Origin of the sequence: Pilimelia terevasa (genome assembly GCF_014647915.1) — a bacterium.
Classification (GTDB): Bacteria; Actinomycetota; Actinomycetes; order Mycobacteriales; family Micromonosporaceae; genus Pilimelia; species Pilimelia terevasa.
This window is the reverse complement of the sequence record NZ_BMQC01000001.1, coordinates 455843-570050: the sequence shown is the minus strand read 5'-3', so window position 1 is coordinate 570050 and position 114208 is coordinate 455843. Positions and strand designations below refer to the sequence as shown.

At 75.9% G+C, this 114208-nt stretch carries 105 protein-coding genes, 1 tRNA gene, 1 other RNA gene and 2 pseudogenes (2 of these 109 cut by a window edge); 25 read left to right on the top strand and 84 right to left on the bottom strand.

Translation table 11 applies throughout. From position 1 onward, the window contains the following. Both hutI and hutH read left to right on the top strand, forming a co-directional pair. Positions 1 to 108, top strand: partial view of an imidazolonepropionase gene (gene hutI, locus IEY75_RS02755; RefSeq protein ID WP_189112525.1) — the 3' end only. 1050 nt of this gene lie to the left of the window's left edge; the window shows 108 of its 1158 coding nt (coding positions 1051-1158); its start codon lies beyond the left edge, outside the window; the stop codon is at positions 106 to 108. Beyond that, positions 105 to 1634 carry a histidine ammonia-lyase gene (hutH, locus tag IEY75_RS02750; protein ID WP_189112524.1) on the top strand — a complete coding sequence of 510 codons (1530 nt, stop codon included), beginning with the start codon at positions 105 to 107 and terminating at the stop codon, positions 1632 to 1634. The genes hutI and hutH overlap by 4 nt, the downstream gene beginning before the upstream one ends. Positions 1635 to 1843: 209 nt before the next feature. On the opposite strand, the gene IEY75_RS02745 is transcribed toward hutH, so the two are convergent. The 8 genes from IEY75_RS02745 to clpS all read right to left on the bottom strand — a co-directional run bounded on the left by IEY75_RS02745 (position 1844) and on the right by clpS (position 6826). Further along, positions 1844 to 2305, bottom strand: coding sequence for a PIN domain-containing protein (locus IEY75_RS02745; protein WP_189112523.1), 462 nt, complete (start codon positions 2303 to 2305; stop codon positions 1844 to 1846). Continuing rightward, a complete protein-coding gene (locus tag IEY75_RS02740; protein ID WP_189112522.1) occupies positions 2302 to 2667 on the bottom strand; it encodes an AbrB/MazE/SpoVT family DNA-binding domain-containing protein in 366 nt (121 codons plus the stop codon). The genes IEY75_RS02745 and IEY75_RS02740 overlap by 4 nt, the downstream gene beginning before the upstream one ends. A gap of 211 nt (positions 2668 to 2878) precedes the next feature. Then, positions 2879 to 3475 (bottom strand): non-canonical purine NTP pyrophosphatase, encoded by a 597-nt coding sequence (locus tag IEY75_RS02735; protein ID WP_189112521.1) that lies wholly within the window; start codon positions 3473 to 3475, stop codon positions 2879 to 2881. Continuing rightward, positions 3472 to 4233, bottom strand: a complete 762-nt coding sequence (gene rph, locus IEY75_RS02730) for a ribonuclease PH (RefSeq protein WP_189112520.1) — start codon at positions 4231 to 4233, stop codon at positions 3472 to 3474. Before rph ends, IEY75_RS02735 begins: the two co-directional genes overlap by 4 nt. 126 nt (positions 4234 to 4359) lie before the next feature. Continuing rightward, on the bottom strand, positions 4360 to 5106 hold the full coding sequence (locus IEY75_RS02725; RefSeq protein ID WP_189112519.1) for an MBL fold metallo-hydrolase: 747 nt from the start codon (positions 5104 to 5106) through the stop codon (positions 4360 to 4362). After that, positions 5103 to 5918 (bottom strand): glutamate racemase, encoded by an 816-nt coding sequence (gene murI / locus IEY75_RS02720; protein WP_189112518.1) that lies wholly within the window; start codon positions 5916 to 5918, stop codon positions 5103 to 5105. Before murI ends, IEY75_RS02725 begins: the two co-directional genes overlap by 4 nt. Before the next feature lie 60 nt (positions 5919 to 5978). Beyond that, positions 5979 to 6494 carry a DUF2017 domain-containing protein gene (locus IEY75_RS02715; RefSeq protein ID WP_189112517.1) on the bottom strand — a complete coding sequence of 172 codons (516 nt, stop codon included), beginning with the start codon at positions 6492 to 6494 and terminating at the stop codon, positions 5979 to 5981. Continuing rightward, entirely contained in the window at positions 6491 to 6826 is a 336-nt protein-coding gene (clpS, locus tag IEY75_RS02710; protein ID WP_189112516.1) for an ATP-dependent Clp protease adapter ClpS, read from the bottom strand. Before clpS ends, IEY75_RS02715 begins: the two co-directional genes overlap by 4 nt. Positions 6827 to 6911: 85 nt before the next feature. Here clpS and IEY75_RS02705 point away from each other — a divergent pair, with 85 nt between their 5' ends. The 3 genes from IEY75_RS02705 to IEY75_RS02695 all read left to right on the top strand — a co-directional run bounded on the left by IEY75_RS02705 (position 6912) and on the right by IEY75_RS02695 (position 9425). Continuing rightward, positions 6912 to 8195 (top strand): nicotinate phosphoribosyltransferase, encoded by a 1284-nt coding sequence (locus IEY75_RS02705; protein WP_189112515.1) that lies wholly within the window; start codon positions 6912 to 6914, stop codon positions 8193 to 8195. Between the two features lie 32 nt (positions 8196 to 8227). Continuing rightward, positions 8228 to 8785, top strand: coding sequence for an isochorismatase family protein (locus tag IEY75_RS02700; protein WP_189112514.1), 558 nt, complete (start codon positions 8228 to 8230; stop codon positions 8783 to 8785). A 127-nt stretch (positions 8786 to 8912) separates the two neighbouring features. Next, positions 8913 to 9425 (top strand): hypothetical protein, encoded by a 513-nt coding sequence (locus IEY75_RS02695; protein ID WP_189112513.1) that lies wholly within the window; start codon positions 8913 to 8915, stop codon positions 9423 to 9425. A 37-nt stretch (positions 9426 to 9462) separates the two neighbouring features. On the opposite strand, the gene ctaD is transcribed toward IEY75_RS02695, so the two are convergent. The 20 genes from ctaD to pruA all read right to left on the bottom strand — a co-directional run bounded on the left by ctaD (position 9463) and on the right by pruA (position 29490). Beyond that, positions 9463 to 11199: an aa3-type cytochrome oxidase subunit I gene (gene ctaD, locus IEY75_RS02690; RefSeq protein ID WP_373290194.1), complete on the bottom strand. Its 1737-nt coding sequence runs from the start codon at positions 11197 to 11199 to the stop codon at positions 9463 to 9465. Positions 11200 to 11395: 196 nt separating this feature from the next. Next, on the bottom strand, positions 11396 to 11881 hold the full coding sequence (locus IEY75_RS02685; protein WP_189112512.1) for a DUF4383 domain-containing protein: 486 nt from the start codon (positions 11879 to 11881) through the stop codon (positions 11396 to 11398). Between the two features lie 74 nt (positions 11882 to 11955). Beyond that, positions 11956 to 13317 (bottom strand): hypothetical protein, encoded by a 1362-nt coding sequence (locus tag IEY75_RS02680; protein ID WP_189112511.1) that lies wholly within the window; start codon positions 13315 to 13317, stop codon positions 11956 to 11958. A gap of 200 nt (positions 13318 to 13517) precedes the next feature. Continuing rightward, positions 13518 to 15068 carry a N,N-dimethylformamidase beta subunit family domain-containing protein gene (locus IEY75_RS02675; RefSeq protein ID WP_189112510.1) on the bottom strand — a complete coding sequence of 517 codons (1551 nt, stop codon included), beginning with the start codon at positions 15066 to 15068 and terminating at the stop codon, positions 13518 to 13520. A 285-nt stretch (positions 15069 to 15353) separates the two neighbouring features. Further along, positions 15354 to 15426: transfer RNA gene (locus IEY75_RS02670), tRNA-Ala, on the bottom strand. A 75-nt stretch (positions 15427 to 15501) separates the two neighbouring features. Next, positions 15502 to 16056 (bottom strand): YqgE/AlgH family protein, encoded by a 555-nt coding sequence (locus tag IEY75_RS02665; RefSeq protein ID WP_189112621.1) that lies wholly within the window; start codon positions 16054 to 16056, stop codon positions 15502 to 15504. Positions 16057 to 16091: 35 nt separating this feature from the next. Then, on the bottom strand, positions 16092 to 16442 hold the full coding sequence (locus IEY75_RS02660) for a VOC family protein (RefSeq protein WP_189112509.1): 351 nt from the start codon (positions 16440 to 16442) through the stop codon (positions 16092 to 16094). 151 nt (positions 16443 to 16593) lie between these two features. Next, complete coding sequence (locus tag IEY75_RS02655) at positions 16594 to 17556, bottom strand: hypothetical protein (RefSeq protein WP_189112508.1); 963 nt, start codon at positions 17554 to 17556, stop codon at positions 16594 to 16596. A gap of 115 nt (positions 17557 to 17671) precedes the next feature. After that, positions 17672 to 18047, bottom strand: a transfer-messenger RNA (tmRNA) gene (gene ssrA / locus IEY75_RS02650). Further along, positions 18040 to 19431: an SRPBCC family protein gene (locus tag IEY75_RS02645; RefSeq protein WP_189112507.1), complete on the bottom strand. Its 1392-nt coding sequence runs from the start codon at positions 19429 to 19431 to the stop codon at positions 18040 to 18042. The genes ssrA and IEY75_RS02645 overlap by 8 nt, the downstream gene beginning before the upstream one ends. Positions 19432 to 19447: 16 nt before the next feature. Further along, positions 19448 to 19924, bottom strand: a complete 477-nt coding sequence (gene smpB / locus IEY75_RS02640) for an SsrA-binding protein SmpB (protein WP_189112620.1) — start codon at positions 19922 to 19924, stop codon at positions 19448 to 19450. A gap of 95 nt (positions 19925 to 20019) precedes the next feature. Beyond that, positions 20020 to 20556 carry a GNAT family N-acetyltransferase gene (locus IEY75_RS02635; protein WP_189112506.1) on the bottom strand — a complete coding sequence of 179 codons (537 nt, stop codon included), beginning with the start codon at positions 20554 to 20556 and terminating at the stop codon, positions 20020 to 20022. A 96-nt stretch (positions 20557 to 20652) separates the two neighbouring features. Then, positions 20653 to 21900 carry a M23 family metallopeptidase gene (locus tag IEY75_RS02630; RefSeq protein WP_229789280.1) on the bottom strand — a complete coding sequence of 416 codons (1248 nt, stop codon included), beginning with the start codon at positions 21898 to 21900 and terminating at the stop codon, positions 20653 to 20655. Between the two features lie 70 nt (positions 21901 to 21970). Beyond that, positions 21971 to 22852: a permease-like cell division protein FtsX gene (ftsX, locus tag IEY75_RS02625; RefSeq protein WP_189112505.1), complete on the bottom strand. Its 882-nt coding sequence runs from the start codon at positions 22850 to 22852 to the stop codon at positions 21971 to 21973. A gap of 78 nt (positions 22853 to 22930) precedes the next feature. Continuing rightward, positions 22931 to 23611 (bottom strand): cell division ATP-binding protein FtsE, encoded by a 681-nt coding sequence (gene ftsE / locus IEY75_RS02620; RefSeq protein ID WP_189112504.1) that lies wholly within the window; start codon positions 23609 to 23611, stop codon positions 22931 to 22933. A gap of 121 nt (positions 23612 to 23732) precedes the next feature. Then, positions 23733 to 24848, bottom strand: a complete 1116-nt coding sequence (gene prfB, locus IEY75_RS02615) for a peptide chain release factor 2 (RefSeq protein ID WP_189112503.1) — start codon at positions 24846 to 24848, stop codon at positions 23733 to 23735. Positions 24849 to 24957: 109 nt separating this feature from the next. Further along, entirely contained in the window at positions 24958 to 25464 is a 507-nt protein-coding gene (locus tag IEY75_RS02610) for a PadR family transcriptional regulator (protein WP_189112502.1), read from the bottom strand. Positions 25465 to 25483: 19 nt separating this feature from the next. Continuing rightward, complete coding sequence (locus IEY75_RS02605) at positions 25484 to 26644, bottom strand: endonuclease domain-containing protein (RefSeq protein ID WP_189112501.1); 1161 nt, start codon at positions 26642 to 26644, stop codon at positions 25484 to 25486. Positions 26645 to 26940: 296 nt separating this feature from the next. Continuing rightward, complete coding sequence (locus IEY75_RS02600) at positions 26941 to 27765, bottom strand: tryptophan 2,3-dioxygenase (protein WP_189112500.1); 825 nt, start codon at positions 27763 to 27765, stop codon at positions 26941 to 26943. A gap of 96 nt (positions 27766 to 27861) precedes the next feature. Then, positions 27862 to 29490, bottom strand: a complete 1629-nt coding sequence (gene pruA, locus IEY75_RS02595; protein ID WP_189112499.1) for an L-glutamate gamma-semialdehyde dehydrogenase — start codon at positions 29488 to 29490, stop codon at positions 27862 to 27864. Positions 29491 to 29713: 223 nt separating this feature from the next. Here pruA and IEY75_RS02590 point away from each other — a divergent pair, with 223 nt between their 5' ends. Beyond that, positions 29714 to 30625 carry a hypothetical protein gene (locus tag IEY75_RS02590; RefSeq protein WP_189112498.1) on the top strand — a complete coding sequence of 304 codons (912 nt, stop codon included), beginning with the start codon at positions 29714 to 29716 and terminating at the stop codon, positions 30623 to 30625. Positions 30626 to 30637: 12 nt separating this feature from the next. Here the strand turns inward: IEY75_RS02590 and IEY75_RS02585 are convergent, their stop codons facing one another. Beyond that, positions 30638 to 31144, bottom strand: coding sequence for a DUF6912 family protein (locus IEY75_RS02585; protein WP_189112497.1), 507 nt, complete (start codon positions 31142 to 31144; stop codon positions 30638 to 30640). Positions 31145 to 31308: 164 nt separating this feature from the next. Between IEY75_RS02585 and IEY75_RS02580 the strand changes: the two genes are divergently transcribed. After that, positions 31309 to 31530, top strand: a complete 222-nt coding sequence (locus tag IEY75_RS02580) for a helix-turn-helix transcriptional regulator (RefSeq protein WP_189112496.1) — start codon at positions 31309 to 31311, stop codon at positions 31528 to 31530. Positions 31531 to 31675: 145 nt separating this feature from the next. After that, positions 31676 to 32392, top strand: a complete 717-nt coding sequence (locus tag IEY75_RS02575; protein ID WP_189112495.1) for an Rv3235 family protein — start codon at positions 31676 to 31678, stop codon at positions 32390 to 32392. Between the two features lie 168 nt (positions 32393 to 32560). Here the strand turns inward: IEY75_RS02575 and secA are convergent, their stop codons facing one another. Beyond that, on the bottom strand, positions 32561 to 35401 hold the full coding sequence (gene secA, locus IEY75_RS02570) for a preprotein translocase subunit SecA (RefSeq protein ID WP_189112494.1): 2841 nt from the start codon (positions 35399 to 35401) through the stop codon (positions 32561 to 32563). A 151-nt stretch (positions 35402 to 35552) separates the two neighbouring features. On the opposite strand from secA, the gene IEY75_RS02565 reads away from it, so the two are divergent. Both IEY75_RS02565 and IEY75_RS02560 read left to right on the top strand, forming a co-directional pair. Beyond that, positions 35553 to 36707 (top strand): GNAT family N-acetyltransferase, encoded by a 1155-nt coding sequence (locus tag IEY75_RS02565; RefSeq protein WP_189112493.1) that lies wholly within the window; start codon positions 35553 to 35555, stop codon positions 36705 to 36707. Between the two features lie 3 nt (positions 36708 to 36710). Further along, on the top strand, positions 36711 to 37820 hold the full coding sequence (locus tag IEY75_RS02560; RefSeq protein WP_189112492.1) for a GNAT family N-acetyltransferase: 1110 nt from the start codon (positions 36711 to 36713) through the stop codon (positions 37818 to 37820). Between the two features lie 44 nt (positions 37821 to 37864). Here IEY75_RS02560 and hpf read toward each other — a convergent pair whose 3' ends face one another. The 10 genes from hpf to ahcY all read right to left on the bottom strand — a co-directional run bounded on the left by hpf (position 37865) and on the right by ahcY (position 49512). Next, positions 37865 to 38455, bottom strand: coding sequence for a ribosome hibernation-promoting factor, HPF/YfiA family (gene hpf, locus IEY75_RS02555; RefSeq protein ID WP_189112491.1), 591 nt, complete (start codon positions 38453 to 38455; stop codon positions 37865 to 37867). Between the two features lie 121 nt (positions 38456 to 38576). Further along, on the bottom strand, positions 38577 to 39386 hold the full coding sequence (locus IEY75_RS02550; RefSeq protein WP_373290186.1) for a ComF family protein: 810 nt from the start codon (positions 39384 to 39386) through the stop codon (positions 38577 to 38579). 4 nt (positions 39387 to 39390) lie between these two features. Further along, a complete protein-coding gene (locus IEY75_RS02545) occupies positions 39391 to 41187 on the bottom strand; it encodes an LpqB family beta-propeller domain-containing protein (RefSeq protein ID WP_189112490.1) in 1797 nt (598 codons plus the stop codon). Beyond that, entirely contained in the window at positions 41184 to 42815 is a 1632-nt protein-coding gene (gene mtrB, locus IEY75_RS02540; RefSeq protein WP_373290193.1) for an MtrAB system histidine kinase MtrB, read from the bottom strand. Before mtrB ends, IEY75_RS02545 begins: the two co-directional genes overlap by 4 nt. A 180-nt stretch (positions 42816 to 42995) precedes the next feature. After that, positions 42996 to 43685, bottom strand: coding sequence for an MtrAB system response regulator MtrA (mtrA, locus tag IEY75_RS02535; RefSeq protein WP_189112489.1), 690 nt, complete (start codon positions 43683 to 43685; stop codon positions 42996 to 42998). Positions 43686 to 43739: 54 nt separating this feature from the next. Then, a complete protein-coding gene (gene efeB, locus IEY75_RS02530) occupies positions 43740 to 45047 on the bottom strand; it encodes an iron uptake transporter deferrochelatase/peroxidase subunit (RefSeq protein WP_189112488.1) in 1308 nt (435 codons plus the stop codon). Positions 45048 to 45067: 20 nt separating this feature from the next. Next, positions 45068 to 46195 (bottom strand): iron uptake system protein EfeO, encoded by a 1128-nt coding sequence (gene efeO, locus IEY75_RS02525; RefSeq protein ID WP_189112487.1) that lies wholly within the window; start codon positions 46193 to 46195, stop codon positions 45068 to 45070. Positions 46196 to 46217: 22 nt separating this feature from the next. Then, on the bottom strand, positions 46218 to 47171 hold the full coding sequence (efeU, locus tag IEY75_RS02520) for an iron uptake transporter permease EfeU (protein WP_373290185.1): 954 nt from the start codon (positions 47169 to 47171) through the stop codon (positions 46218 to 46220). 142 nt (positions 47172 to 47313) lie between these two features. Next, positions 47314 to 47835, bottom strand: coding sequence for an RICIN domain-containing protein (locus tag IEY75_RS02515; protein ID WP_189112486.1), 522 nt, complete (start codon positions 47833 to 47835; stop codon positions 47314 to 47316). Positions 47836 to 48039: 204 nt separating this feature from the next. Continuing rightward, a complete protein-coding gene (gene ahcY, locus IEY75_RS02510) occupies positions 48040 to 49512 on the bottom strand; it encodes an adenosylhomocysteinase (protein ID WP_189112485.1) in 1473 nt (490 codons plus the stop codon). 507 nt (positions 49513 to 50019) lie between these two features. Here ahcY and IEY75_RS02505 point away from each other — a divergent pair. Beyond that, positions 50020 to 51009 (top strand): DUF8189 domain-containing protein, encoded by a 990-nt coding sequence (locus IEY75_RS02505; RefSeq protein WP_189112484.1) that lies wholly within the window; start codon positions 50020 to 50022, stop codon positions 51007 to 51009. 55 nt (positions 51010 to 51064) lie between these two features. Here IEY75_RS02505 and manA read toward each other — a convergent pair whose 3' ends face one another. The 8 genes from manA to IEY75_RS02465 form a co-directional block, all read right to left on the bottom strand. Beyond that, positions 51065 to 52264: a mannose-6-phosphate isomerase, class I gene (gene manA, locus IEY75_RS02500; protein ID WP_189112483.1), complete on the bottom strand. Its 1200-nt coding sequence runs from the start codon at positions 52262 to 52264 to the stop codon at positions 51065 to 51067. Between the two features lie 4 nt (positions 52265 to 52268). Beyond that, complete coding sequence (locus IEY75_RS02495; RefSeq protein WP_189112482.1) at positions 52269 to 53198, bottom strand: cation diffusion facilitator family transporter; 930 nt, start codon at positions 53196 to 53198, stop codon at positions 52269 to 52271. After that, positions 53195 to 54388, bottom strand: coding sequence for an SIS domain-containing protein (locus tag IEY75_RS02490; RefSeq protein ID WP_189112616.1), 1194 nt, complete (start codon positions 54386 to 54388; stop codon positions 53195 to 53197). Before IEY75_RS02490 ends, IEY75_RS02495 begins: the two co-directional genes overlap by 4 nt. An 8-nt stretch (positions 54389 to 54396) precedes the next feature. After that, positions 54397 to 54591, bottom strand: coding sequence for a Trm112 family protein (locus IEY75_RS02485; RefSeq protein WP_189112481.1), 195 nt, complete (start codon positions 54589 to 54591; stop codon positions 54397 to 54399). A 76-nt stretch (positions 54592 to 54667) separates the two neighbouring features. Further along, positions 54668 to 56059, bottom strand: a complete 1392-nt coding sequence (locus IEY75_RS02480) for a phosphomannomutase/phosphoglucomutase (protein ID WP_189112615.1) — start codon at positions 56057 to 56059, stop codon at positions 54668 to 54670. A 109-nt stretch (positions 56060 to 56168) separates the two neighbouring features. Continuing rightward, on the bottom strand, positions 56169 to 59864 hold the full coding sequence (locus IEY75_RS02475) for a toxin glutamine deamidase domain-containing protein (protein WP_189112480.1): 3696 nt from the start codon (positions 59862 to 59864) through the stop codon (positions 56169 to 56171). After that, on the bottom strand, positions 59861 to 60193 hold the full coding sequence (locus tag IEY75_RS02470) for a hypothetical protein (RefSeq protein ID WP_189112479.1): 333 nt from the start codon (positions 60191 to 60193) through the stop codon (positions 59861 to 59863). The genes IEY75_RS02475 and IEY75_RS02470 overlap by 4 nt, the downstream gene beginning before the upstream one ends. Continuing rightward, entirely contained in the window at positions 60190 to 60615 is a 426-nt protein-coding gene (locus tag IEY75_RS02465; protein ID WP_189112478.1) for a YbaB/EbfC family nucleoid-associated protein, read from the bottom strand. The genes IEY75_RS02470 and IEY75_RS02465 overlap by 4 nt, the downstream gene beginning before the upstream one ends. Before the next feature lie 173 nt (positions 60616 to 60788). Here IEY75_RS02465 and IEY75_RS02460 point away from each other — a divergent pair, with 173 nt between their 5' ends. Further along, the gene (locus IEY75_RS02460) at positions 60789 to 62033 is read left to right on the top strand and encodes an SUKH-3 domain-containing protein (RefSeq protein ID WP_229789279.1); all 1245 of its coding nucleotides are present in this window, start codon (positions 60789 to 60791) and stop codon (positions 62031 to 62033) included. 23 nt (positions 62034 to 62056) lie between these two features. Here the strand turns inward: IEY75_RS02460 and IEY75_RS02455 are convergent, their stop codons facing one another. Continuing rightward, the gene (locus IEY75_RS02455; RefSeq protein ID WP_189112477.1) at positions 62057 to 62410 is read right to left on the bottom strand and encodes a DUF3499 domain-containing protein; all 354 of its coding nucleotides are present in this window, start codon (positions 62408 to 62410) and stop codon (positions 62057 to 62059) included. A 397-nt stretch (positions 62411 to 62807) separates the two neighbouring features. Here IEY75_RS02455 and IEY75_RS02450 point away from each other — a divergent pair, with 397 nt between their 5' ends. Further along, the gene (locus tag IEY75_RS02450) at positions 62808 to 63188 is read left to right on the top strand and encodes a metallopeptidase family protein (RefSeq protein ID WP_229789300.1); all 381 of its coding nucleotides are present in this window, start codon (positions 62808 to 62810) and stop codon (positions 63186 to 63188) included. Positions 63189 to 63226: 38 nt separating this feature from the next. Here the strand turns inward: IEY75_RS02450 and IEY75_RS02445 are convergent, their stop codons facing one another. The 6 genes from IEY75_RS02445 to IEY75_RS02420 form a co-directional block, all read right to left on the bottom strand. After that, positions 63227 to 63484 (bottom strand): WhiB family transcriptional regulator, encoded by a 258-nt coding sequence (locus IEY75_RS02445; RefSeq protein WP_189112476.1) that lies wholly within the window; start codon positions 63482 to 63484, stop codon positions 63227 to 63229. 295 nt (positions 63485 to 63779) lie between these two features. Further along, positions 63780 to 66359, bottom strand: coding sequence for a bifunctional FO biosynthesis protein CofGH (locus IEY75_RS02440; protein ID WP_189112475.1), 2580 nt, complete (start codon positions 66357 to 66359; stop codon positions 63780 to 63782). A 95-nt stretch (positions 66360 to 66454) separates the two neighbouring features. Continuing rightward, positions 66455 to 67681 (bottom strand): hypothetical protein, encoded by a 1227-nt coding sequence (locus tag IEY75_RS02435; RefSeq protein WP_189112474.1) that lies wholly within the window; start codon positions 67679 to 67681, stop codon positions 66455 to 66457. Between the two features lie 144 nt (positions 67682 to 67825). Further along, a complete protein-coding gene (locus IEY75_RS02430) occupies positions 67826 to 68713 on the bottom strand; it encodes a Scr1 family TA system antitoxin-like transcriptional regulator (protein WP_268244319.1) in 888 nt (295 codons plus the stop codon). Then, on the bottom strand, positions 68661 to 69182 hold the full coding sequence (locus tag IEY75_RS02425) for a DUF6879 family protein (protein ID WP_189112472.1): 522 nt from the start codon (positions 69180 to 69182) through the stop codon (positions 68661 to 68663). The genes IEY75_RS02430 and IEY75_RS02425 overlap by 53 nt, the downstream gene beginning before the upstream one ends. Before the next feature lie 258 nt (positions 69183 to 69440). Then, complete coding sequence (locus tag IEY75_RS02420; protein ID WP_189112471.1) at positions 69441 to 70766, bottom strand: helix-turn-helix domain-containing protein; 1326 nt, start codon at positions 70764 to 70766, stop codon at positions 69441 to 69443. 168 nt (positions 70767 to 70934) lie between these two features. On the opposite strand from IEY75_RS02420, the gene IEY75_RS02415 reads away from it, so the two are divergent. Both IEY75_RS02415 and IEY75_RS02410 read left to right on the top strand, forming a co-directional pair. After that, a complete protein-coding gene (locus tag IEY75_RS02415) occupies positions 70935 to 71714 on the top strand; it encodes a DapH/DapD/GlmU-related protein (RefSeq protein ID WP_189112612.1) in 780 nt (259 codons plus the stop codon). Next, positions 71711 to 72904: an acyl-CoA dehydrogenase family protein gene (locus IEY75_RS02410; RefSeq protein ID WP_229789277.1), complete on the top strand. Its 1194-nt coding sequence runs from the start codon at positions 71711 to 71713 to the stop codon at positions 72902 to 72904. The genes IEY75_RS02415 and IEY75_RS02410 overlap by 4 nt, the downstream gene beginning before the upstream one ends. Positions 72905 to 72956: 52 nt before the next feature. Here IEY75_RS02410 and IEY75_RS02405 read toward each other — a convergent pair whose 3' ends face one another. Continuing rightward, positions 72957 to 73436, bottom strand: a complete 480-nt coding sequence (locus IEY75_RS02405) for an NUDIX domain-containing protein (RefSeq protein ID WP_229789276.1) — start codon at positions 73434 to 73436, stop codon at positions 72957 to 72959. 111 nt (positions 73437 to 73547) lie between these two features. Here IEY75_RS02405 and IEY75_RS02400 point away from each other — a divergent pair, with 111 nt between their 5' ends. Next, positions 73548 to 74723 carry an aminotransferase class V-fold PLP-dependent enzyme gene (locus tag IEY75_RS02400; protein WP_189112469.1) on the top strand — a complete coding sequence of 392 codons (1176 nt, stop codon included), beginning with the start codon at positions 73548 to 73550 and terminating at the stop codon, positions 74721 to 74723. A 51-nt stretch (positions 74724 to 74774) separates the two neighbouring features. Continuing rightward, positions 74775 to 75731, top strand: coding sequence for a 2-phospho-L-lactate transferase (gene cofD, locus IEY75_RS02395; RefSeq protein ID WP_189112468.1), 957 nt, complete (start codon positions 74775 to 74777; stop codon positions 75729 to 75731). A 61-nt stretch (positions 75732 to 75792) separates the two neighbouring features. On the opposite strand, the gene IEY75_RS02390 is transcribed toward cofD, so the two are convergent. Beyond that, positions 75793 to 76611, bottom strand: a complete 819-nt coding sequence (locus IEY75_RS02390; RefSeq protein ID WP_189112467.1) for a tyrosinase family protein — start codon at positions 76609 to 76611, stop codon at positions 75793 to 75795. 34 nt (positions 76612 to 76645) lie between these two features. Further along, entirely contained in the window at positions 76646 to 77074 is a 429-nt protein-coding gene (locus tag IEY75_RS02385; protein WP_189112466.1) for a tyrosinase family oxidase copper chaperone, read from the bottom strand. Positions 77075 to 77547: 473 nt separating this feature from the next. Between IEY75_RS02385 and IEY75_RS02380 the strand changes: the two are divergent. Beyond that, positions 77548 to 78315 (top strand): annotated as a pseudogene (locus tag IEY75_RS02380) (coenzyme F420-0:L-glutamate ligase); the annotation flags it as partial. 40 nt (positions 78316 to 78355) lie between these two features. On the opposite strand, the gene IEY75_RS02375 reads toward IEY75_RS02380, so the two are convergent. Both IEY75_RS02375 and IEY75_RS02370 read right to left on the bottom strand, forming a co-directional pair. Continuing rightward, complete coding sequence (locus tag IEY75_RS02375) at positions 78356 to 79081, bottom strand: SGNH/GDSL hydrolase family protein (protein WP_189112464.1); 726 nt, start codon at positions 79079 to 79081, stop codon at positions 78356 to 78358. Positions 79082 to 79187: 106 nt separating this feature from the next. Then, positions 79188 to 79793 carry a TetR/AcrR family transcriptional regulator gene (locus IEY75_RS02370; protein ID WP_189112463.1) on the bottom strand — a complete coding sequence of 202 codons (606 nt, stop codon included), beginning with the start codon at positions 79791 to 79793 and terminating at the stop codon, positions 79188 to 79190. 95 nt (positions 79794 to 79888) lie between these two features. Here IEY75_RS02370 and IEY75_RS02365 point away from each other — a divergent pair, with 95 nt between their 5' ends. After that, positions 79889 to 81040 carry an FAD-dependent monooxygenase gene (locus IEY75_RS02365; protein ID WP_189112462.1) on the top strand — a complete coding sequence of 384 codons (1152 nt, stop codon included), beginning with the start codon at positions 79889 to 79891 and terminating at the stop codon, positions 81038 to 81040. A gap of 71 nt (positions 81041 to 81111) precedes the next feature. Here IEY75_RS02365 and IEY75_RS02360 read toward each other — a convergent pair. The 5 genes and pseudogenes from IEY75_RS02360 to IEY75_RS21200 form a co-directional block, all read right to left on the bottom strand. Further along, positions 81112 to 82143: pseudogene (locus IEY75_RS02360) on the bottom strand (hypothetical protein); the annotation flags it as partial. A gap of 65 nt (positions 82144 to 82208) precedes the next feature. Further along, on the bottom strand, positions 82209 to 83285 hold the full coding sequence (locus tag IEY75_RS02355) for a mannose-1-phosphate guanylyltransferase (protein ID WP_189112461.1): 1077 nt from the start codon (positions 83283 to 83285) through the stop codon (positions 82209 to 82211). A 108-nt stretch (positions 83286 to 83393) separates the two neighbouring features. After that, positions 83394 to 84914, bottom strand: coding sequence for a lysyl oxidase family protein (locus IEY75_RS02350; protein WP_189112460.1), 1521 nt, complete (start codon positions 84912 to 84914; stop codon positions 83394 to 83396). A gap of 100 nt (positions 84915 to 85014) precedes the next feature. Further along, positions 85015 to 86160 (bottom strand): glycosyltransferase family 4 protein, encoded by a 1146-nt coding sequence (locus tag IEY75_RS02345; protein WP_189112459.1) that lies wholly within the window; start codon positions 86158 to 86160, stop codon positions 85015 to 85017. Positions 86161 to 86396: 236 nt separating this feature from the next. Next, positions 86397 to 88631, bottom strand: coding sequence for an N-acetylmuramoyl-L-alanine amidase (locus IEY75_RS21200; protein WP_268244318.1), 2235 nt, complete (start codon positions 88629 to 88631; stop codon positions 86397 to 86399). A gap of 107 nt (positions 88632 to 88738) precedes the next feature. On the opposite strand from IEY75_RS21200, the gene IEY75_RS02335 reads away from it, so the two are divergent. Both IEY75_RS02335 and IEY75_RS02330 read left to right on the top strand, forming a co-directional pair. Beyond that, complete coding sequence (locus tag IEY75_RS02335; RefSeq protein ID WP_229789275.1) at positions 88739 to 89446, top strand: TIGR03089 family protein; 708 nt, start codon at positions 88739 to 88741, stop codon at positions 89444 to 89446. A 108-nt stretch (positions 89447 to 89554) separates the two neighbouring features. After that, a complete protein-coding gene (locus IEY75_RS02330) occupies positions 89555 to 90541 on the top strand; it encodes a hypothetical protein (RefSeq protein ID WP_189112457.1) in 987 nt (328 codons plus the stop codon). A gap of 40 nt (positions 90542 to 90581) precedes the next feature. Here the strand turns inward: IEY75_RS02330 and IEY75_RS02325 are convergent, their stop codons facing one another. The 6 genes from IEY75_RS02325 to IEY75_RS02300 form a co-directional block, all read right to left on the bottom strand. Beyond that, on the bottom strand, positions 90582 to 91865 hold the full coding sequence (locus tag IEY75_RS02325) for a DUF1501 domain-containing protein (protein ID WP_189112456.1): 1284 nt from the start codon (positions 91863 to 91865) through the stop codon (positions 90582 to 90584). Between the two features lies 1 nt (position 91866). Further along, on the bottom strand, positions 91867 to 93396 hold the full coding sequence (locus IEY75_RS02320; RefSeq protein ID WP_268244317.1) for a DUF1800 domain-containing protein: 1530 nt from the start codon (positions 93394 to 93396) through the stop codon (positions 91867 to 91869). Positions 93397 to 93522: 126 nt separating this feature from the next. After that, complete coding sequence (locus tag IEY75_RS02315) at positions 93523 to 93789, bottom strand: DUF4235 domain-containing protein (RefSeq protein WP_189112454.1); 267 nt, start codon at positions 93787 to 93789, stop codon at positions 93523 to 93525. A gap of 4 nt (positions 93790 to 93793) precedes the next feature. After that, complete coding sequence (locus IEY75_RS02310) at positions 93794 to 94135, bottom strand: DUF3618 domain-containing protein (protein WP_189112453.1); 342 nt, start codon at positions 94133 to 94135, stop codon at positions 93794 to 93796. Continuing rightward, the gene (locus IEY75_RS02305) at positions 94135 to 94557 is read right to left on the bottom strand and encodes a phage holin family protein (protein WP_189112452.1); all 423 of its coding nucleotides are present in this window, start codon (positions 94555 to 94557) and stop codon (positions 94135 to 94137) included. Before IEY75_RS02305 ends, IEY75_RS02310 begins: the two co-directional genes overlap by 1 nt. A 204-nt stretch (positions 94558 to 94761) precedes the next feature. Next, positions 94762 to 95346, bottom strand: coding sequence for a hemerythrin domain-containing protein (locus IEY75_RS02300; RefSeq protein ID WP_189112451.1), 585 nt, complete (start codon positions 95344 to 95346; stop codon positions 94762 to 94764). A gap of 173 nt (positions 95347 to 95519) precedes the next feature. On the opposite strand from IEY75_RS02300, the gene IEY75_RS02295 reads away from it, so the two are divergent. From IEY75_RS02295 to IEY75_RS02285, 3 genes are all read left to right on the top strand, one after another. After that, positions 95520 to 96542: a polyprenyl synthetase family protein gene (locus IEY75_RS02295; RefSeq protein WP_189112450.1), complete on the top strand. Its 1023-nt coding sequence runs from the start codon at positions 95520 to 95522 to the stop codon at positions 96540 to 96542. Positions 96543 to 96609: 67 nt separating this feature from the next. Next, entirely contained in the window at positions 96610 to 97131 is a 522-nt protein-coding gene (locus IEY75_RS02290) for a DUF5709 domain-containing protein (protein ID WP_189112449.1), read from the top strand. A 56-nt stretch (positions 97132 to 97187) separates the two neighbouring features. Next, positions 97188 to 97859 (top strand): superoxide dismutase family protein, encoded by a 672-nt coding sequence (locus IEY75_RS02285; protein WP_189112448.1) that lies wholly within the window; start codon positions 97188 to 97190, stop codon positions 97857 to 97859. Between the two features lie 76 nt (positions 97860 to 97935). Here the strand turns inward: IEY75_RS02285 and IEY75_RS02280 are convergent, their stop codons facing one another. From IEY75_RS02280 to IEY75_RS02235, 10 genes are all read right to left on the bottom strand, one after another. Continuing rightward, complete coding sequence (locus IEY75_RS02280; protein WP_189112447.1) at positions 97936 to 100497, bottom strand: ATP-binding cassette domain-containing protein; 2562 nt, start codon at positions 100495 to 100497, stop codon at positions 97936 to 97938. 28 nt (positions 100498 to 100525) lie between these two features. Further along, the gene (locus tag IEY75_RS02275; protein WP_229789274.1) at positions 100526 to 102691 is read right to left on the bottom strand and encodes an NHLP family bacteriocin export ABC transporter peptidase/permease/ATPase subunit; all 2166 of its coding nucleotides are present in this window, start codon (positions 102689 to 102691) and stop codon (positions 100526 to 100528) included. Next, complete coding sequence (locus IEY75_RS02270; protein WP_189112446.1) at positions 102688 to 103518, bottom strand: HlyD family efflux transporter periplasmic adaptor subunit; 831 nt, start codon at positions 103516 to 103518, stop codon at positions 102688 to 102690. The genes IEY75_RS02275 and IEY75_RS02270 overlap by 4 nt, the downstream gene beginning before the upstream one ends. Then, positions 103515 to 104612 (bottom strand): cytochrome P450 family protein, encoded by a 1098-nt coding sequence (locus tag IEY75_RS02265; protein ID WP_189112445.1) that lies wholly within the window; start codon positions 104610 to 104612, stop codon positions 103515 to 103517. Before IEY75_RS02265 ends, IEY75_RS02270 begins: the two co-directional genes overlap by 4 nt. Next, entirely contained in the window at positions 104609 to 105355 is a 747-nt protein-coding gene (locus IEY75_RS02260; protein WP_229789297.1) for a class I SAM-dependent methyltransferase, read from the bottom strand. The genes IEY75_RS02265 and IEY75_RS02260 overlap by 4 nt, the downstream gene beginning before the upstream one ends. Beyond that, a complete protein-coding gene (locus IEY75_RS02255) occupies positions 105352 to 108228 on the bottom strand; it encodes a DUF4135 domain-containing protein (RefSeq protein ID WP_189112443.1) in 2877 nt (958 codons plus the stop codon). Before IEY75_RS02255 ends, IEY75_RS02260 begins: the two co-directional genes overlap by 4 nt. Next, positions 108225 to 109187, bottom strand: a complete 963-nt coding sequence (locus IEY75_RS02250) for a hypothetical protein (protein ID WP_189112442.1) — start codon at positions 109185 to 109187, stop codon at positions 108225 to 108227. Before IEY75_RS02250 ends, IEY75_RS02255 begins: the two co-directional genes overlap by 4 nt. After that, positions 109184 to 109711 carry a hypothetical protein gene (locus IEY75_RS02245; RefSeq protein WP_189112441.1) on the bottom strand — a complete coding sequence of 176 codons (528 nt, stop codon included), beginning with the start codon at positions 109709 to 109711 and terminating at the stop codon, positions 109184 to 109186. The genes IEY75_RS02250 and IEY75_RS02245 overlap by 4 nt, the downstream gene beginning before the upstream one ends. Then, complete coding sequence (locus IEY75_RS02240; protein WP_189112440.1) at positions 109708 to 110721, bottom strand: hypothetical protein; 1014 nt, start codon at positions 110719 to 110721, stop codon at positions 109708 to 109710. Before IEY75_RS02240 ends, IEY75_RS02245 begins: the two co-directional genes overlap by 4 nt. A 68-nt stretch (positions 110722 to 110789) precedes the next feature. Continuing rightward, the gene (locus IEY75_RS02235; RefSeq protein WP_189112439.1) at positions 110790 to 111068 is read right to left on the bottom strand and encodes an NHLP leader peptide family RiPP precursor; all 279 of its coding nucleotides are present in this window, start codon (positions 111066 to 111068) and stop codon (positions 110790 to 110792) included. Between the two features lie 83 nt (positions 111069 to 111151). Here IEY75_RS02235 and IEY75_RS02230 point away from each other — a divergent pair, with 83 nt between their 5' ends. After that, positions 111152 to 112234 carry a hypothetical protein gene (locus IEY75_RS02230; RefSeq protein WP_189112438.1) on the top strand — a complete coding sequence of 361 codons (1083 nt, stop codon included), beginning with the start codon at positions 111152 to 111154 and terminating at the stop codon, positions 112232 to 112234. A gap of 122 nt (positions 112235 to 112356) precedes the next feature. On the opposite strand, the gene IEY75_RS02225 is transcribed toward IEY75_RS02230, so the two are convergent. From IEY75_RS02225 to IEY75_RS02215, 3 genes are all read right to left on the bottom strand, one after another. Further along, on the bottom strand, positions 112357 to 112722 hold the full coding sequence (locus IEY75_RS02225; RefSeq protein ID WP_229789273.1) for a cupin domain-containing protein: 366 nt from the start codon (positions 112720 to 112722) through the stop codon (positions 112357 to 112359). 105 nt (positions 112723 to 112827) lie between these two features. Continuing rightward, positions 112828 to 113472, bottom strand: coding sequence for a response regulator (locus IEY75_RS02220; RefSeq protein ID WP_189112437.1), 645 nt, complete (start codon positions 113470 to 113472; stop codon positions 112828 to 112830). Next, positions 113469 to 114208 carry the 3' portion of a histidine kinase gene (locus IEY75_RS02215; RefSeq protein WP_189112436.1) on the bottom strand. 508 nt of this gene lie beyond the right edge of the window, so only the last 740 of its 1248 coding nucleotides appear in the window; the start codon falls outside the window, past its right edge; it ends in the stop codon at positions 113469 to 113471. The genes IEY75_RS02220 and IEY75_RS02215 overlap by 4 nt, the downstream gene beginning before the upstream one ends.

Here is a 114208-nt window from a genome sequence, read left to right as displayed (position 1 = left end):
GCGCGCGCCGACCTGGTCGTCCTGGACGCCCCGTCCCACCTGCACCTGGCCTACCGGCCGGGGGTACCCCTGATCCGCGACGTCATCCGAGCCGGAGAACCGACATGAGCACCGTCACCGTCACCGCCCGCGGGGTCACCCCCGACGACGTCCGCGCCGTGGCCCGCGGCACCGCCCGCGTCGTCGTCGACGACGACGCCCGCGACGCCATGGCCACCAGCCGCGCGATCGTGGACCGGATCGAGGCGGACGGCCGCCCGGTGTACGGCGTCTCCACCGGCTTCGGCGCGCTCGCCAACACCCAGATCGCCCCCGAGCGACGCTCGGAGCTGCAGCACGCGCTGATCCGCTCGCACGCCGCCGGGGTGGGCGCGCCGATGCCGCGGGAGGTCGTCCGGGCGATGCTGCTGCTGCGGGTCCGCTCGCTGGCGCTGGGCCGCTCGGGCGTCCGGCCGGAGGTCGCGCAGTCCCTCGTGGACCTGCTCAACGCCGACATCACGCCGTGGGTGCCGGAGCACGGCTCGCTGGGCGCCTCCGGCGACCTGGCGCCGCTGGCGCACTGCGCGCTGGTGCTGATGGGCGAGGGCTGGGTGCGCTCGCCGTCGGGGTCGCGGACGGACGGCGGGCAGGCGCTGGCCGCCGCCGGCCTCAAGCCGCTGGCGCTGGCCGCGAAGGAGGGCCTGGCGCTGATCAACGGTACCGACGGCATGCTCGGGATGCTGCTGCTCGCCCTGCACGACGCGGCGCACCTGTTCACCATGGCCGACGTCACCACCGCGCTGGCCATCGAGGCGATGCTCGGCTCGGACCGCCCGTTCCAGCCGGAGCTGCACGCCATCCGGCCCCACCCGGGGCAGGCGCTCGCGGCGGCGAACGTCCACCGGCTGCTCCAGGGCTCGGCCGTGATGGACTCCCACCGCGACGACGCGCTGCATGCCGTCCAGGACGCGTACTCGATGCGGTGCGCCGCGCAGGTGGCCGGCGCGGCCCGCGACACGCGCGACTTCGCCGCCCAGATCGCGGAGCGGGAGCTGCGCGCGGTCGTGGACAACCCGGTGGTGCTGCCCGACGGGCGGGTCGAGTCGACCGGCAACTTCCACGGCGCGCCGCTGGGCTTCGCCGCCGACTTCCTCGCCATCGCCGCCGCCGAGGTGGGCGCGATCGCCGAGCGGCGGGTCGACCGGCTCCTGGACGTCACCCGCTCCCGCGGCCTGCCGCCGTTCCTGTCCCCCGACGCGGGCGTCAACTCCGGGCTGATGATCGCCCAGTACACCGCCGCGGGCATCGTCGCCGAGAACCGCCGCCTCGCCTCGCCCGCCTCGGTGGACTCGCTGCCGACCTCCGGGATGCAGGAGGACCACGTCTCGATGGGCTGGGCGGCCGCCGTGAAGCTGCGCCGGGTCCTGGACAACCTGACCAGCATCCTGGCCGTGGAGCTGCTGGCCGGGGTGCGCGGGCTCCAGTTGCGCGCGCCGCTGGTCCCCTCACCGGCCGGGCAGGCGGCGATCGCCGCGGTGGGCGGCACGCCGGGGCCGGACGTGTACCTGGCCCCGGCGATGGAGCACGCCCGCGCGGTCGTCACCTCCCCGGAGCTGCGTACCCAGATCGAGAACGCCGTCGGCCCCCTCTCCTGAGACCGCCGACCCGGTTCACTCCCCGTCCGAGCGCCCGCGTTGCATGGCGGGGACTGCGAACTCACCCGTTGGTGCGACAGACAGAAGCTGACGACGTTTCGCCTTCCCGCCACAGCAGGCTGTGTTCGAGGACGCCTGGCCACTGGCGACCGATCACCACGACTACCGGCCCCGACTCTGAACTGACGGAGAGTCGCCCTGACGGTCGGTCAGGGCACCTTGTACGGGCTGATCAGCCGGAACTTCATCGTCGGGAAGCGGCCCCACACGTCGTCGAAGGTGACCGCCGGGGCCTGCAGCCGGTCGGCGACCGCGAGTACCAGGCCGTCGCCCAGCGATAGCGTGTGCGGCTGGCCGCCGGACTCGGCCGGCACCGGGTTGCGGCGCGACTCGGCGATCCGGTCACCGGCCCACTGGGCGTCGGCAGTGGTGATGTCGGCCAGCCGCAGGTAGGAACTCATCAGGGCGGCGATGCGGTCCGGGCCGGCGGTGTTGCCGGCCTCGGCCGCCTTGTAGATCACCTCGGTGAGCGCGGCCGTGGGGAGCACCCGGTCGATCCGGTCGCTGCGCAGCAGCTTGTCAACCTTCTGCCAGCGGCCGCACTCCTGCAGCAGCCAGGACAGCACGGCCGAGCTGTCGAACACCATCGGGATCGGAGCGGAGGTGTTCACGCGCCGAACAACTCGTCCAGCACGGCGTCGTCGGTGTCGACGCCTTCCCACGCCCGTGCGCCGCCGCCGCGGCGCTCCTGGGCGACGTCGCCGCGGCGCATCTCCCGGACCTCGGCGGCGGTGTCGATGGCGTCGCCGCCGGTGTTGGCCGCCCACACCTCCTCGGTGAGTGCCCGCCGGGTGGTTACCCGCACGCCGCTGCTGTCGGAGACCCAGAGCAGCCGGTCGTCGTCGGCCAGTCCGAGGGTGCGGCGCACCGAGGCCGGGATCTGCACCCGCCCGCCGGTCACCTTGCTCTCCACCGTCGCCACCCCGGCGGCGTTGACATCCATACTCGCGGTCTCCCATTCCTCGCCGGACACCGACCATCCCAGCCGACCCAGGTGGCGTATGGCAACAGTAGCCGAACCGCGCCATGATCGAAACAGATACGGCGAGAATCTGGATTCTTGCCGTGAATTTTTGAACTCGCCGAGGCCTTCTCGGGTACGCCGCAGCCTTGTCGTGACCTTGTTACCGACAAACGTCCAGAGCTGTCGCCGACCGCTGGGAGGCAGGCGGCCTCGGAGCGGGTCAGGGAAGGGTGGACAGGTGGGTGGCCAGGGCGCGGAAGGCGATGCCGCGGTGGCTGATCGCGTCCTTGGCCGCCGGGTCCAGCTCCGCGTTCGTCGCCGTCTGCCCGTCCGCGACGAAGATCGGGTCGTACCCGAAACCACCGGTGCCGCGGCGGGCCGGCAGCAGCCTGCCGCGCAGCTCGCCGTGCCACACCCGCTCCGCGCCCGAGGGCAGCACGCAGGCCGCCGCGCAGACGAACGCCGCCCCGCGGTGCGGGTCGGCCACGTCGCCGAGCTGGGCGAGCAGCAGGTCCAGGTTCGCGTCGTCGGCGCCGTGCCGGCCGCTCCACCGGGCGGAGAAGATCCCCGGCGACCCGCCGAGCACGTCGACCGCCAGGCCCGAGTCGTCGGCCACCGTCGGCAGGCCCGTGTGCCGGACCCCTTCGCGCGCCTTGAGCAGCGCGTTGTCGGCGAACGTCAGCCCGGTCTCGGGCAGTTCGTCGTACGCCGGCACGTCGTCGAGCCCCAGCAGCGTCACCGCCGGGGCGGCCCCGGCCAGGACCCGCCGCAGCTCCACGAGCTTCTTGGCGTTGCGGCTGGCGAGCAGGACCTTCACGACGCCGCCGGCAGCGGCAGCGCCATGGCCGCGGACTGGGCGGCGGTGAGGTCGGCGCAGCCGCCGACGGCCAGGTCGAGCATGGCGTCCAGGTCCCGGCGGCCGAACACGGCGGCCTCGCCGGTGCCCTGTACCTCGACGAAGTCACCGACGCCGGTGCAGACGACGTTCATGTCCACGTGCGCGGTGGCGTCCTCCAGGTAGCACAGGTCCAGCCGCGGCTCGCCGTCGATGACGCCGACACTGACCGCCGCCACCGACCGCGGCAGCGCCGCGGCCACGTCGCCGGCCAGCGCCCTGCGGGCCGCCAGCACCGCCACGGCGTCGTGCAGCGCGACGTACGCGCCGGTGATCGCCGCGGTCCGGGTGCCGCCGTCGGCCTGGAGTACGTCGCAGTCCAGCACCACGGTGTTCTCGCCCAGGGCCTTGAAGTCGACGCAGGCGCGCAGGCTGCGGCCGATCAGCCGGGAGATCTCCTGGGTCCGGCCGCCCACCTTGCCGCGCACGCTCTCGCGGTCCGACCGGGTCGTGGTCGCCCGCGGCAGCATCGCGTACTCGGCGGTCACCCAGCCCAGCCCGGTGCCCTTGCGCCAGCGCGGCACGCCCTCGGTGACGCTCGCGGTACACAGCACCCGGGTCGCGCCGAACTCGACCAGCACCGACCCCTCGGGGTGCACGCTCCACCCCCGCTGCAGCCGCACAGGACGCAATTGGTCGGGACGGCGCGCGTCGGGGCGCGCGGACACAGCAGACGTCATGCGCCGACCCTACGCCAGCCGCCCGGTCCGCCCGGAATCCTGCTCCTTCGCCCGGCCCGGCATCGCACACCGTGCCCGTCGCCGACCCGGTGCCGGCACCCCAGACGTCGAACTTGGACGACGAACTCAGACGGCGAACTGGGCGCCCGGCCGGGCCACGGTGATCTCGCCCGCGAAGGCCGTCCGGGCGGCGGCGTGGGTCTCCGACTCGCTGCCCCACGCGTCCACCAGGTGGGTGAGGACGAGGTGGGCCGCACCGGCGTCCGCGGCGATCCGACCCGCCTCGCCGCCGGTCAGGTGCAGGCCCGGCGGGTTGTCCCGGCCGTCGAGGTAGCTGGCCTCGCACAGGAACAGGTCGGCGTCGGCCGCCAGCCGGACGACCGCGTCGCAGACGGCGGTGTCGGCCGAGTACGCGAACACCCGCCCCGCGTGCTCCAGCCGCACCCCGTACGTCTCCACCGGGTGCTCCATCCGCTCCACCGTCGCGGCGAACGGGCCCAGCGGGAACGTGCCCGGCTTGAGGTCGTGGAACTCGTACACGTCGTCGACCCCGCCCTCCTCCGGCCCGTACGCCGCGGCGATCCGCTGCTCGGTGCCGGCCGGCCCGTACAGCGGCACCCGCGGATGCCGCCCCGCCGGGTCGTACCGCCGCACTACCACGTACGCGCAGGCGTCCAGCATGTGGTCGCCGTGCAGGTGGCTGAGCAGGATCGCGTCGATCCGGTGCATCCCGCCGTACCGCTGCAGCGCCGACAGCGCGCCGCTGCCGAAGTCCACGAGCAGCCGGAAGCCGTCGGCCTCGACCACGTACGCGGAGCAGGCGGACTCGGGTCCGGGGAAGCTGCCCGCGCACCCGAGCACGGTCATCCTCATCGGTCGGCCTCCGCGAGCGCGGCGACCGGCGTGTCCGCCAGGAACTCCGCGCCGAGGAAGCGGCGGGCCAGCCGGCGGAAGGTCGCGGCGTCGCCGGTGGTCAGCAGCTCGTGGGCCGCGGGCGGGGCGTCGACCGGCCGCAGCAGGTCGTGCCCGGTGAGGACCCGGTACAGCTCGCGGGCGGTCTCGTCGGCGCTGGACACGAGCGTCACCTCGTCGCCCATCACCAGGCCGAGGAGGCCGGCCAGCAGCGGGTAGTGGGTGCAGCCGAGGATGAGCGTGTCGACCTGCGCCCGCTGCAGCGGTTCGAGGTAGGCGCTGGCCAGCCCGAGCAGGGCCCGCCCCGAGGTGACGCCCCGCTCGACGAAGTCCACGAACTGGGGGCAGGCGGCGCTGCTCACCGTGACGTGCGGCGCCGCGGCGAAGGCGTCGACGTAGACGCCGCTGCCGATCGTCGCGGTGGTGCCGACCACCCCGACGCGCCCGTTGCGGGTGGCGCTGGCGGCCCGCCGGACGGCCGGCCGGATCACCTCGACGACGGGCACGTCGTACCGCTCGCGCACGTCGTGCAGGCACGCCGCCAGGGCACTGTTGCAGGCGATGACCAGGGCTTTCACGTCGCGGGCGACGAGTTGGTCGAGGGCGGCAAGGGCGTACCGGCGCACGTCGGCCAGGGGCTTGGGACCGTACGGCACGTGCGCGGTGTCGCCCAGGTAGACGACCCGTTCGTGCGGCAACTGGTCCACGACGGCGCGCGCCACCGTCAGCCCCCCGACCCCGGAGTCGAAGATCCCGATTGGCGCGTCCGTCACGGTGCGCAGCCTACGCCGCACCGGGCCGATGACCTACAGACGCCTCGGGGCGCCGCGCGACTAGCCGGCGAGGGCCTCCAGCAGGCTCTCCTGGAGGAACCCGAGGTAGGCGTAGACCGAGAGCTGGAAGGCCAGCGGCGAGGTCGGCGACTCCCGGGCGGCCGCGTCGATCTCGGCCGCGAGGTCGGTGTCGGCGCCGATCCCGAGCCGGACGGCGAGCGCCAGCCGCAGGTCGGTGAGGCCGCGCAGCCAGGCGTCGGCGGCGTCGGGGTCCAGCCGCAGTTCCCGGTGCTCGGCACCGCTGAGGCCGGCCAGCACCTCCCCGGCGTGGGCGAGTTTGGCCGCCTTCAGCTCGCCCTCGGTGTACCGGCGGTAGTCGGCGGCGTCGTCGGGCCGGTCGGGGTAGGCGTCGGGGAACAGCCGGCGCACCACCGGGTCGCTGTGGTCGGGGCGGCCGCTGAGCAGTTCGACCAGCTCGCTGGTCACCCGGCGCAGGACCCGCACCTCGTCGACGGCGAACACCGCGACGCACTCGTCGCCGTCGCGCCGGAAGACGGTGACCGCCTCGCCGCTCACGGCCTGTCCACCGTGGCCCACAGGCCGTAGGAGTGCAGGCGCGAGGCGTCGTACTCCATCCGCTCCCGGACGCCATGCGACACCACGGCGCGGCCCTGCTCGTGGACGTCGAGCATCAGCTCCTCGGCGCGCTCGCGGCTGTAGCCGAACAGCTTCTGGAACACCCATGTGACGTAGGTCATCAGGTTGACGGGGTCGTCCCACACGATGGTCTGCCAGCCGGCGTCCAGGCTCGTCCCGGCCGCGCTCCGGGGCAGCGGCGCGACCTGGGGCGCGGCCGGCGCCTCGGGCGCGGCGGCCCCGGGGGCTGACACAGACAGCGGCGACGCCATGCCCCCATGGTGCCACGACCCGCGCGCGGCGGCAGCGCCGGCCGGGCCGCGTCCGGGCCGGATCGGCACTATCGTGACTCCGGTGATGTGGAGCACCCCGGGGCTGCTGACCGACCACTACGAGCTGACGATGGTCCGCGCCGCCCGCGCCGACGGCACCGCCGACCGGCGGTGCGTCTTCGAGGTGTTCGCGCGGCGGCTGCCGCCCGGCCGGCGGTACGGCGTCGTGGCGGGCATGGCCCGCCTCGTGGAGCTGCTGCGGGACTTCCGCTTCGCCCCCGAGGTGGTGTCCCACCTGCGGGAACGCGGCGTGGTGGATGACGACACGGCGGCCTGGCTGAAGGCGTACCGGTTCCGCGGCGACATCGACGGCTACGCCGAGGGTGAGCTGTTCTTCCCCGGATCGCCCATCCTGACCGTCTCCGGCACGTTCGCCGAGTGCGTGCTGCTGGAGACGCTGGTCCTGTCCGTGCTCAACCACGACTGCGCGGTCGCCGCCGCGGCCGCCCGGATGGTGACGGCGGCGCGCGGCCGGGGGCTGATCGAGATGGGGTCCCGGCGCACCCACGAGGAGGCCGCCGTGGCGGCGGCCCGCGCGGCGTACCTGGCGGGCTTCACCTACACCTCGAACCTGGCGGCCGGCGCCCGGTACGGCATCCCCACGGCGGGCACGGCCGCGCACGCGTACACGCTGCTGCACGACGACGAGCCGACCGCGTTCGCCGGCCAGGTGGCGACGCTGGGCGCGGACACCACCCTGCTGGTCGACACCTACGACATCAGCCAGGGCATCCGGCACGCGATCGCCGCCGCCGGCCCGAGCCTGCGGGCGATCCGCATCGACTCCGGCGACCTGTCGGTGCTGGCCCACCAGTCCCGGGAGCTGCTGGACTCCCTCGGCGCTACCGAGACCAAGATCATCGTCTCGGGCGACCTGGACGAGAACGCCATCGCCGCTCTGGCCGCCGAGCCCGTCGACCTGTACGGCGCGGGCACCTCCGTCGTCACCGGCTCCGGGGCGCCGACGGCCGGGCTGGTCTACAAGCTGGTCGAGGTCGAGGGGCGGCCGGTCGTCAAACGGTCGGAGAACAAGGCCACCATCGGCGGGCGCAAGACCGCGGTCCGCCGCCACAAGCCCACCGGCACCGCCACCGAGGAGATCGTCTTCTCCCGCGGCGTCCCCGACCACTCCCCGCACGACCGCCTCCTCCAGCACAGCTACGTGGCCGGCGGCGAGGCGGTGCCCCGGCCCGCCCTCGCGGAGGCGCGGGCCCACCTGCGGCAGTGCCTGATCTCCATCCCGTGGGAGGGCCTCAAGCTCTCGGCCGGCGACCCGGCCGTCCCCGTGACCGTCGTCCCCAGCCCCTGACCAGCATCTCCGGCCCCGGCAGAGGAGGCGCCGTGCGCGCGCTCGTGATCGTCGACGTACAGCGGGACTTCTGCGAGGGCGGCTCGCTGGCCGTGGCCGGCGGCGCGGCGCTCGCCGGCCGGCTCACCGCGCTGCTGGCGGCGGGCGACCGGTGGGACCACGTGGTCGCCACCCAGGACCACCACATCGACCCCGGCGCCCACTTCAGCGACACCCCCGACTACGTCGACTCGTGGCCGCGGCACTGCGTCGCGGGCACCCCGGGCGTCGACCTGCACCCGGCGCTGGACACCGCGCGGATCGAGGCGTACTTCCGCAAGGGCGCCTACGCCGCGGCCTACTCCGGGTTCGAGGGGGACGCCGACGGCGTCGACCTGGCCACCTGGCTGCGCGACCGGGGCGTGGACGCGGTCGACGTCGTCGGCATCGCCACCGACCACTGCGTCCGGGCCACGGCCTGCGACGCGGTCCGCGCCGGCTTCGCCACGACCGTCCTGGGCGACTACACCGCGGGCGTCGCGCCGGCCAGCACCGAGGCCGCCCTGGCGACGATGCGCGCGGCCGGCGTCACCCTCGCCCGCGGCGCCTGACCAGCGCCGACACGGCGGACAGCGGCCGCGGCGCGCGGCGCGTCCGGGTGGGTCCGGCGCGGCACGGCCGCCGCGGCGACGCCCCGGCTCGTAGGGTGCGGGGGCACACCGAGCCGGGGAGCCCTTCGTGACCGCACGCCATTCCGCCCTCATCGCGGCGCTCGCCGCCGGCACCCTGGCCGCGGCCGGCTGGGGGGTCGCCCGGCCGGGCCCGGACGCCGAGGGCGGGGGCGGGAGCAGCTTCCTCGGCCGCGGCGGCATCGCGGGCCTGGTCCGCGGCGAGAACCCGGTCGCGGCCCTGTTCGGCGGGCCGGAGCCCACGGCCACCCCCACGCCCGGGCCGGCGCCCGGGGCGCCGCCGCCCGGCCAGGCCGCGCCCGCCGCGCCCGCGCCGCCCGGAGGCGGGCCCGCCCCGGCTGCTCCGGCCGCGCCCGGCCAGCCCGCCGCGCCGGAGCCGACGCCCTCCCCCACCACCCCGGCCTGCGCGGACGCGGCCGGCTGCGGGGTACCGCCGCCGGCGGGGGCCCCGGTCGGCGAGCCGACGGCGCCGCCGACGCCGGCCGCGCCGGAGCCCGGCCCCGAGCAGCCGTCCCCGACGCCGGAGCCGGAGACGCCGCCGGGCGGGTCCGAGAACCCCTGAGGGCTCCCGGACCCGCCCGGACAGGCGCGTGCGGCGGCTACTTGCCGGTGATCCTGAAGTCGCCCCCGGCGGTCTCCGACTCGCCCGGCGTGACCTCCTCGTCGACGTCGGCCGAGCGCTCCACGGCGTACGGGGCCAGCTCGGGGAACTTCTCGTCGAACGCCGGGCGCTCGGAGCGGATTCGCGGCATCCGGTCGAAGTTGCGCAGCGGCGGGGGGCACGAGGTCGCCCACTCCAGCGAGTTGCCGTAGCCCCAGGGGTCGTTGACCGTGACGACCTCGCCGGTCCTGTACGACTTCCACACGTTGTACAGGAAGGGCAGCGTCGACAGGCCCAGGACGAACGCGCCGATCGTCGACACCGTGTTGAGCGTGGTGAAGCCGTCGGAGGCCAGGTAGTCGTAGTACCGCCGCGGCATCCCCTGGGTGCCGAGCCAGTGCTGCACGAGGAACGTGGTGTGGAAGCCGACCATCGTCAGCCAGAAGTGCACCTTGCCCAGCCGCTCGTCGAGCATCCGGCCGGTCATCTTCGGGAACCAGAAGTAGATGCCGGCGTACACGGCGAACACGATGGTGCCGAACAGTACGTAGTGGAAGTGCGCCACGACGAAGTACGAGTCGGAGACGTGGAAGTCGATGGGGGGGCTGGCCAGCAGCACCCCGGACAGGCCGCCGAACAGGAACGTGACGAGGAAGCCGAGCGAGAACAGCATCGGGGTCTCGAAGGTCAACTGGCCGCGCCACATGGTGCCGATCCAGTTGAAGAACTTCACGCCCGTCGGTACCGCGATCATGAAGCTCAGGAAGCTGAAGAACGGCAGCAGCACCTGGCCGGTGGCGAACATGTGGTGCGCCCACACGCTCATCGACAGGCCGGCGATGCCGATCGTCGCGCCGACCAGCATCGTGTACCCGAAGATCGGCTTGCGGCTGAACACCGGGAAGATCTCCGACACGATGCCGAAGAACGGCAGCGCGACGACGTACACCTCGGGGTGGCCGAAGAACCAGAACAGGTGCTGCCAGAGCATGGGCCCGCCGTGCGCCACGTCGTACACGTGCGCGCCGAGGTTCCGGTCCGCGAGGAGCGCGAACAGCGCCGCGGCCAGCAGCGGGAAGACCAGGATCACGAGCAGGCTGGTGACGAGGATGTTCCAGGTGAACACCGGCATCCGGAACATCGTCATGCCGGGGGCGCGCAGCGTCAGGATCGTGGTGATCATGTTGACGGCGCCGAGGATGGTGCCCAGGCCGGAGACCGCCAGCCCGACTACCCACAGGCTCGCGCCGACACCCGGCGAGTGCTGCACGCTGGACAGTGGCGTGTAGGCGAACCAGCCGAAGTCCGCCATGCCGCCGGGGGTCACCGCGCCGCCGAGGGTGAGCAGTCCGCCGAACAGGTACAGCCAGTAGGCGAAGGAGTTCAGCCGCGGGAACGCCACGTCGGGCGCGCCGATCTGGATCGGCGTGATGTAGTTCGCGAAGGCGAAGACGATCGGCGTCGCGAAGAACAGCAGCATGATCGTGCCGTGCATCGTGAAGAGCTGGTTGAACTGCTCCGGGGACAGGAACTGCCCGCCCGGCCGCGCCAGCTCCGCCCGCATGAACAGGGCCATGACCCCGCCGACCAGGAAGAAGCCGAAAGCGGTGATCATGTACATGATCCCGATCTGCTTCGCGTCGGTGGTGCGCAGGATGCGGGCGAACGCCGAACCCTTGACCGTCTCGCGCACCGGCCACGGCCGGGCCACGATCGGCCTCGGTTCGAAGCTCATGACGTCAGGTTTGCCCATCATGGCGTCGTCGGTGGTCACGCGGCCTCCGTCTGGTCGTTGTCCCGCCTGCGTCCCCACGACCGCGTCGCCGCGTCCGCAGTGGTACACCCGTGGGTGTGCGAGGTGTACCTGACGACGCAGGATAGCCCGCCAGGGGTCCCCCGGCGGCACGGGGTGGGAACCAGGGCGCGTCGTCTCACCCCGGCTCCGCCCGGTTCCGCGCGGGCGCCGCGGCGGGTCGCCGCGCGAGCGCCGCATACGGCCGCTCCGCGGTTCGGCCCACCCCCACCATGCCCAGTCCGAGGCCCAGGTGGAGCAGATCCGCGGGAACATTCGACGGCAGGACGTTGGCCGCTGCCCCATCGGGCACCACCAGCCCCCACACCCCGGCCAGGACCGCCAGCCCGCCGGCCCCGAGCAGGAAGTACCGCGGCGCGTACCGCTCCCGGCCGGCCATCAGCCCGACCAGTCCCACGAGCAGGTGCAGCACGTTGTGCAGGACCGAGACGGGGAACAGCCCGAACAGCATCGCCGCCGAGTCCGGGCCGGTGAGCGTCATCCGGTCCAGGTTCTCGGTCGCCCCGGGCACGAAGCCGGCCACCCCCAGGGCGAGCAGCAGCGCGGCCGCGCCGACGGTGGTACGCCGGACGGCCGGCCGGGCGCCGTGCGGCGCGTCGCGCATGTCCTACCTCACCCGGGATCGGAAGACCCTCACCGGATGCCCCGGTACCGGCGGGACAAACGCCCCAGACGGCGCTATCCGGTGACCACCAGCGAACCGACGTCGTTGATCGAGTCCAGGTCCTGGTGCAGCACCAGGTCGGGGTCGTCGGTGACCAGCACCGCCCGGCCCCCGCCGTCGCCCACCAGCGCGTCCACCCGGACCGTGAAGACGATCTCCTCGATGTCCCCGGCCGCCAGCACCGGCTCGGCGCTGTAACAGCGGTACGCGCCGGTGTCGCGCGTCTCGCAGAACGCCTCGGGCTCCTCCACCAGCGTCACGCCGGCCGGCAGCGTCACGTCGACGGCCGCGACCGCCGCGTCGTCGGTCAGCGTCTCCAGGTCCGCCGGACCGTGGTTGGCCAGCGTCACCGTCAGGTCGACCGTGCGCCCCACCCGGCCGGGCACGGCCGAGCCCACGACCGCCACGTCGGCGCCGTGCCGGCCGGTGACCGTCACGTGCGTCCGGGACACGTGGGCCGGGGCGCCCGCGTCGCCCGCGCGGGTCCGCGGCGCCGGGCCGGTCACCTCCGCCAGGACCAGTTCGGGGCCGGTGCCGGGGGCGGCGCCCACCGCCGGGGACTGCTCGTCGGCCGCCTCGGCGGCCGTCAGCCAGGTGACCCGGCTCAACTGCCGCCCGGGCGCGTGCGCGGCGCCGTCCACCCACATCGGCACCACCGCCCGGTAGCTGCGGCCCGGCGCCAGGACCCTGTCGAAGGAGCAGCTCAGCAGGTACCCGTCCTCGTCGTACCGGCAGTTGCGGAAGCTGGTCTCCGCCGAGTCGACGTTGTAGCTGCCGTCGAACTCGGCCACCAGCCCGGCGATCGGCTTGCGCCCGTTGTTGCGCACCACGAGCGTGCGGCTGAACCCGCTGTCCGGTGCCGCCGCGACCTCCTCGTCGACCCCGACGGCGAGCGCGAGGTGTTCGGTGAGCCGGACCTTCGCCGCCGTGGTCACGCTGCCGATGCCCCGGTCGGTCAGCGTCGCCGCGACCGCGGCCGTACCGCCGACCGGCGCGCCGGCCGGCGCCGTCACGGCCACGGCGGGCAGGACGTCGCGGTCGCCGTACAGGTCCCAGTCCGCGGGCAGCACGCACACCAGCCGGCCCGGGCCGGGGGTGCAGGACTTCCACCCGCCGTCGACCGCGGCCAGCCGCAGCGCCGCGGCGGCGCGGCGGAACTCGAACGTCACCACGGCCTGCGCGAGGGTCACGAACCTGCCGCGGGTGTCCACGCCGAGGGTCAGCGTCTTCGCGGGGCCGCCGACCGCGACGGTCGTGCCGGCGAGGTGGAGGGCGACCTCCGCCTGGGTCGGCGCGGCCGAGGCGGTCATCGGGCCGACCACCGCGGCGGTCACGGCCAGCGTGACCAGGGCGTGTCCGAGCGACCGCGTCCGCATCGGTACTTCCTTCCCCACAGGATTGTTTTCGCAGTCAAAGGCTACCGATCCAGCCGACGCCAGGGGAGTTACCGTCATCGATAAGTAGGTCGTCCGCGCCGACTTGCCGGGAATGCGGCCAGCTCACCGGCACCGCCCCGCCGAAGGACCGACAATTCGCCTCGCGCGTGGGAGGCGACCGGCGCCCCGCCGGCCGCGGATCAGGCCGGGCCGAGGCAGATGCGGTCGAGCAGGTTGCGCGTCGCCTGCTGGATCCGCGGGTCCCCGAACCGCCCGGGGCCCAGCGCCCGCGTCCAGCCGAACGTCCCCGCCGTGAAGACCACCGCGCCGTTGGCCAGCTCCCGGACGCTCGTGTGCTGCGTCCACCGTCGGCCGGACGGCCCCGGGTACGGCGAGGCCGAGACCAGGGTGTGCCGCGCCGACCGCGCCACCCCCACCCGCTCGTCGAAGCTGTCGGCCTCGCCGACCACCACGTGCGGGATCCGGGTGCCCGCGCGCACCCCGCAGTCGCGCCACAGCCAGTGCCGGGCCGCGCGGACCACCAGCGGCGCCGCGCCCCGCACGACGCTGCGGTACTGCGTGCCGGTCAGCCGCTGCTCCGGCTCGGCCGGCGCGGGCGCGGCCTGCCGCCACTTGCCCGTCGCCGCACCGTGGCCGCGACCCGGGTCGTCCACCGACTTCGCGCAGCCGACGACCCGGTCGGCGCGCCCGGCGTCGACCGCGGCCGGCACCAGCCGCACGTGCCAGTAGATGTTGTTCGCCGACAGGAACGCCAGGCTCGTCCCGTCGGCGACGGCCTCCTCCACCCGCCGCCGCATGGGCGCCGTCCAGTACTCGTCGTGACCCGAGAAGACCAGCCCCCGGTACCGCCGCACGTCCACCCGGCCCCGGTGCAGGTCCTCGCTCGTGGCGTACGCCAGGTCGTACCCGGCCTCCTCCCCCCACCGGACGAACTCGACGTCGTCGCCGAACCGGAACGGCAGGCCCTCGCCCCGGTACGGCCGGTCGAACGAGACGTAGGCCGCGCGGCCCCCGGGGGTGAAGGCGCCCGCCGCGTCGACCCCCCGGTACAGGCTGCGGCCGCGCACCCGGTCGTCGGGCCAGAGGTTGTACGCCTGGTAGGTGGCCGTGGGCACCACGACGCACAGGGCGGCGGCCCGCTGCGGGTCCCGCACGACGAAGGGCGCCGCCGCCCGGTGCGTACCGGTGGCGAACACCGCGACGTACAGGCCGGACGGCCAGGTGCGGGGCACCGCGAGCCGCCACGACGCCGGCCACCGGCACGCGACCGACCGGCGGCGGTCCGGGTTGGCGGGCGCCGGCCGGAGCGCCACCGGCACGCCCGCCCGGAGCTGCATCAGCCGGCCGCCGCGCCCGCCGTAGTGGCCGAGCCGGTACACCTCGATCCGGCACTCGCGGTCCGTGCGCGCCGAGACGTGGAAGCTGATCGTGCCACCGGGCGCGACGCTGGAGGCGTCGGCGTAGCCCTGGACCTGGTGGCCGATGTCGTCGCTCGGCCGCAGGCCGCGGGTGTGCCGCCAGCCGTCCGAACCGGCGCGGGCGTTCTCCTCCCGCACGTGGGCCTGGCCCGCGGCGGAGGGCCGGCGCGGCGCGGGCGCGGCGTCGTCGTCGTGCGCGACGTCGCGGACCTGGGCCACCGTCGAGGTCGGACGGGTGAGGAGCGCGGCCGCCGCCCCGACGCCCGTCCCGGCGACCGCGAGGCCGAGAAGCGCCCGCCTGCCGTACACCACCATTGCCGCCCCCGGAAATCCCGCAGGCGTCCCGCCCGCGACCGGAAGGTAACAGGCGGCATCCGTAGATCGCAGTCGCAAATCCGACAGCCCGGCGCGCCAACCGGTGCCGCGGTCCACATCGAAGGCGGAGGTGCTCCCGCAGGTCCGCGCCCTGGCTGCCGACGGCGGGGCGGACCGGCGGTCAGATCGACCGCCGACGCACGCGGCGACCGGAAACAGTCGACGCCCTGGTCTGCGGCGGAGTGCCGTCGACCAGGGCGTCAGCCCGCTGTCTCGTCTGGGTGGAGCCGAGGGGACTCGAACCCCTGACCCCCACACTGCCAGTGTGGTGCGCTACCAGCTGCGCCACGGCCCCAGCTCGTCCCCGCTCTCGCGGGCACTCGGAAATAGTACACACCTGCCGGCACCGCGCGTGGCAGGGGTGCGCGGATCAGTTCGCCGCCGGGTCGGCGGGGAAGTGCGCCACCGCCGCCAGCATTCCGCCCTGCCGGCGCAGGACCATCGGCCACAGGTCGTCCGGGCGCCCGGCCAGCGGATCGCCCGGCAGGGCGTCGAGGACGAACCACGAGCCTTCGGCGATCTCCTCCTCCACCTGGCCCGCTGACCAGCCCGAGTAGCCGGCGAAGACCCGGATCCCGACCAGGGCCCCGATGAGCGCCGCCGGGTCCGCCGACAGGTCCACCGTCCCGACCGCGCCGCTGACCTGCTGGAACCCGGGCGGCATCGGGGCCTCGGGGCGGGTCCGGGCCAGGCAGATCGCCGAGTCCGGCTGGACCGGGCCGCCCTCGAACAGCACGCCGGGCTCGATGGCCAGGCCGTCCCAGCCGTCCAGCACCTCCCCCACCGGTACCTCGGTGGCGCGGTTGAGGACGACACCGAGGGCGCCGTCGTCCTCGTGGGCGACGAGCATCACGACCGTACGGTCGAAGTTCGGGTCCTTCAACGCGGGCGCGGCGACGAGGAGACGCCCGGTCAGCGACTCCATCCGGCGTCCGACGCGCGGCTGCTCCACCGGCGCCCCTAGTCGCCCTGGGCGACGCAGAACTCGTTGCCCTCGGGGTCGGTGACGACGGTCCAGCTCAGGCCCGGTACGGAGTGCGCGCCGTGCACGGTGGCGCCCAGTGCCGCCAGCCGGGCCAGCTCGGCGGCGCGATCGTCGGCATGGAAGTCGATGTGGACCCGGTTCTTGCCCGCGCGGGGTTCGGGCACCTGTTGCAGGCCGATGCGGACCCCGTCGCCGGCCGCCGGCGCCAGCAGGACGAAGCCGTCGTGGTCACCGGCGACGGCGTACCCGGTCGCGGCCGTCCAGAATGCCGCGAGCGACCGCGGGTCCCGGCAGTCGATGGTCACCATCCGCGCACTCAGAGCCATGCCACGCACCATAGCCTGCCGGCCGGGTGGCGTGCGGCGCCGATCGTGTTCCCGGGACGCCTCCCCCGCCCCCGGACGCCGCGCCCCGGCGGCCGCCCGGCGCCAGCCGACGGGCCGGCCCTCCAGGGCCGGCCGGCGGGGGTCGGGCGGCTCAGCCGACGCGGCGCCCCGGCGTCAGCAGACGCCCGCTGTGCGCGTCCAGGACGGCCCGCTCGGCGAGCGCCTGGGTCAGCGTCCCGGTCACCCGGTGGGTGACGAGCTGCCGGCTGCACGTGCCGCTGCCGCGGGTGGCGGTGGCGCCGAGGACCACGACGTCGGCCTCCTGGGCGACGAACGGGCGCACGTCCCGGTCGCAGGCGGTGCCTTCGGCGAGGTACGTCACCTGCGCGCCGTCGATGGCCACCACCTGGGCCACGGGCATCAGCTCCGCCGGCGGCGGGCCGGTGGGCACCTCGGGTACGGCCGTGACCGCCGACGGGGCGACCGCCACCCGGGCGACCTCGCCGCCCAGCTCGGTGACGGTGAAGCGCCACGCCGGGACGGCGGCGGTGCCGCGGCTGGTGCGCAGGTCGACGAGGCCGTACCGGACCCCGGTGATGGTCAACGGCTGGCAGGGGGCGGGGCTCTCGGGCAGCACCGCCTTGTCGAAGGTGCCGCAGTCAGGCGACCCGCCCGTGGAGAGCTGCCGGTACGCCTCGGCGGCCGGGACGACGTCGACGTCCTGGACACCGCCCTGGTGGAAGGTGATCTTGTCGCGCTGGACCGGGGCCGCCGACGGGAGCGCGCCGGTGAAGGTGTACCGGCCGGCGTCGAAGGCGGCCCGGGTCGCCGGCGTGAAGGCGACGTTCGGCGGGGGGACGCTCAACCCTTCCAGCGGGACGAAGCCGCCGCGCCACGCGCCGGGGCCGGGGCCGGCACGCCAGCCGGCCACGAGGGCCGCCGCGCGGGCGGCGGGGGTGTTCGCGGTCGGGGTGGCCGAAGGGCCGGTGCTGGCCCCGCCCGTCGGGCCGCCCGGGGCGGCCTGGTCGGCGGGTGCCACGCAACCCATGGTCAGCATCGTCAGCAGGGCCGTCGCCGGGAGGGCGTACCGCCCGCGGGCCGCTCGTCTCGTCATCACCACGGGTCGCGCCATACCCACTTCGACTCTCCCGGGAACCCCGGCGTTCCCGGTGTCCGCACGCGTGCAGCGGGGCGGCCCCAGGTGTGGGACCGCCCCGCTGCACGTTCAGGGGTGGAGGTGCCGGGAATCGAACCCGGGTCCTTCGTTGCTTCGTCAGGGCTTCTCCGAGCGCAGCTCGCTATGTCTCTACTCGGCCCCACCGCTCACGCGAGCAAGTTGGTGTGACGGGCCCAGTCGCAGATTGATCTCACCGCGACGCCCCCGCGACCGGGGCGTGTTGGCCAGCCTTCTCAATGATGCCGGCAACTGGGCCGAAGGCGATCCCAGACCGACAGCTCGCTCTACACCACTCAGGCGGCGAGAGCGAAGCGCTGAGCACTAGGCTTGGCGCTTATAAAGTTCCGACGACCGATTCACGAGACGACGTCGGCTTCCTCGGCTCGCTTCCCCTGTCTCCACGAACGAAGTCGAAACCAGTCACCCCCTGGGTTGGCGCATGTTGGGTTGGGGTCGGCGCATGTTGTCTCCAGCGTAACGCGTGCGGTCAACGATTATTCCACCGTCCCCCGCCTGGCACCGGACCCCGTTGACCGCACACGAGTGGATGTCCCACTCGCGGCCGCGGAACTTGAACCGGAACGAGACCGCCTCGTGCGGTGGTACGGCCCGGCCGCTCTCGGCCCGGAACTCCACCCGGTCGCCGTCCTCGGTGTAGTCGGCGCCGCGCACGTCGTCGACCGAGACCCCGTCGGGGACCGTGATGACGACCCGCCAGCCCTTGGCCGGGGTGTCACTGCCGTTGCCTACCAGGACCTCGGTCTTGCGGCCGGTGATCCGGTACGCGGCGGTCCAGGCGGGCCTGCCGGCGCCGTCCCCGCCGCCGGGGTTGCCGCCCCCGCCCGGGTTGCCGCCGCCCGGCCGGCCGCCGGAGCCGCCGCCGGGGCGCGCGGGCGGCGTCGTCGCGCCTGGCCGGCCGCCGGTACCGGCGGCGGGGGTCGGGACGGCGACGGGTGTCCCCGCGGTCGGCGACGGGGCCGCGGCGCGGCCGTCGGCGACCTCCGCGCGGCCCACGCCGCCGGAGCCCACCACGGCGCCGCGGTCGGTGCGCGCGGCCGCCCCCAGGTTGCTGAGGAAGCCGGGGGACGCCACGTACAGCGCGCCCGCGGTGGCCGACACGGCCAGGACGGCGCCGACGCTGGCGCCGGCCACCGCGTACCGGCGGCGCTCGCGGCGTACCTCCGGCGGCGCGACCGGGACCAGGGGCGGGGGCGGTGCGTCGGCGGACCCGCCCGGCCCGCTCTCCTCACCCGCTCCGGCCCACCCGGTCGGCCCCGCCCACTCCTGGTGGCCCGACCAGCCGCCGGTCGTCGGGTCGACGGCCGGTACGGCGTCCAGCTCGGAGGCGTCGGGCCAGCCGGGCGCGGCGCCGGCCCACACCGGGACGGGCGCGGTCACGTCCTCGGCGAGGCGGTCGAGCATCGCCGGCAGGCGGGTCTGCAGCAGCAGCGCGTAGGTGCGCCGCAGCCGGCGCCGCCGCCGCGAGCCCTGGACGCCGAAGAAGCCGTTCTGCCGCATGGTGAGCTGGCAGCCTTCGGCCGTGGGTACGATCTCCCAGGTCACGCTGGACTGCGCCTCGGCCTCCTGCCAGGAGACGACGAGCAGCCGGCCCTCGATGAGCTGCCGGACCTGGCCGGCGATCGGCCCGTCGAAGCCGTCCAGGCCGTGCGGCGTGAGGGTGAACGTGGCGTCCGGCACGGCCCGGAAGTCCGTGGCCATGAACCAGGCGCTGAGCGCCGACGGCTCCGTCAGTGCCCGCCAGACCCGCTCCGGCGGGTGCCGGAGCGGGGTGTCGATGACAATCTCCGCCATCCGCCCAGCATAGATGTCAACGCATACCTTTGCGGTACCGACCGAGTTCGCGCGAAATCTCCCGCTGCGCGTCGCGCTTGGCGAGATCCTGTCGCTTGTCGTACGCCTTCTTGCCGCGGGCCAGTCCGATCTCGACCTTCGCCCAGCCGTCGGAGAAGTAGAGCTGGAGGGGGACCAGCGTCAGGCCGTTCTCCCGGACCCGGGTGACCAGCCGGTCGATCTCCAGCCGCTTGAGCAGCAGCTTGCGGGTGCGGCGCGGTTCGTGGTTGGTCCAGGTGCCGTGGTCGTACACCGGGATGTGCATCCCGTACAGGAACAGCTCCCGGCCCCGGTCCTGGGCGAACGCGTCCACCAGCGACGCCCGGCCGGCCCGCAGCGACTTGACCTCGGTCCCGGTCAGCGCCAGGCCCGCCTCGTAGGTGTCGAGGATCTCGTAGTCGTGCCGGGCTCGCTTGTGCGAGGCGACGACCTTGCGCCCCTTCTCCCGCGGCACCGACCCCACCCGACCTCTCCACACGCCGCGCCGCCACCGGCGACGCCGCTGTCCACCACACCCGCGCCCGGCCCGACCGACGGCGCCGGGCAACCTTACCCGGCCGCGGCGCGCCCCAGCCGGAACACCGCGAGCGTCTCGCCGTACCACCGGTCGGTCGTGCCCTCGGCCCTCATGCCGAGCCGCCGGGCCACCGCGACCGACGCGGCGTTGTCCGGGAAGACGACCGCGTACACCTCGGGCAGGCCGGCGGCGAACGCCCGGTCCAGCGCCCACCGGCCCAGCTCGGTGGCGTAGCCCCGGCCCCACGAGTCGGGGTGCAGGTGCCAGCCCACCTCGATGTCCGGGCCCACCGCGCCGTCGGTGCGCGGCAGCACCTTGAGCAGGACGCACCCGCGCACGACGTCGGTCTCCGGGTCGGCGGCCGCCCAGATCCCGCAGGGGTCGGCCGCCGCGGCGTTGCGCTGTTGGTACTCGGCGATCCGGGCCCGCGCCTGGTCCAGGTCGGTGACCGCCCGCGCGGCGCCGCCGATCCACCGGACGACCTCGTCGCGGCGGTACAGGTCGAGGCAGCGCGCCGCGTCCCGGTCCGCCCACTCCCGCAGCCGCAGCCGGGCCGTGCTGAGCTCCATCCCGCCGACGCTACCGGCGGGCCCGAGGGCCGTCACCCGGATAACCGTGCGCTCGGGCGGCCGGGGTGGCGCCGTCGGGGACGGCGCGGCGGGCGGTCAGCAGAGGCAGCCGGGCAGGTAGCCCAGCGGGTCCACCGGCTGGCCGTCGAGCCGGACCTCGAAGTGCAGGTGGTTGCCGGTGGAGGCGCCGGTGGTGCCGACCCGGCCGATGAGCTGGCCGGCGCGGACCCACCGGCCGGCCGAGACCAGGATCTGCGACTGGTGGCCGTAGCAGGTGCTGACGTACCGGCCGCCGCGCGACCCGTGCCCGATGCAGGTGAAGTTGCCGTACCCGCCGTTCCAGCCGGCGCGGATCACCTGCCCGGTCGCCGCGGCGGCGATCGGGGCGCCCCCGCCGGCCGCGAGGTCGACACCGGCGTGCAGTTGCCAGACCCGGAAGTACGGGTCGTACCGCATCCCGAAGTCGCTGCTCTTCCAGCCCGCGACGGGCATCATCAGCCGGCCGCCCACCTGGAGCCGCGGGCCGCCCCGCCAGCCGCGGAGCTGCGCGGCGATCCGCGCTTCCTCCGCGCGGACGGCGGCGTACCGGGCGAGGCTGGCCCGCCGCTCCTGCCGGGCCACGGCCAGTGCCGCGGTCCGGCGGCGGACCAGCACCGCGACCGCGGCGGCGGCGGACTCGGCGGCCGCCTCGGCGGCGCGGGCGACGGCCAGCGCCGCGTCGGCCTGCCGGCGGGCGGTGACGGCGACCCGGCGCAGCAGTTCGGCCCCGTTGGCGGCCTGGCGGGCGCGCATCCGCATCCCGAGGAGCCGCTGGACGGCGGCGTGCTGCTCGGCGACGATGCGGTCGGCGTAGCCCGAGCGCACGGAGAGGTCCTGCGGCGAGGTGGCGTCGAGCAGGGCGTTGAACCGGACCAGGCCGGCGCCGCGGTACGTCAGGCTGATCATTTCGCTGGACTTGGCCCGGGCCGCCTCGACCTCGGCCTGCCGCAGCGCGTACCGCTGCTCGGCCGCGGCCACCTTGGCCGCGGCGTCCGCGGCCCGGCGGCGGGCGGTGGCGGCCTTGGCGCTGGCCCCGGCGACCACGCCGCGGGCGGAGGCCACCTTCATCCGCGCCCCGGGCAGGGCGGCCTCGGCCGCCCCGAGCTGCTGGAACGCCGCCTGTGCCCGGGCCGTCGCGCCCTCCAGCACCGACGACGCGCGGACCGCCTGGCGGTGCAGGCGCTCGGCGTCCGCCCGCGGGTCGGCGGCGCCGGGCGGGGCGGGGCCGAGCACGGCCGTGCCGGCGACGGCGCCGGCCAGCGCCGCCCCGATGTACCGCCGCGCCCGCTCCCGCCGCGAAGTCACGCCCCGACGGTAGCCGAGTCACTTGCGTCCGTCAGGGAACTTCCGCCGAATCCAGCACCATCGCTGCCGGCTACACGCGCAGGTAGAAGCGCAGGGTCACCCAGGCGGTGACCGCGCTGACCAGCGCACCGACCCCGGTCATCAGGCCGAACGCCTCCCAGACCGTGGACCAGTTGACCGGCGTCAGCAGCTCCGTCAGCGACTGGAGCGAGCCCTGGAACAGGAGGAACTGGGCGGCCACCAGCGCCAGGAAGGCCAGGATCGAGCCGAACAGGCCGGCGAAGACCGCCTCCAGCACGAACGGGGACTGGATGAACCAGTTCGAGGCGCCGACCAGCTTCATGACCGCGACCTCGCGCCGCTTGTTGAACGCCGCCACCTGGATCGTGTTGCCGACGAGCATCAGCGCCGCCAGCGCCATGACCGTCGCGGCGACCAGCGCCAGCTTCTGGACCGCCCCCAGAATCTTGAAGATCTTGTCCAGCAGGCGCCGCTGGTCGACGATCTGGTCGATCCCCGGCTGGCCGTTGTACCGGTTGAAGACCTGCTCGAACTGCTGCGGGTCCTTCAGCTTGACCCGGTACGACTCCGGCAGGTCCTGCGCGGTGACCGCGCTGACCAGGTCGGGGGCGTCGCTGAAGATGCGCTTGAAGTTCTCCAGCGCCATCTCGCGGGTCTCGTGCACCGTGTCCTGCGCGCGGACCAGCGGGTCGCCGTCGAGCTGGGAGCGCAGGTTGAGCCGCTGCTCCTCGGTGACGGTCGGTGACAGGAAGATGGAGACTTCCAGCTTGGCGTAGTAGTACTCCTCCATCTGGCCGACCTGCCGGTACATGATGTAGCTGGCACCGACCATCGTCAGCGACACCGCCATGGTGATGATCATGGCGACGGTCATCGTCACGTTGCGCCACAGTCCGACCAGGACCTCGGACAGGACGTACTTCGCGCGCATCGGGCTTTCCTTCCGTTGCGATCCGCGGTCCGCGGGTCAGGCGACCCCGGCCGGGCAAGTCTGTGGTGGTCGGACGGCTCAGCCGTAGACGCCGCGCGCCTGGTCGCGGACGATCCGGCCCGTGTCGATCTCGATGACGCGGCGGCGCATCTGGTTCACGATGTTCGAGTCGTGGGTGACCATCACGACCGTCGTGCCGGTCCGGTTGATCCGGTCCAGCAGCCGCATGATCTCGACCGAGGTGTCCGGGTCGAGGTTTCCGGTCGGCTCGTCGGCCAGCAGGATCAGCGGCCGGTTGACGAACGCCCGGGCCACGGCCACCCGCTGCTGCTCGCCGCCGGACAGCTCGTGCGGGTACCGGTGCTCCTTGCCGCCGAGGCCGACCAGCTCCAGCACCTCCGGGACCACCCGGCGGGCCACGGCCTTCGTCTTGCCGATGACCTCCAGGGCGAACGCCACGTTCTCGTACGCCGTCCGGTTCGGCAGCAGGCGGAAGTCCTGGAACACGCAGCCGATCGTCCGGCGGAACGACGGCACCCGCCAGGAGCGCATCGTGGTCACGTCCTTGCCGTTGACGACCACCCGACCACTGCTCGGCGCGACCTCGTGCAGCAGCAGCTTGATTATGGTCGACTTGCCGGAGCCGGACGGGCCGATGAAGAAGACGAACTCGCCCTTCTCGATGGCCACGCTCACGTCGTCCAGCGATGGCCGCGACGCCTTGGGGTACGTCTTCGTCACACGCTCAAGCTGAATCACGGGAGTGGAGTCTACGCGGTGTCACGCGAACGCCAAGTCCGGCGGCGACCAATCGACGCTTATGCGTGGGGTGACCGACATGTTCGGCACACAGGGTGATCCCGCCGCGCCAATGGGCTGATCAGGAGCCGGCGATCTGGCGCTGCTTGCGCCAGCGGATGCCCGCCTCGATGAACCCGTCGAGGTCCCCGTCGAGGACCCCGCTGGGGTTGCCCGTCTCGTGCTCGGTCCGCAGGTCCTTGACCATCTGGTAGGGGTGCATGACGTACGAGCGCATCTGGTCGCCCCACGAGCCGGCCGCGTCCGCCTTCAGGCCCTCCATCCGGGCCTGCTCCTCCTGGCGCTTGCGCTCCAGCAGCCGGGCCTGGAGGACCCGCATGGCGCTGGCCTTGTTCTGGAGCTGCGACTTCTCGTTCTGGCAGGTGACCACGATGCCCGTGGGCACGTGGGTCAACCGGACCGCGGAGTCGGTCGTGTTGACCGACTGGCCGCCCGGGCCGGACGAGCGGTACACGTCCACCCGGATCTCGTTCTCCGGGATGTCGATGTGGTCGGTCTGCGCGACCACGGGCAGGACCTCGACCCCGGCGAAGCTGGTCTGCCGGCGCCCCTGGTTGTCGAACGGGCTGATCCGCACCAGCCGGTGCGTACCGGACTCCACGCTCAGCGTCCCGTACGCGTACGGCGCCTTCACCGCGAAGGTCGCCGACTTCAGGCCGGCCTCCTCGGCGTAGGAGGTCTCGAAGACCTCGGTGGCGTAGCCGTGGCGCTCGGCCCAGCGCAGGTACATCCGCATCAGCATCTCGGCGAAGTCCGCGGCGTCGACGCCCCCGGCGCCCGCCCGGATGGCCACCAGCGCCTCCCGGGAGTCGTACTCGCCGGAGAGCAGGGTGCGGACCTCCATCTCCTCGATGGCCTTGCCCAGCGACGCCAGCTCGGCGGCGACCTCGTCCAGCGAGCCGGCGTCGCCCGCGTCCTCCGCCAGCTCCAGCAGGATCGCGGCGTCGTCCAGCCGCCCGCGCAGCCCCGCCAGCCGGCCGATCTCGCCGTTGACGTACGAGAGCTTGGAGGTGACCTCCTGGGCGCGCGCCTGGTCGTCCCACAGGCCGGGCTCGGAGGCCTGCTCCTCCAGGGCCACCTTCTCGCGGCGGAGGCTGTCCAGGTCCAGGACGGCCTCGATGGTGCGCATCGTGGCGTCCAGGGCCTTGAGCGTGTCGGCGAAGTCAGCAGCGGTCACAGCCGACCAGCCTACCGGCAGCCGGCTTGCGCGCCGGCACGCCCGGGCGGACCCGTGCCGCGGCCCACAGCGGGGCCACGGGCGCCGGTCCGCCCGGCGGGTGCGCGGACTAGACGGTCTTGAGCCAGGACAGCGCCGCCTTGTGGTACGCCACCGCGAACTCCAGCGCCGCGGCGCCGTGCTCGTCGCCGCCCTTGCGGGCCTCCTTCGCCTGGTCGCGGACCCGGCTGACGGCGTCGGTGTGGTACTCCTGCGCGCCCTCCTTGAGCTGCTTGAGCTGACTGGCGCTGTGCTGGGCGGCGAAGGCCACCCGCAGCGCCGTCGGGTTGCGCAGGGCGTCCCGGCCGGGCTGCTCGCCGAGCCACTTGCTGAAGGCCCGCTTGCCCGACGCGGTGATCGCGTAGGGCTGGGAGGAGCGCGGCCCGGGCTTGCCGAGCCGGACGTAGCCGAGATCGGCCAGGACCGGGAGCTCCCGGTACACCTGGCTGCGGGTCATCGACCAGTACGGGCCGAGACGGCGCTCGGCCTCGGCCATGAGCTGGCCGCCGGTCATCGGACCGCTGTGCAGCAGGCCCAGCAGGGCCGCAGCGGTCGGGTTGATCACAGAATCTGCCATGGCTCCAAATTGCCATAATTTAGGAACAAGGTCCAAGATATCCGATTTTTTCCTTTAGGCGTTTTCCCCATAGGACTGTCAACACCCCACAGTCGCCGTAGGACCAGCCCCCTGAGGGATGACAGACGGACCTCTTTGGGGTATTTCGTCCGATTATCCCGCGGCGCGGAGGTCGGCGGGCCGGTCGGGTCTGGTACCGCGGGGCGGCGCCGGCCTCCCGGGGCGTGACCCGGGGTCGCGGGCGCGGCTCCGCCGGGATTCGGACAGCAGGGTCGTCCGCGCAGGCGGCGCCGGGCGGGCCCGTCGCCGGGTCGGCCAGCAGGGCGGCGCGGACCGTCGCCAGCGTGCGCGCCGGACGGGCCAGCAGGTCCGGGGCGGTGAAGCGCAGCAGCGTCCAGCCGGCCAGGTGCAGCGCGTGGGCCCGGCGCAGGTCCCGGGCGGACGTCGCGCGGTCGCGGCGGTGCCCGCCGTCGTACTCCAGGCCCAGCCGCCGGTCGGGGTACGCCAGGTCCAGCCGGGTGCGCAGCGCGCCGTGCCGGACCTCGTGCTGGGCGACCGGGCGCGGCAGCCCGGCCTGGCACAGCAGCAGGCGCAGCCGGGTCTCCATCGGAGACTCGGCCAGCGGCTCCGCCAGCGCCAGCGCCGCCCGCAGGCCCGGCAGGCCCGGCCAGCCCGCCCGCGCGGCGGCGTACGCGGCCAGCGCGGGCAGGGACACGAGCGCGCGGTGGGTGAACGTGTCCAACGTCGCCACGGCGTCCCCCAGCGGGAGCCGCCGGGCCAGGTCGAAGGCCGTCCGCAGCGGGGTGGTCACGGGCAGGCCGGCGCACGTCGCGCGGTCCGCCTCCGGCACCGGGGAGTGCCGGACCGCCAGCCGGGCGTGCGCGGTCAACCGCCGGTCCGGCGGTACGGCGACGGCCACCCGGCCGGACCGCGGCGGCTCGGCCGCGCCCCACAGGAACGCCGCGGTCCACTCCGCCAGCACCCCGCCGGCCGGCAGGACCAGCGCCGCCGCCTCGCACCAGGTGCGGTAGTCCAGCGGTACGTCGGACCCGATGGCCACGCCCGGCAGCAGGCGCCGCCACCGGGGGCCCCGCAGCACCCCGGCCGGTACCCCCGCCGCCACGGCCGCCCCCACCCGCACGGGCCGCCCGCCCCGGAAACCGCCCGCCTGTCCCCGCACCGGCCCCACCCCTCACCCCGCCCGGGCGGGCCACTGCCGGCACCGGCCGCGCACGCGCCCACCGCGCACGCGGCCCCCGGGGAAGGTCCCCACCCCGGGGGCCGCGTGCGGCACCACCAACCACCACGTCCGCCCACCCTGCACCCCCGCGCCCCCTGCCGCAGTCACCTAACCGACAGCGGACCCCTCGCCCGTGGATTTCTGTCGCTCAGGCCGGCCCGCCCGGCAGAAACCGACGGGCCGCCGGCGGGACACGCGGGTCCCGGGGCCCGGGTTCGACGGTTGAGGTGGGTGGGTCAGAGGTGGGTGCGCAGTTCCCAGAGTTCCGGGTAGAAGCGGATCGGGGTGCGGGAGCGCAGGTAGTCGCCGCCGGCCGAGCCGCCGGTGCCCGCCTTCATGCCGATCTGCCGCTCCGCCATCACCACGTGCCGCGCCCGCCAGAGCGCGCACGCCTGGTCGTGGGCCACCATCGCCTCGGCCAGGTCCCACAGCGCGCCGTACCGCTCCCGGTCGCCCGCGATCGCCGTGTACGCCGCGATCCGCTCCTGCCCGCTGTCCACGGCGAAGCCCGCCTTCGCCAGTACCGCCAGGAACCCGTCCCAGAGGCTGGGCTCCTCCAGCCGGCGCCGCAGCCGGGTCCGCTCGGCCTCGGACAGGCCCTTGAACCGGCGCAGGTACCCCGGATCCTTCGCCCCGGACAGGAACTCGATCTCCCGGAACTGCGCCGACTGGAAGCCGGAGGCCGGGGCCAGCTTGTGCCGGAACACGACGAAGTCCTGCGGGGTCATCGTGTCGATGACGTCGACCTGGCCGACGAGGGTGCGCTGGATGACCAGGCACCGTTCGAGGCGGACCCGCGGCAGGTACGCCTCGCCGGTCAGCATCCGGTCGCGGGCGTCGTCCAGCTCGTGCAGCATGAGCTTGAACCACAGCTCGTACACCTGGTGGATCGTGATGAACAGCAGCTCGTCGTGGGCCGCCGGGTCCGACTCCAGGACCTGCTGGTCCAGCAGCTCCCGCACCCGCAGGTACGAGCCGTAGGTCAGCCGGCCGCCCTGCTCGCCGAAGTCGACCAGGCCCTCGTTCGCGGCGCCGCCGTACCCGCTCTCACCAGTGCTCATGACCGTGACGCTACGCCGTCGGCCGCCCCCGAGGTCAGTGAGAAAGAGATCACAAACGGCGGCGCCCGGACCCGGGCGCCGCCGTTTACGGCCTGGTCAGCCCATGTGCGGGTAGCGGTGGTCGGTCGGCGCGGCGAAGGTCTCCTTGATCGTCCGGGGGGAGATCCAGCGGGCCAGGTTGTGCCAGGAGCCGGCTTTGTCGTTGGTGCCGGAGGCGCGGCCGCCGCCGAACGGCTGCTGCCCCACCACGGCGCCGGTGGGCTTGTCGTTGATGTAGAAGTTGCCGGCCGCGAAGCGCAGGGACTCGCTGGCCTCGGCGACGATCTGCCGGTCGGTGGCGAAGATCGAACCGGTCAGCGCGTACGGCGCCGCCGACTCCGCCTGGGTCAGGGTCTCGCGCCAGCGGGCGTCGTCGTAGACGTGGACGCCCAGGATCGGCCCGAAGTACTCGGTCGTGAAGATCTCGTGCGTCGGGTCGGTGCCCTCGACGACCGTGGGCCGCACGAACCAGCCCTCGCTGTCGTCGGCGGTCCCCCCGGCCACGACCGTGCACTCGGCCGACTTGCGGATCCGGTCCAGGGCGTCGGAGTTGCGGGCGAACGAGCGGGCGTCGATGACCGCGCCGCCGAAGTTGCCGAAATCGGCGACGTCGCCGTAGGTCAGGCTCTCGGCGGTGGCGGCCAGCCGGTCGCGCAGGCCGCCCTCCCAGAGCGAGCGCGGCACGTACGCCCGGGAGGCGGCCGAGCACTTCTGGCCCTGGTACTCGAAGGCGCCGCGGATCAGTGCGGTGTGCAGCGCGTCGGCGTCGGCGCTGGCGTGGGCGAAGACGAAGTCCTTGCCGCCGGTCTCGCCGACCAGGCGCGGATAGGTGCGGTACCGGGAGATGTTCTCCCCGACCGTCTTCCACAGGTGCTGGAACACCCGGGTCGAACCGGTGAAGTGGATGCCGGCCAGGTCGGCGTCGGCCAGCGCCACGTCGGAGACGGCGATGCCGTCGCCGGTCACCATGTTGATCACGCCCGGGGGCAGGCCGGCCGCCTCGAACAGGCGCATCGTGAAGTGCGCGGAGAACTGCTGCGTCGCGCCCGGCTTCCAGACGACGGTGTTGCCCAGCAGGGCCGGGGCGGCGGGCAGGTTCGCGGCGATGGCGGTGAAGTTGAACGGGGTGATCGCGTAGACGAACCCCTCCAGCGGCCGGTGGTCGAACTGGTTCCACACGCCCGGCGAGGACAGCGGCTGCTCGGCGAGCAGCCGGCGGCCGAAGGCGACGTTGAACCGCAGGAAGTCGATCAGCTCGCAGGCGGCGTCGATCTCGGCCTGGAGGCATGTCTTGGACTGCCCGAGCATGGTGGCGGCGTTGAGCGTGTCCCGCCAGGTACCGGCGAGCAGGTCCGCGGCCCGCAGGAAAATCGCGGCCCGGTCCTCGAACGACAGCCGGCGCCACGCCGGGGCGGCCTCCTTGGCCGCGGCGACGGCGGCCTGCGCGTCGGCGGCGGTGGCGTTGCCCGTGACGCCGAGGACGTGCGCGTGCCGGTGCGGCTGGACGACGTCGATCCGGTGGCCCCCGGCCATCCGCTGCGCGCCCGCGATCGTCATCGGCAGGTCGATCCGCTCGCTGGCGAGCGTTCTCAGTCGGGCGGCGAGGCTGGCCTGCTGCGCGCTGCCGGGCGCGTAGTCGCGCACCGGCTCGTTGCGCGGTTCGGGCACGGCAATGACGGCGTCCATTCAGATACTCCTATGACTTCACGCGGCGACGACCTCCATCCTGCCATGCAGGCCACGCCCTGGTAGCCCGCCCGGCCGGGCCTGCGACACGCCGGCCGGATCGTCCGCGCGCGTCCGGTTGCCGGCTGTTCGTCCGACCCCGCGCCGGGGTGCGGCCGGGCCGCCGCCGGACCCACGTAGCCTGGCCGGATCCACCGGACACCGAGCACGGGAGGACCGCAGCGTGCAGCAGCTCAGCAGCGTGCAGCAGCAGACCAGGACGCCGCCGACGCGGCGCCGCGCGGCGCTGGCCGGACTCGGCGCGCTCGCGGTCGCGTGGCTGGCCGGCACGGCGTTCTCCGCGCACGTCACCATCGCCGGGGAGACGGGGGCGGTGGCGCTGACGGCGGCGGCGTACGCGCTGCCCGGCGTCGTCGCGGCGGCGCTGGTGGCGGGCGCGGCGGCGGCGCTGATCGCCCTGCGGGCCTGGGACCCGCCCGCCGCGCGGGCCGCCGGCGCCCGGTGCGCAGTGGCGCTGGCCGCCGGGGTCGGCGTGGGCGCGGCGGCCGCGGCGGCGTTCCTGGCCGCGGCGCCGACCGCGCCGCACCGCACGCTGGTGGCCGCCACGCTCGCGGCCGCCGCGACGGTCGGCGGCGCCTGGGGCTGGCCGCGCGCCGCCGAGGTGGTGGCCGCCGGGGTGGCGGCGGCGCTCGGGGCGTTCGCCGTCGGGTGGGGGCTGAGCCTGGCGAAGGGGCCGGTACAGGGGTTCCTCGGCGGCGGCGACGACGCGGCCGGGCGGATCACCGCGGAGGGGCGGTCCGCCATCCTGGCGGCGGTGCTCAGCGGCGTGGTGGCGGGGCTGGTGGCCTACGGCTGGCTCGGGCGGCGGGCCGGGCACTGGTCGCGGTACCTGCTGGCCGGCGCCACGCCGGGGCTGGTCCTCCTGCTCGGCGAGGTGATCGTCCGGGTCGGCGGGGCGTCGCTGGTGACGATGACCCGCCAGATCAGCGACGCGGACGCCACCCTGCAGAGCTGGCTGGACGGCTCCCGCCTGAACAACGCGCTCGTGGTGCTGTTCCTCGGCGCGATCACCGCCCTGCTCTGCGCCGGCCGGGCCCTCCCCCGGCCGGGCCCGGCTGACCCCGACCCCGCCTGACCCCGACCGCGGTCAGGGCAGGTGCGGCAGTTCGCTGGGGTCGTACCACGCCAGCTCGTGGTCCTCGGTGGCGTCCACCGTGAAGCGCGCGTCCTCGTCGCCGGCCTCCGCCGCCGGGAGCGCCGCCACGGCCGCCGTCACGTCGGCGACCGCCTCCTCGGTGTCCAGGTGGACCGCCGCCACGGCCGCCAGCGGCACCGGCGCCGACACGGTGACGTCGCTGGTGCCCAGGTCCCGGCCGCGCGCGTCCACGGCCGCGGCCGGCAGGTCGACGGCGACCACGGCCCGCCGGCAGGGCGTGCCCGGGGCGGCGGCCAGCAGCGGCAGGGCGGCCTGGGCCGCGCGGGTGAAGGCGACGTACTCCAGCTCCTCCTCGTCGCCCTCGGCGTACCACTCGCGCAGCGCCGGGGTCACCGCGTGCGGGCGCAGCCCCGCCACGGCCAGCTCGCCGCCGTCGCGGAGGGCGGCCAGGGTGGCCGTGGTCGCCGGCAGGTAGACGCGGACCCGGTCTGCCGCCATGTCTCACCTCGTGTCCTCGGGCGGGGCCGGACGGGCGCCGCGTGCACGGCCGACGGCGGGAGCACCGCCGGCCCAGTGCGACACTAGTGGTCCCGTCGCCCGGTGGCGGCGGCGCCGGGCGACGCGCCCGGCGGGATGTCGGGCGGAGCGGGGAGGGCGAGGCGATGACGCCGAGGTTCCTGCTGCTGGCCGAGGTGGCCGCCGAGCTGAACGTCTCGGACTCGCAGGTCTACCACATGGTGCGCAGCGGCGAGCTGCCCGCGATCAAGATCGGCGGACGCGGCCAGTGGCGGGTCGAGCGCGCGCAGTTGGAGGAGTACATCGCGCGCAAGTACGTGGAGACGGCGAGCTGGGTGCGCGACAACCCGCTCGGCGCCGACGAGTAGCCGCCCCGCTCTCCCACCGTCCCGGTCGGATCGGTCGGCGTTGACCAAAATGGACATGCGTTGGTAGCTTGTCGAAGGCAAACGTAGGTAAACGCAGGGATCGGCGGCTCCCCAGGCCGACTCCACCGAGGTTGACGGGGGCGCCATGACGGCTGTCCATCCACCGGTGCGGTCCGGGCCGCTCATCCGGGTACTGCCGACGCCGCGCACCGAACCGCCCTACGACGACGAGTGCGACGCGCCGCCCGCCCTGCCGGGGCAGCTCCGCCTGCCGTGGGCACCGGCGGCGCCGCGTCCCCGCACGGACCTCTCCGGAACGGGCGCCGCCGGGGCCGCCGACGCCGGTGTCGGTACTGCCGGTGTCGGTACTGCCGATGTCGGTGCTGCCGATGTCGGTACTGCCGATGTCGGTGCTGCCGATGTCGGTGCTGCCGATGTCGGTGCTGCCGGGGCGCGGCTGGCCGCCTGGCGGTTCGCGGCGCGGTACGCCGAGATCCTCGACGAGCGGCGGCCGGTCGGGCACCTCGGGCCGGTGGCCTGTCCCGCCGCCCTGGCGCAGCTCATGGCCGACGCGCTGCACGCCCGCGCCCACCTGCGGGACCTCGCCGCCGCCCGGCGCCCCGGGGGCGGGCGCGCGGGGCGGCGTCCCGCGGGCAGGCCGGCGGCCACGGTCACCGCGGGACGGCCGCTCGTGTCCCGCCCCTGCGCGGGCGTGCTCGACGCCGTGGTGGTGCTCCGCCTGCGTTCGGGGGCCGCGCGGTCGCTGGCCTTCCGGCTCCGGTACGACGCGGGCGCCTGGCGGGCGTCCGAAGCCACCCTGGTGGGCGCCACCCCGCCGCGGGACGCCGCCACCAGTCCGTGATCCACCCGCCGGACCGGCCGGACGGCGGGCGCGGAGTCCCGGCCGGTACACCCCTCGGCGCCCGACCCCGCGCGAGGCACCCGCCGCCACGGCGGCGGCTCCGACGCCACAGCGACTGCGGCCGGCACCCCGGGAAAGGGGTACCGGCCGCGTGGGTCGCAGGCGGAACTACGCCGAGGCGCCGTGGCAGCGCTTGTACTTCTTGCCCGAACCGCAGTAGCAGGGCGCGTTGCGCGACGGACCGCCGCCGCCGCTGGCCCGCGCCGGACCGGCGCCGTCCTCGCCGCCGCCGAGCAGCGCCGGGGCCGGCCGGGCGATCTGCGGGGCTCCGCTGCCGGCCTCCCCGTCGATCGTCGGCGCGGTGTACTGCAGGTTGCGCGGCTGCCGGCGGTCCGCGCCGAGGCCCTTGGCCTGGATCCCGACGGGCGACTCCTCCGCCAGGTCCACGGCCTGCTCCGGGTCCAGGGAGATCGCCGGCGCCTCCTCGACCTTGACCTCAAGGTTGAACAGGAAGCCGACGGCCTCCTCCTTGATGCCCTCCATCATCTGGGCGAACATGTCGAAGCCCTCGCGCTGGTACTCCACCACCGGGTCGCGCTGGGCGTACGCGCGCAGGCCGACGCCCTCCTGGAGGTAGTCCATCTCGTACAGGTGCTCGCGCCACTTGCGGTCGATGACCGACAGCAGCACCTGGCGCTCCAGTTCGCGCAGCGCCTCGGGGCCCAGCTCCTCCTCGCGGCGCGCGTACGCCTCCTGGGCGTCGGTCTTGAGGCGGGCGACGAGGAAGTCGGCGTCCATCGCGGCGCGGTCGCCGGTCTCCTCCTCCAGCTCCTCGACCGTCACGCCGACCGGGTAGATCTGCTTCAGCGCCGTCCAGAGCTGGTCGAGGTCCCAGTCCTCGGGGTACTTGTCGGCGACGGCGCCCTGCACGTACCCCTCGACCACGTCGTCGACCATCGGCTGGACCTGGGCGTGCATGTCCTCGCCGTCGAGCACCCGGCGGCGCTCCTTGTAGATGACGACGCGCTGCTTGTTCATGACCTCGTCGTACTTGAGGACGTTCTTGCGGATCTCGGCGTTCTGCGCCTCGATCTGGGTCTGCGCGTTCTTGATCTGCTTGGAGACCATCTTGGACTCGATCGGGACGTCGTCGGGCACATTCAGCCGCGACATGATCGCCTCGACGGCGCCCGAGCGGAACCGGCGCATCAGCTCGTCCTGGAGGGAGAGGTAGAAGCGGGACTCGCCCGGGTCGCCCTGCCGGCCGGACCGGCCGCGGAGCTGGTTGTCGATCCGGCGCGAGTCGTGCCGCTCGGTGCCCAGCACGTACAGGCCGCCCGCGTCGGTGACCTCCTCGGCCTCGGCGCGGCACTGCTCCTTGAACCGGGGCAGCACCTCCTCCATCGCCTTGGCGTACTCCTCCGGGTGCTCCTCGGCGTTGATCCCCCGGTGGTGCAGCTCGGAGGTGGCCAGGTACTCGGGGTTGCCGCCGAGCAGGATGTCGGTACCGCGGCCGGCCATGTTCGTGGCGACGGTGACCGCCGCCTTCCGCCCGGCCTGGGCGATGATCTCGGCCTCGCGGGCGTGGAACTTGGCGTTGAGGACGTTGTGCTGGACGCCGCGGCGGCGCAGGAGCTGGCTGAGGATCTCCGACTTCTCCACCGACACCGTGCCGACCAGCACCGGCTGTCCCTCGGCGTGCCGCTCGGCGATGTCCTCCACGACGGCCTCGTACTTGGCCTTCTCCGTGCGGTAGATGACGTCCGAGCGGTCGAGGCGCTGCATGTCGCGGTGGGTCGGGATGCTGACGACGCCGACGTCGTAGACCTTGTTGAACTCGCTGGCCTCGGTCTGCGCGGTGCCGGTCATGCCCGAGAGCTTGCTGTACAGCCGGAAGTAGTTCTGGAGGGTGATCGTGGCCAGGGTCTGGTTCTCCTGCTTGATCTCCACCCCCTCCTTGGCCTCGATGGCCTGGTGCATGCCCTCGTTGTACCGGCGGCCGTGCAGGATGCGCCCGGTGAACTCGTCGACGATGAGGACCTCGCCGTCGTCGCTGACGATGTAGTCCTTGTCCTTCTTGTAGAGCTCCTTGGCCTTGATGGCGTTGTTCAGGTAGCCCACGAGCGGGGTGTTCACCGACTCGTACAGGTTGTCGATGCCGAGCCGGTCCTCGACCTTGGCGACGCCGCGCTCGGTGACGGCGATGGTGCGCTTGGCCTCGTCGACCTCGTAGTCGCCGGTGCCCGGCTGGCCGTCCTTGCCGGCCTCGCCGCGCTCCAGCCGCTTCACGACCGCGGCGAACTCGCCGTACCAGCGGGCCGAGTGCTCGGCCGGGCCGGAGATGATCAGCGGGGTGCGGGCCTCGTCGATGAGGATCGAGTCGACCTCGTCGACGATCGCGAAGTTGTGCGCGCGCTGGACCAGGTCCTCGGCCGACCACGCCATGTTGTCGCGCAGGTAGTCGAAGCCGAACTCGTTGTTCGTGCCGTACGTGATGTCGCACTCGTACGCGGCGCGGTGCTCGGCCGGCGTCTGGTTCGGCAGGATGACGCCGACCGACAGGCCGAGGAACTGGTGGATCCGGCCCATCCACTCCGCGTCGCGCTTGGCCAGGTAGTCGTTGACGGTGATGACGTGCACCCCGTCGCCGGACAGCGCGTTGAGGTACGCGGGCAGGACGCAGGTCAGGGTCTTGCCCTCACCGGTCTTCATCTCGGCGATGTTGCCGAAGTGCAGGGCCGCGCCGCCCATGACCTGCACGTCGTAGTGCCGCTGGCCGAGCACCCGGGAGGCCGCCTCGCGGGCCACCGCGAACGCCTCGGGCAGGAGGGAGTCCAGGGACTCGCCGTCGGCGTACCGGGACCGGAACTGGTCGGTCTGCTCCCGCAGCTCCCCGTCCGTCATGCCGGTGTAGTCGTCCTCGATCGAGTTGACCGCGGTGGCGACGGCTTTCAGCCGGCGCAGCATACGGCCCTCACCGGCACTGAGGAGCTTTTCCAAGATCGTCACGGCTCTGCACTCCCTACCCTGTCAACGGCCCCATCGTAGGCGGAGTTCGGCGGCGCGCGTCCACCGCGGCCGGAACCCGACACGGGGGACTCCCCGGCCGTCGGTCGATAAACAGGTGGAGATGCCCGGCCATTCCCGCCAGGATCGGGGGATGGAGCCGGGACGGATCAGCGCGGACGGCCTCGTCCTGCGCCCGTGGAGATCGACCGACGTGGCGGCCGTGACCGCCGCCTGCCAGGACCCCCTGATCCCCCGCTGGACCGACGTACCCAGCCCCTACCGGCGGGAACACGCCCGGGAGTGGATCGAGGAGCAGTGCCCCGCGCAGTACGCCGCGGGCACCGCCGCACCGCTGGGCGCCTTCGACGCCGACTCCGGCGACCTGCTCGCCTCCTGCGGTTTCGTCGCCCTCGACCGCGCCGCCGGGGAGGCCGAGGTCGGATACTGGACAGTCGCCGCCGCCCGCGGGCGCGGCGTGGCCGAGCGGGCCGCCCGCGCGCTGCTCGGCTGGGGCTTCGGCACCCTGGGCCTGGAGCGGGTGACCTGGCGCGCCGAGGTCGGCAACCACGCCTCCCGGCTGGTCGCGCTGCGGCTGGGCTTCCAGCTCGGCGGCGTCGACCGGGCCGCCCGCGGCGGCGACCGGCGGCGGGACATGTGGACCGCCGTCCTGCTGCCCGGCGAGCTGGCCGCCCCCGCCCCGGACCGCCCCGGCGCCCCCGGCAGCGCCGAGGCCCGGCGCGCCGCGACGTTCGGCGGCGCACAGCCCACCCTCGCCGCCCGGACCCGCGACGGCACGCCGTTCACGCTGCGGCCCGCCCGGGACGGGGACCGGGACGCGCTCGCGGCCACCTTCGCCGACCCCGAGAGCGCGGCCTGGCTCCAGGACTCGCCGCTGTCCCCCCGGGTCCGCGCGGAGCGGACCCTCGCCCACGCGGCGCAGGGGTGGGCGCGGGGCGAGGCGGTGACCATGATCGTCGCCGACGCGGCGGACCGGTGCCTGGGCTACCTGAAGTTCTGGCAGCCCGCGTCCGCGTACCCCGACGAGATGGGCTGCGGGTACGCCGTCGCGCCCGCGGCCCGGGGGCGGGGGTACGCGACGGCGGCCCTGCGCGCGGGCGCCGACTGGGCGATGCGGCACCTGGCGCTGGACCGGCTGGAGTGGTACGCCTACGTCGGCAACGACGCCTCGCGCGCCGTGGCCGCCCGGGCCGGCTTCCGCGAGGAGGGCGTGTCCCGGTTCGTCGACCTGGGGCGGCGCCGGGACTGCTGGCGGGCAGCCCGGCTGCGCACCGACGGAGAGGACTGACCTGTGGAGTACCCGTCCGAGGCGCTGGCGTACGGCGTGCGGCTGCGCCGGTACCGCGAGGACGACGTGCCGGCGATCGTCGCCGGCTGCGGCGACCCGCTCACCCAGCGGTTCATGCCCCTGATGCCGCGCGGCTACGACGAGGAGACGGCCCGCGCCTGGATCCGCACGGGGCTGCGCGAGCGGGCGGCCCACGGCGGGTACAGCTGGGCCGTCGCCGACCCGGCCACCGACCGGCTGCTGGCCGGCGCCGGGATGCGGGTGTCCGACAACGGCCGCAACATCGCCGAGGTCGGCTACTGGACCGTGCCCGATGCGCGCGGCCGCGGGGTGGCCACCGCGGCCACCCGGGCGCTCACCGACCTCGCCTTCGCGCACGGGATCGCCCGGCTGGAGCTGCTCAACATGTGGGCCAACGTGGGCAGCCAGCGGGTGGCGCTGGCCGCCGGGTACCGGCGCGAGGGCGAGCGCCGCGGCGTCCTGCCCGGCCCGGACGGCACGCGGCACGACGTCGTCGCGTGGGCGCGGCTGGCCACTGACGACGGCGCGCCGACGCCGCGCCTGCTGCCCGACCTGCCCGGCGGCGCGCTGGAGGACGGCGTGGTGCGCCTGCGGCCCCTCGCCGAGGGCGACGCGGCGGTCCTGCACGCCCTGCGCCGGGTGCCCGACGTGGTGGCCAGCGGCGTGCCGCCGGAGCCGCCGACCGCCGAGGACGTGACGCGGCGGTGCGTCCGGGCCGCCGGCCACTGGCTGGCGGGCACCCGGGCCGACCTGGTGATCCTCGACGCCGCCTCGGGCGAGGTCGCCGGGGACCTGGGCCTGTACTACCAGGAGCCGCTCACCGGGCAGGCGATGGTGGGCTGCTCACTGTTCCCGCGGTGGCGCGGGCGCGGGTACGCCGGCCGGGCCACGGTCCTGCTGGCACGCTGGGCCTTCGACATCGGGGTCCGGCGGCTCGTGGCCGGCGCGGCGCCGGACAACGTCGGTTCGCAGCGGACGCTGGAGCGGGTCGGCTTCCGGCGCGAGGGCCGCTCCCCCGACCGGCTGCCCGGACCGGGCGGCGGCCGCACCGACGACATCCTGTACGGACTGCTGCCCACCTACCTGACCTGACCCGCAGCGGTGCCGGGGGGCGTGCCCCGCCCCCCGGCACGCGCTCAGGCGGGTGCCGCCAGGGACATCACGCCGTAGTCGTAGCCGCGGCGCCGGTACACGACGCTCGGGCGGCCGCTCTCCTTGTCCAGGAACAGGTAGAAGTCGTGGCCGACCAGCTCCATCTGGAACAGGGCGTCGTCGACCGTCATGGGATCGGCCGGGTGCTCCTTCTCGCGCACCAGGTGCCACGGCTGGTCGTCGTGCGGCTCCGGGGCCGGCGCCATCGCCGGTACCTGCGGCGGGGCGCCCACGGTCGCGGCGACCTGGGCGACGGGCAGCCGGTGGCGGCGCTCCAGGCGGCGCCGGTCGGCCGAGCGCCGCATCCGGGTGTCGACCTTGGCGATCGCCACGTCCAGGGCGCTGTAGAAGTCCTTCGCGGCGGCCTCGGCGCGGATCACCGGGCCGCGGGTGTAGCACGTGATCTCGATGCGTTGGCAGTTGTCCGCCTGCCGGGGGTTGCGTTCGTGGTAGAGCTCGACGTCGATGCGGCTGAGCTTCTGGTCGTACCGTTCGACCTTGTGCAGCTTCTCCGCGACGTGCTCCCGGTAGTGCTCGGGCACCTCGACATTACGGCCCTTGACGACAATCTCCACGTGACCTCCCGCTCGCTAGTGACCGGGCTCGGGGGAACCTGCGTACCTCCCTCGCGAGCGGCGGCCGGGGCGGTAGCGGCAGGTGCGGAACCGAGCCGGGGCGGAACCCGTACCTCCGACGCTAGCCCGCGGTAGGACGATCGTCATCCCAAGTTCGCATGAGTTTCGCGGGAAATCTCTCCTGATCCGCCCGTATCCCCCGGCGAGGTGGCGGGATGATGAACGGGTCGGGCGGCAGCGCGCCCGCCGCGCGCCGGGCGGTGGCCGCCAGGACCGCCGCGCCCCGCACCGGGCTGCCGGCGGCGGCCAGCGCCGCCGCGCAGGCGGCCAGGGTGGCGCCGGTGGTGACCACGTCGTCGACCAGCACCACCGGCCCGGCGCCGGCCGGCAGGGGTCGGCGGAGCCGGATCGCGGCCGCGGCCACGGCCCGGCGCTCGGCGAGGCCGAGGCCGGCGGAGTCGGGGCGGTCGGCGGTGCGCAGCGGGCGGGCGAGGACGGCCGGGCGGCCGGCCGCGCGCAGCCGGCGCACGGCGTGCCGGGCCACCCGCACCAGGTGGTCGCCGTACCGGGCGCGGGCGGCCCGCGCGGTGCTCGGCACCGGCACCAGGCACACCGGCCCCGGCTCCGGGGCGACGTGCCGGACGGCGTCGGCGAGCAGGGCGCCCAGCGGTACGGCGAGCCGGTGCGCGCCGCGCTCCTTGTACGCCAGCAGCAGCCCGCGCAGCGCGCCGGCGTACCGGTCGACCGCGACCACCGGCGGCAGGCCGGGCGGCGCGGGCGCGGGCCGGGCCGCCCGGGGCACGGCCGCCGCGCACGCCGCGACGCACGCCGGGCACGCCTGGTACCGCAGGCGCCCGGGACCGCCGCAGCCGGCGCACCCGTCGGGCAGCAGCAGCTCCCAGGCGTCGTGCATCCACTCCGGCAGGCCCACGCGCTCAGCCCAGGTAGAACGGCGCGGTCGGGTACCCGCGCCGGTCGGCGCCGGGGCCGGGGTCGAGGAGTTCGGCGACGGTCACCGGCGAACCGCCGACGGTGTCGTAGCTGAGCTTGTTGGCCTCGTACATGACCGGGTCCGCGGGGCTGGTGTCGGACGGGTCGTCGACGACGGCGGAGAGCTGGGTGATGGGCTGGGTGCCCAGGCCCTGGTTGGGCAGTTGCAGCGGCTCCTGGACGGCGCCGTCGACGCTCACCGACCACACCTGCGTCTGGCCGATCCGCGGCTGCCGGCCGGCGACGGCGACGGCGCCCTGCGCGGTCCAGGCGACCGCGGTGGGGCCGGTCAGCTCGCTGAGCGGCAGCGGGGTGCGGGCGGTCAGGCTGATGGCGGTGCCGTCGGCGACGAGGGCGGCGGCGTAGAGCTGGCCGCCCGCGACGAGGACCACCCGCCGGCCGTCCGGCGCGACCGCCACCGCGGTCACCCCGCCCGGCGCGCCGGGCAGGACGGGCGCGGCGGCGGCCGAGGGCCGCACCAGCCGCAGCGCGCCGTCGACCGGGACGAGGCCGAACTCGCGCGTCGGCACCCAGGTGGGCTGGCCGACCACCCGCGCGCGCAGCGCCGTGGGCAGGATCCGGTGGAACCGGTTGGCGTCGGCGGTGGCCACGTCGACCGCGAGCCGGCCGCGGCCGGCGTCGCGCACCAGCACGCCGTACCGCCGGCTGCCGAACCGCTGGTACGCCGCCCGGACCAGTCCCCGGTAGCCGGCCGGCAGGTACGGCACCGAGACCGCGCCCGGGGACGGGCCGCCGATCTGCTGGACCCGGCCGGCGAGCAGGCACAGCCGGGCGGGCTCCTGCTCCGCGCGGTACGCGGGGTTGGCCACCAGGTACCGGCTGTCCTCGTCGCCGAACCTGTCCCGGTCCACCCGGACCGTCACCGCGTCGGCCCGGCCGGTCGGGCCGGCGAGGGTCCAGCGGAGCTGGGTGGCCAGGCGGCGGCCGTCGGTGTCCGGGGCCTGGGTCAGGTTGACGCTCCAGCGGCTGTCCTGCGACAGCACGTTGCCGACGAGGTCGGCGTCGGTGGGCAGCGCCCGGACGACCGGCCGCAGCAGCGGCGACGGGCCGCGCAGCAGCCACTGCACCAGCAGGGTCGGCCACTGGTTGCGGGGCATGTCCCGGCGGGGGACGTAGCGCACGTCGGGCACCAGGTAGGCGCCGTCGGCGGACCAGAAGTACAGCGTGCGCTGCTCGAAGTACTGCCGCAGGTCGGCCGCGGGCAGCAGGATCACCGGGGGCGCGGCGGTCAGGTACAGGCCGTCGGGGCCCTCGGCGATGTCGAACTTGTACGTCGCCGCCCGCCGCGGCCGGGGCAGCACGACGCCGTGGTCGGCCAGCTCGCCGAGGAACGTCACGTTGATCGTCGCCTCGAAGCCGCCGGGCCGCGGGTCGATGGCCATGTCCTCGTCGAGGTCGACGACGTGCACCGTCGCCGGGGGCTCCCAGCGCGAGCGCAGCGGCGCGTCCCCGAACGAGCGGACCCGCTTCGCCGCCTCCACCGGGTCGCCCGCGGCCGCGGACAGCATGGTCCGCATGAACTCCTTCGGGTCCCGGACGGACGCCCGCTGCGCCAGCGGCCAGGTGCCCTCGTCGCCGGCCGGCAGGGCCGCGTCGCCGACCCGCTCCTGGACGACGACGTCGCTGGTCCCGGGCAGCCCGCAGCCGGCGAGGCCGGACAGCAGGGCGAGGCAGGACAGGGCGGACAGGGCGGCGCGGGTCCGGGGCCGCGCGCGGTTCACGGCGCCGCCTCCGGCGCCGGGCCGATGCCCTCCGTGACGGCCGCGTCGGCGGGGACCAGCGGCAGCGGCGCGGCGATCAGCCGGTCGCCGCCGCGCAGCGGCAGGGTGAGCCGGAACTGGGCGCCGCCGCCGGGGGTCCCCCAGGCCTCCAGCCAGCCGCCGTGCAGCCGGGCGTCCTCCAGGCTGATGGACAGGCCGAGGCCGGTCCCCCCGGTCTGCCGGGCGCGGGAGGGGTCGGCGCGCCAGAACCGGCTGAACACGAGCTTCTCCTCTCCCGGCTTCAGGCCGACGCCGCGGTCCCGGACCGCGATGGCCACCGCGGCGTCGCCGGCCGCCAGCGTCACCTCGACGGGGGCGCCCTCGGCGTGCTCGATGGCGTTGCCGACCAGGTTACGCAGCACCCGTTCGATCCGGCGGGGGTCGACGTCGGCGATGACGGCGGACTCGGGCACGTCGAGCCGGACCGGTGCCCCGGCCGAGCGCGCCAGCCCGGCGAACTGGTCGGCGACGCGGCGCAGCATCGGCACGAGGTCGGTCGGCTCCAGGTCGAGCACCGCGAAGCCCGCGTCGAACCGGCTGATCTCCAGCAGGTCCGACAGCAGGCTCTCGAACCGGTCCAGTTCGGCCTGGAGCAGCTCGGCGCTGCGGGTGACCGCGGGCGAGAACTCGTCCCGCTCGCTGAAGATCAGGTCGGCGGCCATCCGCACGGTGGTCAGCGGCGTGCGCAGCTCGTGCGAGACGTCGGAGGTGAACCGCCGCTGGAGCCGGGACATCTCTTCCAGCCGGACGATCTGCCGCTGCAGGTTGCCGGCCATCTGGTTGAACGACGCGGCCAGCAGGGCCAGGTCGTCCTCGCCGCGGACGCTCATCCGCTGGTCGAGCAGGCCGGCCGACAGGCGCTGGGCGGTGCGGGCGGCGACGCGGACCGGGTTCACCACCATCCGGGTGACCAGGTTGGCCAGGACGGCGAGCAGGGCGATGAGGGCCAGGCCGGTGACCAGGACGGTGAACTGGATCTGCCGGGCGAAGTCGTCCTGGGTGCTCAACGGCCAGATGTAGTAGAGCTGCATCGTGCCGAAGCGGGTGACCAGCGGGGCGCCGTACACCAGGTACTTGACCGGCCTGCCGGTGACCGTGCCGGTGCGCACCTGGTACGCCAGCCGGCTCTCCTGCGCGACCTGGCGCTCCAGCTCCGCGCTGATCAGCGGGGTGACGTCGAGGGCCTGCTCGGAGGAGGTCGGACGCAGGTCGGGCAGGTTGCGGGCCTTGAAGGCGACGATCGGGCCGCCCGGCTGGCTGGGGCGGCTCGGGCTGCCGGCCAGGAAGTACGCGGTCTGGCTGAGGGTGCCGGGCAGCCGCGGGTCGGCCGGGTGGCCGTGCACCGAGAGCTGGCCCTCGGCGTACGTGACGCCGCTGGCGATCCGGGTGCGGACGTCGGCGGCCGTGCCCTCGATGAGGATCCGCCCGGAGCTCCACGCCAGCAGGTACCCGAACGAGGCCACCAGGACCGTCGCCGCGGCCGTGGTGATCGAGACCATGCGGAAGCTGAGCGAGCGCCGCCAGACCGTGCGGACCCCGACGGTGAGCTGGCGCGCGCCGCGCCGGGCCGACCGCCAGCCCAGGCGCAGGTACCGCAGGCCGAGCCGGACCAGCCGGCGGGCGGGCGGCCGGCGGCGGGCGGGTCGGCGCAGCGGCGCGGCCGGCGCCGGTGGCGCCTCGGGCGGTACGGGTGCGGGCGACCCGGCCGGCTCGGGCGACGCGGCGGCCGGCACGGCGGGGTCGACGGTCGGGCTCACGGTGCCCACAGGCTAACCCGTGCCGGCCTTGTACCCCACGCCCCGCACGGTCAAGATGATCTCGGGTCGCTCCGGGTCCGGTTCGATCTTGGCGCGGAGGCGCTGGACGTGCACGTTGACCAGGCGGGTGTCGGCGGCGTGCCGGTACCCCCAGACCTGCTCCAGCAGCACCTCCCGGGTGAACACCTGCCGGGGCTTGCGGGCGAGCGCCACCAGCAGGTCGAACTCCAGCGGGGTCAGTTTCACCTCGCCGTCGTCCCGGGTGACCGTGTGCGCCGGCACGTCGATGGTGATCTGGTTGCCGGGCGGGCCGACGACGAGGACCTCGGGGGCGACGTCCTCCCCGCGGCGCAGGCGCGCCCGCATCCGGGCGACCAGCTCCTTGGGCTTGAAGGGCTTCACCACATAGTCGTCGGCGCCGGACTCCAGGCCCAGGACCACGTCCACGGTGTCGCTCTTGGCGGTCAGCATGACGATCGGCAGGCCCGACTCGGCGCGGATCGCCCGGCACACGTCGATGCCGCTCATCCCCGGCAGCATCAGGTCGAGCAGGACGATGTCGGGCCGCGCCTCGCGGAACGCGGCGAGCGCCCGTTCGCCGTCAGCGACGAAGGCGGGCTGGAAGCCCTCGCTGCGCAGCACGATACCGAGCATCTCGGCCAGGGCGGGGTCGTCGTCGACGACCAGAACGCGCGCTCTCATGGCGTCCAATATTCCATCCCGGCCCGCGCCGATGGTGCCCGGCGCCCCGGCGGCTCAGCCGAACAGCGTCCGGCCCCAGTGGTCCCCGGCGTCGCGGACCCCGGGCGGGCAGGCGAAGACGGCGCTGCCGACGTGCCGGATGTACTCGTTGAGGACGTCCGACCGGGCCAGCGCCCGCTGGACCGGGACGAACTGCCGCCGCGGGTCGCGCTGGAAGGCGAGGAAGAACAGCCCGGCGTCCATCCGGCCCAGCCCGTCGGAGCCGTCCACGAAGTGGTACCCGCGCCGCAGCATCCGGGCGCCCCCGTGCTGGTCGGGGTGGGCGAGCCGGACGTGCGCCTCGGGCGCGATCACCGGGCGGCCGTCGGCGCCGGTGGCGGCGAAGTCGGGGCGGTCGAACTCGTCGCGGCCGGTCAGCGGGGCGCCCGAGCCCTTGGTCCGGCCGAAGATCGCCTCCTGCTCGGCCAGGGAGGTCCGGTCCCAGGTCTCCACCAGCATCTTGATCTTCCGCGAGACCAGGTAGGTGCCGCCGGCCAGCCACTGCGGACCGTCGCCGGGCTGGACCCAGAGCTGCTCCTCCAGCAGCGCGCCGTCCTCGGCGCGGAGGTTGGCCGTGCCGTCCTTGAAGCCCATCAGGTTCCGCGGCGTGGACTGCGCCCGGGTGGTCGCCGACGTCCGTCCGAAGCCGAGCTGCGACCAGCGCAGCGAGACGGTCCCGAACCCGATCCGGGCCAGGTTGCGGATCGCGTGGACGGCCACCTGCGGGTCGTTGGCGCACGCCTGGACGCACAGGTCGCCGCCGGACAGCTCGGGCCGCAACTGGTCGCCCGGGAAGTGCGGGAGCGGCGCGAGGGCGGGGGGCAGGTGGGCGGCGATGCCGAACCGGTCCCGGCCGGCCGCGTCCCGGAACAGCGAGGCGCCGAACCCCACCGTGAGGGTGAGCTGGGCCGGCGGCAGGTCAAGCGCCTCCCCCGTGTCCTCCGGCGGCGCCTGCGCGGGCCCGCCGACCGCCCCGGACCCGCCCGCGGCCTGGCCCGCGGTCATCCGGGCCGCGGCGGCCGTCCACTGCCGCAGCAGCGCGACCAGGTGGTCGCGGTCGCGGGTCACCACGTCGAAGGCGGCGAAGTGCAGCCGGTCCTGGGCGGCCGTCACGATGCCGGCCTGGTGCGCGCCGCGGAAGGCGACCGCGTCGGCGGCCGGGGCCGCGTCCTGGGCGAAGGCGTCGCGGGCGACGGCGCCGCCCGCGGCAGCCAGACCGGCGACACCGGCGATCCCGGTGGCCGCCAGGACCCGGCGGCGGCTGACGGCGGCGGCGGCGGGCACGGTGCTCCGGTCGCCCTGGTGCGGAGTCTGCGCGGCCATGTCGCTCCTCGGGGAGTGCGTCAGCGGCTGACGGCGGCGGCGACCCGGCTCACCGGCTCGCCGAGGGAGTTGATGGCGTCGGAGAGCAGCTTGAGGTCGGCCTTGGTGAGCTGGTTGTGCAGCTTCCAGCCGGTACCGGCCCGGTGCCGGTCCAGCGCGGCCGAGGCCGCGGCGAACGCCGCGTCGAGCTGGGCCACCAGGGCCGGGTCCCGGGCGACGAGGACCGGGCGCAGCGCCTCGACGGCCGCCCTGCTGCCGTCCAGGTTCGCCTTGAAGTCCCACAGGTCGGTGTGCGAGAAGAAGTCCTCCTCGCCGGTGATCTTGCCGGTGGCCACCTCGTCGAGCAGTTCCTTGGCGCCATTGGCGAGCTGGAGCGGCGTCAGCGCCTCGGCCTCGGCCTTCGCGGCGATCTCCTTGATGTCGGCCATGAGCTGGTCGGCGGTGGGGCCGGAGCCGGCGACCGACTTCGTCACCCACAGGTCCTTCTCCAGCTTGTGGAAACCGGTAAACGCCTGGCCGGGCTCCAGGTCCGCCTCGCGCGCGTCGATCCTGGGGTCGAGGTCGCCGAAGATCTCGGCGACCGGCTCGATCCGCTCCCAGGGCTCGCGGGCCTTCGGGAACAGTGCCTTGGCCTCGGTGATCCGGCCGCCCTTGACCGCGGCGACGAACTGGGTGGTCAGGGTGAGCAGCGCGGCGGTCTGGCCCTTGACGTACGCCCGGTAGCGCGCCACGGCCGCGGTCAGCTCCGGGTCGACGGCGGGACCGGCGCCCGCCGCGGTCACCGTGAACGCGCCCCGGATGCCGTCGCCGACCATGCCCGGCTTGCACGCGGTCTGGTAGGCGCCCGCGGCCAGTTCGACGCGTAGCTCCCGGGTGAGGCCGGGGGCGATGTTCTCCACCTCGCCGGCCACCTTGTCCGCGCCGGCCAGGACGTAGAACTCGGTGACCTTGGCGCCCTTGTTGGCGACGGAGAAGACCACGGTGCCAGCCGGCGCGTCGGTCCGGGCGATCTCGCAGCCGCCGTCGGTCGAGGTCACCGCGATGGCGCCGCCGGATGCCGCCGGCCGGTCGTCGCCGCCGCAGCCGGCGGCGGCGGCGGGGAGCAGGGCGCCGGCGGCGAGCAGGGCCAGGGTTCGGGTCGCGCGCATGGTTCTCCTCCGGTGGTGCGGTTCAGGCCTGGGCCGGCGCGGTCGCCGCGGCGTCGGCCGGCGGCGCCGCCGGGCGGGAGCCGGCGGGCCGCAGAAAAAGGATCATGGTGGGGACGACGTAGGCCGCCCAGGCGGCCATCTCCAGGACGGTCGCCCGCGGGGTCAGGTTGACCATGCCGGTCAGCAGCGTGGCGTACCACGAGCCGGGGTCGACGGTCGCGGTGACGTCGAACGCCAGCGTGCCCAGGCCCGGCAGGACGCCGGCCTCCTGGAAGTCGTGTACGCCGTACTTGAGGATGCCGCCCGCGACCAGGACCAGCAGCGCGCCCGTCCAGCGGAAGAAGGTGCCCAGGTTGATCCGCACCGCGGTGGCGTACAGCAGGTAGCCCATGCCGATCGCGGTGAGGACGCCGAGGGTGATCGCGACGAGCGGCGTCGCGGTGGCGGCGCCCCGGGCCGCCGTGAAGAACAGCAGGGCGGTCTCCAGGCCCTCGCGGACCACGGCCAGGAAGCTGAACGCGGCCACCGCGGCCGGCCCCAGCGCCAGCGCCTGCCCCAGCCCGGCGCGCAGCTCGCCGCCCATCCGCCGGGCCGCCCCGCGCATCCAGAAGATCATCCAGGTGACGAAGCAGACCGCCGCCACGGACGTGACCGCCTCGAACAGCTCCTGGTTGCGGCCGCTGACCGACGCCTGGGTGAAGGTGAGCAGCGCGCCGAAGCCCACCGACAGCAGCACCGCCACACCGGCGCCGAGCCAGACCATGGGCAGCACCCGCCGCCGGTCGGACTTGACGAGGAAGGCGACGAGGATGCTGACGACGAGCGTGGCCTCCAGCCCTTCGCGGAGGCCGATGAGATATGTGGCGAACGATGCCTGACTCATGCTGTGCTCCGGCTGCGGCGGCGCCGCCGGTGGGGCGGCGCCGCGGGTCGTGGGTAGGCGGTCGACGAGGTCGCCCACGGTAAGGGCAGCCACACCTTAACCCCTGCGCGCGGAGCGCAGTCAAGCCAGGCAAAAAGGGTGCGGCGGGCAGAGAACCACCCGCCGCACAAATCCCTCCCACTCTTTCCGGTACCGGCCTATCGCGGGCCGGCCCATCGTCGTATGTCGATCACTGTCAGACCAGCCGCCACCGCTGCGCGAGCGGGAACACGAAGCTGCAGTTGGACTGCACCACCGGCGCGAACGGACCGAAGCCCTGGGCCGTGAGGCACCGGTTGGTCAGCCGGTTGCGGACCTGCTGGCCGGTGAAGGTGTTCGTGAACGACCACTGCTGGTCGGGCGCGAAGAAGTTGCACATCTCCGACCGGACCGGCGTGTTGTTGAACAGCGAGTTGACGCCCAGGCAGCGGTTGCCGGTCGCCGACCGGACCGTGTAGAAGCCGCCGAACCGCGGCTGGAGTTCCCAGCGCTGCTGGGGCGAGAAGAACGTGCATCCGCTCTGGAACACGGGCAGCCCCGGGACGGGCGATCCGGTCCGAGTCAGACAGTTGCCGGTGAGCACGTTGCGCAGCCGCACCGACTGCTGCAACTGCGTCTGCTGCGGAGCCGCGCTCGCCGACGTGGCCGGTGCGAGCACCGCGGCGCCGGCCATCAGCACCGCCGCAATGGACCCACCGAGCCTGACAGACATTCGCATTGCCATCTCCCTCACTGTTCGCCGCGCCCTCCTGGCCCGGTCGCCCACCGTTCGAGGGGGGATCCGAACGGGAAACCTGAGAGGATTCCCGCCGCCGGGCGGGTATCCCGGCACGCTCTACCCGCGCCGCAACCATCCACACCGGCCGGCGAAAAGACTGACGGCACCGTCCCCGGCGGGGACGGTGCCGTCAGCGCGAAATGCTCAGTACCGGTAATGCTCCGACTTATACGGACCCTCGACCGGCAGGCCCAGATAGTCCGCCTGCTCCTTGGTCAGTTCGGTCAGTCGGACACCGAGCGCGTCCAGGTGCAGCCGGGCGACCTTCTCGTCCAGGTGCTTCGGCAGGACGTGCACGCCGAGCGGGAACTGCGCGGGCTTGGTGAACAGTTCGATCTGCGCGATCACCTGGTTGGTGAACGAATTGGACATGACGAAGCTCGGGTGCCCGGTGGCGTTGCCGAGATTCAGCAGCCGGCCCTCGGACAGCACGATCACTGTGTGGCCGTCGGGGAAGCGGAACTCGTCCACCTGCGGCTTGACCGTCTCCCGGGCGACGTCGCTGCGGGCGTACAGGCCGGCCATGTCGATCTCGTTGTCGAAGTGTCCGATGTTGCCGACGATCGCCTGGTGCTTCATCGCCGCCATGTGGTCGGCGGTGATCACGTTGAAGCTGCCGGTGGCGGTGATGAAGATGTCGGCGGTGGCGACCACGTCCTCCATCCGGGCGACCTGGTAGCCGTCCATGGCGGCCTGGAGCGCGCAGATCGGGTCGATCTCGGTGACGATCACCCGCGCGCCCTGGCCGCGCAGCGACTCGGCGCAGCCCTTGCCGACGTCGCCGTACCCGGCCACGACGGCGACCTTGCCGCCGATGAGCACGTCGGTGGCCCGGTTGATGCCGTCGATGAGCGAGTGCCGGCAGCCGTACTTGTTGTCGAACTTGCTCTTGGTCACCGAGTCGTTGACGTTGATCGCCGGAAACAGCAGGTGCCCGTCGCGCTGCATCTCGTACAGCCGGTGGACGCCGGTGGTGGTCTCCTCGGTCACGCCCTTGATGCCGGCGGCGATCGCGGTGAAGCGCCGCGGCTCCTCGGTCAGCGAGCGGCGCAGGACGTCGAGGATGACGCCGTACTCCTCGCTGTCCGTCGGCGCGGTGGCCGGCACGGCGCCGGCCTTCTCGAACTCGGCGCCCTTGTGCACCAGCAGCGTGGCGTCGCCGCCGTCGTCGAGGATCATGTTCGGGCCCTGGCCGTCGGCGAACCGGAACAACTGCTCGGTGCACCACCAGTACTCGGCCAGCGTCTCGCCCTTCCAGGCGTAGACCGGGACGCCGGCCGGGGCCTCGGGCGTGCCCTCGGGGCCGACGACCACGGCGGCGGCGGCGTGGTCCTGGGTCGAGAAGATGTTGCAGCTCACCCACCGGACGTCGGCGCCGAGCGCCACCAGGGTCTCGATGAGGACGGCCGTCTGCACGGTCATGTGCAGCGAGCCGGCGATCCGGGCGCCGGCCAGCGGCTGGTCGGCGGCGAACTCGCGCCGGACGGCCATCAGGCCGGGCATCTCGTGCTCGGCGAGCTGGATCTCCTTGCGGCCGAACGCGGCGAGCGACAGATCGGCGACCTTGTGGTCACCCTCGCGCACGGTCCGCGGTCGCGGCGTCAGCGTGCTGGTCATCGGATCTCCTGTCGGTACGACATCAGGTGAGGCGGCCCCCCACCCTACTTCGCCGACCGGGCGCGCCCCGGCCCCCGTCCGGCCGCGCGGGCGGCGGCGCCAGGAGACCTGCGGCACTCACCGGCGACCCGGCACGGGAGTTGGCCCGACCGCGCGAGCAGGGAGGGCGGGGCAGGCGTCGGGGCGGCGCCGGTGCGCGCGTGCGCACAGGGCGGTCGACATAGTCGGCCGCCCTGTGCATCCCCCCGGTAGTGGTACCCCGCACGCGACACGGACCAGTGGCCTCAATGACGCTGCGTACTTCTTAAATTACCCTACGCAGTCGGATTGTCAAGGATTTCACGGAGATTCGGCCGCGGGTGGACACGACATGGCGCCCCGGAGGGCGCACGGCACACACTGCGCGACGGCCCCGCGCTCGCCGAGCGCCCGGCACCGACCTGGCCTAGCATCCACCTTGTTCGATCACGGGGGACCACACGCCACGTCAGTCCAAGGGGGATAGACATGCTCGGAGTGTCCCGCCCACGCACGGCCGCCGGGGTCGGCGCGGTCCTGCTCTCCACCGCCGCCCTGCTCGCCCCGGCCGTCGCCGCGGCGCCCGCCGGTGCCGCTGCGCCCGCCGGTGCCGCGGCGCCCGCGCCGCCGCCGCTGACCGCCACCGCCGCCGGCTGGGCCGAACTGCCCGGCAACGGCGCCACCACCGCCGCGCCCGGCAGCGTGGCCTACGAGGACGACACCTGGGTGTTCGTCCGCGGCACCGACGACAGGATCTACGCCAACCGGTTCGACGGGGTCGGCTGGAGCGGCTGGGCCGAGGTGGCCGGCGGGGGCCGGACCACGTCCGGGCCGGCGGCGGCGGTCGTCGGCGGCGCCCTGCACCTGGTCGTGCGGGGCACCGACAACAGGATCTACGAGAACGTCCTGTCGGCCGGCCGGTGGAGCGGCTGGAAGGAGCTGCCCGGCGGCGGGGCCACCCCGGACATGCCGGCGCTGGCCGCCGACCGCCAGGTACTGCACAGCTACGTCCGCGGCACCGACAACAAGATCTACGAGAACACCCGCGCCGCCAACGGCGGCTGGGGCGGCTGGAAGGAGGTCCCGGGTGGGGGCGCCACGCCGTCCGGGCCGGCCGCGGCCGCCGCGGGCAGCCGGGTGCACGTGAGCGTCCGCGGTACCGACAACAAGGTCTACGCCGCGTCGCGGGACCGCAAGGGCGGCTGGCAGACCTGGCAGGAGGTGGCCGGCGGCGGCGCCACCGTCGACGGGCCCGGCCTGGCGGCGTACCGGCAGCAGCTCCACCTGCTGGTCCGCGGTACCGACAACAAGATCTACCGCAACGACACCGCCGACGGCGCGTGGACCCGGTGGACCGAGGTCCCCGGCGGCGGCGCGACGCTGTCCGGCCCCGGCGCCCTGACCCAGGGCAACTTCCTGTACGTCTTCGTCCGCGGCACCGACAACAAGATCTACGGCCAGCGGCTCCCCCGCGGCTGACCGCCCGGCGGCGGGGTCCGCGGCGGGAAGCGCCGCCCGCGGACCCGGCCGCCGTTCAGCGCCGGTCCGGGACGGCCGGGTCGACGGCCGCCGGGGCGGCCAGGTTCGGGGTCGCCAGGTACACCGTGCCGGCGCCGGACAGCCGCAGCGGCGGCGCCGTCGCCGGGCCGAACGCCGCCTCCCCCGCCGCCAGCCGCAGCGGCTTGTCGCCGTCGTCGGCCTCGACCGCGCCGGACAGGCACAGCAGCGTGCGGGGGCCCGGCACGTCCAGCTCGACCGCCGGGTGGGCGGCGTCCAGCCGCACCTCGTACAGCGCGAAGTCCTCCACCGGCACCGGCCAGCAGCGCACCCCCCGGGTCACCGGCACCGCCCGCAGGACCGGGTCGGCCAGCGGCGCGAACCGCAGCACGTGCAGCAGCTCGGGCACGTCCACCCGCTTCGGGGTGAGGCCGCCGCGCAGCACGTTGTCACTGGCGGCCATCAGCTCGATGCCGGTACCGGACAGGTAGGCGTGCAGGTTACCGGCCGGCATCCAGATCGCCTCGCCCGGCGCCAGCGTCACGTGGTGCAGCAGCAGCGCCACCACCACCCCGACGTCCCCGGGGTGGCGCGCCAGCAGCCCGGCGGCGGTCGCGTACTCCTCGGCGTACCGGTCGCCGGGCCGGCGCGCCGCCAGCGCGGCGCCCACCGCCCCCAGCAGCGCCGCCCGCTCCCCCGCCGGCCAGGTCAGCAGCGCCTCGACGGCCGCGCGCAGCGCGCCCGCGGCCAGGGCGGCGACGACCGGCTCCAGCGCCGGCACCGCCAGCGCGCCCAGCAGCCGCGCCGAGCGGCCCGGCTCGCGGAAGCCGCACAGCCCGCGGAACTCCGTCACCGCCACCAGCACCTCGGGCTTGTGGAACGGGTCGACGTAGGACGGGTCGCCGGCCTCGAAGCGCGCCCGCGCCCGCGCCTGGTCCGGGTGGGCCTGCAACGACAGCGGCTGCTCCGCGGCCAGCACCTTGAGCAGGTACGGCAGCCGCGCCCCGAACCGGGCCAGCACCGCGTCGCCGAGGACCGCCGCCGGGTCCGCGGCGATCACGTCGGTCAGCGGGCGGTCGCCGTCGGCGCGCCGCACCAGCGAGGGCGCCGACGGGTGGGCGCCGATCCACAGCTCCGCCTCCGGCCCCGGCGACGGGACCGGGCGGCCCTGGAGGGCCGCGATCACCGAGCGGGAGCCCCAGGCGTACCCCTGCACCGGGTTGGCGAGCGCCTCCACCGACTCAGCCGGCGGCGGCCGCGGCCGGCACCAGCGCGGGCTCGACGTAGATGACCCGGGCGATCGGCACGGCCGCGCGTACCCGCGCCTCGACCGCGTCGATCCCCCGGGCCACGTCGGCGGCGCTCTCGTCGTGCCGGACGGCCACCTTCACGGCGACGAGCAGCTCCTCGGGGCCCAGGTGCAGCGTCTTCATGTGGACGATGCCGGCGACCTCGGGGCCGGCGACGATGGCGCGCTCGATCGCCGCGACGTCCTCGTCCGTGGCCCCCTCGCCCAGCAGCAGGCTCTTGGTCTCCAGCGCCAGGATCACCGCGATGGCCACCAGCAGGACCCCGATCGCGGCGGTACCGGCGGCGTCCCACAGGCCGTCGCCCGTGATCAGGGTCATCCCGACGCCGACTAGGGCCAGGACCAGCCCGACCAGGGCGCCGAGGTCCTCCAGCAGCACCACGGGCAGCTCGGGCGCCTTGGCGCGGCGGATGAACTGGGTCCACGTCGCCCGGCCCTTGACCGCCCGGGACTCCACGATCGCGGTGCGGAAGGAGAACGACTCCAGCACGATCGCCACCACGAGCACGACCACCGGCACCCACTGCCAACTGTCGATCGGCTCCGGGTCGTGCCACTTGTGGTACGCCTCGTACAGCGCGAACAGGCCGCCCACGCTGAACAGCACGATCGCCACGATGAACGCGTAGATGTAGCGCTCGCGCCCGTAGCCGAAGGGGTGCCGCGGGGTCGCCGCGCGCCGCGCCCGGCGGCCGCCCACCAGGAGCAGCCCCTGGTTACCCGAGTCCGCCACCGAGTGGATCGACTCGGCCAGCATCGACGAGGACCCGGTCAGCGCGAAGGCGACGAACTTCGTGACCGCGATGCCGAGGTTGGCCACCAGCGCGGCGACGATCGCCTTCGTACCCCCTCCGGCGCTCATTGCGTGGACAGCTCCTTCATCTCCGAGACGGCGGGGACCGCCATCGGATCGAGACCGTGGGCGATGGCCAGGTACAGCGAGGCGAAGTCGGGCACCGCGATCAGCGAGGCTAGCCGCTCCAGCGCGGAGCCGCCCTCCGCCGTGACGACGCTCACCCGCACCCCGCGCCGCTCGGCCAGGGACTGGATCGCGTCGGCGCGGCGCTCCTCGACGGCCAGCGGCTCGTCGTGGTCCTCGTCGTCGAGGCTCAGGCCGCCGTCGCGCAGCAGCACCAGGCGCAGCCGCGTCGACTCGGCGTGCTCGTCGGGGTCGGCGAAGATGTCCCGGGCCGACTCGGTGAGCCCGCCGAAGACGCCGTCGAGCAGGCCCACCCGGCCGCGGCCGGCCTCGCCCAGCGCCCCGGCGATGGCCGGGTAGCGGGCGTTGGCGGCCAGCACGTCGCCGAAGCGGCGGGCGGCGACGGTCGCCAGCGGCGAGGAGCCCCAGACGACGGGCAGCGCGCAGGCCAGGTCCATGGCCAGCGACTTGGCCGGGTTGACGAACGACTCCAGGCCCGGGCGGCAGCGCTCGGCGTCCATGTCCAGGCGGTTCGCGGTCTCCGCCAGGTCGGCCTCGCGGACGTTGACCAGGCCCAGCGCCCGCGCCGCCAGCAGCACCGGCACCGTCAGGCCCCACATGCTGAACCGGGCCGGCGCGCGCCGCGGCACCGGGATGAACGGCGCCCGCGCGCGCTCGGCGAGCTGGTGCAGCTCGGACTCCGGGGCGCCGACCGCGACGAGCCGGGCGCCGCGGTGGCTGGCCGCCTCGGCGGCGTGGATGGCCTCGGGCGACCGGCCGGACGCGGACACCGCGATCACGACGTCGGCGGCGCCGACCCAGCCCGGTACGCCCGCGCTGCGGTGTGCCAGTACCGGCACCTGGCAGCGGGACCCCGCGACCATGGCCAGGATCTCGCCGGTGCGCGCGGCGGTGCCGACCCCGGCCACCACGACCGCGCGCGGCCGGCCCTCGTCGGCGAGGTCGGTCAGGTGCGCCTCGGCCGCCAGCGTGGCGGCCTCGCGGAGCTGCCGGCCGGCCCACGCCGTCGCCATCAGTGCGTCGCCGGGGTCGCCCGCGGCGATGGCCCGCTCGTCGTCCAGGACCTTCTCGTCCGGCTCCCGCCGGCCCGAGAGGCCGGCGTTGCCCTCCAGCGGCGCCGTCACCGCGCGTCCCCGTCGCCGGCCGCGGCCGGGCGGGCCTCGTCCAGCAGCAGGACCGGGATGCCGTCGCGCACCTCGAACACCCGCCGGCACTCGCCGCAGGTCAGGGTCTGACCGGCGGCGTCGTACGCCAGCGGGGTGTGGTGCGTGTCCGGGCAGGCGAGGATCTCCAGCAGAGCGGGGTCCAGGGACACCGGACGACTCCCTTCACACGACGCGGTCGCCCTCGACGGGCGTGGCGGACCCACCGACGGGTCCCCGATCACGAGCCTAACGGCGGACGACCGCCAACACCTGGTCGCGCAACGCACTCATCCGCGCGGCGTCGGGCGCCTCGACGTTGAGGCGCAGCAGCGGCTCGGTGTTCGACGGGCGCAGGTTGATCCAGGCGCCGTCGGCGAACAGCACGGTCAGGCCGTCCAGGTCGTCGGACTTCTCCCCGGCGAACAGGGCGCGGACCTCGGCCAGCTTCGCGCGCTGGTCGGTCACCGTCGAGTTGATCTCGCCCGACGCCGCGTACCGCGAGTAGTCGCCGACCAGCTCGGCCAGCGGCCGGCTCTGCCCGCCGAGCGCGGCCAGCACGTGCATCGCCGCGAGCATCCCGGTGTCGGCGAACCAGAAGTCCCGGAAGTAGTAGTGCGCCGAGTGCTCGCCGCCGAACACCGCGTCGGTCCGGGCCATCTCGGCCTTGATGAAGGAGTGGCCGACCCGGGTGCGCACCGGCCGGCCGCCGTTCTCGGCGACGATCTCCGCGACGGCGCTGGAGGTGATCAGGTTGTGGATGACCGTGGCGCCGGGGTGCCGGGCCAGCTCCCGGACGGCGACGAGCGCCGTGATCGTGCTCGGGGCGACCGGCTCGCCGTCGGCGTCGACCACGAAGCAGCGGTCGGCGTCGCCGTCGAAGGCCAGGCCCAGGTCGGCGCCGTGGGCGCGGACGGCGGCCTGCAGGTCCACCAGGTTCGCCGGCTCCAGCGGGTTGGCCTCGTGGTTGGGGAAGGTGCCGTCCAGCTCGAAGTACATCGGGATGATCGTCAGCGGGAGGGTGGGCAGCACCGCGTCGCCCAGCACCGCCGGCACGGTGTGGCCGGCCATGCCGTTGCCGGCGTCCACCACGACCGTCAGCGGCCGGATCGTCGTCAGGTCGACCAGGCCGCGCAGGTAGGTGGCGTAGTCGGCGAGCAGGTCCCGGCTGGTGGCCACGCCCTCGCGGGCGGCCGCGCCGCCGGCGGCCGGGGCGGCGCCCTCCAGCAGCGCCTGCGCGCGGTCCCGGATCTCGGTCAGGCCGCTGTCCTGGCCGATCGGCCGGGCCCCGGCGCGGCACAGCTTGATGCCGTTGTACCGGGCGGGGTTGTGGCTCGCGGTGAACATCGCGCCCGGCAGGTCCAGCGCGCCGGAGGCGTAGTACAGCAGGTCGGTGGAGCCGAGCCCCGCCTCGACCACGTCGACGCCCTCCGCCCGCACGCCGTCGCCGAACGCCGCGGCCAGGGCCGGGGAGGAGTCGCGCATGTCGTAGGCGACCACCACCGCGCCGCGGTCGTCGCCGCCGGCCCGCAGGGTCTGCGCGAACGCGGCGCCCAGCGCGCGGGCCACCGGCGGGTTGAGCTGGTCGGGCACGGTGCCCCGGACGTCGTACGCCTTGACGAACGGCGCGAGGTCGACCACGGCCGGGTGGGACAGCTCGGACACGACGGTGCTCCTGTTCCGCACGACGACAACGGGCAGAGCCTAACCAACGCGGCCGCGCCCCGGCGGCCCGCCACGGCCGCCCCGCTCAGGACGGGTCCCCGACCTCCGGCCGCGGGTCGGCGCCCGGCTGCGCCCGGTCGGCCAGGTCGGCCTCGGTCAGCGCGTACGTGCGCCGGCTGATCCCCACGACCCACGCCCGCTCCTCGACGCTGAGCGTGCGGTCCGCGGCCGTCGCCCGCCGCCGGATCGCCCGGGCCACCGCGTACAGCGCCGCCGCCGGCCCGACGCCGCGCAGCAGCCGCGCCCGCTCGGCCTCGACTTCCTGGACGAACGCCGCCCGGTCCAGCCGGCGGGCCAGCCGGTCCCGGCCGCCGGCCAGCAGCGCCACCTCGGCGTCGGGCATCCGCTCCCACCCGCCCGTGGCCAGCGACAGCCGCCAGCCGGCCGGGCCGTCGCCGGGCGTGATCTTCACCGGCGTCAGCCGCCAGCGGAAGTACCGGGCGCCGGCCGGCGCCGCGGACGGCGGCGCCGGCTCGGCGAGCGCGGCGGCGTCCGCCGCGAGCCGCCGCAGCCCCCCGGCGACCAGCCGGCCCACCGGGCCGGGCCCGCCGTCGAGGACGTCCGCGCGCAGCGCGTCGAGGGCGGCGCCGTACCGCTCCGCGTCCTCCACGTCGCGCAGGCACAGCCGCAGCAGCCCGACGTGGCCGCCGCCGGTGCGCACCGCCATCCGGATGTCGGGGTAGCCGCCGGGGACGGGGCCGTCGAGCCCGTCCTCCACCGCCGCGACCGTGACCTCGCGGTCCGCGCACACCGCCTCCCGGACCGCCCGCAGCGCGTCCGCGTCCGGCACCTCCACGACGGCGCCGGCCAGGTCGACCAGCCGGGCCGCGTCGCCGTGCCAGCCCCGCACCCGCGCCGCCGCCGTCGCCCGGTCCGGCGCGGCGGCGGGCCGCACCCGGGCCGGCGCGGCGCCGACCCGCGCGGCCAGGGCGGCCAGCGCGGGCCGGGCGGCCGCCGCGGCCGCGTAGGCCCGGTCCAGGTATTCCGCCACGTACGCCGGGTCATGCCGCCGGGCGGGGTCGAAGTCCGGCTGCACCGCCTCGGCGGCCGGCGGCCAGCTCGCCACACACTCCCCGGCGGCCAGCTCGCCGCGCACGCACCAGAGCATCGCCACGGCGGAGGACTCCGCCCGCAGCGCGTCCCGGACCCCGGGGCCCGCGGCGATCGCCGCCGCCAGCTCGGGGGCGTCCAGCATCAACAGGTCCAGGTCCGGCTCCGGCGGCCGGGCCGGCGCGGCCCAGCCGGTCGCGGGCGTCGGCGCCGGGGCGGCGTCGGCGCGCGCCGGCCGGTCGTGGCCGGCGGCCACCCCCCACAGGCCCGCCGGGTGCCGCGGCAGCGGGCGGGGTTCGCCGTCGGGTCCGAGCACCAGCGCGTCCAGGGCCGTGACGTTGCCGTCGTACGGGCGCCCGTAGTGCCCGTACAGCGGCGCGTCCTCGGCGACCTGGCCGGTCAGCGCGTCGACGAACAGGACGGCGCCGTCCTGGTTGACCGCCGTCCAGACGTGCGCGTTGCCGCCCTCCCAGCCGTGTACGAGGAACGCGAACGCGCCCGGGCCGACGGCCCGCAGGTGCGCGTGGAGGTTGCGCAGGGCGTGGTTGACGGCACGCTGAGCCGCGGCCACCTCGGCCTGCCCGACGCGGGGGCAGAGGTTCTGGAAAGCCCCGCCGGTCACCTCGGCGATCCGGGCCACGCCGTCGTCGGACACCCCGCCGCCGCGGACGGGGTCGCCGCCCCGGTACCCGTCGGGGGTGCGCGGGGCCGCGACGCGGGGGCGGCCCCGCGCCCAGGTCTCGAAGAACGCCAGGGCGCAGTCGACCGCGTTGGCGGCGCGGCCGGGGTCGTGCGCGGCGCCGCCGGGGTTGATCAGGTGCAGGTACTCGGCGGCCCGCGGGTCGGTCATCCGCGGCGCGCCGCCGTGCGCCTGCCGGGGGATGGCCAGTTCGACGGCTAGCTGCTGCGCGGCCGGCGGGCGGCGGTGCCCGCCCGGGGCGTCGTACCGGCGGGTCCGGCTGACGGCCGAGTCGTCGTCGTCCACGGCCAGCGGCGTGCCCCGCCACCGGCGGGACGGCGGCGTACCCGCTCCCCCGCCGGCAGGGGGCGCGCCGGCAGTCTCCGGGGCCGCGGCCGGGCCGGGGCCGCTCCCGGCCCGCGGTGCCGGCGCGGGGGCGGCCGCGGCGGGCGGGCCGTCGCCGGGAGCGACCGGTCCCGACGCGTCGCCGTCGCTGCCGCTGACGGCGCCACCGCTGACGCCGCTGTTGCCGCCGCTGGCGTCGCTGCCGACACCGCCTCCGCTGTGGACACCGCCGCCGCTGTCGACACCGCTGCCGCTGCCTACGCCGGCGCCGATGTCGGCGTCGCCGGTGCCGCCGATGTCGGTTCCGGCGTCACCGGCCTCCCGGACGGCGTCGCCGGCGGGCGCCCGGCTCGCCGCCGCGGGCCGGGCGGCTGGCGACGCGGGCGAGGTGCCCAGCCCGCCCGACGCCGTCACGGCAGGAGCGGAAGGCGCCACGGCAGGAGTGGAAGGCGCCACGGGCGGAGCGGAAGGTGCTGCGGGCGGAGCGGAGGGCGCCGCGCGTGGACCGGCCCCTGCCGGCGCGGCCGGTACGGCGGGCGGATCTGCCGAGGTCCCGCCCGTCGAGGTCACGGCCGGCGCGGACGGTGCGGCCGGCATGGGCGGTGCGGCCGGCACGGGCGGTGCGGCCGGCACGGGCGGTGCGGCAGACGCGGGCGGTGTGCCCGGTGCGGTGGACGGCGCCGCGGGCGGGGCGGGTGGCGCCGCGGGCCGTTCGGCGGTGGCCCCGGCTGCCGCTTCGGGGCGGCCGGTCGGATCCTGATCGGCGGGCCGGTCCGCGCCCGTCGGGACCGTGCGGGCCGCGGCGCCGGTGCTCCGCGCCGGACCCGCGGCGTCCGGCGGGCGGGGCGTGGGCGGGGCGGGCCACGGCGCGTGGTCCGGCACCGGCGTGCGCGGGGCCGGGATCACCGGCCGGCTCGCCGTGGACAGGGGCCGCGGCTCCGCCGCCGCCACCGGCGCGCGACCGGACGCCCCCGCCGGCCCGCGCCCGGCCGGCGCCACGCCGGAAACCTCGGCGGGGGCCGCCGCCCCGGGGCGCGCCGGACCCCGGAACGCCGCGCCGCTGCCGTCGGGGCTGTCGCCGGCACCACTGTCGCCGGCACCGTCCGGGACGGTCCGGCCGAGCGTCCCCGCCAGGTCGTGCACCACCGCGTCGACCCGTTCGCGGACCGCTCCGACCAGCACCTCCGCCACCGGCGCGACCGCGCCGTCGGTCAGCGCGCTCGCCAGGTCCACGACGGCGAGGTCGGCGGCGAGGTCGGCGAGCAGCGCCCAGGCGGTCAGCTTGGCCGCCTCCACCGCGGTGCCGGCCCGCTCGGCCCAGACGCCGAGCTGGCGCGCCGCCTCCGGTACCGAGTCCAGCGCGCCCGGCTCACCCTCGGTCAGCCGGGCCCACGCGGCGCGGGCGCTGTTGGCCGCCGGGCCCGCCCCCATGACCTCCAGCAGCCGGCCGCCGGCCGCGAGCGCGTCCACGCGGGGGGCGTGCAGCGCCATCGCCAGCCCCAGCCACTGGTCGGACAGCGCGAACAGCCGCCGCTCGTCCACCTCCGGCCAGCCGGCAGCCGCGGCGGCCACCGCGTCGGAGATCCACGGTGGACCGCCCCAGGGCCACTCCCGCGGATCCGCCAGCGGGCTCGGCAGTCCGGTCACGGCTCCTCCCGGACCTGCGGCAGCCCCCGCCGCAGCCGCAGCGCGCCGGAGTCGTCGGCGCGGGCGGCGGTCTCCGCGGCCCGCGCGGCGGCGTCGCCCAGGGCGACCAGCTCGGCGGCGACCTGCTCCCAGCGGGCGAGCAGGCGCTCCTGCGCGTCGCCGTACCGCGCGTCGAACTCGGCCGTCGCCGGCTCCCGCCAGGCCGGCCGGTCGGCGGCGACCGCGACCGCCTCCCGCTCGCGTAGCTGCCGCCAGCGGTGGCCGACCTCCACCAGGTCGGCGGCGGCGGCGCGCGCGGCGGGCGGGTCGACGCGCACCCCCTGGATCACGGCCGGCCCCCCGCGGAGTGGGGGCCCCCGGGGGCGTACCGGCCCAGCAGACCCGAGGCGTCGCCGTCGGCCAGCAGGTCCGGGGCGGCCGGGGACTCGGGCAGTTGCGCGGCGACGTGGCTGCGGACCTGCGCCGTGGCCTGCGCGGCGGCCTCGCCGACGGTCGCGGTGATCAGCCGGGCGAGGATCGCGGGGTCGATGCCGACGCAGCGGGAGCCGTCGAGGTGGAGGTCGACCAGCCGGCCGCGGGCGTCCACGGTGGCCCGGACGCAGGCGTCCGGCGAGCTGACGCTCACCCGCAGCGAGGACAGCTCCCGCCGCAGCGCCTCGGCGCCCTCCCGGATCCGCTGGAAACGCGCGTACGTACCGTCGACGCGCGCCGCCAGAGCCCGGTCGGCGTCACGACCACCGCTGCTTCTCACCGGTCTCCTCCGCCTCTCACCGGGTTTCCGCGCCCCGCACCGGGTTCCTCCGCCCCGCACCGGTTCCCCGGGGGGCCTCGTCGCCCCGCGAGGACCTTACCGGCCGCGCGGGGCACCGGCGAGGGTCCGGTAGGTTCAGGAAAGCGCGGTGACGACGGCGGGAGGAGTCCACAGTGATCAGCCTCCAGGAGGTCGAGCGGATCGCGTCGACCTGGGCCCGCCGCGAGTCGCTGCGCCGGGGGTACCCGCGCACGCCGATGGTGTCCGAGTTCGACGTGGGGTACGTCGTGTGGACCCGCGAACCCAGCGACCGGCTGCCCCGCACCGGCGACAGCGTCACCACCGTGATCGACAAGGAGACCGGCCGCACCTCGACCTGGCCGAGCCTGCCCTCGGCCGTCGTCAAGGACCTGTACCGGCGCCGCCGCCCCGACCTGGTCGGCGCGACCTCGACCGTCGACCCCGCCGTGGCCCTGCGGCACGGCGCCCTGCGCCGGCCGACGCCGACGGTGGCCGCCCACCTGACGGTCCGTTACCAGCAGCACCACGCGCTCGGCGCCAAGGGCGACCAGCACCTGCAGCACCACCCGCTGGTCCGGGCGTACCTGCGCGAGCTGCCGGCGGGCGAGCGGGTCCGCGGCGCCGACCGGCACGCCGAGCTGATCGTCCTGTCGGACCTGCTGCACCGCGCCGACGACGGCCGGGCCGACGACGGCCCGCTGACCGAGGCGGACGCCCGGGAGCTGCTGGCGGAGGCGCACCTGGAGCTGTTCCACGTCCGGGAGGCCGGCGACCCGGCCGGGGGTACCGCGGCGGCGCCCTGCGCGACCTGCGGGCGGGCGCTGGTCCACTTCGGCGTCCTGCCCTGGACCCGACCGGCGGACCGCGCCCCCGCCGACGCGCCGGCCGGCGGCCTGCCGGGCGACCGGTTCCCGCCCCCGGTCGCCGCGGCGCTGGCCGGGGCGGGCTGGGCGCCGGGGCGGGAGCCGCACTACGCGCGCGCCGAGCGGCTGGTGGGCGAGGTCTGCGCGGTCGTCGGCCAGGAGTACCGGCACGCGGCGTTCCCGGCCGCGGTCCGGGCGCTGGCCGAGTTCGCCGACCTGCGCACCCGCGCGGCCCACGCGGGAACGCGGCACTGGGTACGGCCGCTGCACGTCGACCCGCTCGCGGCGGCGCACACCGCCGACATCCTGGCCGAGACCGCCGCCGCGGTCGGGGCGCGGCTGTTCCCGCTCGGGGTGGAGGGAGCCGGGGAGGCGCTGCTGGCCATCGACGACGCGGGCCGGGTCTTCGCGCTCGACCAGGGTGGCGAGTGGTTCCTCGGCGGCACGCTCGACGCGGCGCTCGGCACGCTGCTGGGCAGCGGCCCGCCCGCGGCGCGGGTGCGCGACGACGGCGGCTGGACCCCGGACCCCTGACCGCGGCGGCGCCCGGGGTGGCGCTAGGCGGGCGGGATGACGCGCAGGTGGCCGCGGCGGCCGGTGTGCGGCCCGTCGGGCGGGGCGTCGTCCTGGCGCGGGACCGGCCGGCCGGCCTCGCGGACCGCCTCGGCCAGCGCGACCAGGTCGTCGGTGGTGGGCGGCGGCGGCTCGAACTCGCCCTCGTGCCGGACCAGGTCCCAGCCGCGCGGGGCGGTCAGGTTGCGGGCGTGCAGCTCGCACAGGTCGTAGGTGTGCGGCTCGGGGTAGGCCGCCAGCGGGCCGACCACCGCGGTGGACTCCGCGTAGACGTAGGTCAACGTCGCGACGGCCTGCCGCGGACAGCCGTTTCGGGAGCAGCGTCGTGGTGACCTCACGGCGGGCACGTTATCGTCCCGCCCGGGCCCCGGCGTCCCGTTCGGGCGCGACACGCCGGCCCTGCGACACGGTCGACAACACCGGTGTCGCCGCGCCCGGCCGCGATCGCGGAGTTTTCGGACAGGTAAGGCCGGTTTCGCCGCTCTATGCCCGGGATCGGGCCGCGGCCGGTTCGGCGGGCGGGTGGATTAGCCTGGCCGGGTGAGCATGTCCGACGCCGAGTCGCGGCGCAGCGCGGCCAGAGACAACAGCGCGCCCGGAGACGGCGGCGCCGCCCGGGACACCGGCGCGGCCAGGGACGGCGGCGCCGGCCCGGACGGCGGTCCCGGCGGCGGCACGCGCCCGGGCTCCGGCCGCGGCGGCGCGCGCCGGCGCCGGGACCGGCACGGCCGCGGCCTGCGCGGCCGGCTCGTGCCGGCGACGGTACCGTCGGCCCGCACCCGCGCCGAGGTCTTCGACGACCTGGTCCTGGACGCCGTGGAGTCCCTCGAACGCCGGCACGGCCGCGAGCTGACGGCGGTCGAGTTCGCGGTCGAGGACGTGCCGCCGGAGCTGAACATCTACGACTCCGACGTCCTGGAGGACGGCGAGGTCCCCCTCGCCCGCCTGCTGCCCGGCCGGCCGGGCCGGCAGCCGATGCCCCCGCGGATCATCCTGTACCGCCGGCCCCTGGAGTTCCGGGCGGCCGACCGCGAGGACCTGGCCGACCTCATCCACGACGTGGTGCTCGAACAGCTCGCCAACCTCCTCGGCGTCGACCCCGACGAGTTGGAGTAGCCGCCCGCGGCGGCCAGCCCCCGTCGGCCGCCCGCCGGCTACGCGACGCGGCGCTTGAGCTTGCGCCGCTCCCGCTCGCTGAGCCCGCCCCAGATGCCGAACCGCTCGTCGTGCCCGAGCGCGTACTCCAGGCAGTCGTTGCGGACCTCGCAGCGCGAGCAGATCCGCTTCGCCTCGCGCGTCGACCCGCCCTTCTCCGGGAAGAATGCCTCCGGGTCGGTCTGGGAGCACAGTGCGCGCTCCTGCCATTCCGGCGCGTCGCCGAGCAGATCGGCGACGACTGGACGGCCCTCCATCAGCATGCCCCCTTCTGGTGCACCAGCGGTTAAACCGGTGCAAATCCCCCACATTCCGCTCTGCCGATGGCGATCGACGTGACGCCCGTCCCCGGTGCCGGCACCACCCCGCCGCAGGTCCAGCCGGTGGTCGCCCGCTCCGTGCCCCCCGGACCCCACGCCCGCACTACAGCAGCCCCGAGGAAATTACACGCGTGTAATACGTGCGTCGTCAAGCGGAACCTGATAAATAAGGTGACCGCCTGAGTGCTCCCTCACCGCTGCCTATCGACCGAACCGGCGTTGGGTAACGCCTCTACCCGCGAGTCACCCCGGAAAAATCCTCGCGGGAGGGAAAGGTCCGATCCAGGTCTTCCGCATCACCGTACGTCGTCGTACGCTGCCTGACCGTAAACCCTGCACGGTGGGCGAGCGTGCGCAGGTCGGCCGCCGACCGCGCGGATCCGTGCGCGGCACCCGCCATCCGGGAAATGCTCTCCTCCATCAACGTCCCGCCGACATCGTCGACGCCCCCGCGCAGCAGCGCGACGGTGGCGTCGTCCCCCAGTTTGACCCATGACGCCTGGACGTGCCGGATACGGCCGTGCAGCAGCAGCCGGGCCATCGCGTGCACCGCGCGGCTCTCCCGCCACGTCGCGCCCGGCCGCGCGACCCCGGCGAGGTAGATCGGCGACTGGGTGTGGACGAAGGGCAGCGGCACGAACTCGGTGAAGCCGCCCGTGGCGTCCTGGATTTCGGCGAGTACGCGGAAGTGCGTCAGCCAGTGCCGGGGATGGTCGACGTGGCCGTACATCATCGTGGACGTCGAGCGCAGCCCCAGCTCGTGCGCCGTCGTCACCACCTCGACCCAGGTGGCCGCCGGCAGCTTGCCCTTGGTCAGCACCCAGCGGACCTCGTCGTCGAGGATCTCCGCCGCCGTACCCGGGATGGTGTCCAGGCCGGCCTCGCGCAGCCGGACCAGCCAGTCCCGGACGGGGACGCCGGCCTTCGCGGCGGCCGTCACGATCTCCATCGGCGAGTACGCGTGCACGTGCATCCCGGGCACGGCCGCCTTGATCGCGCGGACCATGTCCGGGTACACCGTCACCGGCAGCTTGGGGTCGATCCCGCCCTGCAGGCAGACCTCGGTCGCCCCGGCGGCGCGCGCCTCGACGGCCCGCCGGGCGACCTCCTCCACCGTCAGCCGGTACGCGTCGGCGTCCCGCTCGCGCTGGGCGAACGCACAGAACCGGCAGCCCACGTAGCAGATGTTCGAAAAGTTGATGTTGCGGTTGACCACGTAGGTCACCACGTCGCCGACCGCGTCGCGGCGCACGTCGTCGGCCGCGGCGGCCAGCGCGTCCAGGGCCGGCCCGTCGGCGTGCAGGAGCGCGAGGGCGGCGTCGGCGTACTGCGGCAGGAGCAGCCGGGCCGGGTCCTCGGCGGCCAGCCGCAGCCCGGCGGCGACGTCGGCCGGCAGCCCCCGCCCGGGACCACGCAGCCGGCCCGGCCCCCGCCCGCGGTCCGGGTCGGGCACCCCGTCCGGGTCGGGCGTCCCGTCCTGGTCGGACCTGCGGGCGGGGTCGGGCGGGCGGTTCGGCCGGCGGGGGTCCGGGGCGGGGCGCGGGGGGGCGCCGGCCCCGGCGCGGGTGGCAGTCGGGGTGGCCTCTGGCTCCTGCCAGGGCAGGCCGACCGGGCGGGCGTCGGGGTCGGCCAGGCCCGACGGCGCGGCGAGGGCGCGCACGTGCGGCAGCAGGCGCGGGTCCAGCCAGCCGTCGGGTGCGGCCACGAACTCCGGGTACAGCGTGAGGCGCTCGCGCAGCGCGAACCCGGCCGCCGCGGTCCGCGCCGCCAGCACGTCGATGGCGGGCCAGGGCCGCTCGGGGTTGACGTGGTCCGGCGTGACCGGCGAGACGCCGCCCCAGTCGTCGATGCCGGCCCGCAGCAGCAGCCCGTACGCGCCGTTGACGAGGTTGGGCGGCGCCTGGATGCGCGCGCGCGGACCCAGGACCAGCCGCGCCACGGCCACCGTCGCGGCCAGCGCCGCCAGCCCGGCGTCGGGGGCCGCGCGCATCGCGGTGTCCGGCTTGGCGCGGAAGTTCTGGATGATCACCTCCTGGACGTGCCCGTACCGCCGGGCCACCGCCCGGACGGCGAACAGCGACTCGGCCCGCTCGGCCGCGGTCTCGCCGATGCCGACCAGGATGCCCGTGGTGAACGGCACCCCGACCCGGCCGGCGTCCTCCAGCACCCGCAGCCGGACGGCCGGGTCCTTGTCCGGGGACCCGTGGTGCGGGCCGCCGGGCTCGGTGTACAGCCGGGACGCCGTCGTCTCCAGCATCATCCCCATGCTGGGCGCCACCGGGCGCAGCCGGTGCAGCTCGGACCAGCTCAGTACGCCCGGGTTCAGGTGCGGCAGCAGCCCGGTCTCCTCCAGTACCGCGATCGCGCACGCCCGCAGGTAGTCGAGTGTGGAGGCGTACCCCCGCGCCGCCAGCCACTCCCCCGCGGCCGGCCAGCGCGCCTCCGGCCGGTCGCCGAGGGTGAACAGCGCCTCCTTCGCGCCGACCGCGGCGCCCGCCCGGGCGATGGCCAGTACCTCGTCGCGTTCGAGGTACGGCGCCGGCAGGCGGTGCGGCACCGTGGCGAACGTGCAGTAGTGGCAGCGGTCCCGGCACAGGCGGGTCAGCGGCACGAACACCTTGCGGGAGTAGGTGACGACCCCCGGCCGGCCCGCGGCGGCGAGGCCGGCGTCCCGGACCGCGCCGGCCGCCGCCGCGAGCTCGTCGAGCGCGGCGCCCCGGGCGCCCAGCAGGACCGCCGCCTCGTCCACATCGAGCGACCGGCCCTCGGCCGCCCGCCGCAGCGCCCTGCGCAGCCCCGCCTCACCCGCCATTCTTCGCAGGGTAGGGCCGTCCACCCCGGAGCGGGCGCCGCCGGTACCGGCGCGCCGCGGTCCAGTGACCATAGTCACCGGTCGGGTGGTCGCGCTCAGCGTTCGTGCGGCGGCAGCAGGTGGGTGGTCTCGGGGCCGGGGCGGGTCGCCTTCGGCAGGATCTGGGTGCCTTCCGGCCCGCTGAGCACCTGGGTCGCGTCAGGGGGCGGGGGCGCCGCGCGGTCCGGATCCTGGCCCGCGAGCGCCGCGGCGACGTCCGGGGACGGGCGGCGCGAGGGCGCGCCGTACACCGCGCCGGAGCGGGGGACGGCACGGGGCGGGCGGGCCACGGGCGCGGCGGGGACCACCGTGGGCGGGCCGCCCTGGTACGGCGTCGCGGAGGCGGGGACGAACACGGTCGGCGGCTCGGGTGCGGGCGGCGGCGGGGCGGGCTGGCCCGCGGCCGTCGGCGCGTCGCCCGACGGCCCGGCCGCGCCGGGCGCACGCCCCGGTGCCGCGCCCGCCGCCGGTGCGTCGACCCGGGTCGGTGCGTCCGCGGCCGACGGCGCGGGCACGACCGGCCCGGGGAGGCCGCCCATCGGCGCGGTGGCGCCGCTCGGCGCGGTGTTGCCGTGGCCGCCGATCGAGGTACCGGCCGGTTCGGAGAGCCCGGACATCCCGCGGCGACCGGCCGCTCCCAGGGAGCCGGACGCACCGCCGGGGGCCGCGGTGGCGCCTGGGGCGGCGCCGGTCCGCAGGAACGAGGTCTGCTCGGGCGGCGCGCCACCGGCGCGCAGGAACGTCGTGCGGTCCGCGGGCGGGCCGCCCGCCCGGTCGGTCGGCACCGCCGGGGAGCCGGCGGGCCCGCGGCGCCGGGCGAACAGCGCCCGCCACACCCGCAGCCCGTAGACCGCCGCCACGGCCAGCAACCCCAGGTAGGCCAGCCAGGTGAGCATCGCCTGGAGGCCGGCGGCCGCCCCGGGTCCGTAGCTGACCAGGCCGTACAGGCCGATCATCGCGCCGAACAGGGTCCCGCAGGCGGCGGCCACCCCCAGCTCGACCAGGGCGGCCAGGGTCACCAGGCGGGCGCCGGGCAGGCGCGGGCGGCGGTGGGTGGCCAGGTACACGGCGGCGACCGGGAAGCCGATCGTGGCCACGTTGATGAAGCTGCTGAACCGGCCCGCCGCGTACAGCGAGTACGGCCCCCGGCCGCTGGGCAGCAGCCCGACCAGGGCCGCCAGCAGGAGTGCCGCGTTGGCGCCGACGAGCGCGTACGCGAACCACGCACGCATCCCGGCGGCGGCCTCGCGGGGGTCGGTGGGCGGTGCGGTCTCCGGGCTCAACGTGCTGCCTCCCATGCGGTGCGGATCGGCGCTTGGCTGCCCGGTCGGACGGCGGTCGGCGGCGGTGGGCGACCGGGCGCGGCACCAAGGGTAACGATCGGGGGCGACGGTGCGACGGAGACCGCGACCCGGGCGGCCGGAGGACTACAGCTCCGCCAGCGCCTCCGTGATGAGCCGGCGGGCTTCCCGTCCGTGAACCGCCACCCTCTGCAAATCGTTGAACATTTTCACATACAGCGCTACTTCGGCTGCGCTTCTCACCTGGATGCAGGCGGTCGGTGTCTCCATCGCCACAGTGGAGGAGTCGTAGATCCAGAAGCCGATGTTGCTCACGCCCCACCGCGCGGCGGCGGCGGGAATGATGCCCAGCGAGATGTACTGGCGCTCCGCGAGATTCAACAGGTGGGTGAGCTGGAAGACGTGGTCGGACTCCGACGTGATGCGGGTGTAGAGCACCTGCTCGCCGAGGACTGCGACGATACGGCGACGGGCGTCGAGCGTGGCTTCGGTCCGTTGCGCCCAGAAGGTGAGCCCATCTTCGAGGGACTCCTCGGAGCGCCCCAGGAGGTGGAACATGAAGCGGTGCATCTGTCGGGTGTACGCCGGGACCTGAAACAGGCCTGGCACGACGATCGGCTCGTCGATTCGGAAAAGCCTGGTGTTCTCGAAGCTCACCTGAGAGTGCAGGCCGGAGCGGACGCGTAGGCCACTACGCCGGACGACACGCGCCCACTCCTCGTAGGCCGACTCGATTGTCTGCAGGCGTTCGATGATCGCCGGCGCCTCTCCGGGACAGCCACAGGCGGCGCACCAGGCCGCAACGTTCGCCTCCGTAGGGAAACGCCGACCGTTTTCGATCTTCGACATGGTGGTGGAGTGGAGCCCGATCTCCGCAGACAGAGACCGGGCTGTCACTCCTGCCGCACGACGGAGGGAACGCAGCCGTGCACCTAGTTCTCGGCGCCCGCGTTCCGCCGCACTACCCGGGTCCAAGGTAGCTGTCGAGAGGTGCGGCAGCGTCCCACACCGCACTGAAGCTGTCGATGCACCGTAGGACGACCGACCGGTCGTCGGTGATGCTGAAGGTTCCGGTGCCTCCGTTCCCGTCGTGGTGCAGGAACAGGGCTCGCGTGCCGTCCAGCACGTAGAAGTCGGCCGGTGGGACGAGCAGCGTTGCCACGACCTTACGGTTCACGACCCGGATTTCCTCACCCGACCGTGCCACCCGACGCGAGACATTCAACGACCACTGTTGGTAGTCGCTCAGCGGCTCCGACACCACCTTCACACGCTGCAGCACCCTGCCCCTGGCCGCGAGGTCACCGAAGAACTGGCAGAGGCTGTCGAGACCCTGCAACTGGTACTCCTCGCCGCGTTGCCAGGCGCGAAGCGCCTCGTTCTCGTCAGCCACACCGTAGGAGTCGCGCAACTCCAGGTGACGCCAGCCGATACGGATGCCCCGAAGACAAGCCTCGAAGGAGTCCACGTCGATGTCCCGCACGATGACCTACAGGGTCTTGAACAACGGGATCAGGCGAGCGGGAATTTCCATAGCGGTCTCCCCCTCCGGCAGGTTCGTGGCGCAAGCGCCCGGCGTCCTCACCCACGCAACCCCGTACGACGTAGCTGGTCCGGTCAGTCTGATACACGGTTTCGGACTCCGGATCGTTGCGACAACTCACGTCTCACTGGATTCTCCGAGCAATGAGGGGTGATCTCTGCGGCGCGCTGCTGGTGGCGTCGCACCGCCGTACAGGGACTAGCGCACTCCCACACGCTGCGCGAACTGCTCGATTCCGGGCACGGTGTGCCGTGGCTGACGCAGTAGTTCGGCGGTGAGGCTGGTGGCCCAGGGGCGGTACCGGACCTCTTGCGGAGCGTTACGTTCGGCCGCCGTGAGGGCCTGGAAGGCGGGGCCGGGACGGCCACGGCCGTGCAAGGCAAGGGCGGTGTCCTCCCAGTAACGTGCGCGCCGCTCAATGGTTTTGATCTTTGATGGGTCGACCTGGCGGGCGTAGTCGACGGCGGCTCCATAGTCGCCCAGTTTGCGCGCCACGCTGATCCTGTAGACGTACAGATCGATTGTCGCCAGCGTCGCGCTGGGGTGACTGCCGGCGCGGTGGTGGGCGTGTTCGGCCTCGTCGAGCAGGCTCCACGCCGTGTCGCGGTCATCGCGGATGGCGGCGGTGTACGCGGCTGCGGCCAGCAGGTGTCCGTATGCGGTGGCTTCGACGGGCCGGTTCAGGCCGGTGGCGGCGCTGAGTTCGGCGGCGGCGCGCAGCATGAGGCGTTGGGCGGAGTCGCGGCGTTGGCCACGACGCGCGACAGTGGCGGCCAGTCGGGCCGCTTCAGCTCGCAGCAGTGGATCGTCGCTGGCGGTCGCGGCCTGGCTGGCGCGGTCGGCGGTCGCCCATGCCATGCCGTCGTCGTGAAGCTTGATGAGCAGTTGGGTCGCGATGCCGTAGGCGCGGGTCACGTCGCCGGCGGCGGCCGCTTGCTCCTCGCTCGCGGCTGCGGCGTGGGTGGCGGTTGCCTGGGCCACGAGCCGAGGCAGGCGGCGAGCGAGTTGCTGGTATCGGCAGGCGCGGAAGTCGGCGGCTGCGGCGGCGAGCTGGACGTGTAGCTGCGCTGGCGGTAGTGGTTCGACGGCGATCCGACCGAAGATCACATCTTTCAGGGGGTCCGCAGCGGCGGTGCCGGCGGGCAAGGCGGCGGCCGCGGCTACTGCGACGGTGCCGCCGAGCAGGTTACGTCGATGCATCCGATCACCGCCGTCTTCTCGGGCCGGTTCCAGGTTAACCATGCCTGGCGGCTGGGCCGCGGTGACAGTCGCCGACAGGCCGAGCAGGTCATCCGGCACGCCGTACGCGCGGGCCAAGCGGCGCAGCTCCGCGATCGAACGCGGCGCCCGCCGCCCGCACTCGAGCCGCGAGAGCACGGAGGCGGACAGCTGCATCCGGGCGGCAACCTGCTCCAGCGTCCAGCCGGCCGCGGTGCGGGCCGCCCGCAGGACGGGGCCGACCTGACCGTCAGCGATGGCAGCACCGACCGTTGGAAGGTCGCTCCATCGTGCCTGTTGAGCCACACGCCACCTCCGCGTCGACGCAGGTTCGCGCCATTAGCGTGACCGGCTGTTGCACGTAACGCAAGCGCCTTGCGCAGTCCACACGGGGCCTGTGTCCGCGGCCGTCACGGCGGTGCAGTAGGGGTCCGCCGGCGGTTCAGCCGGTTCGGTTGAAGGGATGCCACGGTGATGTACACCCACTCGTTCATGCAGGCCGCGGCGACAGCCACGGACTTGCACCATGCCGGGCTGTTGGCCGTCGGGGAGCAGTGCACGATCCACCCGTCGTCGGTGTTCTGGCCGCAGGACATGACGGGCAAGCTACGGCCGATAGTCCTCGGCGACCGCGTGGTGATCGGCGCGGGCGCGGTCGTCCACGGCGGGGTCAGGCTGGGCTCCGACGCGCGAATAGGACACCGGGCGATTGTGGGCGAACCGGAGTACGGCTATGCGGTGCGGAATGTGTATGTCGGCGCTGCCGCCGAGACCGTGATCGGTTCCGGGGTGGTGCTACGCGCTGGGGCAGTGCTCTACGCCGGCGTTACGGTGGGAGATGACAGCACCCTCGGTCATCACGTGCTGCTGCGCACCGGAGTCACGGTGGGGTCGAGCAGCCAGCTGGCGGCGAACCTCACCGTCGAGCGCGGCGCCCGCATCGGCTCGGGGGTGCGATGCTCGCCCGGCTCGCACATCACCGCCGACACGGTGATCGCCGACCGGGTGTTTCTCGGCGCCGGAGTCCGCACGGTCAACGACAAGGAGTTGATCTGGCGTGATCCAGCCCACGAGCAACCGCTGCGGCCGCCGCACTTCGAGTACGGATGCAGGGTGGGTTCCGGGGTAGTGGTCATGGCCGGGATTACTGTCGGAGCGCGGGCGCTGGTCGGCGCCGGCGCCGTCGTCACCCGAAATGTCGCCCCGGACGCGGTCGTCTACGGCGTTCCGGCCAGGACGGCAGCGACCCGGTGACCGCTGCGCTGGAGTGGCTGGAGCCGCTGCGCGACGCGGTGCCGGAAGTCAACCTTCGGGGTTGGCATCGGCTGGCAGGGCTGGCCGACTCGATCGCGGACCTCGCGTCGGCGGCGCCGCCGGCCGGAGCCCCGGACAGGCCGCGGTGGTTGCTCGCGCTGCGCACCGAGCTCGCCGGTCGCGGGTACCGCGGCGGGCCGATGTGGCAGACCCTCGCCCAGTTTGTCGCCGGGTTCCATGACCTTGACTTCCGTGACGCCACCGGCGCCGGGCACGCCGCGATGATCGTGCGCCACGCGCCCGCCGGGACCGCGGCGCTCTGGCGGCAGCGCGTCGACGGCGGCGCGCTGGTCGGCATCGCCGCTACCGAGCGGCACGGCGGGTCACGCATCCGCCAGATCAGCACCAGCGCCCGGGAAGTCGGCAGCCGCTGGCTGCTGTCCGGCGAGAAGTGCTGGGTATCACGGCTGGCCGAAGCGACAGCGCTGGTGGTGTTCTTCCGCGACCCGCACTCGGCGATCACCGCCGCCGTCGTGGACACTGACCGGCCGGGCCTCACCCGGCAGCTCACACCACCGGTAGGGCTTGGCGGCTGGTCCTGGGGCGCTCTGCAACTGCGCGACGTCGCAGTGGACCCGACCGTTGACCTCCTCGGAGGTCCTGGCGCCGGCCTGGCGGTGTTCCGCCAGCACTTCACGGCCTTCCGGCCGCTGGTCGGCGCTACGGCATTGGGCGCCGCGGCCGGAGTCCACACCCTGGTCCGCCGGACCCTTGCCGGCAGACACGCAGCCGGCGTCATCGATCGCGTCCGCGACAACGCGCTGATCGCATTGGGCCGCGCGCACGGCGAGCTGACCGCCGCGCTGCTGGCCACCCTGCATACCAGCCGACTGGCGGCGACCGGCCACCCACATGCTGATCTGGCCGCCCGAGTCGGGAAGGCGGTCGGCGTTGACGTCGCACATCGCGCCGTCGCAGAACTGGCGCCCTTGATCGGCGCTGCTGGATTCGTTGCCGGCTCGCCGATCGCCAAGGCCCGCGCGGACCTCGGTGGGCTGCTGTACGCCGACGGCATTCACGACGCCCTGTATCGCTCGGCCGGCGGCACCCTGCTGACCGCTTACGGCACGTCGGGCAGAGCTCCTGATCCCGAATCGAAGGGAATCGAAGGGATCAGGAGCGCGGCCTGAGCCAGCGGCCGGGGCGGCGTCGGTGGCGCCGCCCCGGCTACTGGTGTTCCGGTCAGGCGTAGCCGTTCTCCAGGTAGACCGTCGATCCGGCCAGCGCGGCCTCCCACGCCGCCGCCGCCCGTCGTGCCAGCAGCGGCGACAGCCGCTCGGCAGCCTCCTGCCGGCTACACCACCGCCAGGACCGCAGCTCGTCGGCGGGCAGCTTGACCGCGGCCGCAGCAGCCGCGGTCAGCGTGCCGCCGTCGAAGACGAACATCAGCCCTTCGGTGCGGCCTTCGCGCGGCGGCACCCAGTCCACGGCCAGCAGTCGGCCGGGCCGCACCACGAGCCCGAGCTCTTCCTTGATCTCCCGCGCCGCCGCGTCGCGGGGCGACTCGTCGGCATTCACCGCACCGCCCGGGATTTCCCAGTAGTCCTTGTACGTCGGTTCCACGATCAGCACCCGCCCCCGGGCGTCGTGGAAGAGGACCGCGGCGGCCGCCCGCTTCCGGGCCAGGGTCGCGGTGTAGTCGGCTGCCGGTGAAGATGTCACCAGGCCAGCGTAGGTGTCGAGAGCAAGCCGGGCGGCCGGGCACCGGTCACCCATCGTCGCGGCTGTCCGCTGTCGCCGCCGTACGTCACCGCGTCCTCGTAGGGTGGCGGGATGGACGCCGGAACCGTCGCCGCCCGCCTCGCCCCGCACTACGCGCGGGCCGGGGTCGCCACCCGGCTCGCCCTCACCGGGCACGCGTTCCAGGCCTGGCCGGACGTCGCCCGCGCGGCCGTGCTCGCCGCGTGCGACGACGCCGCCGACCTGCTCGACGGCGCCTGGGCGCCGGCCGCGGCACAGGCCGACCGGGTGCGCGCCGGCTACCGCGCGCTGCTGGGGGACCCGGCGGGGACGGTCGCCCTGGCGCCGCACACCCACGAGCTGGTCCTGCGGTTCCTCTCGACCCTCGACCTGGCCCGCCGGCCGCGGCTGGTGACGACCAACGGCGAGTTCCACAGCCTGCGCCGGCAGCTCGACCGGCTCGCCGAGGCGGGCCTGCGCGTGGTGCGGGTACCGGCCGAGCCGGTCGGGTCGCTGGCGGCCCGGGTGGCCGGCGAGGTGGACGGCCGGACGGCGGCCGTCCTGCTGTCGACGGTCCTGTACGAGACCTCGCTGCGCGTCCCGGACCTGCCCGACCTGGCGGCGGCCTGCACCCGGCACGGGGCGGAGCTGCTGCTGGACGTGTACCACGCGCTGGGGGTCGCCCCGGTCGACGCCGCCGCGCTGCCGACCGCCTGGCTCGTCGGCGGCGGGCTGAAGTACCTCCAGCTCGGCGGCGGCAACTGCTTCCTGCGGGTACCGGCGCACGCCGCCGCGGCGCGGCCGGTGCTGACCGGCTGGTTCGCCGAACCGGTGCCGCCGCCCGCGCCCCCGGCGGTCGGGTACGTCACCGGCGACGACCGCTTCGCCGGCGCCACCTACGACCCGGTGAGCCACTACCGCGCGGCGGCGGTGCTGGACTTCCACGCCGCGCAGGGGCTGACGCCGGCCCTGCTGCGGGACGTCGCGCTGCGCCAGCGGGCCGTGCTGACGGCGGCGTTCGACGCGCTGGACCTGCCGCCGGAGGTCGTCGACCGGGACCGCGGCCGGCCGGCGGCGGCGTTCGGCGGGTTCCTGGCGCTGCGCACCCCGCACGCCGCGGCGCTGCGGGCGGACCTCGCCGCGCACGGCGTCCGGGTGGACCACCGCGGCGCGCACCTGCGGCTCGGCCCGGCGCCGTACCTGTCCGACGGGCAGCTCGCGGCCGCCGTCGGGGTGCTGGGCGAGGCGGCGGCGCGGCTGCGGCGGTGAACCGGGGGCGGGATGATGCGCGGGACGCCGCCGGCAGGCGAAGATGGAGCCATGCGGATCGTGGTCTTGACGGGCGGGATCGGTGGCGCGCGCTTCCTGCGGGGCGTCCGGGCGTACGCGGCGGCGGACGGCGCCGCGGTCACCGCGGTGGTGAACGTCGGCGACGACGCGATCATGCACGGGCTGCGGATCTGCCCGGACCTGGACTCCGTCCTCTACACCCTGGGCGGCGGCGCCGACCCGGAGCGCGGCTGGGGGCGGGCCGGCGAGAGCTGGACGGTCGCCGACGAGCTGGCGGCGTACGGGGCGGAGCCGCAGTGGTTCAGCCTCGGTGACCGGGACCTGGCGACCCACCTGGTGCGGACCACGATGCTCAACGCCGGGTACCCGCTCTCGGCCGTCGCGGCGGCGCTGAGCCGGCGCTGGAAGCCGGGGGTGGACCTGCTGCCGGCCACCGACCAGCGGCTGGAGACGCACGTCGTCGTCGAGGACGGCGACGGGCAGCGGGCGATCCACTTCCAGGAGTGGTGGGTGCGGCACCGGGCGCAGCTCGCCGCGCGCCGGTTCGTCTTCGTCGGGGCGGACCAGGCCGAGCCCGCGCCCGGGGTGTGCGAGGCGCTGGCGGCGGCCGACGTCGTCCTGATCGCCCCCAGCAACCCGGTGGTCAGCATCGCGCCGGTCCTCGCGGTACCGGGGCTGCGCGAGGCCGTCGTCGCCGGACCGGCGCCGGTGGTGGGCGTGTCGCCGATCATCGACGGCACGCCGGTGCGCGGGATGGCGGACAAGTGCCTGGCGGCGGTGGGGGCGCAGTGCTCGGCAGCGGGCGTGGGGGCGCTGTACGGCGCGCGGTCCGCGGGCGGGCTGCTCGACGCCTGGCTGGTGGACGAGGTGGACGCCGACGCCGCGGTGCCGGGCGTCGCGGTGCACCCGGTCCCCCTGTGGATGACCGACGACGATGCGACGGAGGCCATGGTCCGCGCCGCCCTGCGCGCCGCCCAGAGCCGCTGAACCGCCCGTCGGCTGGCCCGGGCCGGGGAGGGGCGCCCGCGCCGGGCGCCCCTCGCGCCGGTCAGGCGTAGGTGTAGCGGGGGCGGTGGTCCAGGACGTCGGCCGGCCGCACGCCCGTGAAGGGCTGGAGGACCTCGTTGAGGTCCACGACGCCGGAGGTGCCGCTGCCCGGCAGGTAGCGGGTGCTGTCGTACCCCCACCGGGTCTGCCACTGCGACCACAGCCGGTCGATGTTGGCGTGGTGCAGCCAGAAGACCGGGTCGTTGGGCGAGTCCTGCAGAGCCATGTGCCCGCCGACCCACACGTGCACCGAGTTGTGGATGTTGGGGCTGACCCAACCCTCCATGCGGTTGCGCATCCCGCTGCCGCTGGAGCTGTTCCACGGCGACGCGTCGTACGTGGACACGCCCAGCACCGTGCTGACGTTGGCCGCCGACGGCAGGGTGCCGCCCATGGCCCGCCGCAGCGACGTGGACGTACTGCTGCTGACGTTGATCCGCCAGTTGGCCGACCCGGCGAACGGCCCGGTGGTGACGGGGCCGTTGCCGCCGGAGCCGTTGCCGCCCAGGAAGTCCGAGGTCCAGGGCGCCGACGTCGTGGTGCGGTCGACGGTCCAGTCCCAGTACGGCAGGTCGACGGCCGGGTTGTGCACCTTGAGGGCGTTCTCGAACTCGATCAGGTACTGCCGGTGCCACGGCAGGAAGGACGGCGACTGGTGGGCGTACCGGTGGCTGTTGACCACGGCGAAGTACTGCATGTGGGTCGAGACGAACCAGTCGTAGTTGCGGCCGCCGGCCTGGGCCTTGAGGGCCTTGACCGCGGCGACGAAGGCCGTCTTCTCGGTGGCGGTGAGGTCGCGCGCGTTCTTGCGGGTACCCACGATGGGCTGCCTTTCTGCGGAAGGGAGGGGCTGGTCAGCGGTGGTCGTGGTCGTCGCCGGCCAGGTCGGTCAGCTCGGCGTCGCCGAGGGTTTCGACCGCCTTCTTCGCAAGCTTGAGCAGCCCGTCCTTCTTGTCTCTCTCGTCGATGGGGAAGGGCTCGTAGTGGGTCAGGGCGCTGATGGCGACGTCCATCGTCTCCCTGCTGTCCTCGGCCACCGGCACCTGCAGCACCATGATCCCGAGCTTCTTGCCGTTGATGGACACCTTGTGCTTCTTGTTGCCCTTGTCGTGGACACCCTTGATCTTCTTGCCCTTGTACTCCTGGTCGAAGTCCCGCGGGTCGTCCGGCGCCGGGGTGGCCGCGGTGGCGCCCGAGGTCACGTACGAGGCTCCGGCGGCGGTGGCGGCGGCGGCCGCGGAGGCGGCGCCGTACCGCAGCAGGTCGCGACGGTCCAGAGTCATGGTGGGTGGTCCTCCCTTGTCGAGCCGTGGCAACGGCGCCCGCCCGGCCCGGCGGGAGGGCGCCCGCGCGGCTGACCGGCGGGGCGCGGTACCCCCCGTCCGTCCGCGCGACATACGGCAAGGCGACCGCGTGTAGTGAGCACGCCGTCGCCGAGTGCACGCAACGTAGCAACGGGTTCTCGACGGGTTCAACGGCGCGCACCGCGGGGGATTGAGCCGAATGGACAGACATCACCTCCACCTATCGGTCACGATCGATCCCTTGTCGAGGGTGCCGCAGGCCGGCGGCGGTCGGCGCCGCGCACCGGAAGTTCCAGAACGTCCCCGATCAATCACTATCTGCAATAGTCGACAGAGCGCACGCAACCCTGTTCGCGGAGTCAACCGGGCATATGCGGTAGCCGAGCGTCACTCCGGCGCGGCCGGCGCTGCCCCGCGCGCGCGACCCCGGCCGGCGGCGGCATCATGGCCGCATGACGTTGCGGATCCTGCCGGTCACCGGCATCGGCGAGGTCGGCGCCGGGGACGACCTGGCGGCGCTCGTCCACGGCGCGGCGCCCGACCTGGCGGCCGGCGACGTCGTGGTGGTCACGAGCAAGATCGTGTCGAAGGCGGAGGGGCGGCTGGTCGCGGTACCCGCCGCGGGGCCGGACCGGGACCGGGCCCGCGCCGCGGCCGTGCGCGCCGAGAGCACCGACGTGGTGGCCGTGCGCGGCGGCACGCGGATCGTCCGCACCCGCCACGGCTTCGTCCTCAACGGGGCCGGGATCGACGCGTCCAACGTGCCGCCCGGGCGCCTGGCCCTGCTGCCGCGGGACCCCGACGCCTCCGCCCGCGCGCTGCGGGCGGCGCTGCGCGACCGGTACGCCCGGCGCGTCGCGGTGATCGTCTCGGACACCGCGGGCCGGGCCTGGCGGATCGGCCAGACCGACCTCGCCCTGGGCTGCGCCGGCCTGCCGCCGCTGCGCGACCACCGCGGGGAGACCGACCCCTACGGCAACCCGCTCACCGTCACGCAGATCGCCGTCGCCGACGAGCTGGCGGCCGCGGCCGAGCTGGTCAAGGGCAAGTGCGCGGGCGTGCCGGTGGCGGTCGTCCGCGGCTACCCGCTGACCGGCGACGAACCCGACGGCCCCGGGGTGGCCGCCCTGCTGCGCGCCCGCAGCGAGGACATGTTCGCCGAGGGCGTGGCCGAGGCGTACGCCCGCGGCCACCGCGACGGCCGCGCCGGCCGCCCGGAGTCCCCCGGCGGCTGAGTGCGCCGACCGCGGCGCCGGCCCGCTACGCCCGCCGGGGCGGCAGGGCCGGGGCGAGCGCCGCCGCCCACCGGGCGGCCATCTCGGCGTACCCGCGGTCGTTGGGGTGCAGCGGGTCGGCGAGGTCGCGGCGGGGGTCCAGCGCGGTCATGTCGGCGACGGCGGCGCCGTACCGCCGGGCCAGGAGCACGACCCGGTCGTTGTACCAGCCGATCCGCTCCTGCACGGCCGGCTCGTCGGCGGGCGCCAGCCGGGCCAGGACGACGGCGGTCGACGGCCGGTTGGCGCGGATCTCGCCGAGCAGCGCGGCGAGGCGCTCGGCGACGCTGTCGAGCCGGTCGACGCGGCGCAGGTCGTTCGTCCCGACGTGGATCAGCACGATGTCGGGGCGGTACGCGGCCATCAGGGTGGGTACCCGCTCGCGCAGCCGGTCCACCCGCCAGCCCGGGTAGGCGGCCAGGTCCGGGTCGGGGCCGGCGCCGTGCCGCAGCGGCCCGACGAAGTCGACGCGGTGGCCGGCGGCGGTGAGCCGCGCGTACAGCGGCGCCCGCCAGCCGCCGCCGTCGCGGCTGCCGGTCCCCCAGGTGATGGAGTCGCCCATCGGCATGATGCGGACCGGCGGGCCCGCGGCCGACCGGACGTCCTGCGCGGTGACGGCGCGCCAGGGCAGGAGCGCGGCGAGCCCCGCCACCGCCAGGGCCGCCGCCGGCCAGGCGGCGCCGCGCCGCCGTCGTGCTGAGTGCCTGCCCACCGCCACCTCCGGCCCGCTCCGTAACTCGACCGGATTACCCCATTAGCGGTGTTTAACACCCGCAGGCCCGTTTCTCCGCGACGCGGCACGGCGACGGCGGTTCCGCTCAGTCGGGGCGGCGGGCGCCCGGACCGCCCAGCAGGCACACCAGCAGCTCCCGGAAGCCGGCGCGCAGCTTCGGGAGGTCCGGCGGCGCCGCGCTGCCCGCGCCGACGATCGCGTCGAAGACGACGCCCTCCATCCAGTGCAGGACGATGCCGCCGTGCCGCCGCGGCGCGGGCGAGCCCAGCGCGGCGAGGACCGCGGCGATCGGCGCGCGGAACCGGGCGCCGGCCGCGTTGTACCGCTCCCGCAGCGCCGGGTTGCGGGTCGCCTCCATCGCCAGCTCCCACCGGGCGAGCATCCGGGACCGGCCGGCGTGCAGCGCGTGGTGGGCGAAGCCCGCGCCGAGCGCGACGACCGCGTCGAGGTCGGCGGGCAGCGGCCGGCCGTCGGCGAGCCCGGCCTCGGCGCTGTCCAGGGCGACGAGGCGGTCGCACACCAGCTCCAGCAGGGCCAGGCGGGTGCGGGCGTAGTACGAGGTCGACCCGGCCGGGAGGCCGGCCGCCGCGTCGACGGCGCGGTGCGTCAACCCGCGCAGGCCCCGCGCCGCGATGACCTCGATGGCGGCGTCGCCCAGGCGGGCGGCGCGGGAGGTGTCCGGTGATGCCACTCACACATCGTAGGCGATGGCTCTACAGACGTAGAGAGCCGCCCTCTACAGGCGTAGAGTCCTGGCTACGGGAGAGGGCAGCGGAGGGAGACGCCATGCGCAACGCGATCGTCGTCGGCGGCGGGATCGGCGGGCTCAGCGCCGCCGTCGGACTGCACCGGGCCGGGTGGCGGGTCACCGTCCTGGAGCGCGCGCCGGAGATCCGCGCGATCGGGGCGGGCATCGGGCTGTGGCCCAACGCCCTGCGCGCGCTGGGGACCCTCGGCCTCGGCGACGCGGTCGCCGCCATCGCCGAACCGCAGCGCGACGGCGGCCTGCGCACCGCCGCCGGCCGCTGGCTGACCCGCTGGGACGGCCGCCGCCTGGAGGCGGCCATGGGCGGCCCCGTCCTCGTCGTGTACCGGCCCCAGCTCCACGACCTGCTGCGCGCGGCCCTGCCCGCGGACTGCTTCCACACCGGCGCCGAGGTGCGCGGCGCCACCCCCGACGGCCGGGTCGACGCCGACCTGGACCTGCCGCCGGCCGACCTGGTGGTCGCCGCCGACGGCATCCGCAGCCGCCTGCGCGGCCACCTGGTCCCCGGCCACCCCGGCCCGGTGTACAGCGGCACCACCGCGTGGCTCGGCGTCGCGCCGCAGCCGCCCGCCCACGGCCCGTGCGGGTACTGGGGCGAGGGCCGGGAGGTCGGCATCCTGCCGCTGGTCGACGGGCGCACCTACTGGTACACCGGCGCCCTCGCCCCGGCCGGCCAGCGCGCGGCCGACGAGAAGGCCGCGGTCCTGGACCGGTTCCGGGGCTGGCACGCCCCGATCCTGGACACCATCCGGTCGACGCCGGCCGGACAGGTCATCCACCTCGACCTGTACCACCTCGCCACGCCGCTGGACACCTACGTGCACGGCCGCGTCGCCCTGCTCGGCGACGCCGCCCACGCGACCGTCCCCTTCCTGGGCCTGGGGGCCGCGCAGGCGATCGAGGACGCGGCCACGCTGGTGTGGGCGGTCCGCACGCAGCCCGACCTCGACACCGCGCTCGACGTCTACGACCGGGTCCGCCGGCCCCGCAGCCAGGCGGCGGCCCGGGCGTCGGTGCGGGCCGGCCGGTTCGGGCCGTACGTGACCGGCCGGCTCGCCACGGCCCTGCGCGACGCGGTCGTCCGGCTGACCCCCCAGTCGGTGGCGACCCGTCCGATGGCCGCCCTCGCCGACTGGTCGCTGCCCGACGGCACCGGCGGCCGTACCGCCTAAGGAGCCGCCGCGAGGCCGGTGGCCCCGTCGGGTTGCGGGGTCCCGCCGGGTTCCGCGGCCTCGTCGCAGTCGACCAGCAGGGCGATCCGGTGGTCCTCGTCGGTCACGTAGTAGCGGTGGCCGTCGCCCTCGGCCAGCCCCTCGACGTGGTGCAGGGGCGCCAGGTCGGCGACGAGCCGGCCCGGGACCGCGGCGCCGGCACAGGCGTCGGGCAGCGGGAAGCGGACGTGCCGGCAGTACACGTCGCCGCCCTCGGGGTGGTCGTCGAGCAGGGCCGACTGCTTGCCGAGCGCGTCGATCGAGCCGACGACCGCGTCGAACCCCCCGTCGGGGCGGTCGGCGAGCGCGCGGAAGCCGGTGAGCTGGCCAGGCGGCGTCACCCCGGTCACGGCGTACACGCCCACCGCGTGCGGCCACGTCTGCTCGGCCTCGAACATCCCGGCCACGCCGCCCAGCTCCACCAGCAGCGGCGCGCCGTCGGCGGCCACCGGGTACCGCAGGCCGAGCAGCAGCGTCCCGCGCGCGGTCCAGGCCGCGGCCTCCACATTGACCGGCAGGTCCGCCGGGTCCAGCCGGGCCACCCACCGCTTGCCGCGCGCGTGGCCGCGGCGGATCGTCTCGACGATGAAGCGCTCGCGGACCCACTCCCCCGGCGTGGCCAGCGCCAGGCCGCTGCGGCGCAGCGCGTCGTTGATCGTGCGGTGCAGGCGGAAGCGGTTGCGGACCACGTGCAGCCGCGGCACCCCGTCGGCGGCCTCGTCCTCCCGGAACCGGGCGACGAAGCCGCGCTTGGCGCGCAGCGGGCCGCGCTTGGAGCCGAAGTGCGACCCCACGACGTACACCCAGCCGTCGTGCCGGGACAGCGCCTCGCCGTCCTCGGTCCGGCCCTCCTCGGCGCCCGCGTCGACCCACTGGTGGTGGCCGGCCCACCGGCCGTCGGCGCCCTCCACCAGCAGGGCCAGGCACTCCTCGACGGGCCCCTCGTCCAGCACCGTCCAGAATGCCCGCCGGGCGCCGTGCGCGGCGAGCACCGCGGGCGACCGGACCGGGAGCAGGTCGCTGGCCTCGTTGCCGCCGACGGTCAACACCACCTCGGTCCGCATGAGCGCACGGTACCCGGCCGGCGCCCGCGGCGCAGCCGCCCCGGCGCGGCGATCGGCGCCCCGCGCTAGAGCAGGGCGCGGGTGTCCGGGCCGTCCAGCGCGGTGACCAGGCGTTTGACGTCCTGGGCCCGGTCCCGCGGGCACACCATGACCGCGTCGGCGGTTTCCACGACCACGAGGTCGCGGACGCCGACGGCGCTGACCAGGCGGCCCGACCCGGCGACGACCACCGTGCCGGCGCAGTCCTCCAGCAGCGTCGGGCCGTCGCCGAGCACGACGTTGCCCGCGGCGTCGGCGGGCAGCACGTCGCCGAGGGTGTGGAAGTCGCCGACGTCGTTCCAGCCGAAGTCCCCCGGCACGGTGGCGACCAGGCCCGCCGCGGCGGCGCCCTCCATCACCGCGTAGTCGACGGAGATCCGGCGCAGTGTCGGCCACACGGCGCCCATGACCGCGTCCTGCTCCGGGCCGCCCCACGCGTCGGCGATCCGGGACAGCCCGGCGTGCAGGTCGGGGCACTGCCGCGCCAGCTCGGCCAGGAAGGTCCGCACCTGCCAGACGAACATGCTGGCGTTCCAGAGGTAGTCGCCCGAGCGCACGTACCGCTGCGCGGTCGCCGCGTCGGGCTTCTCCCGGAACTCCGCCACCCGGCGCACCGGACCCTGCGCGGCGCCGAGCTGGAGGTAGCCGTACCCGGTCTCGGCGCGGGTGGGGGTGATGCCGACCGTCATCAGGTGGCCGGCGCGCGCGCCCTCGACCGCCTGGCCGATCACGGCCTGGAACGCGGCCGGGTCGGCGATCAGGTGGTCGGCGGCGAAGGCGCCCATCACCGCGTCCGGGTCGCGGCGCGCGATCAGCGCGGCCGCCAGGCCGATCGCCGCGCAGGAGTCGCGCGGCGAGGGCTCGACGACGACGTTGCCCTCGGGCAGCGCCGGGAGCTGGCGGGCCACGGCGGCGGCATGCGCGGCGCCGGTCACGACGTACGTGCGGTCGGCCCCGGCCAGCGGGGCGAGCCGGTCGACGGTGGCCTGGAGCAGCGAGGCCGGCGTCCCGGTCAGCGGGTGCAGGAACTTGGGGTGGCCGGCGCGGGACAGCGGCCACAGCCGCGTGCCGCTGCCGCCGGCCGGGATGACCGCGTACAGCATGGCGCCCATGATTACATGTGCGCGCTATGCCGCATTATGCACGTCGGCCCCGGCCGCCCGGGGGCGGTCGGGGCCGACGTGTCGGCGTAGCTCAGCGGGGCGTCCCGCTCAGCGGCGCGTCTCGCTGGAGACCTGGACCTGGCCGACGGGCGGCACGCTGACGGTCCGGGCGCCCGGGCGGCCGCCGAGGACGACGGTGCGCAGGGACGTGTTGTTGTCCTGGGTCTTCTCGTGCAGGCTGCCGTTGGGGTTCGCGGTCACCTGGATCTGGTACGTGCCGTTGGCGACGTCGGTGATGTCGAACTCCTGGTCGGGCCGCTCGGGGCCGTAGGTGTCGCCCCAGCCGACGTCCATCCGCTGGCTGACCTCCATCTCCGTCTCGCCGCCGCACTCGTTGACCCGCAGCCCGAGGTTGCCGGGGCGGGCGACGGCGTGCGCGCCGAGCAGGTCGACCTGGTCGGTGTTGGCGATGCAGAACGCCTCCTTGGCGCTCTTGACCGCCACCGAGCCGTCCCGGTTCAGCAGCTTGTACCCGGCGAAGTCCTGGAAGTGCCAGTGCAGGTGCAGCGGGCGCGGGTCCCACTCCATGCCGCCCACGCGCACGTACCCGGTCTCCTTGCCGGCGGCGTCGAAGAAGTACTGGTACGCCTCCATCAGCGGCTCGTTGGTGTTGCGGAAGCCCTGCACGTACAGCGGGGCGTCGCCGTCGGCCCACACGGTCGAGCCGAACTTCACCAGGTCCCGGTCCGGCACGCCGTCGGCGGTGGTGCCGTGGTCGGTGGAGATGTCCCAGGCCGGTACCGCGCGCAGGTCCGGCAGGAGGCCGCCGGCCGGCACGCCCTCCGGGCCGACCGGGCGCCGGACGCGGCCGGGCTGCTCACCCCGGGGCCCATCCAGCGCGAGCTTGCGCCGCTCCTGCGGGGACAGGGCCGGGTCGGCCGGCTTGGCCGGGCGGACCACCCGCAGCTTGATCGTCTTGGCGGCGTGCTCCGCCGGGATGCCGAAGATCTCGCGGTAGTTCTCGGCGACGGAGAGCCGCGCCGTGTACTGGCCCAGGCGCAGGGGCAGCGCCACGTTGTTGTCCTCGGCGAAGAAGGGCATCAGGCCCCACTTGCGCGGCATCCCCCACAGGTTGCTCAGGCCGAACGGGTTGGCCTTGCAGGCCACCGGGTACGGGTTGGCGCCGGGGGCGTCGGGCCCCATCCGGGTGTCGGCGCCGTTGAGGCACAGCGGCAGCTCCTGCTCGACGACGACGTCGCCCTTGCTGTTGCTGACGGCGAGGTCGAAGAAGTGGGGCAGGCGGTTGAGGTCGGTGACCAGGTTGCGCGGCAGGACCATGTCCTTGGTCCCGTCGGCCTTGTCCCGGATGACCCGCACCTCGACGGGCTTGTCGTAGGCCGGTCGCCGCACGTGCAGCTCCAGCGGCTTGTCCCCGTTGATCAGGTACATGTCGAGGTCGCCGTACGCGAGGTTGGTCTCGGGATCGAGTTCGGCCTCGGTCGTCGTCTCGAAGGTGGCGAGGCGCAGCGCAGGATCGGCGGGTGCGGCCGCCTGGGCGACGCTGAACGTCGCCGTCACGGCGAGCACGGCGCTCGACGCATAGATCAGGCCCCGAATGAGCGGTGTCACAGAGTCCCCCTGTGGCGGTAAAGACAAAGATGGACGCAGATGCGTCGTCACTTGCTTTCACACCTGTACGGCCCTGGTCAAGTGCAATCACCCAGCGTGACTATCCGATTGCGCGCCGCCACGAGGCCAGGTGAACGTCCGCACTGGACGCCCAGGTGAATTCCGCCGCCCGCGACAGGCCCGCGGCGGCCAGCCGCTCGCGCCGCGGCGCGTCGTCCAGCAGCGCCGCCAGGTCCGCCGCGATCTGCGCCGGCTCCTCGCCCGTGTAGGCCACCGCCTCGCCCCCGACCTCCGGCAGCGACAGCCGCGGCGTGGTCAGCACCGGCGCCCGGCAGGCCATCGCCTCCAGCACCGGCAGCCCGAAGCCCTCGCCGTGCGACGGGTACGCCGCCACCAGCGCGCCGCCCAGGAAACCCGGCAGGTCGGCGTACCGCAGGTAGCCCGGCCGCAGCACCCGCAGGTGGTCCGGGACGTCCGCGACGGCCAGGTCGATCTCGTCGTCGTGGCCACTGCCACCCGCCACGACCAGCGCCGGCGGGTCGATCCGGCCGGTGACCGCGCGGGCCCAGCCGCGGATCAGGTTCGGCACGTTCTTGCGGGGCTCCTTGGCGCCGAGGAACGCCACGTACCCCTGGTCGCCGAGGCCCAGGCGCGCGCGCACCCGCGCCTTCTCGGCGTCCGAGGGCGGGTGGAACGCCGCCCGGTCCACCCCGTGGTACGCCACGTCGATGCGCGTCGGGTCGGCGTCGAGCAGCCGGATCAGCTCGTCCCGGGTCGCCTTGCTCGGGACGATCACCCGCGCGGCCCGGCGCAGCGAGGTCTTCGTCGCACTGCGGAAGAACGCCCGCCGCGACTTGTCGTAGTGCTCGGGCTCCGTGAAAAAAGTCGCATCGTGGACGGTGACCGTGACCGGACAGCCCACCCGCAGCGGGCACGTGTAGAACGGCGAGTGCAGGAGCTGCGCCCCGACCTGCTGGGCCAGCAGCGGCAGCCCGGTCTGCTCCCAGGCCAGGCGCGCCGGCCGGTGCGCGGCCGCCGCGGGCGCGCCGATCACCCGCGCGTCCGGCACCACCCGGCTGTACCGCTCCACATCGGTGCGCTGGGCCACCACCGTCAGCGCCAGCGCGGCCGGTCCCGCCGCGCCGAGGGCGCCGAGCAGCCCGTCGACGTACCTGCCGACGCCACCACGGTCGGCCGGGACGCTGGTGGCGTCGACGAGTACGCGGGGCGATGGGCCAGAGGTCACGAGGCTGCTCCTGCGAGGCGGGTTCTTCAGGTGCGTCACTGCTGCCGGGCACGGGTGCGCCGCGACGCGCGGGCGGCGCCTCCATGGTGGCTGCCCCGGATGTGGGCGCCGGCCCGGACGCACCGGTCACGCGTGCGAAACGTCACACCGCTCTCCCAGGTTACGCCCCCGCGCGTCGGCGGTCGCGACCCCGATGCGGCGGAGGCGGCGGTGTCGGGCCAAGGTTCGCCGGCCGTTCAGGTCAGCGGCAGGGGGATGTCCCCCGTGGTGCCCCACCGGTACTGGTACCGGCCCTGGTAGAGGAACCGCGCGACGGAGCCGTGCACCCCCCAGGTCAGCGGGTCGGCGATCAGGTCACCGTTGTACTGCCCCCACAGCGGCGTGTCGCCGGCCGGCACGCTGACGACGCGGGTCGGCGAGAGGCGCATCTTCACCAGATCGGTGGACGCGGTCCAGACCCCGAAGTCGACCCGGCCGTTGCTGTCGTAGTCCGCCGGCACCGCGCGGTCGCCGACCGAACCGAAGCCGACGCCGGCGCGCCGGGCCACGTACCAGGTCCGGCTCGCGGACCGGAACACGGCCAGGTCGTCGCGCCCGTCGCCGGTGTAGTCGGCCGGCACCGGCCGGTCGCCCGGCGCGCCGCCCCAGCGCACCGGCGCGGCCCCGGGCCGGCGCCACAGCCCGGTCGAGGGCGCGAACGTCATGGGCTCGGCCACGCCGTCGCCGTTGACGTCCGCAGGCGCCGGCAACTGGCCGACGCCGCCCAGCAGCACCCGGCGCAGGGTGCGGGTGTGGCTCTGCCAGATCAGCCAGGTGCGGTTCGCGGGGTGGTACACCGCCAGGTCGGTGGTGCCGTCGCCGTCGTAGTCGGCGGGCACCGGCGTGTAGCCGACGGCGCCGGTAACCAGGGCGCCGGTGATGCCGCGGACCGACCAGGCGCCCGTCGAGGGCCGGAAGACGCTGTACCGCACGCGCGGGCGGGCCGGCGCCACCCAGCCGCCCATGATGGAGGCGGTCCGGGTGCGGATCGCGGGCAGCGCCGCCACCCCCCGGGCGCCCGGGCAGCTCGTGTGGTTGGTCTGCCGGTGGGGGAAGATCCGCGGCACCGTGACCGCCGTCCCGGGCCGCCAGCGCGCGGAGTACCCGCCGCCGACGAGCCGGACCCGGCCGCGCGGGTCGAAGTTCGGGCCGAGGGTGAACTTCCAGGCCAGGTACCGGGAGATCGACTCGATCATGGTGCGGGAGACGCCGACGGCGCCGAAGTCGCCGATCATCGAGACCCCGGCGACGTACGAGTTGAAGCCGCCGGTGTGGCCCCCGATGACCGACGAGGCCAGCCCGCCGGCCCGGCCCTCCCAGAGCCGCCCGTACCGGTCGACCAGCACGTTGTACCCGATGTCGCCCCAGCCGCGGCTGACCGCGTGGAAGTGGTAGATCGCCCGCAGGATCGCCGGGACCTGGCCGCGGCTGTACCGGTTCGTGGTGGCGGTGTGGTGGAGCGCGGCGGCCTTGACCTGGGGGAGTTGCAGCTCGGGCGGCCAGGTCATCCGGCGGGGGTCGGCGCCCCAGCTCGCGCGGCGGTGGATCCGGGGCATCGGGACCCGCGGGCTCAGGTAGGGCGCGACCGCACCCCGGGCGAGGGCCAGCTCCCCGGCGTCGGAGGCGACCCGCCCGGAGCCGACACCCGGCGTCGCTGCGGCCGCGCCGCCCACCGCGCCGGTCGCGGCCGGGTCGGTGGCGGTCTGGCCGTGGGTGGCCCGGCCGTTGGTGGGCAGAGCGGCGGCGGGGCGGGCGGCGGCGTCGTCCGCGGCTGCCTGGCGGCCGGGGTCGATCAGGTCGACGGCCAGGTCGCGCGGCGTGACGGCGCCCACGGCCGTGACGGCCAGCTCCACCCCCGTCGACGGCCCGTACCACTGCATCTCCGACGCCTCGGGCAGCGGCCGGCCCGCGACCGGCCGGCGGCCGGGCTCGCCGGGGTCGACCGTCGACCAGGCGGTCCAGCGTCCCTGCTGGCGCACCCGGACCGCCACCGACACCGCGGCGGGCCGGGCGGCGCGCCAGGTGAGGCCGAGCGCGGAGAACTCCGGGGTGCGCACGCGGCGCAGCACGAGCGTGCGGCGAACGGCCCCGGCGGGCTGGTCCGCCGTCGCCTCGCGGCTCAGCCCGGCGCCCGCCGGCAGGTCGCGGGAGCGGCGTACGCCGGCCGCGGGCCGGTCCGGGTCGCCGAGTGCGATCCGGGTCGTCCGGGCCGCGCGGTCCGGCGCGGTCACGCCGTCGGCGGTCACGGCGTCCGTGGTCGCGGCGTCCGCGGTCGCGGCGGCGGTCGCGTCTCCAGAGGTCGCGGCTCCAGCAGTCGCGCCGTCGGCGGGGGCGGTGGGCGGCGCCAGGCGGAGCCGGTACGGCAGGGGCGAGGGGGCGCCGGGTGCGGCGGCCGCGAGGACCGCCACCGCCCCGAGCAGCGCGGTCGGCACCGCGGTCCACGGGGGGCGCGGTCGGTAAGGTCGCCTGGTCCGCATCTGGCGTCGGCCTCCCCCAGCCTTCGACGGCGGTGACCAGCCCACCCTACGGAAGACGTGTCGTGAAAAGTCCTGAAACAGCAGACGGCCTGTTCGCCGCGGCGATCGCCGCCGACGCGACGCTGCCGGTCCTGACCTGGTACGACGACGCCACCGGCGAGCGCGTCGAACTCTCCGGCGCCACCCTGGACAACTGGCGCGCGAAGGCGGCCAACCTGCTCGTCGACGAGTGCGGCCTGGGACCCGGCGACCGCGCGCAGGTCCTGCTGCCGCCGCACTGGCAGACCGCCGTCGTCCTGCTCGGCTGCTGGTCGGCGGGGCTGGCGGTGACCGTCGACGGTCCGGCCGACGTGGTGTTCGGGACGGTCGACGCCGCCGGGGAGCTGGATCCGGGGGCGGCCGACCGGTACGTGCTCGGGCTGGCGCCGCTGGGGATGCCCATGCGGCAGGCGCCGCCGCCGGGCTGCACCGACTTCGTCGCCGCCGTCCGCGGCCAGGGCGACCGGTTCGCGCCCGCTGCGGCCACCGCGCCGACCGACCCCGCCTGGCCCGGGCTGGACCACGCCGCGCTCTGCGCCGCCGCCCGCGCCCGCGCGGCCGCGCTCGGCCTGACCGCCGGCTCCCGGGTACTGGTCGAAACCGCCCGCCACCGGGATCCGCGGGACTGGCTGCTCGCCCCGCTGGCGGTCGGCGCGCGCACCGTGCTGTGCACCGCGCCGCCGCCCGCCGGCCGGGCGGAGGCCGAGAAAATCACCCACCACCTGCGCTGATCCGCCGCCGCGGCGAACGCGGCGCCGAGCTGGACGCGCACGGGTGTGAATATGCCGGACGGCCTCGCGGATGCCGGTGGCCGCCTTCCGACGGTACGGTTTCGCCTCATGCGACATCTCAAGAGTCCCCTGATCGGCCTCGGGGCGGCCGCCGGGATCTGGTTGTGCGTGGCCCTCGGGCAGCGCTGGTCCGTGGGCATCGTCGTGGACTGGCAGCGCAGTGCCGCGTTCCACACCGCGTCGCTGCTGCCCGCGACGCTGCTGCTGCTGGCGGCGGTCCTGGGCGCCGCCCTGCTCGCCCTGCCGCGGGTGTCGCCCGTGGTCTCGCTGACGGCCGGCCTCGTGCTGCTGCCGCCCCAGGTCATGCTGTTCGTGTCGCCGCTGGCGCTGCAGCGGACGCTCGGCGGGGTCAGCGTCGGCGGCCATGCGCTGCCGCTGGAGATGCCGGTGAACAACGGGACCCTGCTGCTGCTGTCCGCGGGGCTGCTGTGCGCCTCGGCGGCGCCGGCGCGCTGGCGCCGCGCGGCCGGGGTCGCACCGCGGGCCGACGCGGCGGAGGACCGCCGGGCCACGCCCGGCGTGGACGCCGCGGACACCCCGCCGCCCGTGCCCCTGCGCCGCCCGACCGGCGCCAACGCGTACGACAGGCTGGGGAGCACCGGCGACGCGGACCGGCCCGACGGCGACCGGCCCGACACCGAGCGGCCGGCCGGCGGCCGGTCCACCCGCGGGGCGGTCGCGCGCGTCGCCGCGGCGCGCACCGCCGTCTTCCGCCGGGAGCCCGGGCCGCGCGACGCGGGCGGGCCGCGCCGCGACCACATGCGGGCCGCGCCCCACCCGGCCCCGGCCGGACCCGCCCCCGCGGACTCCGCGGGGGACGCCGCACCGGTCGCGGTCGGCGGGACCGAGCGGGCGGGCCTGCGGTCGCGGCGGGCCGGCGGCCACCGGGAGGCGTCCGCGCGCGCCCGGGACGGGGCCGAGCCGGCGCCCCGCAGCCCGGTCCGCACGGCGTACCGGCCGGACCCGTTCCACACCTCGGCGCAGCGCGACGCGGACGGTCCGCTACGTCGGCGCCGGCCGCGCGACGACTCCTGAACCCCCCCACCGGCACGGACCGCCCTCGGCGCGGCGCGCCTCAGCGTGCGGTGAAGGCGTCCAGCGGCGCGGGGGCCAGCGACGGGAACACCGCCGCCGGGCTGGCCATCCCGCACCGGCGGGCCAGGACCTCCGCGATCACCGCGCGGTAGTCGGTCGTCGCGGCGAGGTCGCCGGCCACCAGTTTCGCCGGGGCCAGCCCGGGCCAGCGGCCGTACACCCGCCCGCCGCGCACCCCGCCGCCGAGCAGGAGCATGGCGTTGCCGTGGCCGTGGTCCGCGCCGCGCGAACCGTTCTCGGCGACCCGCCGCCCGAACTCCGACAGCGTGATCAGCGTGACGTTGCCCAGGCCCTCGGGCCCCAGGTCGGCGGCGAAGGCCGCGAGCGCCTTGGCGAGCGTACTGAGCTGGTCGTACATCGACTGTCCCGCGACCGGCGTGCCCAGGCCCTCGTGCATGTCCCAGTCGCCGAAGTCGACGCTGGCCACCATCAGGCCGACCTGCGCCTTGACGAGCCGGGCCACGTCGCGCAGCGCGGCGCCCAGCTTGCCGGCGGGGTACACCGCGCCGTTGGCGGGCGTGTACCCGGCGGCCTTCAGCGCCGCGGCCGTGCCGAGGGCGTCCACCGCCGCGGTCGCCGGGGCGGCCAGGACCGACGGCGCGCCGTCGTACAGCGCGCGGACCGTCGCGGCCATCGGCCGCCGCGCCCCCTCCCCGGCGAGCTGGAACCCGTCGATGCTGCGCAGGCTCAGGTCCACGGCCGGCCCGCGCATGGACCGCGGCGCCAGCGAGTCCCCGACGGCGACGCCCTGGAACGGGCTGGTCGCGCCGGCCGCGCCGAGCATCCGGTCGATCCACCCGGTGCGGACCGACGTGCCGGCGGCGGCGCGCTCCAGCTCCTCCATCGCGGCGAAGTGCGACCGGCTGGGGTTGGGCTGCCCGACGGCGTGCACGGCGCCGAGCTGCCCGCCGCGCCACAGCGGCAGGACCGGGGCCAGCGCCGGGTGCAGGCCGAACATGGCGTCGCCGCCGACCAGCCGGGCCTTGGGCACGCCGATGCCGGGGCGCGCCTGGTAGTACGCCGGGTCGCCGTGCGGCACCACCGCGGACAGCCCGTCGAACCCGCCGCGCAGCGACAGGACGACGAGGGTGTCGCCGGTGTACGGGGCCGCGGCGAACGCCAGCGAGCTGGCCAGCCCGTCGGCGGCGAGCCCGCCGAGGGTGCCGGCCGCGCCGACGGCGGCGGCCCGGCCGAGCAGCCCGCGCCGGGTCAGGCCGGCGACGCGGGTGTTCTCGGGGCAGCCGCAGGTGGGGGTGGGGTTCATGTCAGCGCTCCGCGAAGTAGGGCGAGTCGAGGATCAGGGCGACCAGGTACGGCAGGGCGCCGTTGGCCGCGCCGTCGGTGGTCCGCAGCGTGCTGGCCGGCTGCTTGCCGAAGAAGCCGGCCAGGGCCGCCCGGTGGCTGTCGGCGAAGCGCACGCCGACCAGCCGGTCGGTGAGGGTGTCGACGAGTTCGCCGTAGGTGGCCGGGACGGTCGGCAGGAGCGCGGCCGTCAGCGAGGCCGCCGGCCGGACCAGCTCCTCGGGCCACCAGCCGGCGGCGAGGTTGAGGTGGTTGTTCCAGCGGCCGAGCAGGCCGGCGGGGGCGGCCCAGGCCGCCGCGGTGTCGGGGTACCCGTCGGGCTGCCCCCACGCCAGCGGCGCCTGCCCGACCGACTCCGCCATCCAGTACAGCGCCCGGACCCCCTCGACCCCGGCCGCGTCCAGGCCGAGGCCGAGGGTGCGCACGGTGGCGATCATGTCCTCGTACGGACCGCGCACCTTCGCGCCGGCCGACGCGGCGAACTCCGCCGACGTGAACAGCGCCCGCAGCACCGGGGCGATGGCGGTGTCCCGGGCGAGGTACAGGGCCGCGAGCCGGTCGACGAGCGCGGGCGGCGGCGTGTCGGAGACGAACCGCACGCACAGCTTCTCGGCGATCCGGCGCGCCGTGGCCGGGTGCCGGGCGAGGTAGTCGAGCAGGCCGAGGGCGGCGGCCCGGCCCCCGGCAGCCGTCGCGTTCGCGTGCCGGTAGCCGAGGATCTTCACGGCGCCGGTCGCGTGGGTGGCCGCGTCGTACTGGAACGCGCCGGTCTTCCAGTCGACCGTCAGGCCGGTGAGCAGCCGGGCCGCCTGGACGACGTCGGCCTCGGTGTGGATGGTGCCGACGGTGTGCAGTTCGAGCAGCTCGCGCGCGTAGTTCTCGTTGGGCTTGTACTTCGTCGAGTGGCGGTTGTCCAGGTAGGACAGCATCGCCGGGTGGGTCGCGCTGGCCTTGAGCAGGTCGGCGTACCGGCCGAGGGCGTACCGGCGGATGACGGCGCGGTCGTAGTCGGGCCGGTTGTCCCAGCCCTCGTCGAAGGGGTTGGTGACGCACAGGTGGTTGGACCAGAACTCGACCACGGCTTCGAGGAGCTGCCGGTTGCTCCAGGCGGCGCGGCCGACCGTGGCGACGCCGAGCTGGTACATCGCCTCCCAGCCGTACCGCTTCAGCGTGCCGGCGGTGACCGCGGCCCGGACCCCCGCGACGCTCGCCTGGGCCAGCGGCAGCCGGGCGAGGAGCGCGTCGGCGACGGGGTCGGCGATCGCCGACGGGTTGAGCTGGCGGTCGAGCCAGCCGCCGACGCCCAGGGTCGCGGCCTCGGCGAGGCTGGCGGGCGTGGGGCCGTAGGTGGCCCGGCGCAGCAGGTGGTGCAGCGGGCTGACGGTCGCGGCGGCGACGGCCGGCGCGGGGGCGGCGAGCACGGCGGGCACCGCGGCGACGGTCGCGGCGGCGGCAGCGCCGCGGAGCAGGTGACGGCGGGAGGTGAGAGGCACGGGCCCCACCATCGCCGCGAGTGTGCGATTGCTTACGTTGCGAGGTGGTGCGCAACCGGAATGCAACCGGAAACGGTGCTGCGGCGGCCCCGGGGCCGCCGCAGCACCGGTCGAGTCAGGTGTGGGTCAGTCCGGCCACTCGCCGGTCAGGCGTCGCACGCTCACCGCGCCGCCGCGGTCGACCGCGGCCTTGACCACGGCGAACACGGCGCCCTGGAGGGCGGCCGCGGCGAGGACCGGCCCCCAGCCGTACCGCTCGTCGCGGGCGTCCGGGGGGTCCGGCATCCCGGCGACGGCCTGCCAGATCCGCTTCACGATCGCGCCGGCCACCACGCCGGCACCGACGCCCGCCAGTACCCCCACCGGCTTGTACGCCAACCGCTGCCACGACATGCGCTCATCCTCTCCGCGTCAGCAGGGCGCCGACGGCGGCCAGCGCCGCGGCCCCCGCGGGAATCAACCACCAGTACCGCCGGCTCGCCGGGCGCGCGGGCGCCCGCCCGACCGGCACCGCGCGCTCGTCCGGCAGCGGGGTGTGCAGCGGGTCGCGCAGCGGGTGCGCCATCCGGTCCAGCGCGCCGGTCACCTTCGCCCGGCGGACCGTCACGGCGTGGCCGAGGCGCGCCTTCAGGTCGGCCTTGGCGGCCAGGGCCTGGACGGTCTCACCCAGCTCGGCCCGCGTCTGCGTGATCTCCGCGCGCAGGGCCGCCGCCGTGGGCGGGGTCACCGTGCGGTCCATCAGGCCCCCCGGATGGCGTGGGTCACCGTGTCCAGGTCGGCGCGCACGCCGGCCATCACGTCGGTCGGCACCGGCGGGCCGGCCTTGCGCAACTGCGCCCAGCCGACCAGCACCGCACCCCCGGCCAGGAGGAGGAGGACCACGGCGACGGTCAGGGCGGACAGCCACGCGGGCATCCCCGCGGCGACCAGGCCGCAGATGGCGGCGGTCACGAGGGCACCCACGGCGAACACGCTGAGCAGGCCGGCGCCACCGAGCAGCCCGGCGCCGCGGCCGAGCCGGCGCCCCTTCTCGGCGATCTCTATCCTGGCCAGGGCCAGCTCGTCCCGGATCAGCGTGGAGAGCTGTTCGGTGGCCCGGTGGATCAGGTGGGCCGTCGAGTCCGGGTCCACCCGGCGGTCGGTGTCGGCGTACTGCGCCATGGGTGCGCTCCTTCCACTCCGCGCCAAACATTCCCCTCCGACGCCGCGCCAAACGGCCAGGCCGCCCCGAACGCCCCAGACCGCCGGATCCCCGGTCGAGGTCGCCGGCCCGGTGACCGCCGGCGGGACCGTCGCGGTACCGCTTGATTCGTTGGCCTTCGACGAGGTGCGATCTCAGCGCCGCACCGGGGTCGGTCGGCGGGTTCAGATGTCGCGGGTGGGGCGGTGCTGGATCGCGTCGCGCAGTCGGTCGACCATGCCGACCCCCGGAGCGACCAGCATGTTCCACGGCGGCGTGTCCGGGGCCGCCGGGTGCGCGCGGGTCGGCGCCGAGGTCATCGCCATCTCGGCCATCCCCGCCAGCCGCTGGAGCGTCGGCGCGTCGCAGGCGGCCCGCAGGGCGGGGAACACCAGCGCCTCGTCGTCGCGGATGTGCCCGCGGGTGAGGCCGATCAGCTCCCGGCACAGCGGCTGGTACCGCGGGTCGTCGGGCGCCAGCGCCTCCAGCGTCTTCATGAGCTGCTCGGCCTCGGCGAGGTCCGCCAGCCCCCGGTCGGCGACGGCGTCGCCGTCGGTGAGCAGGTCGCGGGCGGCCGGGTACAGGTACTCCTCCTCGGCGACCGCGTGCCGGACGAGCGCGGCGGTCGTCACGTCCACCAACGCCCGCCGCTCGGCGGCGTCCAGGCTCGGCGACTCCAGGCGGCGGAACAGGCTCTCCGCCTCCTGGTGGTCGGTCAGCAGGACGTCCACCAGGTCCTTGTCCGCCGGCCGGCGGTGCTGCGTGGTCATCGGAGGCTCCCTTCGTCGCGGGTGCCGTTGGCTACCCCGGCGTACCCGCACCTATGCCTGCGCACTGGCGCGAATCGGGCGCGGCGCGGCGGTACGTCCCGTAGCGTCTGATTCATGGTTGCCGCCGTACCCGCGGGTCGCCGTACCCGCCCGACCCGCCCGGCCGTGGCGCCGTGACGCAGACCGCGACCCGGACCGCCGCCGCCGACGTCCTGCGCGCGCAGCGCGCCCTCGTCACGCCGCACCTGCGCGCCGCCGTCGACACCCTGCCGGCCCCGATCCGGCACATCGCCGGCTACCACTTCGGCTGGTGGGACGCCGCGGGCGCGGGCGGCGACGACCCCGGCGGCAAGGCGCTGCGGCCGACGCTGACCCTGCTCGCGGCCCGGGCGGCCGGCGGCGGGACGGACGCGGCGCTGCCGCCCGCCGTGGCCGTCGAGCTCCTGCACAACTTCTCCCTGCTGCACGACGACGTGATGGACCGGGACCGGACCCGCCGGCACCGCGCGACGGCGTGGAGCGTGTTCGGCACCTCCGCGGCGATCCTGGCCGGCGACGCCCTGCTGGCGCTGGCCTACGACACGCTCGGCGCCGTCCCGCGCGCGGGCGGGACCGCCATGCTCGGCGACGCCGTCCGGGGCCTGCTCGCCGGGCAGCACGCCGACCTGGCCTTCGAGACCCGGGCCGACGTGAGCCTGGCCGAGTGCGTGGCGATGGCCGAGGCCAAGACCGGGGCGCTGCTCGGCCACGCCTGCGGGCTGGGCGCCTGGTCCGCAGGGGCCGGGCCGGCCCTGGTGGCGGCGTGTGCCGGGTACGGCCGACGGCTCGGCCTGGCCTTCCAGCTCACCGACGACCTGCTGGGCATCTGGGGCGACCCCGCCCGGACCGGCAAGGCGGTGTACGCCGACCTCCAGGCCCGCAAGCGCTCGCTGCCCGTGGTCGCCGCGCTGCACTCGGGCACCGCGGCGGGGGCGGCGCTGGCGGCGCGGTACGCCCGGACCGGGCCCCTGACCGACGCGGAGCTGGCCGCGACCGCGGCGCTGGTGGCGGAGGCCGGCGGGCGGGACTGGGCGCGGACCCGCGCCGACGAGCTGCTCACCGAGTGTGACCGGATTCTGGACGGGCTGAACGGCGACCCGGCGGCCACCGCCGCCCTGCGCCTGCTGACCGCCTTCACCGCCCGCCGCGACCACTGACGCCGCCGCCCGGCGGGGGTGCCGGCCGGCGGCGGTTCAAGGCCGGGCCGCGGGGTAAGTCACTGACATGCGTACCGACGACTTTCCGCATCTGGTCAGCGAGCCCGCCGCGGACGGGCTACCGGACACCGCCGACCACGACTCCATCGCCGACGACGAGCGGCACTCCGCCCGCGAGGCCGACGGCCGGGACCCGGCCGCACTGCCCGGCGACCGGCCGCTCGGCCTCGACGCGCACGGCACCACCGCCGCCGAGGAGCGCCACCCGGCGCCGCTGGACGAGCGGCTCACCTGGGAGAACCCGGAGGTGCGGCTGACCGACCCGACCCGGCAGTGGTCGGACGAGGAGCGGCCCGACACCGACGTGCTCGACCCGCCCCCGCAGTACGACCCGCACGACCCGGTGTCCATGTACGACCGGCCGCTCGACGACCGGGACGCACCGCCCGTGGGCCGGCTCGTCGCCCCCGACGGCGGCAGTGGGCTGGACCGGGAGGCGGAGGCGCTGGCCGTCGATGCCGGGGCCGCCGGAGGCGCGGCGACCGCCGAGGAGGCGGCCATGCACATCGTCCCGGAGGAGGGTCGGTGAGCCACCTGTCCCGTTCGCGCGTTGTACTCTACAATGGCCCGAAACTAGGAGGACCAATGCGCCGCACCGCCGCGCTGTCCCTGCTGCTTCTGCCGGCTCTCGCCGGCTGCACGTCCGACAAGCCGGCGGAGGAGGCTCCCAGCGAGCCGACCCCCTCGGCGAGCGTCGCGCCCATCAGCGTCTCCGGCACGCTCGCGGCGTACGCGCCGGGTGTCACCGCGATCACCTACGACCCGGCGCTCGCGCCGGTCGGGGCGACCATGAAGATCGACATGGCACCCGCCGGGGCCGGCCTGTCGGTCTCCCTCACGGCCGGCGGGCTGAAGCCGACCCGCGCGTACGGCGCGCACGTGCACGCCATGCCCTGCGGCGCGAAGGCCACCGACTCCGGCCCGCACCTGCAGCACACGCCCGACCCGGCCGCGTCCGCCTCGCCCCCCTCGGTCGACCCCAACTACGCCAACCCCGGCAACGAGGTGTGGCTGGACCTGACCACCGACGCCACCGGCACCGGCACCGGCGCGTCGACGACGCCGTGGCGGTTCACCGACGCCCCGCGCTCGGTGGTCCTGCACGCCGAGGCCACCAAGACCGAGCCGGGCAAGGCCGGCACGGCCGGTGCCCGGATCGCCTGCCTGAGCCTGCCGGCCGACGGCGCGGCCTCGGCGACGCCGCTGACGCCGCCGCCCACCGCCACGGCGACGGCCACGGCCACCGCGACCCCCTGAGTCCGCCCGCGACCGCGGTCCCGCGCCGGCCACGCCGCCGCCGGGGGCCGCGGTCGCCCGGACCGGCCCGCGCGGGTCAGGTGAGCTGCCGGCGGGCGAGCCGGGCGAACATCCCGTCGGCGGCCATCAGCGACCCGTAGTCGCCGTGCTCGGCCACCGCGCCGCGGTCCAGCACGTAGATGCGGTGCGCGTCGCGGATCGTGGACAGCCGGTGCGCGATCACCACCCGCGTCGCGTCGAGCCGCTCCAGGCTCTGCGTCACGGTCCGCTGCGTCACGTTGTCCAGCGCGCTGGTCGCCTCGTCGAAGATGAGGACCCGCGGCCGGCGGATCAGCGCCCGGGCGATCATCAGCCGCTGCCGCTGCCCGCCGGAGAACGTGGACGCCCCCTCGCTGACCACGGTGCGGATGCCCATCGGCATCGCCCGCACGTCGTCGGCCAGGCCGGCCATCTCCAGTGCCGCCCACGCGTCGTCCTGGGTCAGGTTCCCGGTGCCGGTCAGGCAGGTCAGGATGCTGCCGGTCGGCACCTGCGCGTTCTGCATCACCACGCCGACCTGCCGCCGGACCGCCTCCGGGTCCAGGGTGTCCAGCGGCTTGCCGTCGTACAGGACCGCGCCCGCGGTCGGCCGGTCGAAGCCCAGCAGCAGCCGGATCAGCGTCGACTTGCCGGCCCCGGACGGCCCGACGACGGCGACGAACTCCCCCGGCGCCGCCGCCAGGTCGACGCGGTGCAGGGTGCGCGGGCCGTCCTCGGTGTAGGCGAACGAGACCTTGCTGACCTCGACCCGGCCGCTGAGCACGCCGGGGTCCGCCGACTCGACGGCCGCCCGCGGCGCGGTGGCGAAGACCGGCCGGGCGGCGTCGTACAGCGGCGCGGCGTCCGCGAGCTGGCCCAGCGCGGGGGTGATCAGCGTCAGCGCCGTGGTGATCTGCCCCAGGGCCGCGATGAGGCCCACGAACGTCGCCACGTCCAGCATCGCCCCGTGCGCCCAGGTGGCCGCCGCGAGCACCGTCAGCGTCCCCGCCGCCGGGGCGACGCCGGTGACGACGGTGAGCTGGCGCAGCGCGCCGTTGGCGCGGACGGCGGCGGCCTGCTCGCGGGCGTACATGGCGCCCCAGCGCGCGTACATGCGCTGCTCGGCGTTGCCGACCCGGACCTTGACGATGCCGGTGAGCACCGCGGTGACGAAGCCGCTGATCGCGTTGCGGGCGGTCACCTCGCCCCGGCGCGCCCGGACCAGCCGGCGGAGCTGCCAGTACGCGAAGGCGCCGTACGCGGCCAGCCCCACCGCGACGGCCAGCGCGATCGGCGGGTCCAGCACGCAGGTGATGACCAGGCCGGTGAGGCCCAGCAGCAGGCCGATGCCGCCGGTCAGCACGCTGCCGGTCACCAGGTCGCGGATGCCGTCCACGGCCAGCACCCGCCGCGCCAGCTCGCCGGGGTTGTAGGCGCGGAAGAACGGGGGCTCCAGGCGCACCACCCGCGCCCACAGCGCGGCCGTCGTCCGTACGTTGAGCTGCATGACCAGGCGTTGCAGCAGGAGACCCTGGACGATCGTGGCGCCCGCGAAGGCGAGCACCAGGCCGGCGACGAGGACCGCGACGGCCCCCACGTTGCGGGCCTCGGCCCGCGGTACGGCGTCGCCGAGGATCCGCGCGGTGGCCAGGGGCACGCTGGCGCCCAGCACCATCACGGCGACGGCGCTGGCGCCGATCCGGGTGAGGTCGCGGCGCGCGCTCGGCGGCAGGCCCACCCGCAGCAGGTCCCGGGGCCCGACCGGCCGCTCGGGCAGGGCCGGGTACACGCACCAGGCCCGGACGAAGCCGTCCGGGCCGGCGGCCGCCAGCCCGTCGGGGACCGGGTGCCAGCCGGTGCCGGCGCTCCACATCTGCCACCGCCCGCGGCGCCGGACGACCGCGTACGTCTGGCCCTCGGCGTCCGCCGCCACCAGCGGCAGGCCGTCGTCGACCCACCACTGCCCGGACAGGTCGACCTCGCGCAGCGGGATCCGCAGCCGGCCGGCGAGCTGCGGCAGCTCCAGGTCGGACAGGGTGCGCGCGGTGTCGACGGCGCGGGCCGGCAGCCGCAGCCCGGCGGCCCGCGCGGCGACCAGCAGCGCCCGCAGCCGCGGCGGGGCGTCCAGGTAGGCGGCGCCGCGGAGGCCGACCCGGCGGCGCAGCACGCCGCCGAGCGCGTCGTCGGCCTCGTCGTGGCGGCGGGCGTCGGCGGCCACCCGCCGGGCGATGCCGGCGCCGTTGTCGTCGCGGCGGCGCGCCCGGCCCAGCGCGGCCGACAGGGCGGCCCGGCGCAGGTCGGCGTCGGCCCCCTCCAGGCCGTCGGCGGCGCCGGGAGTCCGGCGGACCGTGGCCGGCCCGTTGCCGAGCAGCGCGATCCGCTCCCCGGGCTCCGGCGGGCCGGCCCAGGCGGTACCGGGCAGCGCCTCGCCGACCTCCAGCGTCCCCAGGTGCCGCGGGGCCACCGGCGGCGCGGCGTCGCTGAGCAGGAACACCTCCACCACGCCGGAGGTCACGGCGACCAGGTCGGCCGGGTCGGGGTACAGCCGGCGGTGCGCGTCCAGCTCGTGCGCGCTGCCCTCGGCCGTCGCCGCGCCGGGGACCGGGCTCCCGGGGCTCACGCCGACCCCGCCCCGCGGCGCCGGCCGGTCACGCCGTCACCAGCGCCGCGTACGCCCCGCCGCGGCGCATCAGCGCGTCGTGGGTACCCCGCTCGGCGACCCGCCCGCGGTCCAGCACGATGATCTCGTCGCAGTCGCGGATCGTGGACAGCCGGTGGGCCACCACGATCGTCGTGCAGGCCCGACGCCGGACGGCCTGGTCGATGAGCTGCTCGGTACCGGGGTCCAGCGCCGAGGTGGCCTCGTCCAGCACGAGGATCGTCGGGTCGACCGAGAGCGCGCGGGCGATCTCGATCCGCTGCTGCTGCCCGCCGGAGAAGTTGCGGCCCCCGTCGGCGACCGGGGCCCCGTACCCGCCCGGCCGGACGCTGACGTCCTCGTGGATCGCCGCGTCCCGCGCCGCCGCGACCACCGCACTGTCCGGCAGGGTGCTGTCCAGGAACGAGATGTTGTCCCGGACGCTGCCGGCGAACAGGACGATCTCCTGGTCGACCAGTGCCAGGCTGGCGGCCAGCAGCGGGGCGGGCAGGCGGTCCCGCGGTACGCCGTCGAACGCGATCTCCCCCGACCACGGCGCGACCAGGCCGGTGACCAGCCGCGCGACCGTGGTCTTGCCGCTGCCGGAGCCGCCGACGAGCGCCACCCGCTGGCCGGGCCGCACGTGCAGGGAGAAGTTGTCCAGCAGGGGCGGCTTGTTCGGGCTGTACCCGAAGGTGACCCCGCGCAGCTCGACCTCCCCCCGCAGCCGGCCCGCGGGCAGCGCGTCGGCGGCCGGTGGCGGCGGAGGCGTCGGGTAGCGCAGCAGGTCGTCGATGCGGTCCAGGTGCCCGCGCGCCTGCTGGAGCGCGCCGCCGAGGCTGACCAGGACGCCGATCGGGTTCAGGAACCCGGCCACCAGCACCGCGAACGCCATGAGCTGCCCGAGCGTCAGGGCGTCGCGCAGGACCAGCAGCGCACCGACGCCGATCACCGCGATCGTCGCGAGCTGGGCGGTCAGCGCCGGCACCGCGGAGATGACCGTGAACGGCAGCTCCAGCTTCTGCCGGGCGTTCGCCGCCCGGGCGTGGAAGCCGGTCACCTTGCCGAACAGGTCGTCCTCGCCGCCGGAGGCCTTCACGCTCTCGATCGTGCGCAGGCCGTAGTACGACGTCGCGTGCAGCGCGGACTCCTCGCGCACCACCACGCCGCTGGCGTCCTCGCGGTGCCGCTGCGCGGCGCGCAGCACGACCACGTCGATCACCGCCGCGGCCACGGCGATGAGGGTGAGGGCGGGGCTGAGCACGAGCATCAGCGCCAGGTACAGCACGGCCGTGAAGACCTGGAGCAGGGCCGGGACGAGCTGGCTGGACACCACCTGCGCGACCTCGCCGCCCAGTTGCAGCCGGTAGGCGACGTCGCCGACGCTGCGCTGGGCGTAGAAGGTCAGCGGCAGCCGCAGCGCGTGCCGCAGGAAGCCCGAGGCCATCATCACCGACAGGCGCACGTTGAACCGGTTGATCACCGTCCGCTGCCACCAGGCGAGCCAGAGCTGGAGCGCGATCATCACCGCGAGCGCGGCCAGCAGGGCGCCGGCCTGGTTCGGGGCGGCCGGTACGAGCACCTCGTCGGTGAAGAGCTGGGTGGCGATCGGCGCGCCCATCAGCGGGACGATCAGGGCGGCGCCGGCCAGCAGCACGTACCGGACGCCGTCCCACGAGCCGCGCAGCCGCCCGCCGAGGCTGCGCAGCGTGCCCGGCGGGCGGCCCGCGCGGACGAACCCCGGCCCGGGGTGCAGGTCCAGCACCACGCCGGTGAACCGCGCGTCGGCGTCGTCCCAGGGCACCAGCCGCCGGCCGGAGGCGGGGTCGTTGACGTGCAGCCCCGCCCGGGAGGTGCCCTCCACGACGAGGAAGTGGTTGAAGTCCCAGAACGCGATCAGCGGGAAGGCCGCGCCGGCCAGGTCGTCGAGTTCGCGGCGGGCGCCGGTCGCGGTCAGCCCGTACGCGCGGGCCGCGTGCAGGATGCTGACGGCGTTGGACCCGTCGCGGGAGACCTGGCAGGCGACCCGCAGCTCCTCCAGCGGCACGTGCCGGCCGAAGTGCCGCAGGACCATCGCCAGCGCGGCGGCCCCGCACTCGACCGCCTCCATCTGGAGCACGGTCGGCACCCGCACCGGGCGCCGGTGCCGGCGGCCGGGCGGCGCGGCGGCGGTCACCGGTCGGCCCGCCCGAACACCGCGTCGATCGGCCGCGCCGACGCGACGGTGATCGTCGCCTCGGCCAGCGTGCCGCTGCCGATCGTGAACGGCGGCCCGGCGCCGGAGGTCCAGGAGAACCGGTCGGGCGCGCCCGCGGACTCCAGGGCCAGGGTGACCAGCAGGACCGGGGGGCCGTTGACGATCTGGTCGGCGAGCGCGCCGTGGCCGACCACGGTCCGCACGCGGTCGGGCGAGACGGAGTAGCCGCTGACGGCGAGGACCTCGGCGCGCAGGAGGCCGTAGACGGCGGCGGGGGCGGTACTGGGCTCCACGGTCGCGGCCATGCCCTTGACGACGCGCTTGCCGGCGCCGGTGGGCACGAACGCCTGGGCCACCAGGGGGCCGTCGGTGACCTCCAGGTACGCCACGTCCTGGCCCTGGACGACCGTGGTGCCCCGCTCGGCCGCCCGCGAGATCACGGTGCCGGTGACCGGGGAGAGGACGTCGACCAGCGGGGCGCCCGTGGGCGCGCCGGCCGCCCGTACCCGGGCGAGCCGCTGGCCCTGGACCACACCGACGCCCTCGGCCGGCGGCCCCTCGACCACGAAGCCGTACGCGGGCGCCTCGGCGGTGAAGGTGTAGGGGGCGCGGACCAACAGCGCCGTCCCGGAGACCTGGCTGCGGGTGGTGCCGATCCAGGCCCAGGCCAGCAGCGAGACCGCGACTACCAGGCCGATGGCCAGGCTGATCCAGCCGCCGACCGTGACAACCCGGATGCGCTCGTCCAGCTTCTCCGGGCCGGCGTTGCGGGACATGGCGCTGCTGCGGAACAGCGTCCTGGTCATCGGCGGCTCCCCTCGCGTCGGCGGGCGTGCAGCGGCAGGGCGGCGTACCCGTCGATCTGCGCCGAGTCCTGCGGCACCGGCGGGCCGGCCGGGCGCAGGTCCAGGCCGGCCGCGGCGGCGAGCGCGCCCGCGGCGACCGCGCGGGCGAGCGGGGCCCCGGGGCAGGCGTGCGGGCCGGCGCCGAACGCGAAGCCGCCCTCCTCGGCGTTGGCGCTGTGCAGGTGGACCAGGACCGGCTCGCCGGCCCGCACCCGGTGGGCGCCCAGCGCGTGCGGCGCGGTGGCGACCCGGCGGACGAACCGCACCGGCGGCCGGCGCGCCAGCACCCGCCCGACCCGCGCGTCGGCGGCCGCGTCGGGACCGGCGCCGTCGGCGGCGGGCTCCCGGCCGACGGCCAGGTCGGACAGGCAGGTGGCCACCAGCGCCGTCGTCGTGTCCAGGGACGCCAGCAGCACCAGCAGCGCCACCTCCAGCGCGCCGTCCTCGGTCTGGGTGCCGGCGGCGACCTCGGCGCGCAGCGTGCCCAGCAGGCCGCGCCCGGCGCCGCCCAGCGCGCGGCGGACGGCCGCGGTGGCCTCGCCGCCGAGCGCGCCGACGTCCCCGCCCGCGCGGGCGGACGTCGCCGCGCCGACCGCCGCCCCGGCCCAGGCGGTGAGGCGGCGGACCGCGGGTACCGGCAGGCCGAGCACCTCGGCGGCGGTGAAAACGGCCAGCGGGCGGGCGACCGCGGCGACGGCGTCCCCGCCGCCGGCCGCCGCGAACGCCCCGAGCAGCCGCGCGGCCCGCGCCCGCGCCCGGCGCCGGGCGACCGCGGCGTCGGCGGTCCGCAGCGCCCGGACCAGCGTGCGGCGCACCCGGCGGTGCGCGGCCCCGTCCGCGCCGAGGAGCTGGGTGTCGGCCGTGGACATGATCGCGGAGGAGTACCGCGCCGGGTCGGTCAGCACCTCCCGGACGAGGGCGGCGGAGAGCACCAGCACGCCGTGCGGCCGGGCGCAGGGCAGGACCGGTCCGACGGCGGTGCGCAGCCAGTCGGTGTGCGCGGCGCTGTCGCCGCGCAGGCGGGGGCTGGACAGGTCCACCGCGAACCGGCTCACCGGACGGCCACCACCTCGACGTACGCGGCCACGGGCCGGGCGGCCAGCAGCCGGGCGACCGCCGCGCCCGCGCCCGCCGGTCCGGCCGCCGCCGCGGCCGCGGTCAGCGCGGCGACGTACGGGGTCCAGGTGTGCGCGGTGACGTCGGCGAAGTGCCGGACCCTCAGGCCGGCCGCCGCGAGCGACGCCTCGTACGCCGCCCGGGTCCGCTCGGTGTTGCCCGCGGGAACCAGCGGCGCCCAGCCCGAGTCGGCGGGGTCCACCAGCAGGTCGGTGAGGGCCAGCCGGCCGCCGGGGCGCAGCACCCGCGCGGCCTCGGCGAAGAACGCCCGCCGGGTGGGGAAGTGCAGCGCGGCCTCGACGGCGCAGACGAGGTCCGCGCTGTCCGTCCGCGCCGGCAGGGCCGTGGCGTCGGCGCGCAGCAGCGCCGGCCCGCCGGGGCGCGGCGCGGGCAGCATGGCAGGGCTGCGGTCGAGGCCGAGCACCCGGGCGTCGGGCCAGCGCGCGGCGATCCGCGCGGTGCCGGCCGCGCGCCCGCACGCCACGTCGCACGCCACCCGGGGCGCCCAGGTCGCGGCCGTCCCCTCGGCGGCGGCGAGGAGGTGGTCGACCAGGGCGGCCGGCGGGTCCGGGGCGGGATGCCAGCCGACGTTCAGGTACGCCGGCCCGTGCACCAGGCGCAGCAGCGGCGCCGCGGCGAACCGGGCGTAGGCGGCGTCCACGGTGTGCGGTGCGGCGGTCATCGTGGCCACGGCGCCTCCAGGGCGATGCGCAGGGGGTCGGGCAGGCCGGTCCGGGTGGCCAGCAGCGCGCCGAGCGCCAGCCCGGCCGCGCCCTGGAACAGTCCCGGCTGGTGCAGCCCGGCGGGCAGCGGGCGCAGGTACCGCGGCGCCCCGTCGGCGGCGAGCCGGTCGAGGGCCGCGGTGACGGACACCCGCCCGGCGACCGCGGCGCCGAGGACGCCGCAGCACAGGTGGTGCGGCGCGCCGCCGGGAAGCGCGACCGCGCCGCCGGGTAGCCCGGCCGGGGCGGGCGCGGCCCGCCGGGGCTCGCCGGCCACCAGGGCGACGCCGGTGGCGCCGGAGCACCAGGTCCAGCCGGTGGCCGCGTCGGCGGCCAGCAGCCGCCCGGCCGCCCCGGCGAGCGCGCGGCCGGTGTCGCCGCCGAGGGCCGCCGCGGCCCGGCGCAGGCCGAGCGCGACGCCGGACCGGCCGTGCGCCAGACCGTCGCGCCGGTGGGCACCCGGGCCGCCGCTCTCCAGGTCGGACCGCACCGCGGCGGCCGCGTGCGCGATCGCCTCCCGCGCCGCGTCCCCGAGGCGGCCGACGGCCGCGGCCGCACCGACCGCGTCGGCGGTGTGGGCCGTTTCGGCGGTGTCGGCCGTTTCGGCGGTGTCGGCCGTTTCGGCGGTGTCGGCCAGGACAGCCAGTGCGCCCGGGAGCCCGTCGGCGAGGTCGCCGGTCCCCGCGGCACCTCCCTTGCCGTCGGTGCGTCCGGCGCCGGCGGCGCGTCCGGCGCGGCTGGTGGTGCGGCTGGCGGCGGTCAGGTGCGCGGCCAGGGCCAGGGTCAGCGTGTCCGCGGCGGCCGCGACCCGGGCGCGCCCGGGTTCGGGCGTCAGCGGGGCCAGCGCGCGCAGCGCCCACAGCACGCCGGCCGCCCCGTGCAGGTACCCCGGGCCGAGCAGGCGGCACAGCCCGGCGGGGTCGGCCAGCACCCGGTCCAGCAGGGGCTCCGCGGCGCCCGCCGCGGGGCCGGCGAGCGCACCGTCCACCGTGGCACCGGCGGCCAGGCCCAGCGCGATCCCCGCCTGCCCGTCGTACAGCGACCAGCCGACCGGCATCCGCACGAACCGGCCGTGCCGGTGCACCGAGCCGCACCAGGTCAGTCCCCGGGCGAGCGGGACGGCCCGGTCGGCCAGGTCGCGCAGGACCGCCGCGGCCAGCGCCGCCGCGCGGTCGGCCGGCGCGGCCCCCGGGTCGGTGCGCAGGTCGGGCCGGCCGTCGCGGGCGCGCAGCGTGGTCCGCACCAGCGCGCGGGCGGTGGCGGCCGAGGGCCGGCGGCGGACCGGGGCGGCCAGCGCGCCGACCGGCCGGCCGGCGTGCAGGACCGTCCCGGTGTCCGGCTCCCACTCCAGGTACGGCACGTCGAGCCGGCGCAGGTCGGCCAGCTCGGCGGCGCGGACCGCGGGGCTGATCTCGGCGCCCCCGGGCGGCAGCGCGGCCAGCGCTCGGGTGAGGTCCGCCCCGGTGCGCAGGTCGGGCCGGGCGAGGGCCCGCAGCAGCACGTCGACGTACCGGCGGGTGTACCGCAGCAGCAGCCGCACCCGGTGCCCGGCCGGCGGTCCGACCGCCTCGCCGGCCGCCGCGGCGTAGGCGTCGGCCACCACGTCGGCGTACGGCGCCGGGTCGTAGCCGGGTACCGGCAGGTCCGCACGCTCCGGCAGCGGCGCGGCGGCGTAGGTGACCGTCTCCGCGTCGGTACCGGGGTGCCGCACGGTCGGTACCGCGATCCGCCCGCCCCCGGGCAGCGCCGGCAGCAGGTGCCCGCCGTCGAGCAGCGACCCGTCGGCGGCGAAGTCCCAGGCCGGCAGCAGGCCCACGCGCAGCGGCGAGTCGACCAGCGCCCGCGGCGGCAGCGGGCGGTCGGCGAGCGGGTCGACGGCGGCGGTCTCGAACGCCGTCACCGGGTGCGCGAGCGTCTCGGCGTCGACCACGGCCGGGCCGGCGGCGGTCCGCACCACGTTGTCGCGGTGGATGTCGGTGGCGCCGGCCGCGTCCAGGACGCCGAGCAGCCGCCCGGCCGCGGCGTGGTACGCCACCGGGTCCGGGACCGGCGCCGCGGCCGCGAACGACACCCAGCAGTGGTCGTCCCGGCTGACCTGGGCGGGCAGCGGCGCCCGGCCGGCGAGGGCGGCCGCGAGCAGGTCGAGGCCGTCGTGCCGGCGCGGGCGGTAGACGAGCCGGCGGCCGTCGGCGAAGGTGAGCAGGCACACCGAGCGGCCGCCGTCGTGCCGGTCGCCCAGCCCGGTGGCGACGCCGGCCAGCGGGGCCAACGCCGGTACGCCGAGCAGCGCGCGCAGCGCCGGGCCGTCGGCGGCGAGGTGCCGCCACACCTGGCGGAGCAGGGTGACCTCGTCGAGGGCGAGCTGCGCGGCCAGCCGGGCCAGCACGGGGCGCCGCCGCCAGACGGCCACCCCGGCCGGGCCGGCGGCGTGGCGGTACGCGGCGTAGTGGGCGGTCGGCGGCGACGCCGCGCGGGCGGCGAGCGCGACGTCGAGCCGGTGCAGGCGGCGGTCCCGGGCGGCGGCGAAGTCGTGGTGCAGCGCCGGGGCCAGCCACCAGGCCGCCCGGCGGACGTGGGCGGCCAGGGTCGCCGCGGCCAGGTCCGCCGGGAGGGTGTCCCGCGTCCAGCCCGCCCACGCCCGCGCGGCCAGCGGCCCGAGCAGCCACCCGTACGGCACGTCGACCGCCGGGTCCGGTCGGTCGGTGGCGCCGAGGTGGTCGGTGAGCAGCCGCGCCCACGGCGCGTCGCCCGCCGGCGGCTCGTCGGGAAACGCGGCGCCGGCCACGATCCGCTCCGCCGCCGCGGCCCGGGGCGGCGGCGCCAGCAGCGTCACCGGGCGCCGGCCCGGACCAGCGCGGCGACGACGGTGGCGGTCGTGAAGACGCCGGTCCGGTCGCGGACCACCGCGCCCTCCTTGCGCCCGCCGGGCACCCAGCGGGTCAGGCCCGGGGTGTCGGGGTCGGGGTCGTCCGGGTCGGGCACCCGGAGCTGCGCGGACGCCGCCCACGCCCCGTCGAGCCGGATCTGCCGGCACAGCCGGCCGACCGCCGAATCGACGGCCGCGGCCGGGGCGCCGCCGGCCACCATCGCGCGCAGGGCGAGTGCGGACGCGAACGGTCCCCCGTCGGCGCCCGCCGCCGCGCCGCCGGCCAGCCGGCCCGCCGCCCACTCCCCCGCGCGGGCGGCGGTGTCATCGCCGAGCGCCTCGGCCGCGTGGGCGGCGGTGTACTCCGGCGCCGTCCACCAGTACGCCGGCCAGGAGCCGTCGCGCCGCTGCTGCGCGCGCAGCGCCGCGCCCGCGGCCGCGGCCGTGTCGGCGAGGCCGGCGGCGACGGCGGTCACGCACGGGTGCGCGCCGCACCAGCCCTTCATGGACCGCTCCGGCCCCGCCTCGATGATCGTGCGGATCGGCTCGTCGGCGGCGTACGTGGCCACTCCGTCGCGGCGCACGTGCGCGCCCACCGCGGCCACCGCCGCCGGCCGGTCGCCGGGGAACTCGCCCGTCGCGGCGGCGAGCCGCAGCACCCACAGCGTGCTGTCAGCGTCGCCGATCGCCCGCGCGTTGAACCCGAACCGCCCGTCGCGCCGCTGCCGGCCGCGCAGCCCCGCGGTCGCCGCGGCCACCAGCCCGCCGGTCCCGGGTACCTCCGCCTCGGCCAGCAGGGCGGCCACGTAGGCGGTCACCCACTCGTCGCTGACGCCGGGGTAGAGGTGGAACGCCGACCACCGGCCGGCCACCGCGGCCCGCCGGAGGAAGTCGACGCCCGCCGCGACGGCGAGGTCGGGCGTCACGCCGCCGCCCGCACGATGAGGACCGCCTGCCGGGCGCCGCCCACGAGCCGCTGCTCGTGGTGGGCGGCCGCGGCCCAGCCGGCCAGCCGCCAGTCCCGGCCGGGCGCCGCCGTACCGGTGAACGTCGGCAGCTCCGCCCAGCGCGGCCCCTGCCCGTCGGCGACGACGGTCCGGCCGCCGCCGTCCACCGTGACGGTCCACTCCGGCCCCCCGCCGAGCGGCAGCAGCAGGCCGTCGCCGCCGTCGAGCCGGCCGAACCGCCAGTGGCTGGGCGGGCCGGGCGGCCGGGCGTCGCCGAGCCAGACCAGCCAGCGGCTCCACGGCCCGCCGGCAGGGGCGTCCCCGGCGGGGTACGCGGCCGTGCCGAGCTTGACGGCGTGCCGCAGCAGGTCCGGGTCGGCGCCGGTGCCCAGGCCCACGAGGTGGCTGGCCCCGGGCGGCACGTCCGGCCGGCCGCGGACCGACAGCAGGGCCGGCAGCCGCCCGGCGGCCGCCGGCGGCGCCCCCGACGACAGCGCGGTCACGCCGCACCCCGCGTCTCGTACGCGCCGAAGTACGCCTTGGCCCCGGCCGCCCCCGACGGGGCCACGCTGATCTTGAGGTGGTGCAGCCCCTGCCGGAAGTGCCGCGGGTGCGGCAGCCGCACGGTGTACCCCCGGCCCAGCCGCGCCACCGCGGCGGCCTTGGCGGCCGTGGCCAGCCCGTCGGCCACGAGCCGGTCGAGCAGCCGCACCCAGCGCGGGTCCTGGTGCGGCTGCGCCGCGTCGGCCATGGCGATCTCCAGGCCGACCGTCGGCAGCGGACCGTCGGCGGTCACGTCGAGCCCCAGGTGGACGGTGTCGGCGTGCGCGGCGGCGACGTCGGCCCAGTGGGCCAGCGCGGCGGCGTGCCCCGACCAGCCGAGCGCGCCGAGCAGCTCCGCGACCGCCGCGCCGGACGGCGGCGGACCGGCGGGCGTGGCGCAGAACAGCCGCACCCCGGCGTGCGGCCGGCCCCCGAAGACCCCCACCTGCCGGACCGCCAGCGCGCTGGCGGCGACCGCGGCGACGCGCTCCAGCAGCGCCGCGGGCGGCGGCCGGTCGGCGACCTCGTGCAGGACCTCGGCGACGGTGGCCGCGGCGTCCCAGCCGGCCGCCGCCGGCTGCCCGGGGTCGGGGGCGGCGGCGGTGAACAGGGCCGGCGCGGCGGCGCTGTCGGTGTCCAGCTCCACCCAGACGCCCGGCGGCAGCGGGCCGGCGCCCAGTCGGGCGGCGCGCCGGGCCAGGCGGGCGCCGGCCTGCCAGCCCCGCGCGGCGGCGAGCTGCGGGTCGATCGCCACCGCCGGGTCGGTACCGGCGAGGACGGCCAGCTCGCGGGCGTCCGCGGCGAGCAGGAGCAGGTCGACGCGCGGCGTGTCGTCGAGGCGGGCCTCCAGCCCGATCCGGTGGCTCAGCGCGTCGGGCAGGCGGTCGCCGACCAGGCGCAGGCGTTTGCCCGCGGGGTCGTCGACCAGCGCGGGCGGGAGGCGTTCCAGCAAAGCGTCCAGTGCGTACATCGGGCCACTCCAGCGACATGTGGAAATCCGTCGGCCGCGGACGGCCGACGGACTCCTGGATCGGTACGTCAGCAGGTCGCGCAGTTGGGTCCCCACGTCGAGGAGTCGCCGCCGGCCACCCCGGCGAGCTGCTCGTCGCTGAGCTGACCGCTCTGGCCCTGGGGGGGCAGGACGATGTAGAACTCGTCCGACTTCTCCTCGACGACCTTGACGTTGAGGTCGGACGGGATGCTGATTCCCAGCTCGCCCTCGACGGCGGCCTTGGGGTTGGACATCAGCTTGGAGCGGAACGACGGGTCGGTCTGGGCCTTCTCGATGACCCGCTCGGTCAGCGCGCTGTTCGGCATGGTTCTCCCTCGTGATCGGTGTCAGTGGTGGTGGCGCAATCACTGTTTGAGGTGACGTCGTTACCCTAAGCTACGAATGACGCGTGTTAGGCGAAGTTCAGGAGTCGCGGATGTTCTTCTCGCTGGCCGGTACCGACCGGGATGTCGCCGTACCGCTCGCCCTCGCCGCGGCCGGCGGCCACGACCGGCTCGGCCCCGCCGCGCGCGACTTCCTGGCCGTCGTCCTCGCGGCGCAGCCGGACGCGCCGCGGGTCGCCGACTACGCCGACCGCACTCCCGACCCGGGCGCCGGGCGGGCGCTGCCGGCGGCGGTCCGGCGCGACGTCGTCCGCACCGCGGTCGTCCTCGTCGTCCTCAGCGAACAGCCGGCCGGCGCCGACCACGCACGGCTGGCCGCGGCCGCCGCGGCCCTGGAGGTCGTCGAGCCGGCGGTCGACGTCGTCGCGGCGATCGCCGCCGACGCGGTGCCCCTGACGCTGGTGCGGACAGTGGAGTTCGACGCGTACCGCACGCCACTGCCGCGCGACTTCGCCCTGCTGCCGGCGTACTCCCGGTTCCTGGCCCTGCCCCCGGCGGCGATCCACGGCACCGCCCCGGACCCGCGGCTGGCGGCCCCCTTCGCGGCGCTGGCCGCGCTGCCGCCCGGCTCGGCCGGGCGGCACTTCGCCGACTTCTACGCCGCGCACCGGTGGCGGATGCCCGGCACCCCCGGCGGGGTGGCGCTGCCGCTGACCCTGCACGACTGGCTGCACGTGTACATCGGCGCGACCACCGAGCCGCTCGGCGAGGTCGAGGTGGGCGCGTTCGCCTGCGGCACCACCCGGCACCGGTACGGCTTCCACAACCTGCTGATCGTGCTGCTGATGTTCGAGTACGGCATGGTCACCGCCATGTCCGGCGGGCCCGGCCTGGCACCGGAGGGCGCCCGCGCGGCCCGCGGGCTGGCCCGCGAGGGCGCCCGGGGAATCACCGGCGACCCCGAGGGCGGGCGGATGGTCGCCGACGCGTACCTGCGCGGACGGTCCACCGGCACCGACCTGTACCTGGGCGTCGACCACCTGGAGCAGGCGCCGCGGCCGCTGGAGAAGGTGCGCGCGGACTTCGCGGTCCTGCCGCGCGGGCACTTCGCCGCCGTGGCGCGGCCCGCCCCAGGCGACCCCGGCTAGGCCCGCCCCGGGCGACCCCGGCTAGGCCCGCCGTTCCGGTGCCCCGGGTAGGGCCGCCGGACCGGCGACCCGGGTAGGTGCGCCGGGGCCGCGGCCGCGGCGGGCCGCCCGGGACGCGCCGGTCAGGCGTGCGCGGCCTCGGCGTCCGCCCTGGTCTCGTGCACCGTCTCCGGGTCGTGGTCCGGCGGCCCGTACAGGGTGTACAGCCGCGCCGGGGTGTCCCCGACGTTGGTGAAGTTGTGCCGCGTGCCCGCCGGCACGACGACCGTCTGCCCGGCCGTGACCGTCGCCGTCTCGCCGCCGACCTCGGCGCGGACCACGCCCTCGACGAACGTCAGGAGCTGGTCGTTGTCCGGGTGCACCTCCGATCCGATCTCCTCGCCCGGACGCAGTGCCATGACCACGACCTGCACGTGGTCGGTGGTCACCAGCACCCGCCGGAACGCGTCGTTCGCCACGGCCTCAGCGCCGAACTCCCTGACCTCCACCGTCGACCTCCCGCACTCTCCGCGGGCGTCCGCGCCCGCACACGGCCCCGCCGGCCGCTCCGCCTCCCCTACCCGCGACAGGCGTGCTCGACACCGCCGCACCGCTCACTCCTGCGCCTCGTGGACGAGGATCGCGGCCTGCACCCGGTTGGTCAGCGACAGCTTCGCCAGCGCCCGGCTGACGTGGGCCTTCACCGTGGCCTCCCGCATCGCCAGCCGGCGGCCGATCTCGGCGTTGGACAGCCCGTCGCCGACCGCGCGGACCACCGCCGCCTCGCGCGCGGTCAACCCCGCCAGTCGCCGCCGGGCGGCCTGCGCGCGGGTCGGCCCGCGGCGGGCGAACGCGCTGATCAGCCGGCGGGTCACCTGCGGCGAGAGCATCGCGTGCCCGGCCGCCACCGTGCGCACCGCGCCGGCCAGCTCCCGCGGCGGGGTGTCCTTGAGCAGGAACCCGACCGCGCCGGCCCGCAGCGCGGCGTGCACGTACTCGTCCAGGTCGAAGGTCGTCAGCATCACCACCTTCGGCGCGTCCGGCAGCGCCGTGATCGCCGCCGCGGCGGCGAGGCCGTCGGTACCGGGCATCCGCACGTCCATCAGCACCACGTCCGGCCGGTGCCGGCCGGCCGCCGCCACCGCCTCGGCGCCGTCGCGCGCCTCCGCCACGACGCTGAGGTCGTCGCTGGCCTCCAGGATCATCCGCAGCCCGGACCGGACCAGCTCCTCGTCGTCCACCACGAGCACCCGGATCACGCCGCCTCCGCCTCTCCCACGCCGACGGGCAGCCGGGCCACGACGGCGAAGCCGCCGGCCAGGTCCGGCCCGTACTCCAGCCGCCCCGCCACGAGGTCCACCCGCTCGGCGAGGCCGGTCAGCCCGTACCCGCCCACGGCGTCCGGGGCGGCCGGCGGCGGTACCGGCGGCGGGGTGTTGCGCACCGCGACCTCCAGCAGCGCCGCCCCGTACCGCAGCGTCACCGCCACCCGCGCCCCGGGCGCGTGCCGGTGCACGTTGGTCAGCGCCTCCCGCACCACCCGGTACGCCGCCCGCCCGACCACCGGCGCCAGCGGCCGCGCCTGGCCGACGACGCGCAGGTCGGCGGCCACCCCGGCGGCCAGCGACTGCGCCACGAGCTGCGGCACCTCCGCCACCGTCGGCTGCGGCGCCAGCGGCGCGTCGTCGTCGGGCTCGCGCAGGACGCCCAGCGCCGCGCGCAGTTCGGTCAGCGCGGCGCGGCCCGTGGTGCGGATCAGGTCGGCGGTCGCCGCGGTCCGCGCGTCCGGCGCGCTCACCTCCAGCGCGCCGGCCTGGAGCACGATCAGCGACACCCGGTGCGCGACGACGTCGTGCATCTCCCGGGCGATCCGCGCCCGCTCCTGCGCGCGGGCCGCCCGCACCGCCGCGGCCTCCTGGCGCTCCCGCGCCCGCGCCCGCTCGTGCAGCCCGGCGAGCACCTGCCGGCGCGCCTGCACCCACATGCCGAACACGA

Excerpts from the sequence above, each read along its gene's own strand:
- hutH (WP_189112524.1), top strand. The coding sequence starts at position 105 with ATGAGCACCGTCACCGTCACCGCCCGCGGGGTCACCCCCGACGACGTC.
- rph (WP_189112520.1), bottom strand. The coding sequence starts at position 4,233 with ATGACGTCTGCTGTGTCCGCGCGCCCCGACGCGCGCCGTCCCGACCAA.
- IEY75_RS02725 (WP_189112519.1), bottom strand. The coding sequence starts at position 5,106 with ATGAGGATGACCGTGCTCGGGTGCGCGGGCAGCTTCCCCGGACCCGAG.
- clpS (WP_189112516.1), bottom strand. The coding sequence starts at position 6,826 with ATGGCGTCGCCGCTGTCTGTGTCAGCCCCCGGGGCCGCCGCGCCCGAG.
- IEY75_RS02705 (WP_189112515.1), top strand. The coding sequence starts at position 6,912 with ATGTGGAGCACCCCGGGGCTGCTGACCGACCACTACGAGCTGACGATG.
- ctaD (WP_373290194.1), bottom strand. The coding sequence starts at position 11,199 with ATGAGCTTCGAACCGAGGCCGATCGTGGCCCGGCCGTGGCCGGTGCGC.
- IEY75_RS02685 (WP_189112512.1), bottom strand. The coding sequence starts at position 11,881 with ATGCGCGACGCGCCGCACGGCGCCCGGCCGGCCGTCCGGCGTACCACC.
- IEY75_RS02680 (WP_189112511.1), bottom strand. The coding sequence starts at position 13,317 with ATGCGGACGCGGTCGCTCGGACACGCCCTGGTCACGCTGGCCGTGACC.
- IEY75_RS02665 (WP_189112621.1), bottom strand. The coding sequence starts at position 16,056 with ATGGAGTCGCTGACCGGGCGTCTCCTCGTCGCCGCGCCCGCGTTGAAG.
- IEY75_RS02660 (WP_189112509.1), bottom strand. The coding sequence starts at position 16,442 with ATGGCTCTGAGTGCGCGGATGGTGACCATCGACTGCCGGGACCCGCGG.
- IEY75_RS02655 (WP_189112508.1), bottom strand. The coding sequence starts at position 17,556 with ATGACGAGACGAGCGGCCCGCGGGCGGTACGCCCTCCCGGCGACGGCC.
- IEY75_RS02645 (WP_189112507.1), bottom strand. The coding sequence starts at position 19,431 with ATGGCGGAGATTGTCATCGACACCCCGCTCCGGCACCCGCCGGAGCGG.
- IEY75_RS02635 (WP_189112506.1), bottom strand. The coding sequence starts at position 20,556 with ATGGAGCTCAGCACGGCCCGGCTGCGGCTGCGGGAGTGGGCGGACCGG.
- ftsX (WP_189112505.1), bottom strand. The coding sequence starts at position 22,852 with ATGCGCGCGAAGTACGTCCTGTCCGAGGTCCTGGTCGGACTGTGGCGC.
- IEY75_RS02610 (WP_189112502.1), bottom strand. The coding sequence starts at position 25,464 with ATGGCAGATTCTGTGATCAACCCGACCGCTGCGGCCCTGCTGGGCCTG.
- IEY75_RS02600 (WP_189112500.1), bottom strand. The coding sequence starts at position 27,765 with ATGAGCACTGGTGAGAGCGGGTACGGCGGCGCCGCGAACGAGGGCCTG.
- pruA (WP_189112499.1), bottom strand. The coding sequence starts at position 29,490 with ATGGACGCCGTCATTGCCGTGCCCGAACCGCGCAACGAGCCGGTGCGC.
- IEY75_RS02585 (WP_189112497.1), bottom strand. The coding sequence starts at position 31,144 with ATGGCGGCAGACCGGGTCCGCGTCTACCTGCCGGCGACCACGGCCACC.
- IEY75_RS02580 (WP_189112496.1), top strand. The coding sequence starts at position 31,309 with ATGACGCCGAGGTTCCTGCTGCTGGCCGAGGTGGCCGCCGAGCTGAAC.
- IEY75_RS02575 (WP_189112495.1), top strand. The coding sequence starts at position 31,676 with ATGACGGCTGTCCATCCACCGGTGCGGTCCGGGCCGCTCATCCGGGTA.
- IEY75_RS02565 (WP_189112493.1), top strand. The coding sequence starts at position 35,553 with ATGGAGCCGGGACGGATCAGCGCGGACGGCCTCGTCCTGCGCCCGTGG.
- mtrA (WP_189112489.1), bottom strand. The coding sequence starts at position 43,685 with ATGAGAGCGCGCGTTCTGGTCGTCGACGACGACCCCGCCCTGGCCGAG.
- efeB (WP_189112488.1), bottom strand. The coding sequence starts at position 45,047 with ATGGCCGCGCAGACTCCGCACCAGGGCGACCGGAGCACCGTGCCCGCC.
- efeO (WP_189112487.1), bottom strand. The coding sequence starts at position 46,195 with ATGCGCGCGACCCGAACCCTGGCCCTGCTCGCCGCCGGCGCCCTGCTC.
- IEY75_RS02515 (WP_189112486.1), bottom strand. The coding sequence starts at position 47,835 with ATGCGAATGTCTGTCAGGCTCGGTGGGTCCATTGCGGCGGTGCTGATG.
- ahcY (WP_189112485.1), bottom strand. The coding sequence starts at position 49,512 with ATGACCAGCACGCTGACGCCGCGACCGCGGACCGTGCGCGAGGGTGAC.
- IEY75_RS02505 (WP_189112484.1), top strand. The coding sequence starts at position 50,020 with ATGCTCGGAGTGTCCCGCCCACGCACGGCCGCCGGGGTCGGCGCGGTC.
- IEY75_RS02495 (WP_189112482.1), bottom strand. The coding sequence starts at position 53,198 with ATGAGCGCCGGAGGGGGTACGAAGGCGATCGTCGCCGCGCTGGTGGCC.
- IEY75_RS02445 (WP_189112476.1), bottom strand. The coding sequence starts at position 63,484 with ATGGAGGGCCGTCCAGTCGTCGCCGATCTGCTCGGCGACGCGCCGGAA.
- IEY75_RS02440 (WP_189112475.1), bottom strand. The coding sequence starts at position 66,359 with ATGGCGGGTGAGGCGGGGCTGCGCAGGGCGCTGCGGCGGGCGGCCGAG.
- IEY75_RS02415 (WP_189112612.1), top strand. The coding sequence starts at position 70,935 with ATGTACACCCACTCGTTCATGCAGGCCGCGGCGACAGCCACGGACTTG.
- IEY75_RS02400 (WP_189112469.1), top strand. The coding sequence starts at position 73,548 with ATGGACGCCGGAACCGTCGCCGCCCGCCTCGCCCCGCACTACGCGCGG.
- cofD (WP_189112468.1), top strand. The coding sequence starts at position 74,775 with ATGCGGATCGTGGTCTTGACGGGCGGGATCGGTGGCGCGCGCTTCCTG.
- IEY75_RS02385 (WP_189112466.1), bottom strand. The coding sequence starts at position 77,074 with ATGACTCTGGACCGTCGCGACCTGCTGCGGTACGGCGCCGCCTCCGCG.
- IEY75_RS02365 (WP_189112462.1), top strand. The coding sequence starts at position 79,889 with ATGCGCAACGCGATCGTCGTCGGCGGCGGGATCGGCGGGCTCAGCGCC.
- IEY75_RS02355 (WP_189112461.1), bottom strand. The coding sequence starts at position 83,285 with ATGCTGTACGCGGTCATCCCGGCCGGCGGCAGCGGCACGCGGCTGTGG.
- IEY75_RS02330 (WP_189112457.1), top strand. The coding sequence starts at position 89,555 with ATGCGACATCTCAAGAGTCCCCTGATCGGCCTCGGGGCGGCCGCCGGG.
- IEY75_RS02325 (WP_189112456.1), bottom strand. The coding sequence starts at position 91,865 with ATGAACCCCACCCCCACCTGCGGCTGCCCCGAGAACACCCGCGTCGCC.
- IEY75_RS02315 (WP_189112454.1), bottom strand. The coding sequence starts at position 93,789 with ATGTCGTGGCAGCGGTTGGCGTACAAGCCGGTGGGGGTACTGGCGGGC.
- IEY75_RS02310 (WP_189112453.1), bottom strand. The coding sequence starts at position 94,135 with ATGGACCGCACGGTGACCCCGCCCACGGCGGCGGCCCTGCGCGCGGAG.
- IEY75_RS02305 (WP_189112452.1), bottom strand. The coding sequence starts at position 94,557 with ATGGCGCAGTACGCCGACACCGACCGCCGGGTGGACCCGGACTCGACG.
- IEY75_RS02300 (WP_189112451.1), bottom strand. The coding sequence starts at position 95,346 with ATGACCACGCAGCACCGCCGGCCGGCGGACAAGGACCTGGTGGACGTC.
- IEY75_RS02290 (WP_189112449.1), top strand. The coding sequence starts at position 96,610 with ATGCGTACCGACGACTTTCCGCATCTGGTCAGCGAGCCCGCCGCGGAC.
- IEY75_RS02285 (WP_189112448.1), top strand. The coding sequence starts at position 97,188 with ATGCGCCGCACCGCCGCGCTGTCCCTGCTGCTTCTGCCGGCTCTCGCC.
- IEY75_RS02270 (WP_189112446.1), bottom strand. The coding sequence starts at position 103,518 with ATGACCAGGACGCTGTTCCGCAGCAGCGCCATGTCCCGCAACGCCGGC.
- IEY75_RS02260 (WP_229789297.1), bottom strand. The coding sequence starts at position 105,355 with ATGACCGCCGCACCGCACACCGTGGACGCCGCCTACGCCCGGTTCGCC.
- IEY75_RS02240 (WP_189112440.1), bottom strand. The coding sequence starts at position 110,721 with ATGTACGCACTGGACGCTTTGCTGGAACGCCTCCCGCCCGCGCTGGTC.
- IEY75_RS02235 (WP_189112439.1), bottom strand. The coding sequence starts at position 111,068 with ATGCCGAACAGCGCGCTGACCGAGCGGGTCATCGAGAAGGCCCAGACC.